This is a genomic window from Pseudomonas sp. 382 (assembly GCF_002759075.1).
Lineage (GTDB): Bacteria > Pseudomonadota > Gammaproteobacteria > Pseudomonadales > Pseudomonadaceae > Aquipseudomonas > Aquipseudomonas vlassakiae.
Map to the genome: position 1 here is coordinate 1 of NZ_PEMX01000017.1, position 108248 is coordinate 108248.

General features: G+C 62.4%; 95 protein-coding genes and 3 pseudogenes. 39 read left to right on the forward strand and 59 right to left on the reverse strand.

What is annotated here, in order from left to right; translation table 11 throughout:
• Positions 1–212 (forward strand): annotated as a pseudogene (locus tag CQW31_RS31475) (IS110 family transposase); the annotation flags it as partial.
• 562 nt (positions 213–774) lie between these two features.
• On the opposite strand, the gene CQW31_RS18855 reads toward CQW31_RS31475, so the two are convergent.
• Positions 775–5055 (reverse strand): DEAD/DEAH box helicase, encoded by a 4281-nt coding sequence (locus tag CQW31_RS18855; protein ID WP_099815158.1) that lies wholly within the window; start codon positions 5053–5055, stop codon positions 775–777.
• Positions 5056–5272: 217 nt separating this feature from the next.
• Between CQW31_RS18855 and CQW31_RS18865 the strand changes: the two genes are divergently transcribed.
• Positions 5273–5686, forward strand: coding sequence for an NUDIX domain-containing protein (locus CQW31_RS18865; RefSeq protein WP_054885880.1), 414 nt, complete (start codon positions 5273–5275; stop codon positions 5684–5686).
• Here CQW31_RS18865 and metR read toward each other — a convergent pair.
• On the reverse strand, positions 5670–6587 hold the full coding sequence (gene metR, locus CQW31_RS18870) for a transcriptional regulator MetR (RefSeq protein ID WP_003258025.1): 918 nt from the start codon (positions 6585–6587) through the stop codon (positions 5670–5672). The two genes, CQW31_RS18865 and metR, sit on opposite strands and share 17 nt — an antisense overlap.
• 198 nt (positions 6588–6785) lie before the next feature.
• Here metR and CQW31_RS18875 point away from each other — a divergent pair, with 198 nt between their 5' ends.
• Positions 6786–7781, forward strand: a complete 996-nt coding sequence (locus CQW31_RS18875) for an alpha/beta fold hydrolase (protein ID WP_099815160.1) — start codon at positions 6786–6788, stop codon at positions 7779–7781.
• A 108-nt stretch (positions 7782–7889) separates the two neighbouring features.
• Here CQW31_RS18875 and CQW31_RS18880 read toward each other — a convergent pair whose 3' ends face one another.
• From CQW31_RS18880 to CQW31_RS18905, 6 genes are all read right to left on the reverse strand, one after another.
• Positions 7890–9218 (reverse strand): sigma-54 dependent transcriptional regulator, encoded by a 1329-nt coding sequence (locus CQW31_RS18880; protein WP_054885878.1) that lies wholly within the window; start codon positions 9216–9218, stop codon positions 7890–7892.
• A complete protein-coding gene (locus CQW31_RS18885; protein ID WP_054885877.1) occupies positions 9215–11119 on the reverse strand; it encodes an ATP-binding protein in 1905 nt (634 codons plus the stop codon). Before CQW31_RS18885 ends, CQW31_RS18880 begins: the two co-directional genes overlap by 4 nt.
• A gap of 69 nt (positions 11120–11188) precedes the next feature.
• Positions 11189–11923, reverse strand: coding sequence for an amino acid ABC transporter ATP-binding protein (locus tag CQW31_RS18890; RefSeq protein WP_003258023.1), 735 nt, complete (start codon positions 11921–11923; stop codon positions 11189–11191).
• Entirely contained in the window at positions 11920–12591 is a 672-nt protein-coding gene (locus tag CQW31_RS18895; RefSeq protein WP_054885876.1) for an amino acid ABC transporter permease, read from the reverse strand. Before CQW31_RS18895 ends, CQW31_RS18890 begins: the two co-directional genes overlap by 4 nt.
• Positions 12592–13338, reverse strand: coding sequence for an amino acid ABC transporter permease (locus CQW31_RS18900; RefSeq protein ID WP_023379010.1), 747 nt, complete (start codon positions 13336–13338; stop codon positions 12592–12594). It lies immediately after the preceding gene.
• A gap of 145 nt (positions 13339–13483) precedes the next feature.
• Entirely contained in the window at positions 13484–14401 is a 918-nt protein-coding gene (locus CQW31_RS18905; RefSeq protein WP_054885875.1) for a glutamate/aspartate ABC transporter substrate-binding protein, read from the reverse strand.
• A 336-nt stretch (positions 14402–14737) separates the two neighbouring features.
• Between CQW31_RS18905 and CQW31_RS18910 the strand changes: the two genes are divergently transcribed.
• A complete protein-coding gene (locus CQW31_RS18910) occupies positions 14738–19021 on the forward strand; it encodes an NEL-type E3 ubiquitin ligase domain-containing protein (RefSeq protein ID WP_099815161.1) in 4284 nt (1427 codons plus the stop codon).
• An 18-nt stretch (positions 19022–19039) separates the two neighbouring features.
• On the opposite strand, the gene glpD is transcribed toward CQW31_RS18910, so the two are convergent.
• The 4 genes from glpD to CQW31_RS18930 form a co-directional block, all read right to left on the reverse strand.
• Entirely contained in the window at positions 19040–20578 is a 1539-nt protein-coding gene (glpD, locus tag CQW31_RS18915; RefSeq protein ID WP_099815162.1) for a glycerol-3-phosphate dehydrogenase, read from the reverse strand.
• A gap of 250 nt (positions 20579–20828) precedes the next feature.
• Entirely contained in the window at positions 20829–21584 is a 756-nt protein-coding gene (gene glpR / locus CQW31_RS18920; protein ID WP_099815163.1) for a DNA-binding transcriptional repressor GlpR, read from the reverse strand.
• A 101-nt stretch (positions 21585–21685) separates the two neighbouring features.
• The gene (glpK, locus tag CQW31_RS18925; RefSeq protein ID WP_054885871.1) at positions 21686–23185 is read right to left on the reverse strand and encodes a glycerol kinase GlpK; all 1500 of its coding nucleotides are present in this window, start codon (positions 23183–23185) and stop codon (positions 21686–21688) included.
• 42 nt (positions 23186–23227) lie between these two features.
• The gene (locus CQW31_RS18930) at positions 23228–24079 is read right to left on the reverse strand and encodes an MIP/aquaporin family protein (RefSeq protein ID WP_054885870.1); all 852 of its coding nucleotides are present in this window, start codon (positions 24077–24079) and stop codon (positions 23228–23230) included.
• A 302-nt stretch (positions 24080–24381) separates the two neighbouring features.
• On the opposite strand from CQW31_RS18930, the gene ybaK reads away from it, so the two are divergent.
• Positions 24382–24852: a Cys-tRNA(Pro) deacylase gene (ybaK, locus tag CQW31_RS18935; RefSeq protein WP_054885869.1), complete on the forward strand. Its 471-nt coding sequence runs from the start codon at positions 24382–24384 to the stop codon at positions 24850–24852.
• A 37-nt stretch (positions 24853–24889) separates the two neighbouring features.
• Here the strand turns inward: ybaK and CQW31_RS18940 are convergent, their stop codons facing one another.
• Both CQW31_RS18940 and argF read right to left on the reverse strand, forming a co-directional pair.
• Positions 24890–25999, reverse strand: coding sequence for an ABC transporter ATP-binding protein (locus CQW31_RS18940; protein WP_054885868.1), 1110 nt, complete (start codon positions 25997–25999; stop codon positions 24890–24892).
• On the reverse strand, positions 25996–26916 hold the full coding sequence (argF, locus tag CQW31_RS18945; RefSeq protein ID WP_054885867.1) for an ornithine carbamoyltransferase: 921 nt from the start codon (positions 26914–26916) through the stop codon (positions 25996–25998). Before argF ends, CQW31_RS18940 begins: the two co-directional genes overlap by 4 nt.
• A gap of 383 nt (positions 26917–27299) precedes the next feature.
• Between argF and CQW31_RS18950 the strand changes: the two genes are divergently transcribed.
• Together CQW31_RS18950 and grxD are read left to right on the forward strand one after the other, a co-directional pair.
• Entirely contained in the window at positions 27300–29408 is a 2109-nt protein-coding gene (locus CQW31_RS18950; RefSeq protein ID WP_099815164.1) for a molybdopterin oxidoreductase family protein, read from the forward strand.
• Between the two features lie 91 nt (positions 29409–29499).
• On the forward strand, positions 29500–29835 hold the full coding sequence (gene grxD, locus CQW31_RS18955; RefSeq protein ID WP_054885865.1) for a Grx4 family monothiol glutaredoxin: 336 nt from the start codon (positions 29500–29502) through the stop codon (positions 29833–29835).
• 57 nt (positions 29836–29892) lie between these two features.
• Here grxD and bfr read toward each other — a convergent pair whose 3' ends face one another.
• Positions 29893–30366, reverse strand: a complete 474-nt coding sequence (bfr, locus tag CQW31_RS18960) for a bacterioferritin (protein WP_054885864.1) — start codon at positions 30364–30366, stop codon at positions 29893–29895.
• 201 nt (positions 30367–30567) lie between these two features.
• Positions 30568–30789, reverse strand: a complete 222-nt coding sequence (locus CQW31_RS18965; RefSeq protein WP_054885863.1) for a bacterioferritin-associated ferredoxin — start codon at positions 30787–30789, stop codon at positions 30568–30570.
• 214 nt (positions 30790–31003) lie between these two features.
• Here CQW31_RS18965 and CQW31_RS18970 point away from each other — a divergent pair, with 214 nt between their 5' ends.
• Complete coding sequence (locus CQW31_RS18970; RefSeq protein ID WP_027918971.1) at positions 31004–31606, forward strand: peroxiredoxin; 603 nt, start codon at positions 31004–31006, stop codon at positions 31604–31606.
• 157 nt (positions 31607–31763) lie between these two features.
• On the opposite strand, the gene rnt is transcribed toward CQW31_RS18970, so the two are convergent.
• Together rnt and pyrC are read right to left on the reverse strand one after the other, a co-directional pair.
• The gene (gene rnt, locus CQW31_RS18975) at positions 31764–32375 is read right to left on the reverse strand and encodes a ribonuclease T (RefSeq protein ID WP_225923474.1); all 612 of its coding nucleotides are present in this window, start codon (positions 32373–32375) and stop codon (positions 31764–31766) included.
• Between the two features lie 59 nt (positions 32376–32434).
• Positions 32435–33481: a dihydroorotase gene (gene pyrC, locus CQW31_RS18980; RefSeq protein WP_054885861.1), complete on the reverse strand. Its 1047-nt coding sequence runs from the start codon at positions 33479–33481 to the stop codon at positions 32435–32437.
• Between the two features lie 130 nt (positions 33482–33611).
• Here pyrC and CQW31_RS18985 point away from each other — a divergent pair, with 130 nt between their 5' ends.
• Positions 33612–34577: an OmpA family protein gene (locus CQW31_RS18985; RefSeq protein ID WP_099815165.1), complete on the forward strand. Its 966-nt coding sequence runs from the start codon at positions 33612–33614 to the stop codon at positions 34575–34577.
• A 520-nt stretch (positions 34578–35097) separates the two neighbouring features.
• Positions 35098–36315 (forward strand): argininosuccinate synthase, encoded by a 1218-nt coding sequence (locus tag CQW31_RS19000; RefSeq protein ID WP_099815166.1) that lies wholly within the window; start codon positions 35098–35100, stop codon positions 36313–36315.
• An 86-nt stretch (positions 36316–36401) separates the two neighbouring features.
• Here the strand turns inward: CQW31_RS19000 and CQW31_RS19005 are convergent.
• Positions 36402–36826, reverse strand: a pseudogene (locus CQW31_RS19005) (hypothetical protein).
• 304 nt (positions 36827–37130) lie between these two features.
• On the opposite strand from CQW31_RS19005, the gene CQW31_RS19010 reads away from it, so the two are divergent.
• The gene (locus CQW31_RS19010; protein ID WP_054885857.1) at positions 37131–37757 is read left to right on the forward strand and encodes a response regulator transcription factor; all 627 of its coding nucleotides are present in this window, start codon (positions 37131–37133) and stop codon (positions 37755–37757) included.
• A gap of 42 nt (positions 37758–37799) precedes the next feature.
• On the opposite strand, the gene CQW31_RS31345 is transcribed toward CQW31_RS19010, so the two are convergent.
• The 8 genes and pseudogenes from CQW31_RS31345 to metG form a co-directional block, all read right to left on the reverse strand.
• A complete protein-coding gene (locus CQW31_RS31345) occupies positions 37800–37976 on the reverse strand; it encodes a PA3496 family putative envelope integrity protein (protein ID WP_027918964.1) in 177 nt (58 codons plus the stop codon).
• Positions 37977–38080: 104 nt separating this feature from the next.
• Positions 38081–38719 (reverse strand): endonuclease III, encoded by a 639-nt coding sequence (gene nth, locus CQW31_RS19020; protein ID WP_054885856.1) that lies wholly within the window; start codon positions 38717–38719, stop codon positions 38081–38083.
• Positions 38720–38723: 4 nt separating this feature from the next.
• Positions 38724–39242: an Rnf-Nqr domain containing protein gene (locus CQW31_RS19025; protein WP_099815167.1), complete on the reverse strand. Its 519-nt coding sequence runs from the start codon at positions 39240–39242 to the stop codon at positions 38724–38726.
• Positions 39235–39825 (reverse strand): RnfABCDGE type electron transport complex subunit G, encoded by a 591-nt coding sequence (locus CQW31_RS19030; protein WP_371263252.1) that lies wholly within the window; start codon positions 39823–39825, stop codon positions 39235–39237. The genes CQW31_RS19025 and CQW31_RS19030 overlap by 8 nt, the downstream gene beginning before the upstream one ends.
• Positions 39826–39833: 8 nt before the next feature.
• A complete protein-coding gene (locus tag CQW31_RS19035) occupies positions 39834–40805 on the reverse strand; it encodes an RnfABCDGE type electron transport complex subunit D (RefSeq protein WP_099815193.1) in 972 nt (323 codons plus the stop codon).
• 25 nt (positions 40806–40830) lie between these two features.
• Positions 40831–41469: pseudogene (locus tag CQW31_RS31700) on the reverse strand (RnfABCDGE type electron transport complex subunit B); the annotation flags it as partial.
• Positions 41466–42014, reverse strand: a complete 549-nt coding sequence (locus CQW31_RS31705; RefSeq protein ID WP_249342015.1) for an Rnf-Nqr domain containing protein — start codon at positions 42012–42014, stop codon at positions 41466–41468. The pseudogene CQW31_RS31700 and the gene CQW31_RS31705, both read right to left, overlap by 4 nt.
• A gap of 89 nt (positions 42015–42103) precedes the next feature.
• The gene (gene metG, locus CQW31_RS19045; protein WP_054885852.1) at positions 42104–44143 is read right to left on the reverse strand and encodes a methionine--tRNA ligase; all 2040 of its coding nucleotides are present in this window, start codon (positions 44141–44143) and stop codon (positions 42104–42106) included.
• Between the two features lie 156 nt (positions 44144–44299).
• On the opposite strand from metG, the gene apbC reads away from it, so the two are divergent.
• On the forward strand, positions 44300–45394 hold the full coding sequence (gene apbC, locus CQW31_RS19050; protein ID WP_054885851.1) for an iron-sulfur cluster carrier protein ApbC: 1095 nt from the start codon (positions 44300–44302) through the stop codon (positions 45392–45394).
• A 183-nt stretch (positions 45395–45577) separates the two neighbouring features.
• Here the strand turns inward: apbC and CQW31_RS19055 are convergent, their stop codons facing one another.
• Positions 45578–45787, reverse strand: coding sequence for a cold-shock protein (locus CQW31_RS19055; RefSeq protein ID WP_003254922.1), 210 nt, complete (start codon positions 45785–45787; stop codon positions 45578–45580).
• Between the two features lie 328 nt (positions 45788–46115).
• Between CQW31_RS19055 and dcd the strand changes: the two genes are divergently transcribed.
• Both dcd and CQW31_RS19065 read left to right on the forward strand, forming a co-directional pair.
• Positions 46116–46682: a dCTP deaminase gene (gene dcd / locus CQW31_RS19060; RefSeq protein WP_003254920.1), complete on the forward strand. Its 567-nt coding sequence runs from the start codon at positions 46116–46118 to the stop codon at positions 46680–46682.
• Between the two features lie 99 nt (positions 46683–46781).
• Positions 46782–47009, forward strand: coding sequence for a hypothetical protein (locus tag CQW31_RS19065; protein ID WP_099815169.1), 228 nt, complete (start codon positions 46782–46784; stop codon positions 47007–47009).
• 1 nt (position 47010) lies between these two features.
• On the opposite strand, the gene pdeM is transcribed toward CQW31_RS19065, so the two are convergent.
• The 6 genes from pdeM to CQW31_RS19095 form a co-directional block, all read right to left on the reverse strand.
• A complete protein-coding gene (pdeM, locus tag CQW31_RS19070; RefSeq protein ID WP_054885849.1) occupies positions 47011–47670 on the reverse strand; it encodes a ligase-associated DNA damage response endonuclease PdeM in 660 nt (219 codons plus the stop codon).
• Positions 47667–50117 (reverse strand): ligase-associated DNA damage response DEXH box helicase, encoded by a 2451-nt coding sequence (locus tag CQW31_RS19075; RefSeq protein ID WP_099815170.1) that lies wholly within the window; start codon positions 50115–50117, stop codon positions 47667–47669. Before CQW31_RS19075 ends, pdeM begins: the two co-directional genes overlap by 4 nt.
• A gap of 68 nt (positions 50118–50185) precedes the next feature.
• Complete coding sequence (locus CQW31_RS19080) at positions 50186–51301, reverse strand: succinylglutamate desuccinylase/aspartoacylase family protein (RefSeq protein ID WP_054885847.1); 1116 nt, start codon at positions 51299–51301, stop codon at positions 50186–50188.
• 98 nt (positions 51302–51399) lie between these two features.
• Positions 51400–53058 (reverse strand): ATP-dependent DNA ligase, encoded by a 1659-nt coding sequence (locus CQW31_RS19085; RefSeq protein WP_099815171.1) that lies wholly within the window; start codon positions 53056–53058, stop codon positions 51400–51402.
• Positions 53055–54071, reverse strand: a complete 1017-nt coding sequence (locus CQW31_RS19090) for a ligase-associated DNA damage response exonuclease (protein ID WP_099815172.1) — start codon at positions 54069–54071, stop codon at positions 53055–53057. The genes CQW31_RS19085 and CQW31_RS19090 overlap by 4 nt, the downstream gene beginning before the upstream one ends.
• 105 nt (positions 54072–54176) lie before the next feature.
• Positions 54177–54518: a hypothetical protein gene (locus tag CQW31_RS19095; protein WP_099815173.1), complete on the reverse strand. Its 342-nt coding sequence runs from the start codon at positions 54516–54518 to the stop codon at positions 54177–54179.
• Between the two features lie 301 nt (positions 54519–54819).
• Here CQW31_RS19095 and CQW31_RS19100 point away from each other — a divergent pair, with 301 nt between their 5' ends.
• Together CQW31_RS19100 and CQW31_RS19105 are read left to right on the forward strand one after the other, a co-directional pair.
• Positions 54820–55005 carry a type II toxin-antitoxin system HicA family toxin gene (locus CQW31_RS19100; protein WP_082432369.1) on the forward strand — a complete coding sequence of 62 codons (186 nt, stop codon included), beginning with the start codon at positions 54820–54822 and terminating at the stop codon, positions 55003–55005.
• Positions 55006–55022: 17 nt separating this feature from the next.
• Positions 55023–55448 carry a type II toxin-antitoxin system HicB family antitoxin gene (locus CQW31_RS19105; RefSeq protein WP_054885881.1) on the forward strand — a complete coding sequence of 142 codons (426 nt, stop codon included), beginning with the start codon at positions 55023–55025 and terminating at the stop codon, positions 55446–55448.
• A 45-nt stretch (positions 55449–55493) separates the two neighbouring features.
• Here CQW31_RS19105 and CQW31_RS19110 read toward each other — a convergent pair whose 3' ends face one another.
• The 7 genes from CQW31_RS19110 to CQW31_RS19140 form a co-directional block, all read right to left on the reverse strand.
• Positions 55494–57935, reverse strand: coding sequence for a penicillin acylase family protein (locus CQW31_RS19110; protein WP_054885843.1), 2442 nt, complete (start codon positions 57933–57935; stop codon positions 55494–55496).
• A gap of 146 nt (positions 57936–58081) precedes the next feature.
• Positions 58082–58285, reverse strand: coding sequence for an SEC-C metal-binding domain-containing protein (locus CQW31_RS19115; RefSeq protein ID WP_060486211.1), 204 nt, complete (start codon positions 58283–58285; stop codon positions 58082–58084).
• A gap of 7 nt (positions 58286–58292) precedes the next feature.
• Positions 58293–58769: an LEA type 2 family protein gene (locus tag CQW31_RS19120; protein ID WP_054885841.1), complete on the reverse strand. Its 477-nt coding sequence runs from the start codon at positions 58767–58769 to the stop codon at positions 58293–58295.
• Positions 58770–58771: 2 nt separating this feature from the next.
• Complete coding sequence (locus CQW31_RS19125) at positions 58772–59248, reverse strand: YchJ family protein (protein ID WP_054885840.1); 477 nt, start codon at positions 59246–59248, stop codon at positions 58772–58774.
• A gap of 658 nt (positions 59249–59906) precedes the next feature.
• Positions 59907–60437, reverse strand: a complete 531-nt coding sequence (locus CQW31_RS19130; RefSeq protein WP_061304825.1) for a hypothetical protein — start codon at positions 60435–60437, stop codon at positions 59907–59909.
• Between the two features lie 249 nt (positions 60438–60686).
• Positions 60687–61694: a hypothetical protein gene (locus CQW31_RS19135; RefSeq protein ID WP_061304827.1), complete on the reverse strand. Its 1008-nt coding sequence runs from the start codon at positions 61692–61694 to the stop codon at positions 60687–60689.
• A 54-nt stretch (positions 61695–61748) separates the two neighbouring features.
• On the reverse strand, positions 61749–62150 hold the full coding sequence (locus tag CQW31_RS19140) for a hypothetical protein (protein WP_061304828.1): 402 nt from the start codon (positions 62148–62150) through the stop codon (positions 61749–61751).
• A gap of 138 nt (positions 62151–62288) precedes the next feature.
• Here CQW31_RS19140 and CQW31_RS30955 point away from each other — a divergent pair, with 138 nt between their 5' ends.
• Complete coding sequence (locus tag CQW31_RS30955; RefSeq protein WP_143524240.1) at positions 62289–62525, forward strand: hypothetical protein; 237 nt, start codon at positions 62289–62291, stop codon at positions 62523–62525.
• A gap of 425 nt (positions 62526–62950) precedes the next feature.
• On the opposite strand, the gene CQW31_RS19150 is transcribed toward CQW31_RS30955, so the two are convergent.
• From CQW31_RS19150 to CQW31_RS19165, 3 genes are all read right to left on the reverse strand, one after another.
• Positions 62951–63586, reverse strand: coding sequence for a hypothetical protein (locus tag CQW31_RS19150; protein WP_099815174.1), 636 nt, complete (start codon positions 63584–63586; stop codon positions 62951–62953).
• Positions 63587–64178: 592 nt separating this feature from the next.
• Positions 64179–65477, reverse strand: a complete 1299-nt coding sequence (locus CQW31_RS19160; RefSeq protein ID WP_061304834.1) for a site-specific integrase — start codon at positions 65475–65477, stop codon at positions 64179–64181.
• A gap of 227 nt (positions 65478–65704) precedes the next feature.
• On the reverse strand, positions 65705–66199 hold the full coding sequence (locus tag CQW31_RS19165; RefSeq protein ID WP_099815175.1) for a DUF6231 family protein: 495 nt from the start codon (positions 66197–66199) through the stop codon (positions 65705–65707).
• A gap of 159 nt (positions 66200–66358) precedes the next feature.
• Between CQW31_RS19165 and CQW31_RS19170 the strand changes: the two genes are divergently transcribed.
• From CQW31_RS19170 to CQW31_RS19185, 4 genes are all read left to right on the forward strand, one after another.
• Positions 66359–67051, forward strand: coding sequence for an OmpA family protein (locus tag CQW31_RS19170; protein WP_099815176.1), 693 nt, complete (start codon positions 66359–66361; stop codon positions 67049–67051).
• Between the two features lie 84 nt (positions 67052–67135).
• Positions 67136–67849, forward strand: a complete 714-nt coding sequence (locus CQW31_RS19175) for an OmpA family protein (RefSeq protein ID WP_099815177.1) — start codon at positions 67136–67138, stop codon at positions 67847–67849.
• A 101-nt stretch (positions 67850–67950) separates the two neighbouring features.
• Positions 67951–68226 (forward strand): DUF1145 domain-containing protein, encoded by a 276-nt coding sequence (locus tag CQW31_RS19180; RefSeq protein WP_054885836.1) that lies wholly within the window; start codon positions 67951–67953, stop codon positions 68224–68226.
• A complete protein-coding gene (locus tag CQW31_RS19185; protein ID WP_054885835.1) occupies positions 68219–68977 on the forward strand; it encodes a hypothetical protein in 759 nt (252 codons plus the stop codon). Before CQW31_RS19180 ends, CQW31_RS19185 begins: the two co-directional genes overlap by 8 nt.
• A gap of 99 nt (positions 68978–69076) precedes the next feature.
• On the opposite strand, the gene CQW31_RS19190 is transcribed toward CQW31_RS19185, so the two are convergent.
• On the reverse strand, positions 69077–69541 hold the full coding sequence (locus CQW31_RS19190; RefSeq protein ID WP_054885834.1) for a CopD family protein: 465 nt from the start codon (positions 69539–69541) through the stop codon (positions 69077–69079).
• Positions 69542–69639: 98 nt separating this feature from the next.
• Here CQW31_RS19190 and dinG point away from each other — a divergent pair, with 98 nt between their 5' ends.
• From dinG to CQW31_RS19220, 6 genes are all read left to right on the forward strand, one after another.
• The gene (gene dinG / locus CQW31_RS19195) at positions 69640–71784 is read left to right on the forward strand and encodes an ATP-dependent DNA helicase DinG (RefSeq protein ID WP_099815178.1); all 2145 of its coding nucleotides are present in this window, start codon (positions 69640–69642) and stop codon (positions 71782–71784) included.
• Positions 71785–71865: 81 nt separating this feature from the next.
• Positions 71866–74103: a beta-galactosidase gene (locus CQW31_RS19200; RefSeq protein WP_099815179.1), complete on the forward strand. Its 2238-nt coding sequence runs from the start codon at positions 71866–71868 to the stop codon at positions 74101–74103.
• 144 nt (positions 74104–74247) lie between these two features.
• Positions 74248–75393: a serine hydrolase domain-containing protein gene (locus CQW31_RS19205; RefSeq protein ID WP_054885831.1), complete on the forward strand. Its 1146-nt coding sequence runs from the start codon at positions 74248–74250 to the stop codon at positions 75391–75393.
• Positions 75394–75492: 99 nt separating this feature from the next.
• The gene (locus CQW31_RS19210) at positions 75493–76470 is read left to right on the forward strand and encodes an OmpA family protein (RefSeq protein WP_099815180.1); all 978 of its coding nucleotides are present in this window, start codon (positions 75493–75495) and stop codon (positions 76468–76470) included.
• A 19-nt stretch (positions 76471–76489) separates the two neighbouring features.
• Entirely contained in the window at positions 76490–77137 is a 648-nt protein-coding gene (gene pdxH / locus CQW31_RS19215) for a pyridoxamine 5'-phosphate oxidase (RefSeq protein ID WP_099815181.1), read from the forward strand.
• A 221-nt stretch (positions 77138–77358) separates the two neighbouring features.
• Positions 77359–77823, forward strand: coding sequence for a glycine zipper 2TM domain-containing protein (locus CQW31_RS19220; RefSeq protein ID WP_054885828.1), 465 nt, complete (start codon positions 77359–77361; stop codon positions 77821–77823).
• Between the two features lie 166 nt (positions 77824–77989).
• On the opposite strand, the gene CQW31_RS19225 is transcribed toward CQW31_RS19220, so the two are convergent.
• The 7 genes from CQW31_RS19225 to CQW31_RS19255 form a co-directional block, all read right to left on the reverse strand.
• Complete coding sequence (locus CQW31_RS19225) at positions 77990–79597, reverse strand: NAD(P)/FAD-dependent oxidoreductase (RefSeq protein WP_054885827.1); 1608 nt, start codon at positions 79595–79597, stop codon at positions 77990–77992.
• 103 nt (positions 79598–79700) lie between these two features.
• Positions 79701–80375, reverse strand: a complete 675-nt coding sequence (locus tag CQW31_RS19230) for a COG3650 family protein (RefSeq protein WP_099815182.1) — start codon at positions 80373–80375, stop codon at positions 79701–79703.
• A gap of 88 nt (positions 80376–80463) precedes the next feature.
• Positions 80464–81165, reverse strand: a complete 702-nt coding sequence (locus CQW31_RS19235) for an ABC transporter ATP-binding protein (RefSeq protein WP_003254879.1) — start codon at positions 81163–81165, stop codon at positions 80464–80466.
• A complete protein-coding gene (gene livG / locus CQW31_RS19240; protein ID WP_054886948.1) occupies positions 81166–81933 on the reverse strand; it encodes a high-affinity branched-chain amino acid ABC transporter ATP-binding protein LivG in 768 nt (255 codons plus the stop codon).
• Positions 81930–83186, reverse strand: a complete 1257-nt coding sequence (locus tag CQW31_RS19245; protein WP_054886947.1) for a high-affinity branched-chain amino acid ABC transporter permease LivM — start codon at positions 83184–83186, stop codon at positions 81930–81932. The genes livG and CQW31_RS19245 overlap by 4 nt, the downstream gene beginning before the upstream one ends.
• Complete coding sequence (gene livH, locus CQW31_RS19250) at positions 83183–84106, reverse strand: high-affinity branched-chain amino acid ABC transporter permease LivH (RefSeq protein ID WP_054886946.1); 924 nt, start codon at positions 84104–84106, stop codon at positions 83183–83185. The genes CQW31_RS19245 and livH overlap by 4 nt, the downstream gene beginning before the upstream one ends.
• 184 nt (positions 84107–84290) lie before the next feature.
• The gene (locus CQW31_RS19255; RefSeq protein ID WP_054886945.1) at positions 84291–85406 is read right to left on the reverse strand and encodes a branched-chain amino acid ABC transporter substrate-binding protein; all 1116 of its coding nucleotides are present in this window, start codon (positions 85404–85406) and stop codon (positions 84291–84293) included.
• 360 nt (positions 85407–85766) lie between these two features.
• On the opposite strand from CQW31_RS19255, the gene CQW31_RS19265 reads away from it, so the two are divergent.
• The gene (locus CQW31_RS19265; protein ID WP_054886943.1) at positions 85767–86072 is read left to right on the forward strand and encodes a DUF2288 domain-containing protein; all 306 of its coding nucleotides are present in this window, start codon (positions 85767–85769) and stop codon (positions 86070–86072) included.
• A 160-nt stretch (positions 86073–86232) separates the two neighbouring features.
• Here CQW31_RS19265 and CQW31_RS19270 read toward each other — a convergent pair whose 3' ends face one another.
• Entirely contained in the window at positions 86233–88416 is a 2184-nt protein-coding gene (locus tag CQW31_RS19270; protein WP_099815183.1) for a hypothetical protein, read from the reverse strand.
• 197 nt (positions 88417–88613) lie between these two features.
• On the opposite strand from CQW31_RS19270, the gene CQW31_RS19275 reads away from it, so the two are divergent.
• Positions 88614–89501, forward strand: coding sequence for an NAD(P)-dependent oxidoreductase (locus CQW31_RS19275; RefSeq protein WP_099815184.1), 888 nt, complete (start codon positions 88614–88616; stop codon positions 89499–89501).
• Here the strand turns inward: CQW31_RS19275 and CQW31_RS19280 are convergent.
• Complete coding sequence (locus tag CQW31_RS19280; RefSeq protein WP_099815185.1) at positions 89401–91665, reverse strand: bifunctional diguanylate cyclase/phosphodiesterase; 2265 nt, start codon at positions 91663–91665, stop codon at positions 89401–89403. The two genes, CQW31_RS19275 and CQW31_RS19280, sit on opposite strands and share 101 nt — an antisense overlap.
• A 281-nt stretch (positions 91666–91946) precedes the next feature.
• Positions 91947–94793, reverse strand: coding sequence for an RNA polymerase-associated protein RapA (rapA, locus tag CQW31_RS19285; protein ID WP_099815186.1), 2847 nt, complete (start codon positions 94791–94793; stop codon positions 91947–91949).
• A gap of 132 nt (positions 94794–94925) precedes the next feature.
• Here rapA and CQW31_RS19290 point away from each other — a divergent pair, with 132 nt between their 5' ends.
• The 7 genes from CQW31_RS19290 (at position 94926) to CQW31_RS19315 (ending at position 99765) form a co-directional block, all read left to right on the forward strand.
• Positions 94926–95618 (forward strand): M949_RS01915 family surface polysaccharide biosynthesis protein, encoded by a 693-nt coding sequence (locus tag CQW31_RS19290; RefSeq protein ID WP_054886938.1) that lies wholly within the window; start codon positions 94926–94928, stop codon positions 95616–95618.
• Positions 95619–95724: 106 nt separating this feature from the next.
• Positions 95725–96054 (forward strand): aspartate-semialdehyde dehydrogenase, encoded by a 330-nt coding sequence (locus tag CQW31_RS19295; protein WP_099815187.1) that lies wholly within the window; start codon positions 95725–95727, stop codon positions 96052–96054.
• A gap of 67 nt (positions 96055–96121) precedes the next feature.
• On the forward strand, positions 96122–96283 hold the full coding sequence (locus tag CQW31_RS31350) for a hypothetical protein (RefSeq protein WP_099815188.1): 162 nt from the start codon (positions 96122–96124) through the stop codon (positions 96281–96283).
• 135 nt (positions 96284–96418) lie between these two features.
• Complete coding sequence (gene ccoM / locus CQW31_RS31970) at positions 96419–96535, forward strand: cytochrome c oxidase subunit CcoM (protein WP_054886936.1); 117 nt, start codon at positions 96419–96421, stop codon at positions 96533–96535.
• A gap of 167 nt (positions 96536–96702) precedes the next feature.
• Positions 96703–98691 carry an FUSC family protein gene (locus tag CQW31_RS19305; protein ID WP_054886935.1) on the forward strand — a complete coding sequence of 663 codons (1989 nt, stop codon included), beginning with the start codon at positions 96703–96705 and terminating at the stop codon, positions 98689–98691.
• The gene (locus CQW31_RS19310; RefSeq protein ID WP_054886934.1) at positions 98678–98884 is read left to right on the forward strand and encodes a DUF1656 domain-containing protein; all 207 of its coding nucleotides are present in this window, start codon (positions 98678–98680) and stop codon (positions 98882–98884) included. Before CQW31_RS19305 ends, CQW31_RS19310 begins: the two co-directional genes overlap by 14 nt.
• Before the next feature lie 11 nt (positions 98885–98895).
• A complete protein-coding gene (locus tag CQW31_RS19315) occupies positions 98896–99765 on the forward strand; it encodes an HlyD family secretion protein (protein ID WP_054886933.1) in 870 nt (289 codons plus the stop codon).
• 38 nt (positions 99766–99803) lie between these two features.
• Here CQW31_RS19315 and CQW31_RS19320 read toward each other — a convergent pair whose 3' ends face one another.
• A complete protein-coding gene (locus CQW31_RS19320; protein WP_099815189.1) occupies positions 99804–100562 on the reverse strand; it encodes an SDR family NAD(P)-dependent oxidoreductase in 759 nt (252 codons plus the stop codon).
• A gap of 112 nt (positions 100563–100674) precedes the next feature.
• Between CQW31_RS19320 and CQW31_RS19325 the strand changes: the two genes are divergently transcribed.
• A complete protein-coding gene (locus tag CQW31_RS19325; RefSeq protein WP_099815194.1) occupies positions 100675–101616 on the forward strand; it encodes a LysR family transcriptional regulator in 942 nt (313 codons plus the stop codon).
• 87 nt (positions 101617–101703) lie between these two features.
• Positions 101704–102024, forward strand: a complete 321-nt coding sequence (locus CQW31_RS19330) for a DUF2025 family protein (RefSeq protein ID WP_099815190.1) — start codon at positions 101704–101706, stop codon at positions 102022–102024.
• 8 nt (positions 102025–102032) lie between these two features.
• Here CQW31_RS19330 and CQW31_RS19335 read toward each other — a convergent pair whose 3' ends face one another.
• Together CQW31_RS19335 and CQW31_RS19340 are read right to left on the reverse strand one after the other, a co-directional pair.
• Positions 102033–104603 (reverse strand): EAL domain-containing protein, encoded by a 2571-nt coding sequence (locus tag CQW31_RS19335; RefSeq protein WP_099815191.1) that lies wholly within the window; start codon positions 104601–104603, stop codon positions 102033–102035.
• Between the two features lie 55 nt (positions 104604–104658).
• On the reverse strand, positions 104659–105735 hold the full coding sequence (locus CQW31_RS19340) for a diguanylate cyclase (RefSeq protein ID WP_099815192.1): 1077 nt from the start codon (positions 105733–105735) through the stop codon (positions 104659–104661).
• A gap of 127 nt (positions 105736–105862) precedes the next feature.
• On the opposite strand from CQW31_RS19340, the gene CQW31_RS19345 reads away from it, so the two are divergent.
• On the forward strand, positions 105863–106957 hold the full coding sequence (locus tag CQW31_RS19345; protein ID WP_082433672.1) for an MBL fold metallo-hydrolase: 1095 nt from the start codon (positions 105863–105865) through the stop codon (positions 106955–106957).
• Positions 106958–106959: 2 nt separating this feature from the next.
• On the opposite strand, the gene CQW31_RS19350 is transcribed toward CQW31_RS19345, so the two are convergent.
• Entirely contained in the window at positions 106960–107841 is an 882-nt protein-coding gene (locus CQW31_RS19350) for a formate/nitrite transporter family protein (protein ID WP_054886928.1), read from the reverse strand.
• Between the last annotated feature and the right edge of the window lie 407 nt (positions 107842–108248).

Genomic DNA, 108248 nt, shown 5'->3' on the forward strand with positions numbered 1-108248 from the left:
GTTGCTCAGAAATTCGTCGCCTATTGCATAACGCTGCGATGGCAGCCAGCAGATCGGCCGCTTGGAAAGGGCTTTATGAACAGCACCGGAAATCTGGTAAAGCAACAACTCAAGCTCTGGTAATCCTAGCTAGAAAGCTCGCGCGGGTGGCATTCGCCCTGATGAAAAATCAGGACGAATACGTCACCAAAGGTGGGAAACTGGCTTGCTGAAAACCATAGAATCTCCCACATTTGTTTCGGGCCAGTCCCTCCTGTGCCGCCAACAGGATCCGCCTTGGTGTATGACTGGAGACCGATGATAGGCCTTGGTGTATGACTGGAGACCGACGATAGTCCTTCGTGCATGACTGGAGACCGATGATAGGCCTTGGTGTATGACTGGAGACCGATGATAGGCCTTGGTGTATGACTGGAGACCGATGATAGGCCTTGGTGTATGACTGGAGACCGACGATAGTCCTTCGTGCATGACTGGAGACCGATGATAGGCCTTGGTGTATGACTGGAGACCGATGATAGGCCTTCGTGCATGACTGGAGACAGGTGGAGCGGCATCAGCGCCCACCGAGATGCCTCGCCATGCCAACAAGGCGGTCCCTGTTGGCTTCACAGGAGAGATTGGCCCGAAACAGATGTGGGAGCGGGTTTACCCGCGATGCGCCGCGCGGGCGGCGCTCGATCTCACAGGCGCTGAAACCCTGTCGGCATACACCTGGTGGCCTTGATAAGCCCTCAAGACAGGCACCTAGATACTTCACACCGTCAAGCCAAATCACATCGCATTACGCAGCAATTTCTCCTTCCATCCAGCCTGCTCCTGCGCCGATCCCTCCACCAGATAGCTATACCGCCCAGCCACCCGCACCGCCACCGGCACACCGTCGCGGTACAGCAGCCGGTTGCCACCCACCGCAGGCACCTTCGCCCCAGGCAACAACGACCCGATCAGGTTCAGTGGGTCGCTGGCGCTCACCACCACCAGTTCTGCATCCAGGTTTCGCCGACGAACCTGGCGCAATAACCCGACCGCCTCCGGCAAGGCGAACTGCTCGCCGGCCAGCCCGGCAATGAAGCGCCCGCCACGAATCTCGCCACGCGCTTCCAGCCGGTGGTAGCAACGCAGCAGCTCGCGCCAGGGCGGTAACACATCGCTCTCTCGCTCCAGCAAGCGCCAGCAGATCACGCCATAGCGCCGTAGCAGGGCACGGGCGATGTGCTCCAGGCGCTGGTGCTCGTCGACATTGCCGCTGCCCCGACGCAGCAACGCCCAGCGCCCGGCATGGGCCATGCTGCTCGACAGCGGCGGGTGGCCGCGCCGGCTGTTGCGGGAGCTGCGTTTGGCGGCGGGGGTAATCAGGCTGCGCAGGCCGGTGAAACTGTCGGCGCCTACCAGGCCGGCACCGACCAGCTCCTGCAGCGCCGTTTCCAGCTCGCTGGGCAGCAGGTGGGCATCGCTGGTCAGTTCGTCGAAGAACAACGCCCCATGGACCTGCAGCGCTTCAAGTACCCGTTGTGCCCGCCCGCCAAGTGCTTCCCGGGCAGGCTCGGGGGCGAGGCTACGCCACAGGCCCATGTGCTCGCGTGGCAACAGCACCAGCGGCGTGCTCGACAAGGTATTGCTCGCCAACGTTGCGGCCAGCCGACTCCAGGCAAATTGCCCGCTGCGGCAGGCATCGTCCAGCCAGTGCGGGCTGTAGTCCTTGATACGTGCGGGCAACAGTTCCGCTTCCCAGGCGCCGGCTGCACTGGGGAAACCCTGCAACTGGCCCAGCACTTCGGCTACTGCCGCCGGACCACGCAGGCGCTCGTCAGGCGCCAGGTGCTGCCAGTCGAACAGAAAACGCATGAAGTCCTGCAGGCTGACCGGTTCGATCTCTCGGCGCAGGCGTTTCACCGTGTAGCGATGGATGCGTGCCAACAGATGGCGCTCACACCATTGCAGGTCCCGTGCCCCAGGGCTGAAGTGGCCACGCAACACATAGCCTTCGGCTTCCAGGCGGGCCAGCGCCTGCTCGACCTCAGCTGCAGACTTGCCCAGTGGTGCGCCAATCTGTGCAACGCTGAGCGGACCGTAGCCACTCAGGCGAGCGCGTAGCAGTTCGCGCAGTGCGCTGTCCGGGTCGATGGCCTGATCGAAGCCGGGCAGTACGCCCAGCGCAGGCTCCATTCGTGCAGCCGGATACAGCGCTTGCAGCAGGGTCAGGCGCTCGCGCGCGAACCACAGCTTTTCATCGGTCACGCGCAGCGCTCGCCCGGCCTTGGCCAGCTGACGCAGCAGCAGGTCCCAGCTGGGGTTGGCCTGGACTTCCTCATGGCTGATGGCGCCCAAGGTCATCAGCGCCTCGTGCATCTCGTCGGCATTGCCCGGCTGCGGCCAGGCCTCGGCCTGCACGGCGGTGATCGCATCGGCGTCCAGCGCGCCGAGATCATCGCCGCTGTGAACTTCATTCCAGCGCCTGTTGATCACCGCCTGGGTACGCCGCTCTTCGAGCGGCGCGTCATCAAGAAAGGCGTATGGCCTGGCATTGAGAATGGCCGAGGCCAGTGGCGAGGGCGCTGGCAGGTCGCGACACAGCAGGCGCACCTGGCCGCTTTCCATGCGCCGCAGCAACGCCAGCCAGCCTTCGCTGTCCATGGCCTCGTGCAGGCAGTCGTCGAGGGTCTGCTCGACCAGTGGGTGATCAGGGATCTGCCGCTCGCCGACGATGTTCTCCAGGCAGGCGATCTGGTCGGGGAACACCGCAGCGATAAGGTCTTCGCTCTTCATGCGCTGGATCTGCGGCGCCACCTTGCGCCCGCCGACGAAGCGTGGCAGGGCCATGGCCACGCCGGCATTCCAGCGCCAGCGCACACCGAACAAGGGGGCGTCGAGCACGGCCTGGATGAGGATCTGCTCGGCAGTGCGGCTGTTGAGGTAGCGCCACACCTCCTCCAGCTCGAAACTGTGGCTGGTCGATAGCGACAGCACGATGGCGTCCTCGCTGGCCGCGGCCTGCAGCTCGAAATTGAAGGTACGGCAGAAGCGTTTGCGCAGGGCCAGGCCCCAGGCACGGTTGATGCGGCTGCCATAGGGCGAGTGGATGATCAGTTGGGTACCGCCAGACTCGTCGAAGAAACGCTCCATCACCAAGGTCTGCTGTGAGGGCAGGGCGCCCAGCACTTGGTGGGTGCGGGCGAGGTAGTCGAGCAACTGGCTGGCGCTGGCCTCATCCAGGTCGAACGTGGTCTGCAGCCACTGCTGCACCGCAGCCAGGTCGCCGTCGTTCAGCACCAGCTGTTCATCGATGCGCGCCTGCAGGCGGGCGACCGCCGCAGACAGTTCATCGCTGCGCCCCGGTGCTTCGCCAAGCCAGAACGGGATAGTGGGTGGCAGGCCCTGGGCGTCCTCGACCCGCACCCGGCCAGGCTCGACCCTGAGGATGCGGTAGGACGCGTTGCCCAGTTGGAAGATATCGCCTGCGATGCTTTCCACGGCGAAGTCTTCATTGACACTGCCGATGTTCAGCGCCTGTGGTTCAAGCAGCACCGCATAGTCAGCGTTGTCGGGAATGGTGCCGCCGCTGGTCAGCGCCGTCAGCTGGCTGCCCCGGCGGCCGCGCAACGTGCCGCTGACCGCATCGCGGTGCAGGTAGGCGCTGCGGATACCCTGGCGGCCGTTGTAGCCCTCGGCGAGCATGCTCAACAGCGCCTGGTAACGCCTTGGGTCGAGTTCTGCGTATGGCGTTGCCTGGCGCAGGCAGTCGAGCAACGCCTGTTCCTGCCAGGCCTGGTTGCTGACTTCGGCGACGATCTGCTGGGCCAGGACATCCAGGGGGGCATTGGGGATATGCAACTCGTCGAGTTCGCCGAGGCGGATGCAATCGAGCAACGCCACGCATTCGATCAGGTCATCTCGTGAGGTCGCGAACAGCCGCCCTTTGGGAATGCCATCAACCTGGTGCCCGGAGCGCCCGACGCGCTGCAGGAAGGCGGCGATCGAGCCGGGCGATTCGATCTGGCAGACCAGGTCGACGTCGCCGATGTCGATGCCCAGCTCCAGCGAGGCGGTGGCCACCAGCATTTGCAGTTGGCCGTTTTTCAAGCGCTGTTCGGCGTCCAGGCGCAGCTCCTTGGACAGGCTGCCGTGGTGCGCGGCCACTGCCTCCTTGCCGAGGCGCTCGCTGAGATGACGGGTGATGCGTTCGGCCAGGCGACGGGTGTTGACGAACACCAGTGTGGTGCGATGCGCTCGCGCCAGGTCGGCCAGGCGGTCGTACACCAGGCCCCAGACGTCCGTGGCCATGACCGCGCCGAGCGGCACCGGGGGCACTTCGATGGCGAGGTCGCGTTGGCGCGCATGGCCAACGTCGATAGTTGCACAAGGGCGTCCCTGGCCGACCAGGAACTGCGCCACGCGCTCCACCGGGCGCTGGGTGGCGGACAGACCGATACGCCGCAAAGGGCGCCCACACAAGGCTTGCAGGCGTTCCAGGGTCAGCGCCAGGTGGGCGCCACGCTTGTTGCCTGCCAGGGCGTGGATCTCGTCGACGATCACCGTGTGCACGCTGGCCAGGCCTTCACGACCGGAAGCCGAGCCCATCAACACGTACAGCGATTCGGGCGTGGTGACCAGGATATGCGGCGCCTGCTTGCGCATCGCCGCACGCTCCTTTTGCGGGGTATCGCCAGTGCGTACGGCAGTGGCGATGGGCGGTGCTTTCAGACCCAGGTCTTCGAGGGCCTGGCTGATGCCTTCGAGTGGGGCCTGCAGGTTCAGACGGATGTCATTGGACAGCGCCTTGAGTGGCGACACGTAGACCACCTGGGTCTGTGCAGGCAGCTCGCCGCCATGCTCCAGGCCCTCGCGGAACAGTTCGTCGAGCACGGCCAGGAACGCGCTCAAGGTCTTGCCCGAGCCGGTCGGCGCGGCGAGCAGCATCGATTGCCCGGCATGGATCAGCGGCCAGGCACGGGCCTGGGCGTCGGTGACCGTGGCGAAGTGGCGACGGAACCAGGTGCTGACGGCCGGGTGGAACAGTTCGAGCGCCTGGTGCTGAAGGGCTGGCAGGTTCATGTGTTGGTTATGGCGGGTGAACGACGGGTTGGCAAGGGGCCGTTCGTCCATGAATGACCTGTGCCGGCCCTTTTGCGGGTGAACCCGCCCCCACAAGGACAGTGGCATCCCTGTGGGAGCGGGTTCACCCGCGAAAGGGCCGGTACAGGAAAGACCGGTCTTGTCAGGCCCAGGAGCCCATGGGATCCTCGCCGGCCAAAATGCCGAGACACCACCCATGCCCAATATCATCCGCATCGCCGCCGCCCTGTTGATCGACCCGCAAGGCCGCACCCTGCTGGTGCGCAAGCGCGGCACCCAGGCGTTCATGCAGCCAGGTGGCAAGATCGATGCCGGTGAATCGCCCATTCAGGCGCTGGCCCGCGAGTTGTTCGAAGAACTGGGCCTGCGTATCGATCCCGCCCAGGCGGTGCACCTGGGCCAGTTCAGCGCGCCAGCCGCCAACGAGCCAGGCTTCGAGGTGCAAGCCGAGCTGTTCCGCGTCGACAGTGCCGAAGCCGTAGCCCCGGCGGCGGAGATCGAAGAAGTGCGGTGGCTGGCCGCCGATCAGGCCGAAACGCTGGACCTGGCGCCGCTGACCCGCGACCTGATCCTGCCGCTATACCGCCAGGCGGTCAGCGTACCGCGCTGACGCCGTCGAGGGTGGCGAACGAGGTGTCCTTGGCGGTCAGCAGGAAGTCGCGCATGTAGGGCGCATCGAGCATGTCGGTGCGCACCGCTGCATATAGCGTGGCGAACAGGCCTTTCTCGCCCAGGCGCTTGCCCTTCACATAGCCCCGCGAGCTGTATTCATGCAGCGCCCAATGCGGCATGCCGCAGACGCCACGGCCGCTGGCTACCAGTTGCATCATCATCACTGTCAGCTCGGACGTGCGCACGGCAGCCGGCTCGATGTCGGCCGGTTCCAGGAAGCGGGTGAAGATGTCCAGGCGGTCGCGCTCCACCGGGTAGGTGATCAGGGTCTGGTCGAGCAGGTCCTGAGGCACGATGTACGGTTTGCTGGCCAACGGGTGCTGGTTGGCCACGGCGAGCATGGCCTCGTAGGTGAACAGCGGCACGTAGGTGATGCCGGCCAGATCCAGTGGGTCGGAGGTCACCACCAGGTCGAGATCACCCCGTGCCAGCGCCGGCAGCGGGGCGAAGGCGAAGCCCGAGGCCAGGTCCAGCTCCACTTCCGGCCAGGCATCGCGGAACTGGTCGATGGTCGGCATCAGCCACTGGAAGCAGCTGTGGCATTCGATGGCCATGTGCAGGCGCCCGGCGGTGCCCCCCGCCAGGCGGGCGATGTCACGCTCGGCGCCGCGCAGCAGCGGCAGGGTGGCATCGGCCAGTTGCAACAGGCGCAGGCCGGCGCTGGTGAAGCGGATCGGCTTGGTCTTGCGCACGAACAATGGCAGGCCCAGGCGCTCTTCAAGCTCCTTGAACTGGTGCGACAACGCCGACTGGGTCAGGTGCAGGCGTTCGGCCGCCTCAACCAGGCTGTCGGCCTCGCGCAAGGCATGAAGGGTTTTCAGGTGGCGGATCTCCAGCACGGGCTGTCTCCGAGAACAATTTTTGAAAAAACAGGGAATGAGTTGAGTTTCACTCATGTTGCCCCAGGCTGTCGACTGGACGATCAGCCGCACCGCTCGGCAGGGTTCATCAAACTGTCACCGAACTGTGGCAGCGCGCCCGAAAGAAAGTCATCAGACTCGCGCTCTACTGGGGATCTGCATTCTGGTGTTTCTTTCATGCGGGCTTTTCTGCTGTTTTTCTTTCTGATGTTCAGCGCTTCGGCCAGCTTCGCCGACACGCGCTGCGACGCCCATGTGCCGGTACAACGTGCCGAAGTCGGCAACCTGAGCCTGGTCTATCAAAGCGTCGGCGCGCCTCGCGATCCGGCGTTGCTGCTGGTCATGGGCCTGGGCGGGCAACTTATCCATTGGCCTGACGATGTGGTCGAGGCAATGTGCCGCCAGGGCTTTCGGGTCATTCGTTATGACAATCGCGATGTCGGCCTGTCGCGCTGGAACCAGCTGCCGCCTTCGGCCAACCTCACGGTCGAGTTGTTGCGCTACAAGCTTGGCCTGCCGGTTGCCGCGCCTTATACCCTGACCGACATGGCCAACGATGGCCTGCAGCTGATGGATGTGCTGGGCATTCGCCAGTTTCATGTGCTGGGCGTGAGCATGGGCGGGATGATCGCCCAGCATCTGGCAGCCATGGCGCCGGAGCGGGTGCGTAGCCTGACCCTGGTGATGTCCAGTTCGGGAGCGGCCGGGCTGCCGGCACCCGATCCGGCGTTGGTGCAGTTGCTGGCGCGGCGCAGCGCGCCGAATCGCGAGGTGGCCATCGAACAGCAGGCCGACCTGCTGGCGGCGCTGGGTAGCCCGCACGTGCACGATGACCGGGCGGTGCTGCTGCAACAGGCGGCGATAGCCTATGACCGGGCCTTCAACCCGGAGGGGGCGAAACGCCAGATCATGGCGATCCTGGCCGAACCGAGCCGGGTGCCGTTACTCAATGAGTTACGGGTGCCGACGCTGGTGGTGCACGGCACGGCCGATCCGCTGTTGCCGGTGATGCATGGGGTGCACCTGGCCGCGCATATCCAGGGTAGCCAGCTGAAGTTGATTCCAGGGTTGGCGCATCGCTTCCAGGAGCCCTTCAAGGCGCCGTTGCTGGCGGCGGTGCTGCCTTACCTGCAGGCGCACCGGCAGGATGTGACCCATATCGCAGGGCTTTGAATCGGTGTGGTCCTTTTCGCGGGCATGCCCGCTCCCACTGGGATGGTGTAATGCCTGAGGCCTAGCTGTGGGAGCGGGCTGGCCCGCGAAGCAGGCGACGCTGCTCCATCAGCCGAGCCCGTACTTCTTGACCTTGTCGAACAGCGTGGTCTTGGCCATGCCCAGCTCCTGGCTGGCCTGGCTGAGGTTGCCACCGGTGCGCTGCAAGGCATCACTGAGCAGGTTGCGTTCGAACGCTTCCACCGCCTCGGCAAATCCAAGCCCTTGGCTGGCGCCGCCGCTCGGGCCTTTCTTGAAGGCTGGCAGGCCAAGGGCATAGCGCTCGGCCACGTTGCGCAATTCGCGCACGTTGCCCGGCCAGTCATGGGCCATCAAGCGCGACAGGGTCTGGCTGTCCAGCGTCGGTGCTTCGCGGTCGAATCGCAGCGCCGACTGCTGCAGGAAGTGCTCGAACAGTTGCAGGATGTCTTCCCGACGTTCGCGCAGCGGCGGCAGCTCCAGGGTGACCACGTTCAAGCGGTAATAGAGGTCGCTACGGAACTGCCCGGTCTGACCGAGGGCGTCGAGGTCGGATTTGGTGGCTGCAATCACCCGGCAATCCACCGCGATGCTCTGGTTCGAGCCCAGGCGCTCCAGGGTGCGTTCCTGCAGCACGCGCAGCAGCTTGATCTGCAAGTTGATCGGCATGCTCTCGACCTCGTCGAGGAACAGCGTGCCGCCATTGGCGTGTTCAATCTTGCCTATGCGGCGCTTGCCGGCACCGGTGAAGGCGTTGGCTTCGTGGCCAAAGATCTCGCTTTCGAACAGGTTCTCCGGCAGGCCACCGCAGTTCAGCGCCACGAACGGCTGGCCCTGGCGCCGGCTGAAATCGTGCAGGCAGCGGGCGACCAGCTCTTTGCCGGTGCCGGTTTCCCCTTCGATCAGCACGTTTGCCGACGTATCGGCGACGTTGGCGATCAGCTCGCGCAGGTGCTGCATGGCCGGCGAACGGCCGATGATGCGCCCTTCAAGGCTGCTCTGCTCGGCCAGTTGCCGGCGCAGGGCCACCACTTCGCGGGACAGCCCGCGCTGCTCCAGGGCACGGCGCACCACATCCACCAGGCGCTCAGGGGAGAAGGGCTTTTCCATGAAGTCGTACGCGCCGTTGCGCATGGCACCGACCGCCATGTCGATATCGCCGTGGCCGGTGATCAGCACTACCGGCAGGCTGCGGTCGCGGGCCTTGAGGCGGCTGAGCAGCTCCAGGCCATCGATGCCCGGCAGGCGGATATCGCTGACGACGATCCCGGCAAAATCATCGCCGATGCGCTCCAGGGCCTGTTCGGCACTGCCGACGCCCTCGCAGGCGATGTCTTCCAGAGCCAGCGCCTGCTGGCAGCCGAGCAGCACATGCGGGTCGTCTTCGACGATCAGAACGGTAAGTGGCGCTTGGTTCATGGTTGCTCTGCCGATTCGCTGGGGGGCGTGACCAAAGGCAGGGCGAGGACGAAGGCCGTGCCGCCGGTGGCGGGGTGCTCGACGTTCAGGCTGCCCTTGGCCGCGGCGGCAAGGCTCGCCGACAAGGTCAGCCCCAGGCCCAGGCCATGTTCGCCCGGTTTGGTGGTGAAGAAAGGTTCGAACAGGTGCTTGCGGGTTTCGGCATCGATGCCGTGGCCGTTATCGCGTACCCGCAGGCGATACTTGTCGCCTTGCAGCTCGCCTTCGAGCCACAGCTCGGGCAGTGGCTGGGTGGCCATGGCGTCAAGAGCGTTGCCGATCAGGTTGACCAGGATCTGCTCAAGGCGGGTCTGGTCGATGGCCAGTTGCTGGTCGTCGAACTGGTGGTGCAACTGCAGGTTGCAGCCCGTGATGCGGTCGTTCAGTACCTGCAAGGACGCCTCCACGGCCTTGGCCAGCGACGCCTGGCCACTGTCGTCACCGCGCCGGGCGAACGAGCGCAGGCTGGCCGTGATGCGGCCCATGCGGTCGATCAAGCCGTTCATGGTGCGCAGGTTGGTGCTGGCGGTGTCCAGTGCACCCCGCTCGAGAAAGCGCACGGTGTTGCCAGACAGGGTCCGCAGCGCCGCCAGAGGCTGGTTGAGTTCGTGGGCGATGCTGGTGGACATCTGCCCGATCGCCGCCAGCTTGCCGGCCTGGACCAGTTCGTCCTGGGCATGGCGCAGGGTCTGCTCGGCATGCCGGCGCTCACGGATCTGGCCCTTGAGCCGTTCGTTGCTGGCGCGCAGGTCGGCGGTGCGGTCGGCGATGCGCCGCTCCAGCTGGCTGTTGGCTTCTTCCAGGGCCTCGCGCGCGGCCAGGCGTGTGGCAACGACCTTGCGCCGTTCGTTCCAGGCGATGCCGAGGATGGTCAGCAGGGCGAAGGCCACGCCGACCAGGATGCCCTGCACCATGGACTCGCGGCGCAGGTCCTGCAGCGGAGTGAGCAGGGTGAAGTGCCAGGGCGTATCGGCCAGGCGCCGGGTCTGGGCCAGGTAGCTCACTTCATGGGGCTTGCCCTGGGCAGTTTCGGCGTTGGCCGGGAAGGTCAGTTTCTCCACGCCATCGGCCAGGGTTTCGCGGGCCAGCGGTTGCAGCTCGTTCAGCGGCCACCAGTAGTACTGCAGGCTGCGCGCCAGGCGCTCCTTGATCTGCGGGGTCAGCGGGCGCACCGACTTCAAGCGCCGGGCTGGGTCGCTGGAAAGAATGATGATGCCGTTCTCGTCGCTGACGAAGGCTTCCAGGCGGGCGCGCTGCCAGCGCTCTTCCAGGGTGTCCAGGCGCACTTTGATCACCGCCACGCCGATGATCTTGCCGTGTTCTTCCAGGCCGTGAGCAAGGTAATAGCCAGCCTCGCCCGTGGTGCTGCCGATCCCGTAGAAGCGGCCCGGTTCGCCACGCACGGCGCTCTGGAAATAGGCCCGGAACGACAGGTCTTCACCGAGGAACGAGTCGGCGTCGCGCCAGTTGCTGCTGGCCTGCACGCGGCCGTTGGTGTCGAGAACGAAGATCGCCCGGCTGCGGCTGCGGCGGTTCAGGCCTTCGAGGTATTCGTTGACGGTCTGCCGGTTGGCGCCATCAGGGTCGGTGAGCAGCTGCGAGACGCTGTCTTCCAGCTCCAGCAGGCTCGGCAGGTAGGTGTACTTGCTGATTTCGCTCTCGACCGTGCGCGCATGCAGCTCCAGCGCACGTTCGCCGCTTTCGCTCAAGGTGCGGATGCCATTGCTTTCGCTGATCAGGAAGCCGGCCATGCCCAGTCCGACCATCAGCAGGATGATCAGGGGCGGCAGCAGCAATTGGCGAATCAGGCGGGATTTCACGGCGGGCTTGGCAGGGAGAAGAAGCGAAGGGTCGCATTTCATCACAGTGGCCTTGTCACGGCCAGCACCCGCTGCCGGGCGAACCCGGGCAGCGGTGCCGTTGTTGCCGAATCAGTGTTGCAGGATCTTGCTGAGGAAGTGCTGGGTGCGTTCGTGGCGGGCGCTCGGGTTGCCGAAGAAGTCTTCCTTCTGGCAGTCCTCGATGATGTTGCCCTTGTCCATGAAGATCACCCGGTTGGCCACTTTGCGGGCGAAGCCCATTTCGTGGGTCACGCACATCATGGTCATGCCTTCGTGGGCCAGCTCGACCATCACGTCCAGTACTTCGTTGACCATCTCCGGGTCCAGCGCCGAGGTCGGCTCGTCGAACAGCATGACGATCGGGTCCATCGACAGCGCGCGGGCAATGGCCACGCGTTGTTGCTGGCCGCCAGACAGCTGGCCGGGGTGCTTCTTGGCGTGGGCGCCGAGGCCGACGCGGTCGAGCAGGGCCAGGCCCTTCTTGGTCGCTTCCGCCTCGCTGCGGCCGAGCACCTTGCGCTGGGCGATGGTCAGGTTCTCGGTGATGCTCAGGTGCGGGAACAGCTCGAAGTGCTGGAATACCATGCCCACCCGCGAACGCAGCTTGGGCAGGTTGGTCTTGGGGTCGGCGATCGAAGTGCCATCGACCACGATGTCGCCCTTCTGGAACGGCTCCAGGGCGTTGACGCACTTGATCAGGGTCGATTTGCCCGAGCCCGAAGGGCCGCAGACCACAACCACTTCACCTTTCTTGACCTCGGTGCTGCAGTCGGTCAGCACCTGGAAGTCGCCGTACCACTTGTTGACGTTCTTGATGGAAATCATACGGTGATCCTTTTTTGCAGGCGCTTGACCAGCCACGAAGCGGAGAAGCTGATGACGAAGTACACGACCCCGGCGAAGATCAGGAACTCATGGGAGCGCCCGATGATGTCGCCGTTGGAGCGTGCCGAGTTGAGGAAGTCCACCAGGCCCACGGTGTACACCAGCGAGGTGTCCTGGAACAGGATGATGCTCTGCTGCAGCAGCAGCGGGGTCATCTTGCGGAAGGCCTGGGGCAGGATGATCAGGCGCATGGTCTGGCCGTAGGTCATGCCCAAGGCCTGGGCAGCGCCCATCTGGCCCTTGGAGATCGACTGCACACCGGCGCGGACGATTTCGCAGAAGTAGGCGGCCTCGAACATCATGAACGCCACAACGCACGAAGTGAAGGCTCCCACCGGGGTGTCCTCGCCGGTGATCCAGCGCAGCACGAACGGCACCGCCAGGTAGAACCAGGTGATCACCAGCAGCAGCGGGATCGAGCGGAAGTAGTTGACGTAGGCACCGGCCACACGCGACAGCAGCTTGCTCGACGACAGGCGCATCAGTGCCAGAATGGTACCCAGCACGATACCGCCGACCACGCCCATGACCATCAGTTGCAGGGTCATGAGCATGCCGTCCCAGAGGGCCGGCAGGGCGGGGATGATTTCGCTGAAATCCATGTCCATTTACTTGCCCCCCACGGAGATCAGGCCAGGCACGGCGACTTTCTTCTCGACCATGCGCATCAGCAGCATCAGGCCCATGTTCAGGGTGAAGTAGATCAACGTGGCCAGGGTGAAGGCCTCGAACAGGTTGGCCGAGAATTCGGCGGTCTGCTTGGTCTGCGCCAGCAGCTCCATCAGGCCGATCAACGAGGCCACCGAGGAGTTCTTGAACACGTTCAGGAATTCCGAGGTGAGCGGCGGAATGATGATCCGGTAGGCCTGCGGCAGCAGCACGTTGTTGTAGATCTGCGGCAGGCTGAAACCCATGGCGCGGGCGGCGGCTTCCTGGCCGCGCGGCAGCGCCTGGATGCCGGTGCGTACCTGTTCGCAGACGCGGGCGGCAGTGAACAGGCCCAGGCAGATGACCACGCTGATCAGTGCCGAGGTGGTCGGGTTGAGGTCTTGCTTGAACCATTCCTGCAGGCCTTCGGGCAGCAGGTCCGGCACCAGGAAGTACCAGATGAACAGCTGCACTAGCAGCGGCACGTTGCGGAACAGTTCCACGTAGGCGGTGGCGATGCCCGATACCAGGCGGTTCGGCACGGTACGCATGACACCGAGGACCGACCCCAGCAGCAGTGCGATGATCCAGGCGGAAATGGCGATGGCGATGGTCCAGCCCAGACCGGTGATGTACCAGTCCAGATAGGTCTCGCTGCCCACGCCGGTGGACTTGAAGAACACGCCCCAGTCCCAGTTGTAATTCATCGGGATTTCCCCTCAGACGGTTGTTTCACGGGCACCTTCGAGCATCCGGGGGCGCTGGGCGCCCTCGGATGAAAGGTTAGACACTAATGGGTGGCCTGCAGGATTGATTCGCGCTAGCGAGCAGCAGGCCACTAACAGCTGAGGATCAGGACTTCTTCTCGTCGGCGGCCTTGTCGGTCGGCTCGGCGATCAGTTTCTTCAGCTCGTCGCTCATCTGGAAGTTCAGGTTGAGGCCCTTTGGCGGGATCGGCTGGGTGAACCACTTGTCGTAGCTCTTGTTGACTTCGCCCGATTTGAAGTACGCGACGATGGCGTCATCGACCGCTTTCTTGAAGGCCGGGTCATCCTTGCGCACCATGCAGCCGTAGATTTCATACGACTGTGGAGTACCGGTAATGACCCAGTCCTTTGGATTGCGCGCCTTGGCCATTTCACCGGCGAGCAGCGCGTCGTCCATCATGAAGGCCACGGCGCGGCCGCTTTCGAGCATGTTGAAGGCTTCACCGTGGTCCTTCGCGGAAATCACGTTCATCTTCATCTGCTTGTCGGCGTTCATGGCCTTGAGCAGGCGCTCGGAGGTGGTACCGGCGGTAGTCACCACGTTCTTGCCGGCCAGGTCCGGGAAGTCCTTGTAGGAAGGCTGACCGTCCTTGACCTTGGTCAGCAGGCGGGTGCCGACTTCGAAGATGCCGACCGAGAAGCCGACCTGTTGCTGGCGCTCGACGTTGTTGGTGGTAGAGCCGCACTCAAGGTCGACGGTGCCGTTCTGCACCAGCGGGATGCGGGTCTGGGAAGTCACGAGGTTGTACTTGACCTTGATATCGGTACCCAGTTGCTTCTTCAGGGCATCGACCACGGCCAGCTGGATGTCATGGGAGTAGCCCACGGGCGTTTGACCGCCAGCCAGGTAGGAAAATGGAATGGAAGAGTCGCGGTGCCCCAGGGTGATGGTGCCCGAGTCCTTGATTTTCTTCAGGGTACCGGTCAGTTCTTCAGCCATGGCTGGCGAAGCGATGATCGCGGCGGCGATGGTTGCGCCCAACAGGTGACGAACGATACGCATCAAATTTTCCTCGACGTGTTTGTTTTTTTTATGGAGCCGTTGGCGGACTCTTTCGTTCAACGAATACAGCAGGAAGCGAGTGCATTCGGCCCCAAGTGTAGAGCATGAGTCGTGCCAAGCTCTCGATATCGATCATACCGCCTGATAAAACGGGCCGATCAACCTTTTCGCGTGAGCAGATACTTCATGTTTCGTTCGGAAATCCGTATGCATTCAAGTAACTCGTTCGGTAATCCGATTGGGTGAGACAGGCAGTCTTGAACATCACTATTTAGTTACCGTCATGTTGCGGCGTCTCGGTGTTTAGCTGGGTTTCTTTTGTGACGAGACTCGCCAATGCCCCCGTTGATCCGCTACGACTCCGTTGACGCTCTGATCGCCCGCAACCTGCCAGGCTGGATGCGCCAGGCTTCGGAAGATCATTTGTCTGCGCTACGCCGTGCCATGTTGCAGGAACAGGCCATCGACCATCAGGTCAGCCAGCTGTGGAACACCATTCCGTCCCTGGATACGTTCGCCAGGCAGTTGCTGGAGCAGACGTTGTCCAGAACCAGCCTGGCCGGGGTTGATGTGAAGGCGGCGAAGGTCAGGATCGCCACGCTGATCGTGCTCCCTACCGGGTCACCAAAATTGTCGTCGCCTCACGTGAAGCGCGTGGTGGCGCATGACCTGCTGGCCGCTGCGCTGCACAACTTTCACGCTGATGAGGCGGTGCCCAGCATTTATCGAGAGGCAAAGCTCTTAGGTGCCGACAAGCAGCCGCTAAAGATGAGCTTCGAGCGGTTCGCTCACCTGTGCCGACAGCTGGATATCGGCCAGCGCTACCAGGCATTGCTGCGTCAGACGCTGCAACCCGCGACCACAGCATCGGAGCCAGTCGCCAGCCTGCTTGAAGAGTCGCTGCGAGCGCGACTGGAGGTGGCCGTGCGCCTGTCGCTATTGAAGGGGCACCTTGACGAGCGCAGTTACTTGCGGATGTTGCCACTGTGCGCTGCCAAACCGATCGTGCCGGCGGATCCGGCCAGCGTCATCCCACGGCAGCTGTATCTGCTGGGCAAGCGCATCCGGGGGGTTGTGACCGTCGAAGTAAGGCTTGCAGAGGATGACAGCATCGACAGTGTCATTGCCTGGCTACCCAACGATGCGCAAGCGCCCTTGCAGCGCTATGACAGTTGGTCGTCGCTCTACTGCTCACTGTGCCAGAAGCTGCGAAGCCAGGACTTTGCACGGTATTTCAGCCGTTTTATCGGCGAGCGCGACCGCGTCGACTTCAGCTATGCCCTACGCAAGCGTCACGCTGCAGGGCCCGAACCCTCGGAACTCGATGGTCGCAACCTGGCGTTGGACGCGACCCTCTTTGTGCATTTGCGCAAGCAGCAGGTGGAGAAGTGTTTTGACGATGCGGCAGTGCTGGCGGTTTCCACCGAAGCGGTAGATGAGCAGGACCGACGTCGGCGCATGATCAACTACAAGGAGTTCGGTCTCGACTTGCTCGGGCTTGCAGGCCTGTTCGTACCGGTGTTGGGGTGGGCGATGCTTGCCCTGACGGCTGAGCAGGTCGTGGAAAATATCTATGAAGGTTACAAGGATTGGCAGATCGGTGATCGCCAGGACGCGCTGGAACATGTATTTGCCATTGCCCAGATCGTGGCCAGCGGTGTTGTTGTCGCTGCGGGCGCCGAACTGGTGGGGCGTACGTTGCCGCGTGTAGCGGCGGTCGATGCCATGGCCCCCGTTTGCACGGCGGACGGTGATGTGCGTTTATGCCGAACCGACCTGCCAGGCTATGCCTTGGCGGACAGCGACCTTGGCATCGGCCAGCACGAGACCCAGGATGCTGTGCGGCGGATGCGTCTGCATGACGCCACGTATGTTGTCGAAGAACGAGGCGAAGGCTTGGCCTTGCGTCATCCGTCGCGTAGCGAAGCGCAGCCGATAGCGTTGCAGCACAACGGTGTCGGAGGTTGGTGGCATGACCTGGAAAGTCCCCAGCACTGGGAGGGCAGTGGGCACTTGCTGCGCCGGTTGAGCAGTGCCTTGGCGACAGTGCCGGACGAGCTCGCCGAGACCTTGCTGTTGATTACGGGTCATGACCAGGCGCAACTGCGGCGTTTGCATCTTGAAGGTGCAAAGCCTCCGGCACGTCTGCTCGATGCACTGGAGCGTCTGCGCTTGCATGAGCAGTTCCCGCGGGTGAACGGCGCAGCCTTCGAGGAAATAGTGGCACAGCGCCAAGCGAATCCGGAGGAAGGTGCGCGCTTGCTCATACGTGATTTTCCGGGGCTTACGCCGCGTTGCGCAGGGGAAATTCTGGAACTGGCAGACGATGTTCTGGTAGTGCGCCTGCTGGAGCACAAACGGGTGCCGCTGGCGCTCGCCGAGCAAGCGCGCTGGGCGGTACGTGACAGCCGGCTGGACCGGGCCTGCGCGGGCTTGCTGCAGCCGCAGGCCATCAATGGGGATAGCGAGCGGCTGGCGCTGGCGCTTGCCCAAAGGCACGGCAAGTGGCCTGCTGACCTGCGGGTCGAGGTTCGCGAGGGGCATCCCAACGGGGTGAAGTTGGCGGACAGCGGTGCGCCCGACGCTTCCCGGGTTGCCGTCCTGGTCAAGCAGGCGGACCGATATCTGATAGTGGGGGGCCCAGATCACGGTTCAGGCGCGTTGCTGGAGAGCCTGCTGGTCCTGGCTGAGGGGTTGCCTGGCGATGGCGCGGTCAAACGATGGCAAAAGGATCTGGCAACGCAGGCGGCAGCGGCGCGCGACGTCGCCGCTGAAATGATCGGCCTGGCTCCACCACCCGGGCGTGTGCGTCCCCCTGTGCGGCTGGGGGACGGACGCGTGGGCTATCTGCTCAGCGGGCGGGGAGAAAGCTCCGGTCAGGCGTTGCGGCGTGGCCTTCGCCAGATCTATCCGACGATGAGCGATGGTCAGGTGGACGCTTTACTTGCCGACCTGCGCTTGCGTGGCATCGAGCCTTGGCAGCACTTTGCACGTCTGCGCGCACAACTGGCTGACTTGCGAGGCTCATTGCTGCGTTGGCAGGAGCAGGCCAGCGGGCCCCTGGAGCGCCTGCGTCGCAGGCGTCTGGCTACCCGGCTACGTCGCTGCTGGCGACGCAAGAGCAATATCGGCACAGAAGATGGTTACGTCCTCCAGATCGATGGCCTGCAGGTGGGGGAGTTGCCTGAGTTGCCGGCTGGCCTGGACTTTCCTCACGTCACCCAGCTGACATTGCGTCGGCTGGGGCTCGAAGCGGTGCCGCACGCGTTTATCAGCCGTTTTGCCAACGTGGTTGAACTGGACTTGCGCGGCAATCGCTTGACGACGGTTCCCATGGGGGTGGAGCAGATGGTGAGGCTGCGCGAGTTGCGTCTGAGCCATAACCGGATCGTGCTCGATGCGCAAGCGGATGCCCAGCTGTCGGCCTTGGTCCGCCTGGAGCGATTGCATCTTGACCACAACCCGCTGGGTCAGGCGCCCGCTGTCAGTGGCTTGCCGCGATTGCGCGAGCTGTCGTTGCGCAGCACCGGCTTGGAAGACCTGCCAACGCGGGTGCAGACACCCTGGCGCGCACTCACCGATTTTCGCAACAATCAGCTGCGTCGATTGAACGTGGAGCTGAACGCCGTGCGCGAGCGTATTCGCCGTATGGCACTGCACGACAATCCGCTGGAGGATTTTAGCGAGGAGGAAATCAGCGAAAGTTCTGGGTCCTCGGAGGAGGGGCGAGGGCTTTCCTACCGCCATGCGCTGGTAGATCAGGCGATGCGCCAGCAATGGTTGGCGGGCAGTACAGGGGCGTTGCGCGCTCACCGGGAAGCACTTTGGGTCGGCCTGCAGGAAGAGCCTGGCGCACGAGACTTCTTCCGCTTTCTGGCTGACTTCGCTCAGTCTTCCGATCTGGCACGTTACCCGGGCTACTATAGGGCCCGCGTATGGGAAATCATCGAGGCCTGCGCATACGACACCGATGTGCGCTCAGGCCTGTTCGCCCTGGCTGGCGGCCCACGCACTTGCGAGGATCGGTTGTTGTGGACGCTCAGTCAGTTGGAGACGCGCGCTGCAGTGGTGAAGATGACCCGAGGCCTGCCGGCGCGGGGCGCCGAAACCGCGCTGGTCAGCCTGGGGCGTTCGCTGTACCGGCTGGACCGGCTCGATCGTATTGCTGCCCGCCATGTACAGCGAATGGCGTCGCAAGCCGGGCTATTCGTCGATGAGCTGGAGGTCTACCTGGCCTACCGGGTGAATCTGGCCGGCCCACTGCAATTGCCACCGCAACCGCGCTCGATGCACTACCGCAGCCATAGCGGGGTAAGCGCTTCCGACCTCAACGCAGCGCGCAGCGAAGTGTTGCAAGCGGAAAACCCAAGGACACTCAGCGACGCGTTGGCCACCCAGGACTTTTGGGAGGATCATGTCAGGCGACACCATGCCGACCGCTTCGAACAAATGCTCGCGCCGTTTCATGAACGCCTGGCGCACCTGGAGGCACATGCCGAGGAAACCGGTGAGATGGCTTATCTGATGGGGAGCAATACGCTCAGGGATGAGCTGCTGGAGGCTGAACGGCGCCTGTTGCGCACGCTCGCCCGTGCCGCCTACAGCCTGCCGGAGGACTGAGCCTCCGGCAGCGCGCCATCAGGCGGCGCGGCCCTGGTTGCGCAGCTTGCCGCGTTGTTGCAGGTATTCGCGCAGTGCCTGCTGCTCGGCGGTGCTGGTGAACAGGCCAAGCTTGGTCCGGCGCCAGAGAATGTCGTCGGCGTCGGTAGCCCATTCGATTTCGCACAGGTAGTCGACTTCGCGGCCGAACAAGCCGCCCCCGATGGCCTGGCCGAGGTCGTCCGGGCCATTGACGCCGTCGAGCAATTGCCACACACGGCTGCCGTAGGTGACCGCCCAGCGTTTGGCGATATCCACTGGCAGCCAGCCGTGCTTGGCTAGCAATTGGTCCACCAACGCTTGCGCAGTGCTCATCTGCTCGCCGCCCGGCAGCGGCGCTGTGGCCGTCCAGCTGCCACGCATCTGTTCGAAGAACGGCTTGAGCTCGACCATGGCCGATTCCGCCAGCTTGCGGTAGGTGGTCAGTTTGCCACCGAACACCGACAGCAGCGGTGCCTGGCCAGTGCTGGCCGACAACGCCAGGGTGTAGTCGCGGGTCACCGCCGAGGGGTTGTCAGACTCGTCGTTGCACAGCGGGCGCACGCCCGAATAGGTGTGCAGGATGTCGGCACGGTTCAATGGCTGGTTGAAGTGTTCGTTGACGACCTTCAGCAGGTAGTCAGTTTCCTGCTCGGTGATCGCTACCTTGGCCGGGTCGCCGCTGTATTCGCGGTCGGTGGTGCCGATCAGGGTGAAGCGGTCTAGGTATGGAATGCAGAAGACGATGCGCTGGTCCTCGTTCTGCAGGATGTAGGCGTGTTCGCCTTCGTAGAGGCGCGGCACGATGATGTGGCTGCCCTGGATCAGGCGGATGCCGTAAGGGGCATCGAGCTTGAGGTCATCCTTGATGAAGCTGGCGACCCAAGGGCCGGCGGCGTTGACCAGGGCGCGTGCGCGAATGCTCTGCAGGCGACCATCGGCATGCTGCAGTTCAACCTGCCACAGGCCATCCACACGCTCAGCACGCAGGCAACGGGTGTGGGTGTGGATGTGTGCGCCGTTTTCGCGGGCGCTCATGGCATTGAGCACCACCAGACGGGCATCGTCCACGGCGCAGTCGGCATATTCGAATCCGCGGGTGATTGCCGGCTTGAGCGGGTAGCCCGGGCCGAAGCGCAGGCTGCGCGAGGCACCCAGGCGCTTGCGCTTACCCAGGTGGTCGTAAAGGAACAGGCCGGCGCGGATCATCCAGGTCGGGCGCAGGTGCGGGCGGTGCGGCAGCACGAAGCGCATCGGCTTGACGATGTGCGGGGCTTTGGCCAGTAGCACTTCACGTTCGGCAAGCGCCTCGCGCACCAGCCGGAATTCGTAATGCTCCAGATAACGCAGGCCGCCGTGGATCAGCTTGCTACTGGCAGAAGAGGTATGTTGCGCCAGGTCGTCCTTTTCACAAAGGAATACCTTGAGGCCGCGCCCGGCGGCGTCTGCAGCGATGCCCACGCCATTGATGCCACCGCCGATGACGGCGAGGTCGTAGCAGTCGGCGACTGGGAGCTGGGACGAAACTGGCTGGGACACGGGCAAGGCCTCCTGGGCTGTTCACATCGAAAATGAACATTGATGTTCGTTTGCGAAAATACTAGCGCAACAGAAAGCCAGTCGCCAGTCAGTCTTTATAGAAAAAACTGATCAGATGACAAGAAAGTGAACATTTCCGAAAATTATGAGTGATCGGTTTGAGGTATCTTGCGCCTGTAAGACCGAGCGCCGCCCGCGCGGCGCTCGATCTCACTGGCGGCAAAAGACCCATGTCATGCGACCGAGGCCCTCACACCACCTCAAGCCGAATCTTGTACTGGTTCAGCAATTGAGTGAGGGCAGGCGCAGGTGCCTGGTCGGTCACCAGGCAGTCGACCAGGCTGATCGACCCCAGGCGCACCATGGCGTTGCGCCCGAACTTGCTGGAGTCGGCGGCAAGCACGACCTGGCGGGCATTGGCGATGATCGCCTGGGAAACCCGTACTTCCTGATAATCGAAATCGAGCAGGCTACCGTCTTCATCGATGCCGCTTATGCCGACCAGGGCGAAATCAACCTTGAACTGGTTGATGAAGTCGACGCTGGCCTGGCCCACCACACCGCCGTCACGACGGACAGTGCCGCCGGCTACCAGCACCTCGAAGTCATCCTTGGCGGCGAGAATCGCGGCCACATGCAGGTTGTTGGTGATGACTTTGAGGTGGTTGTGGTTGAGCAATGCCCGGGCAATCGATTCGGTGGTGGTGCCGATGTTGATGAACAATGAGGCATGGTCGGGAATCTGCTGCGCCACCGCTTCGGCGATGCGTTGCTTTTCATCGCGCATCTGGTCGGCGCGCATGGCATAGGCGGTGTTCTCGATGCTCGAATCATAGGCCGCACCACCATGGTAGCGGCGCAGCAGGTTGAGTTCGGCGAGCTGGTTGATGTCGCGGCGGATGGTTTGCGGTGTGACAACGAACAGCTGCGCCATTTCTTCGATACTGACGTAGCCGCGATCGCGCACCAGTTCGAGGATTTGTTGTTGGCGTGGGTGCAGATTCATGGGCGGTCCTTTGGGGCTGCCGGACAAATTCTGCAATGATGCCGTAGGAAGGGGATGACGGCCAGTAGACCATCGGGGCCGCGTGGCGGCCCCGGCCTGATTTACGCTTCGTGATCTTCCCAGTCACGGGTGCGCTCGACGGCTTTCTTCCAGCCGGCGTACAGCTTCTCTTTGGCGGCCTCGTCCAGCTGCGGGCTGAACTCGCGCTCGATGATCGCCTTGTCGCGCAGTTCTTCCAGGCCGCTCCAGAAGCCACAGGCCAGGCCTGCCAGGTAGGCGGCGCCGAGGGCGGTGGTTTCGCGCATTTTCGGGCGCTCGACGCAGGTGCCGAGGATGTCGGCCTGGAACTGCATGAGGAAGTTGTTGGCCACTGCGCCACCGTCCACGCGTAGTTCCGACAGGCGCTGGCCGCAGTCCTGCTGCATGGCGTCGAGCACGTCGCGAGTCTGGTAGGCGATCGACTCCAGCGCGGCACGAATGATGTGGTCGACCTTCACCCCACGGGTCAGGCCGAACAGTGCACCGCGGGCATACGGGTCCCAATAGGGCGCGCCGAGACCGGTGAACGCAGGCACCAGGTACACACCGTTGCTGTCCTTGACCTTGCTGGCGAAGTATTCGGTGTCCAGCGCATCGTTGACGATTTTCAGCTCGTCACGCAGCCACTGCACGGTGGAACCACCGTTGAAGACCGCGCCTTCAAGGGCATAGGCCACCTCGCCACGCGGGCCGCATGCGATGGTGGTGAGCAGGCCGTGGGAAGACTTCACGGCCTGGTTGCCGGTGTTCATCAGCAGGAAACAGCCGGTGCCGTAGGTGTTCTTGGCCTGGCCTGGCTCCACGCACATCTGGCCGAACAGCGCCGACTGCTGGTCGCCGGCGATGCCGGCGATGGCGATGCCGCTCTTGGTGTGGCCGTACACTTCCGAAGAGGGGCGTACTTCGGGCAGCATCTGCTGCGGGATGCCGAGGATTTCCAGCAGCTTCTGGTCCCACTGCAGGCTGTGGATGTTGAACATCAGTGTACGCGAAGCGTTGGTGTAGTCGGTGACATGCACCTTGCCGCCGGAGAACTTCCAGATCAGCCAGGTATCGATGGTGCCGAACAGCAGTTCGCCGCGCTCGGCGCGTTCGCGGACACCTTCGACGTTATCGAGGATCCACTTCAGCTTGGTGCCGGAGAAGTACGGGTCAGTGACCAGGCCGGTGGTTTCGCGGATGTAGTCTTCATGGCCATCTCGCTTGAGCTGGGCACAGATCTCGGTACTGCGGCGGCATTGCCATACGATCGCGTTGTACACCGGGCGGCCGGTTTCCTTGTCCCACACCACGGTGGTTTCACGCTGATTGGTAATCCCCAGCGCGGCCACCTGGGCATGGCTGATGCCGGCCTGGGCCAGGGCCTCGACCATGGTCGCGCTCTGGGTGGCGAAGATCTCCATCGGATCGTGCTCGACCCAGCCGGCTTGCGGGTAATGCTGGGCGAACTCGCGCTGCGAGGTACCGACCACGTTGGCATCGCGGTCGAAGATGATCGCTCGCGAGCTGGTGGTGCCCTGGTCCAGGGCGATGATGTAGTTCTTATCCTGGGTGTCTGTCATGGTCGTAGGCCTTGCATAAAAGAGGAGTTCAGGGCGCCAGTATCAGTTGGCTTGAGTATCGCCCTGGCGATTGTCGGTTGTCTCGGCGCTTGCGCCTTGCGCCGTCGGCAGGTTGCGGGCGATAAGGCCGCGGTAGGCAGCGGCACCCAGGCAAGCGCCGAGAATCGGCGCGAACACCGGAACCAGGAAATAGGGAATCTCCCGACCGCCAGTGAAGGCGATTTCGCCCCAGCCAGCCAGGAAGGTCATCAATTTGGGCCCAAAATCGCGGGCCGGGTTCATCGCAAAGCCGGTCAGCGGACCCATGGCGCTGCCAATCACGGCGATCAGCAGGCCGATCAGCAGAGGCGCCATGGCGCCGCGCGGCAGGCCATTGTTGTCGTCGGTAAGGGCCATGATCACGGCCATCAGGATCGCCGTGATCACCACCTCGACCAGAAATGCCTGGCCAGTGGACAGTGATGGGTGCGGATAGGTCGAGAATACCGAGGCCAGTTCGAGGCTCTCGGTGCTGCCACGCAACAGGGCGTGGGCTTGTTCGAAATCGAAGAACAGGTTGCTGTAGAGCGTGTAAACGAGCGCGGCGCCACAGAATGCGCCGCAGACCTGGGCAAGCGCGTAGAACGGCAGCTTGCGCTTGTCGAAGCCGGCAAACAAGGTAAGCGCGATGCTCACGGCCGGATTCAGATGCGCGCCGGAAATGCCCGCGGTGAGGTAGATCGCCATGCTTACGCCGACGCCCCAGATGATGCTGATTTCCCACAGGCCGAAGCTGGCGCCAGCGACCTTGAGGGCGGCGACGCAACCCGTGCCGAAGAAGATCAGCAAGGCGGTGCCGAGAAACTCGGCCAGGCATTGGCTGGATAGAGTGGGTTCGCGTAGTGCAGTCGTCATGTATGACCTCGTTGTTTTTGTTGTGAGGCGCAAAGCGCTCGACAGCAAAGCCTGATGTCTATCCCCATTGACCTCAGGCGGGTGTTAAGAAGCGCACCTTAAAAGTGCGCCATTTATTCAGAAACGAAAAAATATAGACAAGAAACGCTGATGTCAAAGGTCGAAAGTGAACGGGTAGTCACGTTTTGCTCGCCTGTTTCAGAGGCTGAACCCCGTGGTAGACGGCCGCGTCAGCCGTTGGCTGGCTGGGATGCAGGATTTGCCCTAAAGTAGCCGCGACCTGTCCCGGACCGGAGCATTGCATGACCCCCGCACTCGACCTGTTGAAAAAAGCCCGCGCCGAGCATCGCGTGCACAGCTATGAGCATGACCCCAAGTCGGCGTCCTATGGGCTGGAGGCGGCGGAAAAGCTTGGCCTCGAACCGCAGCAGGTGTTCAAGACCTTGCTCGCGAGCAGCGAGAAGGGCGAGTTGCTGGTGGCGGTGGTGCCGGTGGTCGGGACGCTGGACCTCAAGGCCCTGGCCCATGCGGCTGGCGTGAAAAAGTGCGAAATGGCTGACCCGGCTGTGGCCCAGCGGGCAACCGGTTACCTGGTGGGTGGGATCAGCCCCTTGGGGCAGAAGAAGCGGCTGCGCACCTTCATCGATGATTCGGCGCAGGATTTTGCCACCATCCATGTCAGCGCCGGGCGGCGGGGGCTGGAGGTCGAGTTGGCGGCGGCGGTGCTGGCCGAGCATACCCAGGGTGCATTTGCAGCCATCGGTAAGGTTTGAAACCATCGGGGCCGCACAGCGGCCCCGGGTTCTGCACTCAGGTCGCCGAGCTGTAGCGGCGAACCCCATTCTCCTGGCGCGCCGACTGCGTCGCGACACTGCCCGGCACGGGGAACAGCACCAGGTGGTCGGCCTTCACCGCGATACCTACGTCCTCACCCACCTGGTGGTCGATGTGGCTCGGGAAAATCGCTTCGAGCTGGCTGCCAGTGGGGAGTTGCAAACGGTACAACGTCGAGGCACCCAGGAAGCTCTTGCCGACGATGTTGGCCTGCAGTGCGCTGCCTGGCGCCGGCACGATGTCATCAGGGCGCAGCAGCACATCCACCGAGCTGCCCGGCGCCATGCTGTAGGCGCGGTTGCCACGCAGCTCGCCCAATTCGGTATTGACCGCTTCATGGCTGCTCATCTGGCCACGGATGAAGTAGCCCTGGCCGACGAAACTGGCCACGAACGGCGTCTGTGGTTCGTGATACAGGTTGTAAGGCGTATCCCATTGTTCGAGCCGGCCTTCCTTGAACACACCGACGTGATCGCTCACGGCAAACGCTTCTTCCTGGTCATGGGTCACCAGAATCGCACTGGTGCCGCGGCTCTTGAGGATGTCGCGCACTTCATGGCTGAGGCGCCGGCGCAGTTCCACGTCGAGGTTGGAGAACGGTTCGTCGAGCAACAACAGCTGTGGCTCCGGTGCCAGGGCACGCGCCAGGGCGACACGCTGTTGCTGGCCACCGGACAGCTCATGCGGGTAGCGCCCGCCAAGGCCGGCGAGCTTGACCAGTTCGAGCATCTCTTCGATCACCTGCGCCTGGTTCGGGTGCTTGGCGATGCCGAAGGCGATGTTCTGCGCCACGGTCAGGTGCGGGAACAGGGCGTAGTCCTGGAACACCATGCCGATCCGGCGTTTTTCCGGAGCCAGAGTGAACCCAGCGCGGGAAATCACCTCGCCGGCCAACTGTATTTCACCCTCGTGCACCGGCTCGAAGCCGGCGATGGCACGCAGGGTGGTGGTCTTGCCGCAACCCGATGAACCCAGCAGGCAACCGATGTCGCCTGCGTTCAGATGCAGGTTGAGGTTCTGGACGATGCGCTGCTCGCCGTAGCCACAGGCGAGGTTGCGCAGGTTGAGCAGTAGGGGTTGACTCATGCGTGGTGGTAAGCCGGTTCGACAAGGAATTCGAGGAGGGCCTTCTGTGCATGCAAGCGGTTCTCAGCCTGATCCCAGGCGACCGAACGAGGGTCGTCGAGCAGGTCATGGCTGATTTCCTCGCCCCGGTGGGCGGGCAGGCAGTGCATGAACAGGGCGTCGGGTGCCGCCAGGTCGAGCAATGCGCGGGTGACCTGGTAAGGCGCGAAATGCGCCAGGCGCCGTGCAGTTTCCTCTTCCTGGCCCATGGAAGTCCAGACATCCGTGGTCACCAGATGCGCACCGCGCACGGCATCCTGCGGATTGCGCACGATCTGCACATGGTCGCCACCCAGCTCCATGAAGCGCGCATCGGGCTCGTAGCCTTCCGGGCAGGCGATGCGCAGCTGGAAGTCGAACTGCCTGGCCGCTTCGATGTACGAGTTGCACATGTTGAAGCCATCGCCGATCCAGGCCACGGTCTTGCCCTGGATCGAGCCGCGGTGCTCGAGGAAGGTCTGCATGTCGGCCAGCAACTGGCACGGGTGCGACTCGTCGGACAAGGCGTTGATCACCGGCACGCGGGATTTGGCAGCAAATTCGGTCAGGGTGCTGTGGGCGTGGGTACGGATCATCACCACGTCGAGCATGCTCGACAGCACGATGGCGCTGTCGCCGATCGGTTCGCCACGGCCCAGCTGGGTGTCGCGCGGCGAGAGGAAGATGGCCTGGCCACCCAGCTGGATCATGCCGGCTTCGAACGACACACGGGTACGGGTCGAGGACTTCTCGAAGATCATGCCCAGCACGCGATTCTTCAAAGGCTCGAACAGCACGCCTCGCTTGCGCAGGTCCTTCAGCTCGATGCCTCGGCGGATCACACCGAGCAATTCGTCGGTGGTGAAATCCAGCAGGGAGAGAAAGTGCCTAGCGCTCATGATTGACTACCTTATCTGCAACGGTATGCAGGTCGACCGTATGGTTTTTTTTGACAACGGGAGTGACCTGCGGCGTAAGCCGCACGGGGCGGACGAAATGGGGAAAGGCGCAATACTATAATTAAATGTCGCCTGAAACCAAGAGGGGAAACAGCAGCGGGTGCTTAACAGGTTACAAAGGGTGTCTGCCCCCTTGAACCCGTGCTGTTTTTTATTTGCTACAGAAGGTTGTACACGGCTTGCTGGCAATTTGGCAAATGGCTGTCGCGAATCGTACGCCTGATGTCGCGGGATTCACGCCGCGAAGCACGCTGGTAGGGGCGAGTGCTGCGGCGCATAGTCGTTGCTCGACCAGCCCTTACACCACCAAGGCAGAAGCGGCCATGACCAAGACCCTGCATCACCGTGCCTGTCACCTGTGCGAAGCGATCTGCGGCCTGAACATAGAAGTCAGCCATGAACCAGACGGGCAGGCGCTGATCAGCTCGATCAAGGGGGACCCGCAAGACCCATTCAGCCGGGGCCACATCTGCCCCAAGGCAGTGGCCCTGCAGGATATCCAGAACGACCCGGACCGCCTGCGCCAGCCGCACCGACGGGTCGGGAGCGATTGGCAGCCGATTGGCTGGGATGAGGCTTTCGCCTTGGCCGCCGACAGGTTGTGGGCGGTCCAGCAGGCCCACGGGCGCAACGCTGTGGCGGTCTATCAAGGCAACCCCAGCGTCCACAACTATGGGCTGATGACCCACAGCAATTACTTCCTCGGCCTGCTCAAGACCCGCAACCGCTTCTCTGCCACCTCGGTCGACCAGTTGCCACAGCATCTGATCAGCCATCTGATGTACGGCCACGGCCTACTGTTGCCCATACCGGATATCGACCATACCGACTTCATGCTGATCCTTGGTGGCAACCCGCTGGCCTCCAATGGCAGCATCATGACCGTGCCCGACGTGGAAAAGCGCCTGAAAGCCCTACGTGGGCGAGGTGGTCGCCTGGTCGTGGTCGATCCCCGCCGTAGCGAAACCGCTGCCATGGCCGACCTGCATCTGTTCATTCGGCCCGGCGGCGATGCTGCCTTGCTCTGTGGCCTGCTCAACACCTTGTTCGATGAAGGGCTCACGCGCGGCTCGCATTTGCCGGTCAGCGGCCTGCAGCAGGTGCGCGAAGCGATTGCGCCGTTCAGCGCAGAAGTGATGAGCGCACAGTGCGGCATCGCCGCCAGCCAGATACGTCAATTGGCGCGGGACTTTGCCGCTGCGGACAAGGCGGTCTGCTATGGCCGCATGGGGGTCTCGACCCAGGCGTTCGGCACGCTGTGCCACTGGCTGGTGCAGATGATCAACCTGGTGACTGGCAACCTCGACCGTGAGGGTGGGGCACTGTGTACCGAGCCTGCGGTCGATCTGGTGGCGACCACCTCAGGTGGCCATTTCAATGCCTGGCAGAGCCGGGTCTCGGGCTTGCCGGAGTACGCGGGCGAGCTGCCCGTGGCGGCCTTGGCCGAGGAGATGCTGACCCCGGGGGAGGGGCAGGTGCGCGCCCTGGTGACGGTCGCCGGCAATCCGGTGCTGTCGACACCCAATGGCCGGCAGCTGGATGCGGCGCTGGACGGCCTCGAGTTCATGCTCAGCATCGACCTGTACATCAATGAAACTACCCGTCACGCCGACCTGATCCTGCCGTCGACCTCGGCGCTGGAAAACGACCATTACGACAGCACCTTCAACCTGCTGGCCGTGCGCAATGTGACCCGTTTCAATCGCGCCATCCTGGCCAAGCCGGCAGGTGCCCTGCATGACTGGGAGATTTTCGTCGGCCTCGCCCAGGCCTTCGCCAAGCGCGCTGAACTGGATCTGAAACCGACCTGGCCGCCAGCGCAGATGATCGATCTGGCCCTGCGCAAGGGGCGCTATGGCGAGGCCAGCGCCTGGAACCTGTCGCTGCAGGCGCTGGAGCACTACCCTCACGGGCTTGACCTGGGACCGCTGCGCGCCAACCTGGCGACGCGCCTGGCAACCGCCAGCAAAGCCGTCGAGGCGGCGCCGCAGGTGCTGCTGGATGACCTGCAGCGGTTGGCCTCGCAGGCGCCGCCTGCGCCGGGCGAATTGCTGCTGATCGGTCGACGCCATGTGCGCAGCAACAATTCGTGGATGCACAACTATCATCGCTTGGTCAAAGGCAAGCCGCGTCATCAACTGCTGATGCACCCCCACGACATGCACGACCGGCAATTGCAGGATGGCCAGCGGGTGCGTATCCGTTCGCGCACTGGCCTGCTGGAGGTCGAGGTGCAGGCCTGTGAAGACATGATGCCCGGGGTGGTCAGCCTGCCCCACGGTTTCGGTCATGGTCGCCAGGGCGTGCAGTTGCAGGTCGCCCAGGCACAAGCCGGTGTGAGCGCCAATGACCTGACGGACGAGCGCCTGCGTGACGCGGTTTCCGGTAATGCTGCGCTCAATGGCGTGCCCGTGCAGGTCGAGGCTGCCTGAGCAACGGTAAGGCCGAGCACGCTGCTCGGCTTTCCGATACAATGCGTCACCGTGCCGACGATCGCGTCGGAAAGTTCAGCCGAGGTGCTACATGGATATCATCGAAACGATCAAAGAGCAGATTGCCAACAACACCGTTCTGCTTTACATGAAAGGCTCGCCGAATGCCCCGCAGTGTGGCTTCTCCGCGCGTGCTTCGCAGGCTGTGATGGGTTGCGGCGAGAAGTTCGCCTACGTCGACATCCTGCAGAACCCGGAAATCCGCGCCAACCTGCCAAAATACGCCAACTGGCCGACTTTCCCGCAATTGTGGGTAGCCGGTGAGCTGGTTGGCGGTAGCGATATCATGCTGGAAATGTTCGAGAAGGGTGAGCTGCAGACCCTGATCAAGGACGCCACCGCCAAGGCCAAGGCCTCCGAAGCCTGATCATCAGGCAGCCATGAAAAAACCCGCTCAGAGCGGGTTTTTTTAGGGGCGGGAATTTTATTCTTCGCCCATCTGCGACTGCAGGTAGTTCTCGATGCCGATCTTGTCGATCAGGCCCAGCTGGGTTTCCAGCCAGTCGATGTGTTCTTCCTCGGCTTCGAGGATGTCTTCGAGCAGGTCACGCGAGCCGAAGTCGCCAGCGGTTTCGCAGTGGGCGATGGCGGCTTTCAGGTCGACCAGGCCTTTCTGTTCGATCTTCAGGTCGCACTCGAGCATCTCTTTGGTGTGTTCACCGATCAGCAGCTTGCCAAGGTCCTGGACGTTGGGGATGCCTTCGAGGAAAAGAATACGCTTGATCAGTTTGTCAGCGTGCTTCATCTCATCGATGGATTCCTTGTACTCGTGCTTGCCGAGCTTGTTCAGGCCCCAATCTTCATACATGCGCGCGTGCAGGAAGTACTGGTTGATCGCGACCAGCTCGTTTCCGAGGATCTTGTTGAGATGCTGGATGACGCTTACGTCGCCTTTCATGTCGGGTTCCTGCCCTGTAGAAGTGTGCCAATACAGGGAAGTTTGAGCCTGTAACAGGGGGCTGTCAAACCTAAGTGTTTGAATAATAAGTGAAAATTAATAGGAATAAGAATGTTTGTGAACCGCGTTGGAACGCTAACTTATTGATATTCAGGCATAAAAAAACCGGACACGTGGTCCGGTTCTTCGAATTCTGTAATATCAGGCAGCAGTAAATTCCACCGGATAGGGCAGGGCGGCGTGCTGGCTCACCTGCAGTTCGGTGAGGGTCTCACGGACCACCTCTTTGGCCAGGCAGGCGCATTTGCCACACTGGCTGGCGACGTTGGTCGCTGCACGGACTTCCTTGTAACTGCAGCATCCTTCATAGATCGCATCGCGGATCTGTCCGTCGGTGACGCCGACACAAAGACACACATACATAAGGGCTGACCATCGCGGGTTGAGTCGATGGGTTGGAGCTTAATGTTAATGAGAATGCTTGTCAAAGGACTTTCTGAAAGGGCCGTGCTTGAGCGACCGACGGTTGCATTCGGCCTGTCACTGGAAGCCGTGTATGATGGTCAGCCTTTGTTGGATGTCGGGCAAGCCTGCCTTGGCCCGGCAAACGGTTCTTCACCCTCATCAGGAGATTACAATGAGCGTACTCGTTGGCAAACAAGCCCCCGACTTCACCGTCCCAGCTGTCCTGGGCAATGGCGAAATCGTCGACAGCTTCAACCTGGCTTCGGCTATCAAGGGCAAGTACGGCCTGGTGTTCTTCTACCCACTGGACTTCACCTTCGTCTGCCCGTCCGAGCTGATCGCCCTGGACAACCGCATCCCTGACTTCCAGGCGCGCAACGTAGAAGTGATCGGCGTTTCGATCGACTCGCACTTCACCCACAACGCCTGGCGTAACACTCCGGTCAACGCCGGCGGTATCGGCCAGGTCAAGTACACCCTGGCTGCCGACATCACCCACGAAATCTGCAAGGCCTACGACGTCGAGTCCGAAGGCGGCGTAGCCTTCCGCGGCGCCTTCCTGATCGACACCAACGGTGTCGTTCGTTCGCAGATCGTCAACGACCTGCCACTGGGCCGCAACATGGACGAACTGCTGCGTCTGGTCGACGCCCTGCAATTCCACGAAGAGCACGGCGAAGTCTGCCCGGCCAACTGGAAGAAAGGCGACCAAGGCATGACCGCTTCGCCAGAAGGCGTTGCTGCTTACCTGAGCGAGAACGCTGGCAAGCTGTAATGCCACGCGCATGAAAAAAACCGGCCCATGTGGCCGGTTTTTTTGTGCCAGCTTGTGCCGGCCTCTTCGCGGGCTCGCCCGCTCCCACAGGTACACCACAGGCCGTTGGCATTGTGCGATACCTGTGGGAGCGGGCGTGCCCGCGAAGCTTTTCAGGTCAGTCGTTGAAGTCGCGCCAGCCGCCCATTTCCTTCCAGCGGTTGACAATGCCGCAGAACAGCTCGGCCGTCTTCTCGGTATCGTAACGCGCCGAGTGCGCTTCACGCCCATCGAAGTCGATGTCAGCGCTCTGGCAGGCTCGCGCCAGTACGGTCTGGCCATAGGCCAGGCCAGCCAGGGTCGCGGTGTCGAAGCTGGAGAACGGGTGGAACGGGTTACGCTTTATGTCGTTACGCGTGACCGCCGCATTAAGGAAACCAAGGTCGAAGCTGCTGTTGTGGCCGACCAGGATCGCCCGTTTGCAGCCGTTGGCTTTAAGCGCCTTGCGCACACCGCGGAAGATGTCGGTGAGCGCGCTTTCCTCGCTCACCGCCATGCGCAGCGGGTGATCCAGCTTGATGCCGGTGAACTCCAGCGCGGCCGGCTCGATATTGGCCCCTTCGAACGGTTCGACCCGGTAGAAGTAGGTGTGCTCGGGGAACAGAAAGCCCTTTTCGTCCATGCCGATGGTCACTGCGGCAATTTCCAGCAGGGCGTCGGTGGCGCTGTTGAAGCCGCCAGTCTCGACATCCACGACTACCGGCAGATAGCCACGGAAGCGCTCGGCCATCGGGTGGCGCGAACCGCCGCCGACCTGGCCGTCCTGGTCGTCTTCGTACAGGTCTTCGCTCACGCATTGTCCTCCAGCAGGCGCCAGCGCAGTTTTTCACCGGCGCGCAGCGGGATCACGGTTTGCTCGCCGAATGGCAGGCTGTCCGGGGCGGTCCATTCTTCGCGAACCAGGGTGATGGTGTCGGTGTTCGCTGGCAGGCCATAGAAGGCCGGGCCATGCAGGCTGGCGAAACCTTCCAGCTTGTCCAGCGCATTGCGCTGCTCGAACGCCTCGGCGTACATCTCGATGGCCGCGTATGCGGTGTAGCAACCGGCACAACCGCAGGCAGCTTCCTTGGCGTGACGGGCATGCGGTGCCGAGTCGGTGCCGAGGAAGAACTTCGGGTTGCCGCTGGTGGCCGCGTCCAGCAGCGCCACCTGGTGGGTGTTGCGCTTGAGGATCGGCAAGCAATAGAAGTGCGGGCGGATACCGCCAACCAGCATGTGGTTGCGGTTGTACAGCAGGTGCTGGGCAGTGATGGTTGCACCGACGTTGGCCGGGGCTTCGGTGACGAACTGCGCGGCGTCGCCTGTGGTGATGTGCTCGAAGACCACTTTCAGGGTCGGGAAGCGCTCGACCAGGCGGCGCATGTGCTCGTCGATGAAGCGCTTCTCGCGGTCGAACACGTCGATTTCGCTGCGGGTGACTTCACCGTGCACCAGCAAGGGCATGCCGACGTCCGCCAGTGCCTCGATGGCCGGGAAGATGTTGTCGATGCTGGTCACGCCCGAATCGGAGTTGGTCGTCGCGCCGGCAGGGTACAGCTTGGCGGCGTAGACGATACCGCTGGCCTTGGCCGCGCGGATGTCCTCGGGGCTGGTACGGTCGGTGAGGTACAGCACCATCAGCGGTTCGAAGCGGCTGCCAGCCGGGCGTGCGGCAAGTATGCGCTCGCGGTAGGCGCTGGCTTCGACGGCATTGCGCACCGGCGGAACCAGGTTGGGCATGATGATGGCACGGGCGAAAGTACGCGCCACATCGCCAACGGTATGGGGCAGGACGGCACCATCGCGCAGATGGATGTGCCAGTCGTCGGGACGCAGGAGGGTCAGGCGATCGGACATTGGGAATTCCAGGCGGGTCGAACTCAGGCCCCAATGCTACCGGAAAACCCCGGTCCGAGCACGGCTATCAAGTTTTCCGGCCAGCGTCCGATAGCCTGCCTGTAAGTCGTCATAATTTGTGGAGCCACCCGTGCGCCAGCGTTACCTAGCCCTGTTGACCCTTGTCGCCAGCCTGCCGGCCGGTGCACTGACCTTCCAGACCCGCATGGAGAATGTCGCCTGGAAAGTCGAGGGTGACCAGTTCGAATGCCGCCTGATCCAACCGATCGATGGTTTCGGCAGTGGCGAGTTCGTGCGCAAGGCTGGTGAGCAGCCGGTGTTCCAGCTGCGATCGCACAGCAATGTGCTTGGCGCAGGTTCGGCCACCTTGCTGGCTGCCGCTGCGCCTTGGCAGCCGGGCCGCGGGGATGTGAACCTCGGCGCTGTGCGCATGGCCCGCAGCGGCGTGCTGTTCAGCTCGTCGCAGAGCCAGGCCAGCCGCCTGATCAACGGCCTGCTCGATGGACGCAGCACGGTGGTGCGCAATTACACCGGCGAAGGCGGCAGGGCGATGGAAGTACGCGTGCTGCCGGTCAGCTTCGCCAAGGCCTACAGCGACTATCAGGCCTGTGCCAGCAAGATGCTGCCGATGAACTATGACCAGGTGCGCCAGACCCAGGTGGGCTTCCCGGGCGGTGGCTTCGACCTGGACGCCAATGCCCGTGCGCGGCTGGACGTGATCCTCGATTACCTCAAGGCTGACCCGACGGTGAACCACATCGAACTCAACGGCCATTCCGACAACAGCGGTAACCGCCTGACCAATCGCGATACTTCGCGACGTCGGGCCTTGGCCGTTGCCGATTACTTCAAGGCCCATGGCGTGCCGGAAGAGCAGATCGTCGTGCGCTTTCATGGCGAGCGCTATCCGCTGGTGAAAAACAACAGCCCGGCCAATCGGGCACGTAACCGGCGGGTGAATATCGAGCTGGATCGGGTGGCGGTGGCGGAGAAACCGGTGGTGCAGCCGGTTCAGCAACCGGCACCTGCGGCACCTGCCATCCCGCCTGCCACTGCGGCACCGGCTGCGGGTGCGCCCGGAGCGAAGACACCCTGAAACCATGTTGTTTCTCTGGGGCAGGTCTTGGGATTGCATCAGGGCTACCAGGTGCTTGCCACAACATTTTCAGCGCCTATGAGATCGAGCGCCGCCCGCGCGGCGCATCGCGGGTAAACCCGCTCCCACATCTGTTTCGGGCCAGTCACTCCTGTACCGCCAACAGGATCCGCCTTGGTGCATGACTGGAGACCGATGATGAGCAGTTATGCGCATGACTGGAGACAGGTGGAGCGGCATCAGCGCCCACGGAGATGCATCGCCATGCCAACAAGGCGGTCCCTGTTGGCTTCACAGGAGAGATTGGCCCGAAACAGATGTGGGAGCGGGTTTACCCGCGATGCGCCGCGCGGGCGGCGCTCGATCTCAAAGGCGCTGAAGCTTTGTGGCGAACACAGAAAGACGTCGCCCCACCGACAGTTCCTGTCGCTTTGTCGTCAGAAGCTGTCGCCCCACTGTAAATCTATCCGCAACGCCGGTAGAATTGGTCCCTTTCCGTACAACCCCGTGGAGTGATGGCATGGCGGACGTAAAAAAGGTCGTACTGGCGTATTCCGGCGGCCTTGATACTTCGGTGATTCTCAAGTGGCTGCAGGATACTTACAACTGCGAAGTGGTGACGTTCACCGCTGACCTGGGTCAGGGCGAAGAAGTCGAGCCGGCTCGCGCCAAAGCTCAGGCGATGGGCGTAAAAGAGATCTACATCGACGACCTGCGCGAAGAGTTCGTGCGTGATTTCGTCTTCCCGATGTTCCGCGCCAACACCGTCTACGAAGGCGAGTACCTGCTGGGTACTTCCATCGCTCGCCCGCTGATCGCCAAGCGCCTGATCGAAATCGCCAACGAAACCGGCGCCGACGCCATTTCTCACGGCGCGACCGGCAAGGGTAACGACCAGGTTCGCTTCGAGCTGGGTGCCTACGCCCTCAAGCCTGGGGTCAAGGTGATTGCTCCATGGCGCGAGTGGGACCTGCTGTCCCGCGAGAAGCTGATGGATTACTCCGAAAAGCATGGCATTCCGATCGAGCGTCACGGCAAGAAGAAGTCGCCATACTCGATGGACGCCAACCTGCTGCACATTTCCTATGAAGGCGGTGTGCTGGAAGATACCTGGACCGAGCACGAAGAAGACATGTGGCGCTGGAGCGTCTCGCCAGAGAACGCCCCGGACCAGGCTACCTACATCGAGCTGACCTACCGCAATGGTGACATCGTCGCCATCGACGGTGTCGACATGACCCCAGCCACCGTGCTTGCCGAACTGAACCGTATCGGCGGCGCCAACGGTATCGGCCGTCTGGACATCGTAGAGAACCGTTACGTGGGCATGAAGTCCCGTGGTTGCTACGAAACCCCTGGCGGTACCATCATGCTCAAGGCCCACCGCGCCATTGAGTCGATCACCCTGGACCGCGAAGTTGCTCACCTGAAAGACGAGCTGATGCCGAAGTATGCCAGCCTGATCTACACCGGCTACTGGTGGAGCCCGGAGCGCCTGATGCTGCAGAAGATGATCGACGCTTCGCAGGTCAACGTTAACGGCGTCGTGCGACTTAAACTGTACAAGGGCAATGTCATCGTGGTTGGCCGCAAGTCGGACGACTCGCTGTTCGATGCCAATATCGCTACCTTCGAAGAAGACGGCGGCGCCTACAACCAGGCAGATGCTGCTGGCTTCATCAAACTCAACGCGCTGCGCATGCGCATCGCTGCCAACAAAGGCCGCGGGATGCTCTGAGCATCTGGCTGAATTGGCAAACGAACCCCGGCTCTGGCCGGGGTTTTTTTTGTCTTCTCGACAGCGGGCTTCTCAACATCATGGGGTCAATCCTCAGGCAGGCAGCTGATGGTAAGAAGGATGCATTGATGTAGCTCCATATTACAGAAGCGCCATTGCTTGTATTCGGCATGCGGTTGGGTAATGGCTTGCATGATTCGATGTTGTATCTGTTTTTGCGCATCAGGGCCGGAAAACATGACGGTTACAATTTCTTGAGGGGTGGCACGCGATGGTGGCCCGGTCGTTTGGGGGGAGCGGACTGTTCAGGTTTGTAGAAGGATTTGGAGTTGAAGTTCAGGGTGAGGAAGAACAACGCCGTAAGGAAGAATGGAAACCCTACCAGGAACCATGTGTAGTACGTCTGACTTTCATCGCTGAGAAAAGGCAGGGTTGCCAAAGCAGAAGCTTCGATAATACCTGCAAATATGGCGATGATCGTCAGTGGGGCGACCGGTTGGTTCTCAGTCATGATTAATGCCTCCTGCATGTTTTACATACCAATAACCCACTGGCTCCCTTTACCAAATTATGGACTTTTTCCGGGTGCGGTAATTTTTCGGAAGCGAGGCATGACAAATCGATCATGCTTCGTGCGTTTTTTCTTAATCACTCTCAAAGCCAGTCTGTAAATTTTTCCGTTGTAGGAAAATTCCCAAACCAACGTAAGGTTCATCTATTCAGCTTTTTAAAGGGGTAATCGACGCGCCACTGAGCGTTCTGCTCGGTTATGGTGGGGCAGTCGTCAAAGCAGAATAACGAATGATGGATATCGCATGAACAAAGTCCTTATCGTGGATGATCATCCGGTCATACGCTTGGCAGTGCGCATGTTGATGGAGCGACATGGGTACGATGTTGTCGCGGAAACCGACAATGGCATAGCGGCCTTGCAGCTTACTCGAGAACATCTTCCCGACATCGTCGTGCTCGATATCGGAATCCCCAAGCTCGACGGTCTGGAGGTCATTGGCCGGATGGCAGCAGCGAGTCCTGGCAGTCGTGTGCTGGTACTGACCTCACAGGCGCCCGGGCATTTCTCCATGCGTTGCATGCAAGCGGGCGCCGCTGGCTATGTATACAAGCAGCAGGAGCTCACCGAGCTGCTGAGCGCCATCAAGGCTGTGCTCTCTGGTTACAGTTATTTCCCGAACCAGGCCTTGCACAAGTCACGTGGTCGGGTTGGGGGAGTAAGCGAAACGGAAATGGTCGATCGCCTGTCTGCCAGGGAGCTGATGGTCCTGCAGCAGTTGGCGCGGGGACGCTCCAACAAGGAGATAGCCGACAGCATGTACCTCAGCAACAAGACCGTCAGCACCTACAAGACGCGCCTGTTGCTGAAGCTCAATGCCCATTCGCTGGTGGACCTGATCGAGCTGGCCCGTCGCCATGGCCTGAGCTGAACCAGCCATGGACAAAGCCTCCCCGAGGGAGGCTTTGGAGGGCTAAAGGTCGTAGTCGAAATCGGCGAGTTGCCGTTGCAGGCGTCGCTCTTCGAGGAGGTTGTCAATGGTACGACGCTTGCTCAGGTTGGTTTTCGCGGTTTCTACCTGAGGCTCCGCTTCGTCGTCAGCGGTAGCAAAGTCATCTTCGATCGACAGGTCGTCTTTATCGGTACTCATGAGTCGCTCCAAGCCAAAGGGCCATTGGCCGTCCTTATAACGAGAAAGCGATGTCCGGTAAAAAAGATTTTTTCAATCGCAACGCAACTATTTTTGCTATTGGCTCAATCGTCGCAAGTCTTGTGCTTGTATTCGCACAGATCTTCGATGCGGCAGCTACCACAACGAGGCTTGCGTGCCTGGCACACGTAGCGGCCATGCAGGATGAGCCAATGGTGAGCGTCGAGCAGGTAGTCCTTGGGTACGAACTTGACCAGCTTCTTCTCGACTTCCAGCACGGTCTTGCCAGGCGCGATGCCGGTGCGGTTGCTGACCCTGAATATATGCGTGTCCACCGCCATGGTTGGCTGGCGAAAGGCGGTGTTGAGCACCACGTTGGCGGTCTTGCGCCCAACGCCTGGTAACGCTTCCAGTGCTTCTCGGGTTTGCGGCACTTCGCCGCCATGGCGCTCGATCAGCAGGCGGCACGCCTCGATGACGTTCTTGGCCTTGCTGTTATAAAGGCCGATGGTCTTGATGTATTCGCTCAGCCCCTCGACACCCAGCGCGTAGATGGCCTGCGGTGTATTGGCGACCGGAAACAGGCGTGCGGTGGCCTTGTTGACGCCGACATCGGTGGATTGCGCGGAAAGCGTCACGGCAACCAGGAGCTCGAATGGGGTGGTGTAGGCCAATTCCGTTTTCGGGTCGGGGTTATCTTCGTGCAGCCTGCGAAAAATCTCCAGGCGTTTGGCGGCATTCATGGGTTCAACGCTTTCCTTGACGACGTGTGAGGGTGGGGCGCAGCCAATTGTACAAGGCCAGTAGAGCGCCGAGCAGTAGCAACCCACCGGACGGCAGGTGGGCCAGGTGCATGCCGGCGACATCGTCCAGCCATTGGCGGCCAGCGCCAAGCAGCAAACAGGCGAGCAGCAGGCCACTCAAATGCAGCAACAATTCCCGCCAGCGCCCTTCAGCTGGCAGCAATGTGTCGATGGCGAGGCATTGCAGGCAGATCAACGCAGGAAAATAACCAAGCGTCAGCGCCAATGGCAATGCCCAGGCACGTAGGGCCAATTGCAGGCAACTGCCAAGCGCAGCCAGCAGCAGCAGGCTTGCCAGCCAGTACCTGGCGCCGCTGAGTGATGCCCGCAGCGGGCCAAGGAAGGCTTGGTGGAGAAGGATCATCACCCACATGCACGCGGCGATGGTCAGCGCATGGGTGACAGTGCCAGTCGCGCCAAGCAGCGGAGCCAGGCCGGTGATCAGCAGGCAGAATCTATTCATGGAGAGAGGTTCCAAGCAGTTCGCTGCGATGCTGATCAAAAAACCGCAAGGCTTCCTGCTGGGCATCGATGACGGCCCGGGACGTAACGGTCGCCCCGGCCAACTGATCGAAATCGCCCTGGTCGCGTCTGATTGCCCAGCGGTCGCCAAGGCCGTGCTTGGCAAACTGGTTCAGCCAGCCAGACTGCGGATCGGCAATCTGGCCGCCCAACCCAGGGCTTTCCTGCTGTTCGACTACCCGAGTGCCGACCAGGCGGCCATCGGCAGCGATGGCGATGGTCAGCTTGATGGGGCCGGCATAGCCCTGCACCTGGCTCACCAGCACGATGGCTGTTGGCGATGTCCCGTGGCTCGCGCGATAGGCCGCGAGTATCTTGCTGTGCTGCGGCTGTTCGGCGGGCAATGGCAACGCGCTGTCCAAAGGGCGGTTGTCGTAGCTTTGCGCGGGCAGCACCGCCAGCAACTGGCTTGCCTGAAGCTGGCGCTCGGCATCGATGATGGCCTGGCGAGTCCAGTGCTGCCAGGCCAGCGTTGATGCGATTGCCGACCCGCCGACGGCAAGGAGCAGAAGGCTGCTGCGCATGGGCGCGATCATGGCGAAACCTGTTGGCGCTGCAAGGCGAACCGATCCAGGGCGGGAACCGCCAGGTTCATCAACAGGATGGCGAAGGCCGTGCCATCCGGGTAACTGCCCCAGGTGCGGATCAGGTAGATCAGCGCGCCTGCGCCAAAGCCGAACAGCAGCCGGGCCAGATTCGCCTTTGGGCCGGATACCGGCTCGGTGGCGATGAAGAATGCTGCCAGCATCGTTGAACCGCTGAACAGATGCAGTAGTGGCGAGCCGTTCGAATCCGAACCGGAGCCATTCCAGGCCAGCAGGCTGAACAGGAAAAGGCCGCCCAGCAGCCCTGCCGGGGCATGCCAGCTGATCACCTTGCGCTGCAAGAGAAACAGCCCGCCGAACAGCAAGGCCAGATTGATCCATTCGCTGCTGCGACCGCCAACATTGCCGAAGCCGGGGTGACTGGCGAACAGTTCCTCGAGGGTCAGGCTGCGGTTGTGGCGCAGGCCATCGAGAATGGTCGGCCCCGCCCAGGCATCAATCTGGCCGCCCGCGCCAGCCACCTGCTGCAGGCTGTCGACAAAGCCAATGGCGTGGTTGGGCCAATGGTTCATGTGCAGCGGAAAGTTCAGCAGCACGAAGGCGTAACCGACCATGGCCGGGTTGAACAGATTGCGGCCCACTCCGCCAAAGGCCTGCTTGCCGACACCTATGGCAATGCCTGCTGCTGTCACTGGCACCCACCAAGGCGCCTGTCCGGGTAGGGCGATGGCCAGCAACACGGCAGTCACCAGGGCACTGCCATCGTTCAATGCCGGTAAGACAGGCTGGCGACGTACAGCCAGCAAGGCCGCCTCGCAACACAGCGCACTGCTGGCACACAGCAACAGGCTGAACAGGACTCCCCAGCCCTGTGTCCAGAGGGTGGCGAGCAAGCCGGGTATGCAGGCCAGCAGCACCAGGCCCATGGCTGCGCGTAGCCGTGGGTCAGGGCTTGCCATGTTCATGCCCGGCGCCTGTGGGCAGCGCATCGGCAGCGGCGCTTTTCTGCGTCCTGATGCGCTCCAGGGCGGCCTTGATCGGGTCTGCCGCGCCTTGTGTGGCTTCGGCCGTACGCGCCAGGCGCTGCGCCTCACGGCGCGCGATGTCGCGTTGCAGGCGGGCGTTTCGCTGCTGGTGGCGCTGGCGCGCCTGATCGCGGCGCTGGCGGCGGGCCTGCAGTTGTTCGGGGGAGTGAGCCAGGCCGCTGACGATCGGTACCACCCCTGCTGGCAGTGGCTGCATCTCGATGCAATCGACCGGGCAGGGCGCCAGGCACAGGTCACAGCCGGTGCATTCGCTGGCAATGACAGTGTGCATCAACTTGGCGGCGCCGACGATGGCATCGACCGGGCAGGCCTGGATGCACTTGGTGCAACCGATGCATTCGGCTTCGCGAATGCAGGCGACCTGGGGCGGTGCGCTGCCGCGCAGCGGGTCAGGCGCAAGCAATGGCTTCTTGAGCAGCGCTGCCAGCGCAGCGATGGTTTCGCTGCCACCTGGCGGGCACTTGTTGATGGCCCCGCCCGCTGCCAATTCTTCGGCGTAGGGCCGACAGCCATTGTGGCCGCATTTGCCACATTGGGTTTGTGGCAGCAGGGCATCGATGCGGTGAATCAAATTCATTGAATGAAAATTCCGTTGAGCCCGGAGAACGCCAAGGCCATGACGCCTGCACCGATCAAGGTAATCGGCAAACCACGCAGCGCGGCCGGTACTTCCTCCTGCTGGCTGCGCTGCTGCAGGTCGTCGAACAGCACCAGCGCCAGCCAGAAGCCCACGCCGGCCGATGCCCCCCAGCGCAACGTAGCAAGCGCCGAGGTGTCCTCTCCCGTCACTTGCAGCGTCAGCCCGAGCAGCAAGGCGTTGCCCAGCAATGGCAGTGCAAGCCCGCTGGTGGGCCACTGCGGCCGCAACCTGCGCAGCGCCGTCGGTACGCCCCATGTCAGCAATGCCAGCCAGGGCAACAGCAGGAACAGGCGCAGGTCCTGCAACTGCCAGGGCGCCACGATGAGGCGTTCGAGCGCTTGCCCGCCGCTCGCTCCGAGTACTATGGACAGGGCCCCCGCCAGGCCACAGACCTGCAGGCGCAGGCGGCTTGACGGCTGTGCTTGCACAAGCAGGTGGCTGACCAGCGCAGCGCTGGCGAGGATCAGCATGGAGTCGTTCATGTGAATGACGATAGCCGGGAATCGCCTGGAGCGTCCGGCATTGGTGCTGCAGATGGAACTGCCCCGGCGGTAAGGCCGGGGCAGAAGGCTTACTTGATGCGCTGACCTGGCTTGGCGCCACTGTCAGGGCTGAGCAGGTAGATCTCTTCGCCGCCAGGGCCGGCCGCCATGACCATGCCCTCGGAGACGCCAAAGCGCATTTTGCGCGGCTTGAGGTTGGCCACCATCATGGTCAGGCGGCCTTCCAGCTTGGAGGGATCCGGATAGGCCGACTTGATGCCGGAGAACACGTTGCGGCGCTCGTCGCCGATATCCAGGGTCAGCTGCAGGAGCTTGTCGGCGCCAGGCACGGCTTCAGCCTTGACGATCAGTGCGACACGCAGGTCAACTGCGGCAAAGGTGTCGAACTCGATTTCGGCAGACAGCGGGTCCTTGGTCAGCTCGCCGTTGCCGGCGGGTGCCTGGGCTTCGGCGGCCAGCAGGTCTTCCTTGCTGGCAGCGACCATGGCTTCGACCTTGGCAGGTTCGATACGGCTCATCAGCGCCTTGAACGGGTTCAGCTGGTGGTTTTCCAGGCGCGATTGATGGTCGTTCCAAGTCAGTGGCGCGACGTTGAGGAATGCCTCGGCATCAGCGGCGAGCAGCGGCAGCACGGGTTTCAGGAAGATCACCAGCTGGCGGAACAGGTTGATGCCCTGGGCGCAAATGGCCTGGACCTCGTCCTGCTTGCCTTCCTGCTTGGCCAGCGACCAAGGTGCCTTGTCAGCGATCCAGGCGTTGGCGCGGTCAGCCAGCGCCATGATTTCACGCATGGCACGGCCAAAATCGCGGCCCTCATAGGCTTCGGCGATCGACGGGGCGGCGGCGAGGAAGGCCTCGGTCAGTTCTGGCGCAGCATCGCCAGCGACCATCACGCCGGCATTGCCCTTGTGGATGAAGCCGGCGCAACGGCTGGCAATGTTGACCACTTTGCCAACCAGGTCGGAGTTGACCTTCTGCACGAAATCCTCGAGGTTCAGGTCGAGGTCATCGACGCCCCGGCCGAGCTTGGCGGCGTAGTAGTAGCGCAGGTATTCCGGGTGCAGGTGGTCCAGGTAGGTTCGGGCCTTGATGAAGGTGCCGCGCGACTTGGACATCTTGGCGCCGTTGACGGTCAGGTAGCCGTGCACGTTGACTGCAGTCGGCTTGCGGAAGCCGGCACCTTCGAGCATGGCAGGCCAGAACAGGGCGTGGAAGTTGACGATGTCCTTGCCGATGAAGTGATACAGCTCGGCCTTGGAGCCTTCGTTCCAGAAAGCGTCGAAGTCCAGCTCCGGGCGGCGTGCGCACAGGTTCTTGAAGCTGGCCATGTAGCCGATTGGCGCGTCCAGCCAGACGTAGAAATACTTGCCCGGCTCGCCCGGGATCTCGAAGCCGAAGTACGGCGCATCACGCGAGATGTCCCACTCTTGCAGGCCGGAATCCAGCCATTCGGCAAGCTTGTTGGCCACGGCGTCCTGCAGGGTTCCGCTGCGCGTCCACTGCTGCAGCATGGCCTGGAAGTCAGGCAGCTTGAAGAAGAAGTGCTGGGAATCGCGCAGCACCGGAGTGGCTCCGGAGATGGCCGACTTGGGGTTCTTCAGCTCAGTCGGGGCATAGGTGGCGCCGCATTTCTCGCAGTTGTCGCCGTACTGATCCTCAGCCGCGCATTTCGGGCAGGTGCCCTTGATGAAACGGTCGGCCAGGAACATGCCCTTTTCGGGGTCGAAATACTGGGTCACCGAACGGGTGGCGATGTGCCCTGCGTCGCGCAGGCGGCCGTAGATCAGGCCTGACAGCTCGCGGTTTTCGTCACTGTGGGTGGAGTGGAAGTTGTCGAAGTCCACCAGGAAGTCGGCGAAGTCACCACTGTGCTCGGCCTGGACATTGGCGATCAGCTGCTCAGGGGTGATGCCTTCCTTCTCGGCACGCAACATGATGGCCGAGCCGTGGGCGTCGTCGGCGCAGACGTAGATGCACTGGTTGCCGCGCAGTTTCTGGAAGCGCACCCACATGTCCGTCTGGATGTACTCCAGCATATGGCCAAGGTGGATGGATCCATTGGCATAGGGCAGGGCGCTGGTAACGAGAATCTGACGTGGCTCGGACATGGTGGCTCGGCTACTTATCTGGCTCGGGTAAAAATGAGGGTGATCGGCCACTATAAAGGGCCGGCGAAGATATTTCACCCCAAGCACGCATCTGCTGACGATTGACGGGTTAGGATAGGCGTCTGTTTCGTACTCAGTTTGCCAATGGGAGTGTCCATGAGTGCCGTCACCCGTGCCGCCGTCGAAGGCGTGCTTCGCCAGTACACCGACCCCTACCTGAATCAGGACCCGGTCAGCGCCGGTTGCGTGCGCGCCATCGACATCCAGGGCGGGCAAGTCGCTGTGCAGTTGCAACTGGGCTACGCCGCCGGCCTGTTCAAGAACGGTTGGGCCCAGGTGCTGCAGACCGCGATCGAGAATCTCGACGGCGTCAGCTCGGCCCAGGTGTCGATCGACTGTGTCGTCGCCGCTCACAAGGCCCAGGCCCAGGTGCCGGCCATGGCCAACGTCAAGAACATCATTGCCGTGGCCTCGGGCAAGGGCGGTGTCGGCAAATCGACCACCGCGGCCAACCTGGCCTTGGCCCTGGCCCGTGAAGGCGCCCGCGTGGGCATTCTCGATGCCGATATCTACGGCCCCAGCCAGGGCGTGATGTTCGGTATCGCCGAGGGTACCCGCCCGCAGATCCGCGAACAGAAGTGGTTCGTGCCGATCAAGGCCCATGGTGTGGAAGTGATGTCCATGGCGTTCCTCACCGATGACAACACGCCGATGGTCTGGCGTGGGCCGATGGTATCGGGTGCGCTGCTGCAGCTGGTGACCCAGACCGCCTGGGACGACCTGGATTATCTGGTCATCGACATGCCGCCGGGTACCGGCGATATCCAGCTGACCCTGGCGCAGAAGGTGCCGGTGGCCGGTTCGGTGATCGTTACCACGCCACAGGACCTGGCCCTGCTGGATGCCAAGAAGGGTGTGGAGATGTTCCGCAAGGTCAACATTCCGGTGTTGGGCGTGGTCGAGAACATGGCCGTGCACATCTGCTCGAACTGCGGCCACGCCGAGCACCTGTTCGGCGAAGGCGGTGGCGAGAAGCTGGCGGCGCAATACGGGGTCGACCTGCTGGCCTCGCTGCCGCTGTCGATGCTGATCCGCGAACAGGCCGACAGCGGCAAGCCGACGGCGATCGCTGAGCCGGAAAGCCAGATTGCCATGGTCTACCAGGAATTGGCCCGCCAGGTAGGCGCACGCATCGTGTTGCAGGAAGCGGCGGCGCCGGCGATGCCTAGCATCACCATCAGCGAGGACTGATCCGAACCGAGTCGCCTGCTTCGCGGGTAATCCCGCTCCCACGGATACAGCGCAGCCTTCAAGTGTTGCGCGGTTTGTGTGGGAGCGGGCGAGCCCGCGAAGAAGCCAGCACCAATTTTCGGTCAGGCATAAAAAAACCCGCCAGAAGGCGGGTTTTTTTGAAAGCTAGAAAGCTAAATCGACTTAGGCGATTTGAACTTCTTCAGCCTGCATGCCTTTCTGGCCGCGGGTAGCGACGAAAGTAACAGCCTGGCCTTCTTTCAGGGTTTTGAAGCCGTCAGCTTGGATGGCTTTGAAGTGCACGAACAGGTCATCGCCCGACTGAGGGGTGATGAAGCCGTAGCCTTTCTCATCGTTGAACCACTTAACAACACCGGATTGACGGTTGGACATTTTTCTGTCTCCTTGGACAATTTGATAACGGTCAGGAAAAACCCTGGCCGGGACTGAGCGCAAAGAGAGCAGAAAATTCAGCGATGGGCCGATCAGGATCGTGCATCAAACTAGAGATTCTCGGTGTCACGTGCAGCACAGTGGCGCCACCTTACCCCACTTTCCACGAGCTGCCAATGGTCTGTGAACGCTTTACGCAAATTCGGATCGACGGCGGCTGCAACCCCCGTCCGGCGCGGGATGGGGCACTGGAACTTTAACCCGGGCGCCGGGACCGGTAAGATGCGCGTCTGGATTTTCCCCTCGCAACTCTTCAGGACACCCCGCCATGAGCATCAAATCGGACAAGTGGATTCGCCGCATGGCGCAGGAACACGGCATGATCGAACCGTTCGTCGAGCGCCAGGTGCGCGGCGAGCAGGACAACCGTGTCATCTCCTTTGGCGTTTCCAGCTACGGCTACGATGTGCGCTGCGCCGACGAATTCAAGGTGTTCACCAACATCAACTCGGCCACCGTCGACCCGAAGAACTTCGATGCCGGCAGCTTCGTCGACATCAAGAGCGACGTCTGCATCATCCCGCCGAACTCCTTCGCCCTGGCTCGCACCGTCGAGTACTTCCGCATTCCGCGTGATGTGTTGACCATCTGCCTGGGCAAGAGCACCTACGCCCGTTGCGGCATCATCGTCAACGTCACGCCGCTGGAGCCGGAGTGGGAAGGCCACGTGACCCTGGAGTTCTCCAATACCACCACGCTGCCGGCCAAGATCTACGCCAACGAAGGCGTGGCGCAGATGCTGTTCCTGCAGTCCGACGAAGAGTGTGAAGTGTCGTACAAGGACCGGGGCGGCAAGTACCAAGGGCAGCGCGGCGTCACCCTGCCACGCACCTGATCCGACGAGCGCAGGGAATTAGTTTCCCTGATGGCACTCCAACAGGTTGAACAGTGCCGATACGTATGCAGCGTGTCGGCCCTCGTCCAGGAGCTGCCAATGAAACTCAACCCCGCAATCAGTGCGAAGCTGGCTGTACTGCAGCCCAACCAGATCGGGTTGCTGGCCTGGTCACTGCTGGCGCACCCGCTGCCCGTGCAGGCTGGCGGTGTGCCGCACCAGCCTGATCCTGATACGCCGCAGCCGCCAGAGCCCGGTGAACATCCCCCGATGGAGCCCGGTGAGCCAACCCTTCCCGACGAGCCACCACCGTCTCCTGTCGCCTGACTCAGGTGGCCAGCGCCCAGACCTGATCGCCTCCGGCCAGGAAAACCCGCGTATCGGAACCCGGTTCGACCAACCACCCACCGGTGAACTCACCGAACGCCGGGAGCAGGCTGACCTGAGCATCGATCAGGAAGCACGGCAGCCTCAACCGTTGCCGCGCCCGCCCTCGTAGCACGTACACCGGATGCACGTGCCCGGCGAGTACCGGGTGGCTGGGGTGGGGCGTCGGTTCGTGCTGCAGGGCAAAGGGCGCCAGCAGCAGGGGTTCGTCTACCACTTCGATTCCCAGTTGCACCGGCGGATCACCGGCGTGGCGATCATGATTACCCCGTACCAGGACTACCTTCACCGCGCTGTGGCGGGTTCTCCATGCCTGCAGGCTGGCCTGCGTGCCAGGCGCCAGCGCAGCGCGGGCATGCAGGAAGTCGCCAAGGATGATCAGCTGCTCGCAGGCGTAGCTGTGCAGTAATCTATCCAGGCGTGCCAGGGTTGCGCTGGTGGTACCACGCGGAACGGGTTGATGCAGTGCCCGGTAACTGGCTGCCTTGCCGATATGAACGTCGGCCACCAGCAAGGTGCGGCGGGCCGGCCAGTAGATGGCCTTGTCCGGTAGTAGCCAGAGCGTTTCGCCACAGTGTTCGACAGGCAAATAGGTATTCATGGCCGGTTTGCCGCTTTTTCCAGGTCGGTCACCATCCGTGCAATGCGGTCCGCCAGCTTTTCCGTGCTCAAGGTCTCGCGCATGCCTTCGACCAGCAGGGCGAATGCCAAGGGGCCAGGCCGTTGCAGCATGCGCAGGTCCAGTTGCAGGTTTTGCATCTTGAGCAACTGCCGCTGCAGGCGCTCGATCTCCAGTTCTTCGTTCAGTACTTCATCGCGCGCCTGGCCCAGCAGCAAGTTGCTGGCGTCGTGTTTGCGGAATACTTCATAGAACAACCCGCTGGAAGCCTGAATCTGTCGGGTGCTCTTTTGAGCGGCCGGGTAGCCGCCGAACACCAGCCCGGCAATCTGGGCGATTTCGCGGAAGCGTCGCAGCGCCATTTCGCCAGCGTTCAGGCTTGCCAGCACGTCCTCCAGCAGGTTGTCGCCCGACAGCGCGTCCGGCAGGCAACTGGCCCAATCCACGGCGCTGGGGCTGAGCAGTTCGAAACCATAGTCGTTCACGGCGATGGATACCGACAGTGGCTGCACCCGGCTTACCCGCCAGGCGATCAGGTTGGCCAGGCCCAGGTTGGCCATGCGCCCGGCAAACGGGTAGAGGAACAGATGCGAGCCCTGGCGTGATCCCAGCGTTTCGGCCAGCAGTGTGTTGCGGGTGGGTAAGGCTGACCACTTCGACTGCAAGGCCAGCAGCGGCAGCACGGCCTGCATCTCCGGGCCGTGATAGGCCCCATGCGCCGCAGCATCGAGTTGTTCGACCACGGCGTCGGCCAGCTCGCTGGACAGTGGCATGCGCCCGCCATTCCAGCGCGCCACGGCGGCCTTGCGCGCGGTGCTGCGGCGCACGTAGGCGGTCATCCCTTCTACCCGTACCAACTCCAGGACCCGTCCGGCAAACACCAACGTATCGCCGGGGCGCAGGCGGGCGATGAAGGCTTCCTCGACACTGCCCAGGTGCTTGCCGCCCCCACCCTTGCTCCAATACTTGAGCTGCAGGCTGGCGTCGCTGACGATGGTTCCGATGCCCATGCGGTGACGCCTCGCCAGGCGCTCGCTGGCCACCCGCCAGACCCCGTCGGGGTGCGCCTCGACACGCTGATAGTCGGGGTACGCCGTCAATGCGTGGCCGCCGTGATTGACGAAATCCAGCGCCCATTGCCACTGGCTGTCACGCAGCTCACGGAACGCCCAGGTGCTGCGGACTTCCGCGAGCAGTTCGTCAGGCCGAAAGCCACTGCCCAGGGCCATGCTGACCAGATGCTGGACCAGCACGTCCAGGCACAGGCGCGGCGAGCGGCGCGCTTCGATATGGCCGACGGCCAGGGCCGCCCGGGCGGCGGCAGCCTCCACCAGCTCCAGGCTATGGGTGGGCACCAGGGTGACGCGTGAGCGGCGTCCCGGGGCATGGCCAGAGCGCCCGGCGCGCTGCATGAGGCGGGCAATGCCTTTGGCCGAACCGATCTGCAGCACCCGTTCGACCGGCAGGAAGTCCACCCCCAGGTCTAGGCTGGAGGTGCAGATGACGGCCTTGAGCGTGCCCTGCTTGAGGCTCTGTTCGACCCAGTCGCGGGTCGCCCGGGCCAGTGACGCATGATGCAAGGCAATCTGCCCGGCCCAATCGGGGCGGGCGTCGAGCAGGGCCTGGTACCACAGTTCGGCCTGGGCACGGGTGTTGGTGAATACCAGGCTGCTTGAGCTGGCGTCGAGTTCATGGGCCACCTGGCCGAGCATTTTCAGGCCCATGTGCCCGGCCCAGGGGAAGCGCTCGATGGCATCGGGCAGCAAGGTGTCGACCAGCAGCTGTTTGTCCTGGCGACCTTTGACCAGCAGTCCACCGCCCGGCAACAGTACGTCGAGGGCGTGCGGCAGGTTGCCGAGCGTGGCCGACAAGCCCCAGGTGATCAGGCCCGGATGCCAGCGGCGCAGGCGGGCCAGGGCCAGTTGCAGTTGAACGCCGCGCTTGTTGCCAAGCAGCTCGTGCCATTCATCTACCACCACCAGGCGCAAGCTGGCGAAGTCTTCGGCGGCCTGGGCCCGGGTCAGCAGCAGTGTCAGGCTTTCCGGCGTGGTGATCAGCACGCTTGGCAGGCGCCGGGCCTGGCGAGCGCGCTCGGCACTGCCGGTATCGCCGCTGCGCACGCCGACCGTCCAGTTCAGGCCGAGCTCCTCCACTGGCGCTTGCAGCGCGCGCGCTGTATCAGCCGCCAGTGCGCGCATGGGGGTGATCCACAGCACCTGCAGTGCGGCCGGCTGGCGCCCGCTGGCGGCTGTGGCGAAGGCGCGTAGTGCAGCCAGCCAGACCGCATAGGTCTTGCCCGCCCCTGTGCTGGCATGCAATAGCCCTGATTCGCCACGTCCGACTGCTGCCCATACCTGGCGCTGGAAGGCGAAGGGTTTCCAGCCGCGGGCGGCGAACCAGGTATCGGCGAGGTTGGAAGCGGCGGGCATGGGGGCAAGCAGTCCTGCGCAGGTTGTGTTTCTACAGACCACTTGCCGCACGCTTTGGTTTTAACCGATCAATTGGCCAGCAGGTAGCCGCTGCGCAGCACCTGCTCGCCGGCGACATGGGCGATGACCATGCCGGCCGTGGCCATGCGCCGCACGCTGCGGGCGTAGAGCAAGCCAGGCTGGCTGTTGCGCACGGCCGTCACCCGGTCGCTGAGCGGGTCGATGACTTCAGCGATCAGTTGCCCGGCCTCCAGCTGCTGACCGGGGCGGGCGTGATACACCAGCAGCCCGCCAAGGGGCGCTGCCACGGGTTCGACAGCGGCCAGTGGGGTGGCCGGCCGCGGCAGCTCGGGCAGCGGGGTGGCGGTGCCTTCGATGACGCCGGCATGGGTAAGATAGTCGAGAATCGCCTGGCAGTCCTGGCTGGCCAGGTCATGGCTGACGTCGGCCTGGCCCCGCAGTTCTACGGTGACCGAGATGCTCCCCAGCGGGATCGGGAAGTGCTTGCCAAAGCGTTGCTGCAGCTGCCACCAGACCAGGCTGAAGCATTCGTCGAACGATTGCCCGCCGGAGTCGGTGGCCAACAGGCTGGCCTGGGCGCCCAGGTAGCGGGCCAGTGGCTCGACCTGCGGCCAGGCTTCCGGGGTGGTATACAGGTGCTCGACCGCTTCGAAATCACAGTGCAGGTCCAGCACCAGGTCGGCATCGCAGGCCAGCCGTTGCAAGGTCAGGCGCTGCGACTGCAACGGCGTGCGCGCCGGGTGGGCATCCAGGCCACGCCGCAGGTACTCGCGGATCAGCGCCACGTTGTGCGCCGGGTCCTGGCTCAGATGACCTTCGATCTGGTCGCCGATGCTGTCGGAAAGGTCGACGAAGTTGCGGTTGAAGTTCTCGCCGCTCTGCAGTTCGAAACGGCCCAGGGGCGCATCCAGCATCACCTGTTCCAGGCCGACCGGGTTGGCCACGGGTACCAGGATGATTTCGCGCAGCAGGCGACCCTGCTGTTCCAGCTCGGCGAGGCGACGCTTGAGATGCCAGGCGACCAGCATGCCGGGCAGTTCGTCGGCATGCAGCGAGGCCTGGATATACACCTTGGCGCCACCCCGTGGGCCGAAGTGGAAGCTGTGCAATTGGCGTGAAATGCCCGGTACGGGCGAGAGCAAGTCGTGGGTTGAATGGTGCATGGGGGTCCTGGCTGCGTGGCGAAAACGTTCTGCGACACGGGTCGGCACAAAGATAGAAGCATAATTTCCGTTACCGCGCCTCACCGTGAGGCCTTCTTTCAGACCAACAATGCCTGCAGGCTTGCCAGGTCATCGGCTTCATCGACCGGTTTGTCCAGGCGCCAGCGCAACATCCGCGGAAATCGCACGGCGATACCGCTCTTGTGGCGCTTGGACAGCGCGATGCCCTCGAAGCCCAGCTCAAAGACCAGTGTCGGGGTGACGCTACGCACCGGCCCGAAGGTTTCCACCGTGGTCTTGCGAATGATCGCATCCACCTTGCGCATCTCTGCGTCGCTGAGCCCGGAATAAGCCTTGGCGAAGGGCACCAGCGCACGGTCGGGCGTGCCCGCTGGCGCATTCCACACGGCGAAGGTGTAGTCGCTGTAGAGGCTGGCACGGCGGCCATGGCCGCGTTGGGCGTAGATCAGCACCGCATCGACGCTGAACGGGTCGATCTTCCACTTCCACCACAACCCCATGTCCTTGGTCCGGCCCACGCCGTACAGCGCGTCACGCTGCTTGAGCATCAAGCCCTCCACACCCAGGCTGCGCGATTGCTCGCGTTGCCGCGCCAGTTCGCCCCAGTCGTTGCCCTCGAGCAGTGGTGAAAGCAGCAGGGGGGCCAAGGGATGTTCTGCCAACAGGCGCTGCAGTTGCTGGCGCCGTTCATGGTGAGGCCGGCTGCGCCAGTCCTCGCCTTGCCACTCCAGCAAGTCATAGGCTTGCAGCACTACCGGCGCGTCCGCCAGCAACTTCTTGCCCAGTGTCTTGCGGCCGATGCGCTGTTGCAGCACGGCGAACGGCTGCACTGCCGGTGCGCCGGCATCGACGCCGGGCTTCCAGACCAGGATCTCACCGTCGAGCACCGTACCGTCGGGCAAGCTTTCGGCCAGGCTGTGCAGCTCGGGAAAGCGCTCGGTGACCAGTTCTTCGCCTCGGGACCAAATCCACAGCTGGCCATCACGCTTGACCACTTGAGCGCGTATGCCATCCCACTTCCATTCGATCAGCCAGCCAGCGGGAGGACCGAGCAGCGCTTCGAACTGCTCGGGCGGTGCCTGCAGGGCGTGAGCGAGGAAGAAGGGATAAGGTTGGCCACCCCGCTGGCTATGTTCATCGCTGGATTCTTCGGCGATCAGGCGATGGTAGCTGGCGGCCGTCGGGCGGTGGCCGATATCGGTATAGCCGACCAAGCGCTGGGCCACGCGCTTGGCATCGAGGCCCGCCAGTTGCGCCAGGGCGCGAGTGACCAGCAGCTTGGACACACCGACGCGAAAGCTGCCGGTGATCAGCTTCAGGCACAGCATCAGGCTGGGGCGGTCCAGCTGTGCCCACAGCGGGGGCAGGCGTCGCTGGATTTCCTCTGGCGGCAGGCCGCGCAAGGGTAGCAGATGCGCTTCGACCCAGTGTGCCAGGCCGTCTTCGCTGGCATGGAAGGCTTGCGGCAACAGCAGCGAGATGGTTTCGGCCAGGTCGCCGACTGCCTGGTAACTTTCTTCGAACAACCAGTCGGGCAACCCCGCCAAGGCCGTGGCCAATTCGCGTAAAACGCGGGTCGGCACCAACTGGCGCGGACGCCCGCCAGCCAGGAAGTAGACGGCCCAGACAGCATCTTCGGCGGGTGCTTTAGCAAAGTAGTCACGCAAGGCTTCGAGTTTGGCGTTGCTGGAGGTGGTCGCATCCAGGCGCAGGTACAGTTCGGCGAAGGCTTTCATTCCTCGGGCTCCGTGGCGGTGATGTCATCCTCTTCGCCGTATTCGGTCACGAAGGCACGGGCATCCAGGCCTTGTTCGTTCAGGTAGCGCACCAGCACATTCACTGACCCGTGGGTGACCATGACCCGCTCGGCAGCCGTCTGCTCGATGGCCCACAGCAACCCCGGCCAGTCGGCGTGGTCGGACAACACGAAGCCACGGTCGACACCACGCCGACGGCGGGTACCGCGCAACAGCATCCAGCCGCTGGCAAAGGCATCGCTGTATTCGCCGAATCGGCGCATCCAGCTACTCCCTGCGGCGGAGGGCGGCGCCAGGATCAATGCCTGGCGCAGCAGCGGGTCGTTGCGCGGGACCTCCCCGGCATAGCGGGTGGTCGGCAGGCGCACACCGGCTTCGCGGTATACCCGGTTCAGCGGCTCGACAGCGCCATGCACAAGGATCGGCCCGATGTCCGGGTCCAGGCCATGGAGAATTCGCTGAGCCTTGCCGAAGGCATAGCAGAACAGCACGCTGGCCTTGCCTTGTTCACAGTTGCTCCGCCACCAGGCATTGATCCCGGCAAAGATATCTGCCTGGCTGGGCCAACGGTAGATCGGCAGGCCGAACGTGGACTCGGTGATGAAGGTATGGCAGCGCACCGGCTCGAAGGCTGCGCAGGTGCCGTCCGGCTCGACTTTGTAATCACCCGAAGCGACCCATACTTCGCCTTGGTACTCAAGACGCACCTGTGCCGAACCCAGCACATGGCCGGCCGGGTGCAGGCTGAGGGTGACGCCGTGATGCTGGATGCATTCACCGTAGGGCAGCGTCTGCAGGTCGATGCCTTGGCCCAGTCGGCTGCGCAGGATGCCGGCTCCGGGGGCGGCGGTCAGATAGTGCTGATTGCCGGTGCGGGCATGGTCGCCATGGCCGTGGGTGATCACGGCGCGCTCGACCGGACGCCAGGGGTCGATATAAAAGTCCCCCGGCGGGCAGTACAGGCCTTCGGGGCGGGCGATGACAAGATCCATGGCAATGCCTGGGTAGAGGGCTTACCAGTTGAGAACGTCACAGGGTGGGGGAAGTTCGGACGATGACGAGCGCCAGCCCGGGTTCCGGGATGGCGCCTCGAATGCTCAGCGCAGGTTTATTTTCCAGCCGTTGGCCTTGGCATCGGCAATGCTGATTTTTTGCGCATAGCCGATATTCAGGCGTTTGTTGTCGTGCGCCAGGTAGGGCGAGGTATGGAAGTAGTCCCAGGTCGTCTTGCCATCATGGGACTGCAGGTCTTCCTGGCTGTAAGGAATTTCCAGTATGGCCGGCGAGCTAACTGCGGCTGCCGAGGCATCCAGGTCGCCGATCAGGCTGTAGCCGGCGCTTGCATTGCCAGCCCACAGCTGCGCATTGATGGTCGCGCCTGCCGGAACGGTCATCGATGCTGGCCAGGAGATTTCGATCCTGAGGGTTTCGCTGCTCATGTTAGTCATCCTTTTAAGTTGGGTTGTACTGCGCTCGCCGAAAGGCAAATGCAGTACGACAGGATGCTAAGTACATGGCTCGAGGGTGGTCAGGAGGAACTCTGGCCGCTAGCGGCCCGGCACCAGTGTCAATCGCTGGCTGCCATTTCTCTCAACGCTATGAAGCAGCGAAAAAGACTACACATTGTTCAGAAACGCAGACGCGCCATTCGCGCTTTACTACGGGCTCACATTTATCATGCGCAACAAAAATGTTGCGCTTGGTGTGCGTGTAATGCACATTGAGCAATCGAAGGCCCGTATGAAATACAGTGAGTTTCGCCGATGGCTACGCGCCCGAGGTGTTACGTTCGTTCCGGCCAAAGGCAGCCATTTCAAGGTTTACCTCGGTAATCGCCAGACGATTTTCCCCGACCACGGCGCCAAAGAGATTGGTGAGGGGCTGAGAAGAAAGATACTCAAAGATCTGGGCCTGAGCGAATGTTGAAATTAGGGGAGAACACCATGACCTTTGACTATCCAGTAATCATTCATCGAGAGGCGGGCAGTGTCTGGGTCAGTTGCCCAGATGTGCCCGAGATGTCTAGTGCGGGCGATACCGAGGAAGAGGCGCTGTTCGATGCTGTAGACGCCATGGAGTCCGCACTTTCATTCTATGTCGACCAGAAGATTGCGATACCGCTACCTGCCGAGAGATCGGCTGATCAGCCTGTTGTCCGCTTGCCGGCCCTGACGGCGGCGAAGGCAGCCCTGTGGAATACCATGGTTGAGCAGAAAGTGAGCAAGACCGAGATGGCGCGGCGTCTTGGCGTCAATCGCCCTCAGGTCGATCGCTTGGTGGATCTCTTGCATCGTTCGAAGATCGAGCAGGTCGAGCATGCATTGCATGTGCTCGGTCAGCGAATCGAACTCGCTGTGGTCACGGCTTGACGCCCTCCAGAAAGGAAAAGCCGCCAGTCCAGGCGGCTTTTTTCACTAGCGGCCCGGCACCAGTGTCAATCGCTGGCTGCCATAGGCCCGGCCAAAGTTCTGCGGCTGCAGCGGCAGGCTCATGAACCGCCCCTTGAACCAGGCGTCCAACCCGTCGCTGTAATGCGCACTGGCCGGGTTGCCCGACTGGCCGTTGCTGGTCAGGACCTGGAGCGGCTCGGCCTGGCCGAAGTCGACGATCATGCGTGCCGAGGCCGGCAGGCGGGTGTCGAAATCGCTGCCCCAGGCGTAAGGGGTCAGGGCCAGGGTAGTGAAATCGCCACCGGCAGCCATCGGTGAGCGGCTCAGTGGGTCGCCCAGGCCGTGGTAAGCAGGGGCCGGCCAGCGGTACTGGTGCAGTTTGCCCCACTGCCAGGCGCGTCGGTCGCTGCCCAGCTGCGCGGTGCCAGTATCCACGGCGGCCGCCAGGCTGCGGGCGAGGATGGCCGGTTTGTCCTCTTTCTGCGGCGTAGTCCGATCATCCCAGAACGGGCTGTCGTCGCGGCCCAGCAGGTGGTCGGCCTGGGCCGAATACGACAGGCGGGCGTTGCTGACAAAGGCTTGCCAGGCTGGGCTCGATTCCGGACCGAGGTCGTCGAGGAAGGTCTGCCGGGCTACTTCCTGGAGGAACAGCTGATACAGCGCGGCATCGGCCGAGACCGGGCTCAGACGGCCGTCGAAGGCCTTCAGCCGGGCCAGGGTGTCGCGCGCCTTGTCACGCTGGGATGCAGGCAGGGCGTCAATCGCCTGCTTGAGCGGCTGGGCCATGCCGGGGGCGTCGAACATTTGCTTGAGCTTGTCGCTCAGCAACGTCACCTGATCGTTCTGCAGGGCCATCAGGCTGCGGTTGTCGTGCCGACCGTTGCCGGCCAGCTGGCCGAGGCGCTCGGCGCGTTCAGGGTAGTACCAGGTACTCGACAGCTGCATGCCGTAGCCACGCGGCAGGCTGCGTTGGTTGGCATGGGCGATCCAGCCGGCCGCGGGGTCCTGGTCATAGGGATGCAGCATCGGGTCGGCATAACCATCCCAGTCATAGCGCCCCTCCCAGCCGGGCGATGGCAGCAGGCCCTGGCCTTCACGGCGGTTCGGGTAGCGGCCGCTGACCTGCCAGCCGATGTGCTCGGGCTCGGCGAAGACGAAGTTGAGCGCGGCAGTGGCGACTTCGCGGGTGCTGTCGAAGGCGCGCTCGACATTCTGCGCGCGGGTCAGGTCGAACAGCGCGTCGAGGCTACGGTCGCCCTTGAGTTGGGGCAGGCTCAGGGCCAGGCCCAGGCTGGCGCTGCCTGCCTGGGGGAGCAGGGTGCCGTGCCGGGTGTCGTACATCACCTCGCGCACTGGGCGCTGGCCACGGACGAAGAAGGTTTCGCTGCGGGCGCGGGCCGGCAGCCACTTGCCGTCGGCCAGATAGGTCACCTGGCTGCCGGCGTGGCGCAGCTGCTCCAGATACAGGTCCTGGTTGTCGGCCATCACCGCGCTGCTGCTCCAGGCTAGCTTGCCGTTGTAGCCGGCCAGTACGATGGGCAGGCCTGGCAATGACAGGCCTGCGACCTGATATCTGCCGGTGTGGATCTGCACCGGGCTCAGCGCCCACGCTGCTCGGCTGTCGCTGGCCAGCAGGCTCTTGCCGCTGCGGCTGCGTTGCGGGCCGAGCGCCAGGTTGGCCGAACCGGGGCTGCCGAGCAGGTCGAGATCGGCAAGTTTCTGGCTGGCCGCTGCCAGCGCGGGCAAACCTGGCAGTTGGCTGCTCAGGTTCAGGCCCTTGAGTTTTTCCACCTCGGCTTCTGCCAAGGGCTCGTCCGGTGCGCCGGGCAACAACCAGGGCAGTTTGTCGTTGCCGACTTTCTGCGCCAGGGTCAGGGCGCTGAGTTCTTCCTGCAGGTTTACCGACTGGCTGAAGGCGTACAGATTGAAGATCAATGCCGAGTCTTCAGGCTTCCAGTACTCAGGGCGATAGCCACTGCTGGCCAGGTTGGCCGGCAGCTTGTCGCGGTAGCGGAACAGGTAGGCGTTGACCCCACGGGCGTACACTTCAAAGAAGCGCTTCAGGCGCGGCGAGGCATCGGCGTACTGCTGGGCGGCGTTCTGCTTCAGGTTAGCGGCGCGCATCAGCCGGTCGATATCCAGCGCTTCGCTGCCGGCCAGCTCCGCCAGGCGGCCTTGGGCGAGCAGGCGCATGGCAAGCATCTGCTCGATGCGATCGCCGGCATGCACATAGCCGAGGGTGAACAGCGCGTCATGGAAACTGCTGCTTTCGATCAGCGGTGCGCCCATGGCGTTGCGCCGGACCGAAGCATTCTGCGCCAGGCCTTTGAGTGGCTGCACGCCGGTCGACGGTGGCACGCTGTCCTGGTAACCACCCATCTGGCAGCCGGCGAGCCCGAGCATGCCGAGCAGCGTGGCGGCGCTACTGAACCGCAGGCGGAAGGGAGGAAGGACTGGGGCGGCCATGACAAGGGCTCCTGCAAGGCGTGGCGGGGTTCGAAAGGCGCTAAGGTAGTGAGCGCGCAGGCGCCGTGCAAGGTGCGACAGCGGTTTATTTACCAGCGGTACCCGCACCGCCGCCATCGTCGCTGCAGGTACCCGAGTTCAATGAATCAAGCGCCGTGGCACTTCTTGAACTTTTTCTGGCTGCCGCACGGGCACGGGTCGTTGCGGCCGACGTCCTTCAGGGCGTTGCGCACAGGCTCCTGGTGGCCATGGTTGCAGTGAGGGCCGTGTACATGGCCATGGTCGTGATCATGCTGATGATCGTGACCGTGGTTGCAGTCAGGGCCATGAACATGGGGTTGCTGGGTCATTGCAGGGTTACTCCGGTATGAGATCGCCGGGGATTATCTCACCACTGCGCGACAAGTGCAGGTCCTGATGGATGATCAGTCCGGTCTCCAGCTCGCCCCGCAGGCGGTAATGCAGTGGCTGCCCGCTCTTGAGCAGCTTGGCCAGCGGTTTCAGGTGCTGCCACAGATTGGTTCGCGCGGTGATCTTGAACGTGCGCCGGGCATGCCCGCCAACGCTGCGCCATAGGCTCACTTCGTCCTGCGCCAGCAGCAGGTCGTCGAGCCACACCGAATAGCTCAGGTTGCGAATGAACAGGCGGCTGTCGTTGGGGTTGTCGACGCGCAGGTGCAGGACGAATTCCTGCTGCAGCAGCCGCGCCTTTACCGTTTCCACCTTGTCCAGGTGCAGCTCAGGCTCGCGCGTATCATCGTCGCCCCAGCTCGCACAGCCCGCCAGCAGCCCCAGCAAGGCGCCGAGCAACAGCAGGCGGGTGGCGGCAATCATGCTCAATTGCCAACGTAGCTGGCACAGCATTTCTTGAATTTCTGCCCGCTGCCGCAGGGGCAGGGGTCGTTGCGGCCGGCCTTGAGCGCAACGGTGGGGTCGATGAAATACCAGCGCCGCTCGTGCTGCACGAAAGCAGAGCGCTCACGGTGCTGATGGTCGCCCGCCTGGTCATGCCAGCGTGCGGTGAAGGTCACGAAGGCGTGTTCGGGCTGGCCGCCGAGTACTTCGGCGCTTTCCACCTCCAGGCCCAGCCAGGTGCTCTGGGCGCTCCATGCTGCCATGGCAGCACGATCCAGCCCCTCCTGCTGGGCCGGCAGGGTGGTGGCCACCAGGTAGTCGACCAGCCCCAATACATAGGCGCTGTAGCGCGAACGCATCAACGTCTGGGCGTCGGGAGCCGCAGTGCCGGCATGGTAATGCCCACAGCAGGCGTCGAGCAGGTTGCCGCTGCCACAAGGGCAAACCGAGACACTCATCATCACCACCAATACTTGCCGAAGTTTTCAGGGTTGGCCCAGAACTGAGTGGGGTATGGCGGCAGGCCAAGCGTAGCGGGCTTCATAGAGGACCTCAAGGAATTTGGTGACAAAGCTGGTGACAGTGTTGGTGACAGACAGCGAGACCGCAAGGGCGAATTACTGGGGTCCTTAACGCACCCACGGGCACCCATGCGAGGGCCTACGGGGGAACCTGCGCGGGAAGTCTTGTAATGGTGACCTTTCAGATTTTTCTGTCAGATTCTCAAGAGGGTCTATGCGACCACAACCAGAACCCCAGTTGAACGGCCAGACAGACCCAGTAGAGGGCCTGTAGGTGGTCCATGGGGTTCTCCTATAGAGATTAAAATGACTTGTGAAAACGAACGTCTGTGAGTTCGTGTTGTTGAGCTACTTCAAGGAGGCGCTCATAGGAATGCGGCCAGCTCTTTTGAGATTGGTCATCAGAAGCACCTGATTGAAGTAATGCAAAGCATAGCGCTGCATGTGGGGTCAGAGACTCAACAGGAACCTTAGTGACGACTCGCTTGCCCTTGTAGGTGTAACATAGCGTGACACTCATCGTAGTCCCTTGAGATTCGAGTTATTCCACAAGCATAGACCCTTAGCTTCTGGTTACGAAAGTATTTATTCCTGCTTAGATTCTAAGTCCAAGCTCGCCAGCTCGCTGAAGTGTCAAATGGCCTTTTCTGACGGCAGCCTTTAGGCCCCTTTGAGTATTCTTGTGGGGAGCCTTCATTGCTTTCCAATCGCACTTGTCGTTGAAGGTCATGCGCTTGAGGATGTTTGCACCATGGTCATTGCCCAGTGAGGCCATCTTGTCGGCCACCAGTGCAGCTACCTCCGGCATCTCAAGGATCGCCTCGAAGGCGTCATAGACCATCGTCTCGAACTCACGAGAGACCCAGCCCGCATAGGCAAGAGCTGCTCGTTTGTTGGCGTGGGTCACTGTAACTGCACCAGCCTTAGCGGAATGGGAAAAACCCATTTCCCTCATGTATTGGCCTTCCTTCAAGTTGTTCCATTGGCCCGGTTGCTTGCCCTTTGGCAGCTTCAGGGTTCGCCAGATGTCTGTCAGGTCCCATTGGCCCCGGTCGTTTGCCTTGAAGGCGTGGCCTTCGATGATGATGACGTGACCGGAATGCTTGTGTTTGATGTCGATGCTCATTGGTCTTTTCCTCTTGTTTGCTCCCTCAAGTTCGCTCCCACGGGCAGCCGAAAGACCCGACCAAGGGTTCTGCCGGTGGCATGAAGGAACAAACAGGAAGACTTTCGTTTAGGTGTGCCCAGCGACGGGCAGTATTGGTTTGCGCGTCCATTTTCTGGATGCACAAAGACGGGCTGAGATTTCAGCTCGTTGAAGCGGTGCCCCCGCCGGTCCCTCTTTAGGTCCGGCCTTACGGGGCTACTTACTGGATCACTCGGCGGTCAGCTTCACATTGGTGACCAGCGGGAACGGCACTTGGACGGTCTGAAGACCATCGGTAGTCAGTTTCACCTTGACCATGCCATTGGCGATGATGTCCACCACAGCCATGATCTCAAGGTCCCAGCCTTGGGCGTTCGGGTTGCGGGTCGCTTCGATGCGCCACACGCTGCCGTCTTGGCGCTCACGGTAGCTCAGTGAGGTGAACAGCTTGGGCAACATGAAGATGCCGTGGTCGGTCCCGGTGTACGCCTGTACGCCTGCGCCGATTAGGTCCTCAATAGAGTCCTGACCGGCACGTTGAGCAGCACGCTCAAGGACCGCCACCTGCGATACAGGCAGCAAGATCACGAAGTCACTCAGCGAGGTCCCTACAGTCTGGTTAACGTGGGTCGTGAGGATGTCGATGAGGTCCTCTGCGATCTCAGCAGGCTTACCCGTTGGCTTGGCCTCAGAGACGCTCTCAGTGCTTGGGGCGGTTGCCAAGATGGCAGCGACCTTACCGGCTGCGCTGTGCTCAATATCACGAAGCATCTTGTCAGCGGTTTGCTCCATAGACTGGACGGTGAAGCCTGCCATCAGGTTGTGGTCAAGGATGGTGGCACGGTGGCTGATGACCAATGCCGTGTCGGTGGCCTCAGTGAAGATCACAGAACCGGCCAGGACTTCACCCTTGTCGATGGTCTCGTTATCCCAGTTCTTGCGGGGATCGAAGGTGACAGAGCGGTCGGCCATGGTGATGATTTGTTGCCCAGTGGCCTCAGAGCCAGCCGGACGGAACTCGCAAGGGGTTGCCTCCATGGCGGCCTCTCGCCACTCATCGCCGTTCAAGTAGTCCTCAGCGGCCTCCACAAGGGCCTCCACATAGACGGACACATCGGTGGCCGCTTGGGTCTCTGGGCGAACATCAGCAGTGTTGAATCGAATCGACCCAGTGTGCTCATCGGTGATGGCGGTGGTGTAGGTCGATGGCTTGGCGTACTGGAATGGTTGTTTCATGGGAATGGTCCTCCTGAATAGATGAATGAAGTGGGTGTGTCGAGGGAGGCGCTGTTACCAGCCACCGCTATTGCTGCGGGAGGCAGCTCGGATACGAATGCCATGCTCTTTGATGGCAGCCGCTCGGGCAGCACGCTCGGCCTTCGCTTGGGCGATCTCACGGGGCGTGTACTCACGGCAGCGCTCTTGATGCCAACGGGCCTCAGCCTCTCTCTGAGCCTTCTCTTGGGCCTTCTGGTGCTGGTCTTGGCGGTACTCTCGGGCAACTACGGGAATCGCTTGGAGCGACAGACCGGCCTCATCGAACGCCTTAACGATCTCGAATTGCTGGCCCTTAACGGCCCCGCATTGGGCGACCAGCATGGGCAACATGATGTTCTCGACGTACTCACGGTTAAGGGTCTGGCCCGACACGGTGACTTCGTTCTTCAGGACTTTGGTGATGGTGATTTTCATGGGTTGGGTTCTCCTGTGAGGTGACCCATTCGCTCAGCCTTGGTGCCATAGATGCGCACGACAAGACGGCAAGGAGAGAGCCGCGTGGGCACCTTCCAAGGCTGACGGATGAGTTCTTGATTTGAGGTTTGGATTCTGGTGACGCTGGTCGATCAGGACATGGCGGGCCTGAAGGGCATCGGTATTGCGAAGGGTTCAACCGTGGCAACGGCTGTGCAGCATTGGCAGAGAGAAATTATTTTTGTTATTGGTCGTTCTGTCTTACCCATAGTGAGGGTTTTTAACGACAGTCTTGACGGTTGCCTTCAAGTTGTGAGTGAGATTCCCTCGGGGCCACTCAATGGAATCTTCAAAGGCGTCACTGCGATTGCTTGAAGACAAAGCCCTTGGTCGAGCAGTTGGTTCAGGCGGTCGAGTGTTTTAGCGGGACACTTAACGAGGACTCTTTGAGCGAGACCCTCCATGTCGAAAGTTACTTCGCCTGCCTTATAGACTCTGAATGCGGCCCGGTAGTCGCTGAGGATGTTCCGTAGTTCGATGAGCTGAGCACGAGCAGGCAGAGGGAAGACCATGGATAAGGTGGTCAATTGTTCAGTGGTGAGGCATGAGTTAGCTGGGCAGACAATGCTGGTCATGATGAGAGGTCTCCTTTCGGTTGTTCTTTAAGATGCCCTTTGAGATGACTGAGAGATGAGGGGAGTTGTAATTAACAACCCCTCTCCCTTTGGGTCTGGTCGATGAGCTTGTCGATTCTGATGGTCGCTGAGAGGTCGTTGAGATTTTCTTTATACTATCCGGCGTTAAGTCGCTAAGCCCCGGAATAGAGCCTCTGCGCCCACCTCGGCCACAATCTCAGCCTTGATGTCTGGGTGTCTCTCCACATACGAAGCGATCCCATGGGCAGCGTGTCGGGCAGCCTTGGCGATTCGCTGGGCAGTCCTCAAGGAATACTCATTGGTCTTGCAGGCGTCCGCTGTGATCTCCGAAAGGAACAACGCACCGATGACCGCTCGGGCCTTGACGTTGATCTTTCCGTTGGTGACTCCGGCACTGGTGATGATCGACCCAGTAACGATGTCGTCTACCCATGGCAGCGGATCGGGAATCGCAAGGAGGTGCATGTAGGCTGCGACAGGGTTAGCGAAGGTGGCCTTTGGGCGTCCACGGCCTCGCTTGGGTTCATCGCTTGGGGTCTCTTGGGGTTGCCCTTGGGTCTCGCTGGAAAGGCCCTTGGCGGCTTTCTGGTGGTCCTCAGAGAGGGACTCATCGGCACGACGCTCAGCGGCCCATGCCTGATACTGGGCCTCAAGGGTTGCCGGTCGAACCATGTCTCTGTGGGTGATGACCTCGCCAGAGATTGGGTCAATGTGAAGGATGGTTCCGGTTTCGTGATCGACGTGACGGTGAAGTGGTCCGGGTTGAGTGAGCAGGGTCATGACAGTGGTCCTCATATGGCCGCTGCGAACGTGCAGCCATAGTGAGGGGTTTTGCGACACCAGTTCCCACAGTGCCTATAAGGTAGCGTTAACCACGCTTACGTCGATTGAGCCTATGACGAGCATCCCACATCAGACGCTCGTTCTCTGCGCTTGGCTCTTTCATGTATCGCCGCTGGGCTCTTTTTAGTCCGTACTCTGGGAATACCCGGCTGGCAATCACTTGCAATACAGCCCATCCGAAGATTAAAGCTACTACGATCCCGATAAACTCAAACATGCTGCTTCCCCTGCTCAGAAACTTCGTACAAATACATTATTGAAATCCCATACTGCACGTAGACCGGTTCTCTCCGCATATCCGGACTATGGCCCACCAGATGGAGTCGAGCCTGTTTGACCACTGCCCTATCAGCCATCATCGCCCTGGCAAAATCATAAGGAACACCCCGCGATGCGGCATACTGAACAGAACGGCTTATGGTCGCCCTGAGAGTGCCTTTGAGGACGTTCCATAAGACAAAACAGAGGATCGCTATAAATATGGTCGCTAACATTGAATCACTTCCTTGAGATGCGATGGGCAAAGCCACTATTTTAGTATCAGGGGAAACGCTTTCACCAGAGCCTCATGGAGCGTCCCCACAGGAACTCTCTGAGACCCCGCGTAGAGGTCGTAAGTGATGTTCCCTGAGCTGTGCCCGGTGATGCTCTGAGCGATGACCTCAGGGGTCGCAGCGGCCTTCAGCAGGCCCGACAAGGAATGCCTCAACGAGTGGAACGACTGATCCCCGCCAGAGGTTAGCCCCAGAGGTTCCCTTAGGGCCTCATTGAGCGGCTTGTTGAAATAGTGCTCCTTGGCCTTGAACAGACGGCCTTCGTTGGCATTGACCCACTCAAGGAAGGTCTGAAGGGAGAACCCATAGGCCCCATCGACCAGAGGGACTTGCCTCACAGAGAAACTGTTCTTCAGGGTCTTGCCGCCGTTTTCATCTTTGTTGATGTCGATAACGGTGATGCCGTCCACCTGCTTAATGTCCTCCTTGGTCAACTGGTAGATTTCCCCAATGCGGGCACCTGTGAGAACCCCAAGGGACAACGCCCAGCGTTTCCAATCGTCTGTAGCCAGACCGTTCGCGTGATCCATGATCTTGACCACCTGATCCTGAGTCAGGGGCTTGCGAGTGCTCTCAGCGCCTCTCTCGATCTTCAGGCCCTTGTCAAAGGAGCGCTCAAGGAAGCCGTTGTTTACCGCCCAGCTCATCACAGTCGATAGCTGAGTAAGTAGCTTGTTGGATGTCAGAGGTTTGCGACCATCAATGACTTTCTCCTTCAGCGCCACCATATCGGCCCGAGTGTGGGTCTTGAGGTTCAAGTCTCCAAGGAGCCCGCTGAGGGTCCGGCAAGCGGACGTGACTGATTTGTGAGTGGTCGCAGTGACGTTGCCCTTGCGCTCAGCCAGATAGAGCCCTGAGAGGGTCTCAAAGGTCACTGGCTCATCTGACGGTGAAACAGATAGGGGAAGGGACGCATTTACAGATAGGGACACAGAAGGGGCTACAGACGTGCTACAAGACAGCTCCCCAATGATCTCCGTGAGGTCCTGAGGACGACCCTCAAGACGTTCCTGAGCAGCCCTGAGAACCCGTTGGCCTGTGCCGATGGCTCGCTGCTGGCTCCCAGTGAATCGACCAAGCGAGGCAGCCTCAGCGAGGTGGTTGCTCATCTGGTCATAGATTTCCATGTAAAGGCCCCGTGAGTCCTCGCTATGGCCCTGTAGGGCGTCCTCAGCGATCTCCTTGAGGCGTTCCTTGAGGTCCTCCCACGAAGCCTCAGGGCGGTCGAGGTGGAAGACAGCCAGTGTCTTGAGGATGTCCTTGGAGAACTGCATAGCGGTTGGCCTATCGGTAGAACGGAGAGAGATGGCGAGACTACGGGTAGAGCATCCCCGAGGGCGAACCCTCAGGTAATAGATTCCTGACCGTCTGTAGTGCCAGACCGAAAGGGCCTGAGATGGTCGTTGGTGACAAGGCTGGTTACAGGCTGGTGACAGTTGGCCCTGCTCTGGCATAGCTTCGATAGCGTTCATGGTGAGGTAAGCCCTTGAAATTCATGGGTTTACCACCAGTACTTGCCAAACATTTCCGGGTTGGCCCAGAACTTGGCGTTGAGCCAGTCCGGGACCTGCTTGTAGTCATGTAGATCATAGGTGAACAAGCTCAACACCTGCTCGTCACGGCGGAATTTCTCGCTGGCCGACAGCGCCAGCGAGAAGAAATCGGTGTCTTGCCAACCGCAGGCGGGCAGGTCGGCCAGCACTGCAACCCGGCTTGCGTTGAGGTTGCGGATGCCGCCCAACAATTGCAGGCCGGTGCGTTTGGGCAGGTGTTCCAGGCAATCCACCAGCACCGCCAGGTCGAAGCGCTGCGCAGCCAGCGCTGCCGGCAATGGCCCCGGCGCGCAGGTTTCGATGGCCACCTGGGGGTGCGCCTGGGCAAAGGCATCCAGTGCCGGGAAGCGGGTGCCCACCAGCAGCAGGCGCTGCGGGGTGAAACGCTCTAGCAGGGCGGCCAGGGCTTGTTGCGGCGTGCGCTGGGAAAAACCGTCGGTCATTGCCAATCCTCGTTCAAGTCATCCAAGACTAGCGGGCTGCTGCCCGCCGGCATAGAGGCAAGAGGCCGTGTCGTGGCTTATTGGTGGCAGGGATGGACTGCGCGGTCTTTACTCCCAGAGATCGGCCTTATGCCGATTCCCCTAGGAGAAGCTACGAAAATGAGCATAGTACGCACAGCGTTACCCCTGGTACTGCTCACCAGTGTGTTGACTGGTTGTGCAGGTTTGCAAAAAACCGACTGGCCGAAGTGTGCTGCCGTCGGGGGCGTCGCCGGTGCCGGCCTGGGCGCCATCGAGAGCTCCAGCTGGGCTGGCTGGGGCGCGCTGCTCGGTGGTGGCCTGGCGGCGGGCTATTGCTGGGCTCACGGCGATGGCGACGAGGACGGTGATGGCGTGCCGGACAGCCGCGACAAGTGCCCGCACACGCCGCGCGGCGTGAAGGTCGATGCCAATGGCTGCCCGCCTGAGCCGGCGCCTGTGGTCGAGGAAGTGGTGGTGCAGAAGGAAGAAGTGATCGTCATTCGTGATGTGCACTTCGAGTTCAATTCCTCGCGCCTGACAGCGGCTGACAAGGAGCGCCTGAACACGGTTGCCACGCGCCTGAAGCAAGAGGCGCCGAGCGCCCGTCTGAGCGTGACTGGCCACACCGACAGCGTGGGCTCCGACAAGTACAACCAGAAGTTGTCCGAGCACCGTGCCCATGCGGTAACCGATTACTTGATCCAGAGCGGTGTGCCTCGCTCCAGCTTCGTCTCGGTGGTAGGCGCAGGCGAAACCCAGCCAGTGGCGGACAATGCCACGGCCGAGGGGCGTGCCATGAACCGTCGTACCGAAATCAAGATCCAGCGTTGACGTCACGGCGCCCGCGCCTTGTGAAGTGGCGCGGGCGCATCTTCAATCGCGCTGGCGGTGGCCGATGACACAGGAGCATTCATCATGAGTGTTATGTCGAAGGCGGCGATGCCGTTGCTGTTGGTTACCAGCCTGCTTGCAGGCTGCGCGACCCACAGTGACGGCAGTGCGCCTCTCAATCAAAGGACGTGGCCCGTCTGCAGCCTGCTCGGTGGCGCGGTGGGGGGTGGCCTTGGCGCCATCGAAAATTCGAGCTGGGCGGCTGGCCTCGGCGCCCTCGGCGCGATCACCGGTGGGCTGATCTGTTATGCCCAGGACGGTGACGAGGATGGTGACGGTGTGTTCGACCGTCGAGACCGCTGCCCCGACACCCCGGCCAATACAGCGGTGAACCACATGGGCTGCCCGCTGCCGCAGTATCCGCCGGCGCAACCCGCACCACAGCCCAAGCCTGAGGTGATCAGCCTCGATGACCAGGGCCAGGTGATGTTCGCGTTCAATTCCGCCGATCTCACCCCGGGTAGCGAAGAACGCCTGAAAAGCCTGCTACCGCGCCTCAACGAGTTGGGGGTCACGCGTGTCAAGGTGGTCGGGCATACCGACAACGTCGGCTCAGACAGCTACAACCAGGCGCTTTCCGAACGCCGCGCCGCCAGTGTCGCCGAATACCTGATCAGTCAGGGCCTGGCGCCGCAGAAGGTGACCAGCGAGGGCCGTGGCGCCCATGAGCCAATCGCCGACAACGCCACCGATGAAGGGCGTGCGCACAACCGACGGGTGGACCTGCACCTCAACTGACTGTGCTGGCGCGTGCCTGGGCATGCAGGTAGTGTTGGCTGCGCGGCGCGCATGCTCGGGCCGCGTGGACATAACAATAAATAGATACGTAGGGGCGGGGTATGAAGTTCATCCTGGGTCTGGGCAAGTTCCTGACCGTGGCATTCTGGGGCGTGGTGCTGTTCAACCTGATGATGCCGCAACCGTTGCCGTTGAATCTGTTGATCAATGCCTTGGGCATTTTTGTGCTGAGCCTGCATTTTCTTGAAGTACTGTTTTTCAATGGCAGCCTGCGAGGCCGTAGCCATCGCTGGTTCGACCGGCTGCAGATCCTGCTGACCGGTATCTTTCATGTCATGTCCATTCCCCGTCCGCAGGAGGCACCTCGCCATGCGTAATTTGATGTTGCTGGCGATGCTGGCCGCGCCCTTGGCCCAGGCGCAGAGCCTGGAGGTTGCCCCCCATTCCATGCTGCGGCTGCCGAACAAGTCGGCCAGCGTGCACCTGGAGCAGTTGAATGTCGCGGATTCGGCGACCTTGCTGTTGCCGTCCACATTGACCGAGCTGAAGGTCGATCATCTGCAACTGGGCCGCGATGCGCGGATTGCCATTGCGCCTGCCGAAGCACCTCTGCTTGTCGAGGTACGCAATGCTGTGCTGGGCGAGGGCAGTGAGATCAGCGCGCCAGGGGCGCCCGGTACCTACGAACGGGCTGCCCGCTCCGGGCGCAGCCTGGAATTGACCCTCGCCAAGGTCGACGCCGAACGCCTGGCCATCGATGCCCGTGGTGGCGCCGGAGCGCCGGGTTACATGGGCCTTGATGGCGCCAATGGCCAGGCGGGAGGTTGTGCCTGGGGCCAGGCAAGCAAAGGGGCTAATGGTGATGATGGTGGCAACGGGCATGACGGTGCACCCGGCGGGCGGATTCGCCTGAACCTGCCGCAAGGTTTCCCGCAGGAACGCATCGTGGTGCGCCTGGAGGGTGGTGCGCCGGGCAAGGCCGGGGCTGCGGGCAAGGCCGGTAAAGGCGGGGCGAGCAAGGGGTGCCTGGTGTATCGCACCGACGCCGGAGCCAATGGCCGACCGGGGCAGGAAGGGCAACCTGGGTTGGCTGGGGCCGAGGGTGAACTGATTTTGCAGCGACTCTGAGGCCGAGGGCCTGACTTTAGAGTTCCAGGGCCTGCGAGATCGAGCGCCGCCCGCGCGGCGCACGCTCTCACAGGCCCTGAAAATCCCGCCTGGAACCCCTCACATCAACAGCCGTGAACTGGCCACTGCAACGACCGCCAGGCCCAGCAGCAGGTTGACCCCCACCATCCGTCGAATCCGCCCGAGCACCGCAGCGCCCGCCGGCCAGTCTTCAGCCTGCACCGCCGCCTTGAGCTCCGGCAGCAGCAATGCCTGGATGCGCATGAACAGCGCGAACATGGCAATCCCGCCGCCAATCATCACGTGTACATATTTGGGTGCAGTCTCGAAGCCGCTGAAACGCATGTGCAACATGCCGATACCACTTATCGCCAGAATCGCCACGGCCAGCCAGACCCAGACGAAGAAGCGTCTGAAAACTTCCACCCACAGGCGCAGGCGGGCAGGCCCTTCAAGGGCTGCAACCGTTGCCGGGCGCAGCACCAGCCAGGCGAAGAACATGCCGCCGACCCATATCAGGGCGGCCAGGACATGTAATGTGTAGGGCAGGGCAAAGGCAAGCATCCGGATCTCCATGCGGCACAAAGGGCAATAGCGGGGTATGATAGCCGCCCCATGCGAAACACTGAAAATTTATCCAGCCCTCCGGGCGCCTGCAGACCATGATCAGCAACGAACTCAAAGCCACCATCCAGGGCGCCTACACGCGTTTTCTCGAAGCCAAGGGCCTCAAGCCGCGGTATGGCCAGCGCCTGATGATCGCCGAAGTGGCCAAGGTGCTCGGCGACATCGCCTGTGACGACGAAGGCCGTCGCGCTGGCGAGCCCGCCGTGGTTGCGGTGGAAGCGGGCACCGGTACCGGCAAGACGGTCGCCTACGCGCTGGCCGCGATCCCGGCCGCCAAGGCCGCCGGCAAGCGCCTGGTGATCGCCACCGCGACCGTGGCATTGCAGGAGCAGATCGTCATCAAGGACCTGCCGGACCTGATGCGCAACAGCGGCCTGAACTTCAGCTTCGCCCTGGCCAAGGGCCGCGGCCGTTACCTGTGCCTGTCCAAGCTCGACATCCTGCTGCAGGAGGGCCACGCGCAGTCGGCCACTGCCCAGCTGTTCGAGGAAGAAGGCTTCCACATCGAGGTCGACGAGCGCAGCCAGAAGCTGTTCAACAGCATGATCGAGAAGCTCGCCGGCAACCGTTGGGACGGCGACCGCGACAGCTGGTCGGAGGCCATCGAGGACCAGGACTGGGCGCGGCTGACCACCGATCACAGCCAGTGCACCGGCCGCCACTGCCCGAACTTCCAGCAGTGCGTGTTCTACAAGGCCCGTGAAGGCATGGGCAAGGTCGATGTGATCGTCACCAACCACGACATGGTCCTGGCCGACCTGGCCCTGGGCGGCGGCGCAGTGCTGCCTGACCCGCGCGACACGGTGTACGTGTTCGATGAAGGCCACCACCTGCCCGACAAGGCCATCGGCCATTTCGCCCATTATTCGCGCCTGCGCTCCACCGCCGACTGGCTGGAGCAGACTGCCAAGAACCTCACCAAGTTGCTGGCCCAGCACCCCTTGCCGGGCGACCTGGGCAAGTACATCGAACAGGTGCCAGAGCTGGCGCGGGAAGTGCGCACCCAGCAGCAATTCATGTTCACCCTGTGCGAGCAGGTCGCCGATTTCCGCCCGAGCGAGGATACCGAAGGCCGGGAGCGCCCGCGTTATCGCTTCGAGGGCGGCGTGGTGCCGGAGCAGATCCGCGAAGTCGGCATCGAGCTGAAAAAGGGCTTCGCCCGCCTCAATGACCTGTTCACCCGCCTGGCCGACCTGCTCAAGGAAGGCATGGATGGCGAGGTCAACATCGGCATCGCCAGCCACCAGGCCGAGGAGTGGTACCCACTGTTCGGCAGCCTGGTCACTCGCGCCCAGGGCAACTGGGAGCTGTGGACTGCGTTCACCACCGAAGACCCGGAGGACAGCCCGCCCATGGCGCGTTGGCTGACCCTGGCCGAAAGCGGCGCGCTGTTCGACATCGAGGTCAATGCCAGCCCGATTCTTGCCGCCGACATGCTGCGCCGCAGCCTCTGGAGCGTTGCCCATGGCGCGCTGGTGACCTCGGCCACGCTGACCGCACTGGGCAAGTTCGACCGTTTCCGCATGCGCTCGGGGCTGCCCCGCGATGCCGTCACTTGCGTGGTGCCCAGCCCGTTCGTGCATGGCGATGCCGGCCTGCTGCGGGTCCCCGACCTCAAGGCCGATCCGCGCGACGCGGCGGCACACACGGCGGCGATCATTCGCGAACTGCCAGGCATCGTCGAAGATGCCCGCGGCGCGCTGGTGCTGTTCTCTTCGCGCAAACAGATGCAGGAAGTGTTCGACGGCCTGGACCGCGACTGGCGCAAGCTGGTGCTGATCCAGGGCAACCTGTCCAAGCAGGAAACCTTGAACAAGCACAAGGCAAGGGTCGACGATGGCCAGCACAGCGTGTTGTTCGGCCTGGCCAGCTTCGCCGAGGGTGTCGACCTGCCAGGTGCCTACTGTGAGCATGTGGTCATCGCCAAGATCCCCTTCGCCGTGCCCGACGACCCGGTCGAAGCAGCACTGGCCGAATGGATCGAGGCCCGTGGCGGCAACCCGTTCATGGAGATTGCCGTGCCCGACGCCTCGCTGCGTCTGATCCAGGCCTGCGGTCGCCTGTTGCGAACCGAGCAGGATCGCGGCGTCATCACCTTGCTTGATCGGCGCCTGGTCACGCAGCGCTATGGCAAAGCTATTCTCAATGCGCTGCCGCCTTTCCGGCGGGAGATTTCCTGAGGGCAGGAGCACGATGCGCCGGCCCGTTGTCCATTACTCAGTCGCGGGCCCATGAGGGCCTGGAAGGAGAGCCCCAGCCTTATGATTCGCCACACCTTGCCCGTGGTATTCACGCTGTTGTTCAGCGCGCCTTTGCTGGCCGGGCAACAGACGCTGTTCAGCTTCGTCCGCCCGGCCTCGGTGGTCAATGTGGCGACCGAAGGCACCGGCATGCCGCAGTACAATGCGGAGCAGACGGCTGAGGGCGAGGTGCTCAGGCGGGTGGTGTTCAATCCGGTCGAACGGCCAACCTTGCGCCTGAGCCCGCAAAGCGGCGTGTGGGACTGGTCGGCGGGGCGGTACCTCACCTTGCGCATGCAAAGCGCCCAGGATTGGGCGTTGACCGTCGACGTGACGCTGCTCGGCAGTGACGGGCGCACGCTGACCAGTCGTATCGACCTGCCTGCCGGGCCTGCGCAAACCGTCATGGTTCCGCTCACGGCCAGTTCGCCGTTGAGCCAGGGCATGCGGGCCGGCCCGCCGATGCCATGGGTCTATGACGGGCAGCGGTTGCTGCTGACCAGCAGTGCCGGTGAACTGGATCTCAAGCAGGTGGTGTCCGTCAGCCTGACCATACCCAACCCGAAAGTGGCGCAGAACCTGCTGATCGAGAAGGTCGGCATTCAGGACGACGATCTGGCCTACCAGGCGGCTTACCACGAGCTGATTGATGTCTACGGCCAGTCCACCCGCGGGCATTGGCCCGAGAAGATTGCCAGTGACGAGCAGCTCAAGGCGGCTGACGCGCGCGAACAGCAGCAACTCAAGAGCTGGCTGGCTGACCGTGATAAACAGCAACTGGACAGCTACGGTGGCGTGCTGGCCGGGCCGACGTTTGCGGCCAAGGGCTTTTTCCGCACCGAGAAGCGCGACGGGCGCTGGTACCTGGTTACCCCGCAAGGCCACCCGTTCTATTCGCTGGGGGTCAATGCCGTGGCCGCCGATGGCGGGCGTACCTACGTTGCCGGCCGCGAGAGGATGTTCAAAGCCTTGCCAGGTGAAGGCGACGCGCTGACGGCTTTTTATGGTGAAGGGAACAACGACGATGGCAACGCCTCGTCGCAAGGGCGCAATTTCAAGCAAGGGCGCTGGTTCGATTTCTATGCCGCGAACATCCAGCGCACCTATGGCAAACCTTGTCCGCCTGCCGTGCAAGGCCAGGCCACCCCCGAGTGCCCGGCGCTGGCGCTGGATACCGAGCGGTGGCAGGCGCACACGCTGGACCGCCTGCAGGCCTGGGGCTTCAATACCTTGGGCAACTGGAGCGACCCTGCCATCGGCCAGGCCAAACGCATGCCCTACACTTTGCCGCTATCGATCGTCGGTGACTATGCCAGCATCAGCACCGGTATGGACTGGTGGGGCCGCATGCCTGACCCGTTCGACCCACGCTTTGCCATGGCCACGGAGCGCGCCGTGGCCATTGCCACGCGGGATCACCGTGACGACCCCTGGCTGATCGGCTATTTCGCCGACAACGAGCTGGCCTGGGCGGCGCCGGGCAACGACCCCAAGGCGCGCTATGGCCTGGCCTACGGGACACTGCGTCTGACCACCGACGTGCCGGCCAAGCGCGCTTTCCTCAAGCAGTTGCGCGACAAGTACCGCAACCAGGAGGGGCTGTCCAAGGCCTGGGGGATCGACCTGCAGGCCTGGGAGTTGATGGAAGATCCAGGCTTCGAGGCCCCGCTGCCGAATCCCGAGCACCCGGAAATCGAGCGCGATTACCAGTATTTCCAGCAGGTATTCGCCGAGACCTACTTCAAGACCATCGCCGATGCACTGAAGTGGCATGCACCCAACCACCTGCTGCTGGGTGGCCGCTATGCCGTGAGCACCCCGGAAGCAGTCAAGGCCTGCGCCGAGTTCTGCGATGTCCTGAGTTTCAACTTCTATACCCTCAAGCCCGAGGATGGCTATGACTTTGCCCGCTTGGCCGAACTTGACAAGCCAGTGCTGGTGTCCGAGTTCCAGTTCGGTTCCCGCGACCGCGGGCCGTTCTGGCCAGGGCCGGTGGAAGTAGCCAGGGAAGAGGACCGCGGGCCGGCCTATGGCAATTTCCTCAAGGCCGCGCTGGCGCAGCCGATGATCGTGGGCGCGCACTGGTTCCAATACCTTGACCAACCTGCCAGCGGGCGCTTGCTCGATGGCGAGAACGGCCACCTGGGCCTGGTGGCGATCACCGATGTGACGTACCCGGGTTTCGTCGAGGCGGTGCGCAAGAGCAACCTGCAGGCCGTTGGTCAGTTGCGCAGTGAACTGGAGAAAAAAGCCCCCTGAATGTCTACCGGGGGCGCTCAGTGCCCCTGGCCCATTGGATCTTGCCGCTTCGGCAGCGTCCATCCGGCTTCGCCCAGTAGGCAAAACCGCTAACTACTGAAACAATGCACGCCTTTGTCAGCATGGTCGTACGGAGAACAGCGGGTGCAGATCCAGGGTCACTATGAGCTGAAGTTCGAAGCGGTGCGTGAAGCGTTCGCGGCACTGTTCGAGGATCCCCAGGAGCGTGGCGCTGCGCTGTGCATCCAGGTCGGTGGCGAGACCGTGGTCGACCTGTGGGCAGGCACCGCCGACAAGGACGGCCAGCAGGCCTGGCACAGCGATACCATTGCCAACCTGTTTTCCTGCACCAAGACCTTCACCGCCGTGACCGCGTTGCAGCTGGTGGGTGAGGGCAAGCTGGCCCTGGATGCCCCGGTGGCCCGTTACTGGCCGGAGTTCGCCCAGGCCGGCAAGCAGAACATCACCCTGCGTCAATTGCTCAGCCACCGTGCAGGCCTGCCAGCCATCCGCGAGCTGCTACCGGCTGAAGCCCTGTACGACTGGCAGGCCATGGTCGATGCCCTGGCCGCTGAAACGCCCTGGTGGACGCCTGGCACCGAGCACGGTTATGCCGCCATCACCTATGGCTGGCTGATCGGTGAACTGATCCGCCGCGTCGATGGCCGCAGCCCGGGTGACTCCATCGTCGCTCGTACTGCCCGGCCGCTGGGCCTGGACTTCCACGTCGGCCTGGCCGACGAAGAGTTCCACCGCGTGGCGCACATCGCCCGTGGCAAGGGCAACGCGGGTGATGCCGCAGCCCAGCGCCTGCTGCAGGTGACCATGCGTGAGCCCGCGGCGCTGTCGACTCGCGCCTTCACCAACCCGCCGGCAATCCTGACCAGCACCAATAAACCTGAATGGCGGCGCATGCAGCAGCCGGCGGCCAACGGCCATGGCAATGCACGCAGCCTGGCAGGTTTCTATGCCGGCCTGCTCGATGGCAGCCTGCTCGAATCCGAACTGCTCGACGAACTGACCCGCGAACACAGCCTGGGCGAGGACCGTACCTTGTTGACCCGGACCCGTTTCGGCCTGGGTTGCATGCTCGACCAGCCCAATGTGGCCAACGCCACCTTTGGCCTCGGCGCCCGTGCCTTTGGCCATCCAGGTGCTGGCGGTTCGGTCGGTTTTGCCGACCCGGAGCACGACGTGGCGTTCGGCTTCGTGGTCAATACCCTTGGCCCTTACGTGCTCATGGACCCAAGAGCCCAGCAACTGGTACGGGTGCTTGGCACTTGCCTTTGATCGGGTAAAGCGGGTATTACGCAGCCCCTTTGACTATCCTCAATGCCAACGCCTGAAGTGCGTTGGCAAAATATCTTTCAATTTCATGGTGTATCGCTGATGTCTTCACATAAAACCTTAGCTCTCGCCCTGTGCCTGGCCGCTATGACCGGTTGCGCCAGCAATTCCCAGGACGCCGCCAAGGATGGCGGCAGCAACTGGTGGCCGTTCGGTTCGGACAAGGTCGCTGACAAGGAAGTGAAAGCGGCGGTCACCGACAAAGTCGCCAAGGCGGACGCCAAGTCCGAGAGCGCCAGCCACTGGTGGTGGCCATTTGGCGGTGACGACAAGCAGGCCAAAGGGCCGGTCGTGCCGAAAATCGACGAAAAGGCCACCCAGGCCTGGTTGGACCAGTACGAGCCCAAGCTGCGTGAAGCGATCAAGGACAGCAAGCTTGAGCTTGAGCGCCGCGACAATGTGCTGGTGGTGACCATCCCGGTCGACAGCTCGTACAACCCGGACCGCCCGAACATGCTGTTGCCGATGACCCTGGCTCCGATCACCCGCGTGGCCAAGGCTGTCGAAGGCGACTCGAAGACGGCTGTGCTGGTGCTTGGCCATGCCGACAGCAGTGGTGTTGCCGCTGCCAATCAGAAGCTGAGCCTGGAGCGTGCTGCCTCGGTATCGGCGATCTTCCGTCTGAGTGGCCTGCAGCGTGACCGCCTGTCGCTCAAGGGCATGGGCGCGGAAATGCCGCGTGCCGCCAACGACAGCGCCGAAGGCCGGGCCCTGAACCGTCGCGTGGAAATGCTGCTGACGCCGCAGAACACCATGGTTGCCTTGCTGGCCAAGTATCAGCGGGCTGCCCCGGCTGCAACTCCGGCTTCGATGGTTGCCGTGCAGGATGCCAAGGCACCTGCCGCCAAGCCTGTCGAAACCAAGAAAGCGGCCGCCAAGCCAGCAGCGAAGAAAGCCGCTGCCAAACCTGCTGCGAAGACCACCGCCAAGAAAAAAGCCGCGCCAGCCAAGCCGGCCGCCAAGAAAGCCGCTACCACTGACAAGAAGGTAGCTGCCAATAGCCCTGCGAAGACCAACTGATCGTCAAGGAAACGCAGCCATGACCCAATCCCTGGCCGATATGCGCCGCGACTACACCCGTGATGGTCTGGCGGAAGCCCAGGCCCCGGGTGAGCCGTTCGCCCTGTTCCAGCAGTGGTTTGCCGATGCGGTGAAGACCGAGCAGCCTCCTGTGGAGGCTAATGCCCTGACACTTGCCACCGTCGATGGCGAAGGCCGCCCGCACTGTCGTGTGCTGCTGCTCAAGGGCCTTGATGACCGTGGATTCACCTTCTTCACCAACTATGACAGCGCCAAGGGCCAGCAACTGCTGGCCAACCCGTTCGCTGCCATGACCTTCTTCTGGCCGGCGCTGGAGCGTCAGGTACGGATCGAAGGGCGGGTGGAAAAGGTCACGGCCAAGGAGTCGGATGACTACTACCAGGTACGCCCGCTGGGCAGCCGTCTGGGGGCCTGGGCCTCGCCGCAGAGCCGCGTGATTGCCAATCGCGAGGAACTCGAAGGGTTGGTCAAGGCCACCGAAGCGCGCTTCTCCGATACCCAGCCGCATTGCCCGGAACATTGGGGGGGCTACCGTCTGCTGCCTGAGCGGATCGAGTTCTGGCAGGGCCGTGCCAGCCGGTTGCATGACCGCCTGAACTACCGCCTGGTAGATGGGCAGTGGACGCGAGAGCGCCTGGCGCCCTGACATCCACGGGGCTGTCAGGCAGCCCCGTTGCCCTCATGCCGACACTTCTTCACAGATGATGAAGTAATCCGTGGCTATCCTTTGTCTGATCTGTAACGCCCCCATTACTGTCCGTACAAGGCTGTACAGGGGCTGAATGAAGTTTTATTTTTTGTGCGGGCGCCGTGACAGCTGTCAACGCGTAGCGTCTAATGGACACCTGTTTTCTGGAGACTGTACCCATGCGTAAATCCGCTTTGCTGGTGGCGACTTTCACCACCATGTCGCTGCTGCTCGGTGGCTGTGCCTCGAGCCTGACCGGTGACAGCTACTCCCGTGATGAGGCCCGTCGCGTGCAGACCGTGCGCATGGGGACCATCGAATCCCTGCGCCCGGTCAAGATCGAAGGCACCAAGACGCCGATCGGCGGTGGTGCTGGCGCTATCGTCGGTGGTGTCGCCGGCAGCGCCATTGGCGGTGGCCGTGGCAGCATCGTCACCGCAGTGATCGGTGCCGTGGCCGGTGGCCTGGCAGGTTCCGCTGCCGAAGAAGGCCTGACCCGCACCCAGGGTGTGGAAATCACCGTGCGTGAAGACGACGGTAGCATGCGCGCCTATGTGCAAGCCGTGCAGCAGAACGAGATCTTCCGCGTTGGCGACCGCGTACGCATCATGACCGTCGATGGTACCAGCCGCGTTTCGCACTGACCGTAGCGGCAAATAAAAACCCCGAACGGGCCAGGCCTGTTCGGGGTTTTTTGTTTACCTGCACCGGCCTCTTCGCGGGTAAACCCGCTCCCACAGGGATCGCATCAAGCTTGAGGGCTCTGCAGTACCTGTGGGAGCGGGTTTACCCGAGAAGAGGCCGGAAGCTTTAAAGGCCGAGGATGTCGCGAGCCACGGCTTCGGCAATGCGGATACCGTCCACGCCTGCCGAGAGAATCCCCCCGGCATACCCCGCACCTTCACCTGCCGGGAACAGCCCCTTGAGGTTCAGGCTCTGGAAGTCCGCGCCACGGGTAATGCGCAGTGGCGATGAGGTGCGTGTCTCGATCCCGGTCAACACCGCATCGTGCAGGTTGTAGCCTTTGATCTGGCGGTCGAAGGCCGGCAACGCCTCGCGGATCGCCTCGATGGCGAAGTCCGGCAGGCTCGGCGCCAGGTCACCCAGGGTCACCCCCGGCTTGTACGAAGGCTCGACGCTGCCCAGCGCGGTGGACGGCCTGCCGGCGACGAAGTCGCCGACCAGCTGCGCCGGGGCCTGGTAGTTGCTGCCACCCATCACGTAGGCATGGGCTTCCAGGCGCTCCTGCAACTCGATGCCGGCCAGCGGGCCGCCCGGGTAGTCGCGCTCGGGGTCGATGCCGACGACGATGCCGGAGTTGGCGTTGCGCTCGTTACGCGAATACTGGCTCATACCGTTGGTCACCACGCGGCCCGGCTCGCTGGTGGCGGCCACCACGGTGCCGCCTGGGCACATGCAGAAGCTGTACACCGAACGGCCATTCTTGGCGTGGTACACCAGCTTGTAGTCGGCGGCGCCGAGTTTCGGGTGACCGGCGTATTTGCCCAGGCGCGCCTTGTCGATCAGCGTTTGAGGGTGTTCGATACGGAAGCCCACCGAGAACGGCTTGGCTTCCATGTACACGCCCTTGGCGTGCAGCATGCGGAAGGTGTCGCGGGCGCTGTGGCCCAGGGCCAGGACCACATGCCGCGAGTGCAGCTGCTCGCCGCTTTCCAGCACCACGCCGGTCAGCTGACCGTCCTCGATCAGCAGGTCGGTGACCTTTTCCTGGAAGCGTACTTCGGCGCCAAGGGCAATCATGTCCTGGCGCATCTGCTCGACCATGCCGGTCAGGCGGAAGGTGCCGATGTGCGGTTTGTTGATGTACAGGATCTCGTCAGGTGCACCGGCCTTGACGAACTCTTCCAGGACCTTGCGGCCGTGGTGGTTCGGGTCCTTGATCTGGCTGTAGAGCTTGCCGTCGGAGAAGGTCCCGGCGCCGCCTTCGCCGAACTGCACGTTGGACTCGGGGTTGAGCACGCTTTTGCGCCACAGGCCCCAGGTGTCCTTGGTGCGCTGGCGCACTTCCTTGCCGCGTTCGAGGATGATCGGCTTGAAGCCCATCTGGGCCAGCAACAGGCCAGCAAAGATACCGCAGGGGCCGAAGCCAACCACGATCGGACGTTGTTTCAGGTCGGCAGGGGCATGGCCGACGAACTTGTAGGTGACGTCGGGTGCCACGCTGATGTTGTGATCGTCGGCGAACTTGCTGAGCAGCTCGGCTTCGTTGCTGGCTTCCAGGTCGATGGTGTAGATGAACAGCAGCTCGCTGTTCTTCTTGCGCGCATCGTAGCTGCGCTTGAACAGATTGAAGCTGAGCAGTTGCTCGTCGCGGATGCCCAGGCGCTGGACAATGGCATCACGCAGGGCTTCGTCGGGATGGTCCAGGGGCAGCTTGAGTTCGGTGATTCGTAGCATGGCAGGGTCCAGTATCCCGGCCATGGGCGGCCGGCGGCTTTACACAAACCGCCAAGTATAAGCTGTATGCCGCCCTGACTGGCAGGATAAAAGCGCCCGGCGATCAGTTGTCGCGGGCACCGCCGTAGTAACCGCAGCCGCGCAGGGTCTGGCCGTCGATGCGCAGCTCGGCGCGCAGATGACGCACGGCGCCGGTGGCGCCATCGACGCAGCGTTGCGGGGCGACCCACAGCTCAACGTGCTGGCCGTTGGCGTCGCTGGTCAGGGTCAGGCCGCCGCCGGGCACTTCTTCTTCAAGGAACGGCAGGGGCAGCGGGTCCTTGCCGACGCGGTTGAGCACCATGCCCTTGCCGCTGGCCTTGATGTCCCAGTCCGGCTCGTGACCGTTGGCACGCAGGGTCAGCTGCTTGAAGTTGGGGTCGTCGCAGGCGCGGGTGGAAGGTTCCAGGCGGTACAGGCGGCTGACTTCCAGCTGGCCATCGTTGTCGGCCTGCTTGTTGCCGGTGAGGCGGCCGCGCACGTCGGCGAACAGCTTGGCCTTGGCATCTTTGGCCAGGCTCACGGACTCCTGGAGGATGCCCGTGCCGGCGACATCGTTGATCACGAAGTGGCGGCTTTCACCGCAGGGTTTGAACAACAGCCGGCCGCCGCCTGCGCTCAGCTCGCCCTGCATGCGCGTGGTGCCGATATTCGGGTCACGGGGCTGCTCGGCCAGCAACTGGCAGCCGGCAAACAGGGGCAGCAGGGCAGTGAGCAACAGGGTAGGGGTGAGGCGCATGGGGCGGGCTCCGGGGAATCTTTGCCAAAGAGCTGGCCACGATACACGTCCTGCAGGCAGAAAAAAGGGCCCGAAGGCCCTTTTTCATTCAACCACCCAAGTAGGCGTCGCGCACTTTCGGGTCGGTCAGCAGTGCCTCACCGGTGCCTTGCATCACCACCCGGCCGTTTTCCAGTACATACGCCCGGTCAGCGATCTTCAGCGCCTGGTTGGCGTTCTGCTCCACCAGGAACACCGTCACGCCATCGCGGCGCAGCTGTTCGATGATGTCGAAGATCTGCTGGATGATGATCGGCGCCAGGCCCAGCGACGGCTCGTCGAGTAGCAACAGCTTGGGCTTGCTCATCAGCGCCCGGCCGATGGCCAGCATCTGTTGCTCGCCACCGGACATGGTGCCACCGCGCTGGATGTAGCGCTCCTTCAGGCGCGGGAACAGCTGCAGGACTTTATCCAGTTGCTCCTGGTAGTCGCCCTTGTCGGTGAAGAAACCACCCATGGCCAGGTTTTCCTCGACGGTCAGGCGGGCAAACACGCGGCGGCCTTCCGGCACTACCGCGATGCTCTTGCGCATGATGTGCGAAGACGGCTGGCCGACCAGCTCTTCACCCAGGTACTTGATGCTGCCGCTGTGCGCCTGCGGCGAGCCGCACAGGGTCATCAGCAAGGTCGACTTGCCGGCACCGTTGGCGCCGATCAGGGTGACGATCTCGCCCTGGTTGATCTCCACGTTGACGCTGTGCAGCGCCTGGATCTTGCCGTAGAAGGTGGAAACGTTCTCGAACTTCAGCATTTACGCTTCCCCCAGGTAGGCTTTGATCACATCAGGGTTGTCGCGGATCTCCTGCGGTGTGCCGTGGGCCAGGGGCGTGCCCTGGTTTATCACGACGATGTGGTCGGAGATGCTCATCACCAGCTTCATGTCGTGCTCGATCAGCAGCACGGTGACGTTGTGCGACTCACGCAGGTAGGCGATCAGCGCCTTGAGGTCTTCGGTTTCCTTCGGGTTCAGGCCTGCGGCGGGTTCGTCGAGCATGATGATCCGTGGCTGGGTCATCATGCAGCGGGCGATTTCCAGGCGGCGTTGCTGGCCGTAGGCGAGGGTGCCGGCAGTACGGTTGGCGAACTCGGTCAGGTTGACCTTGTCCAGCCAGTACTGGGCGCGCTCCATGGCCTCCTTCTCGCTGCGGCGGAAGTTCGGGGTCTTGAACAGGCCGGCGAAGAAGTTGGTGTTGAGGTGACGGTGCTGGGCGATCAGCAGGTTTTCCAGCGCGGTCATTTCCTTGAACAGGCGCACGTTCTGGAAAGTCCGCACCACCCCCTTGCGGGCGATCTGGTGGCCGGCCAGGCCCTGGATCGGCTGGCCGTCGAGCAGGATGGTGCCGCCGCTGGGCTTGTAGAAGCCGGTCAGGCAGTTGAACACCGTGGTCTTGCCGGCACCGTTCGGGCCGATCAGCGCCACCACCTGTTTTTCCTTGACGGTCAGGCCCACGCCGTTGACCGCCAACAAGCCGCCGAAGCGCATGCTCAGGCCGCTGACTTGCAGAATTTCGCGGCTCATCGACGCAGCTCCATGTGGGGACGTTGCATAGGCAGCAGGCCTTGCGGACGCCAGATCATCATCAACACCATCAGCGCACCGAACATCAGCATCCGGTATTCGCTGAACTCACGCATCAGCTCCGGCAGCAGGATCATCACGATGGCCGCGAGAATCACGCCCAGTTGTGAGCCCATGCCGCCGAGCACGACGATGGCGAGGATGATCGCCGACTCGATGAAGGTGAACGACTCCGGCGTCACCAGGCCCTGGCGCGCAGCGAAGAAGCTGCCGGCGAAACCGGCGAAGCAGGCACCCAGGGTGAACGCCGAGAGCTTGATCACGGTGGGGTTCAGGCCCAGCGCACGGCAGGCGATCTCGTCTTCGCGCAGCGCTTCCCAGGCGCGGCCGATCGGCATGCGCAGCAGGCGGTTGATCACGAACAGTGCCAGCAGCGCCAGCAGCAGGGCGACCAGGTAGAGGAAGATGACCTTGTTGATCGAGTTGTATTCCAGCCCGAAGAACTCGTGGAAGGTCTGCATCCCCTCGGCGGCCTTGCGCTCGAAGGTCAGGCCGAAGAACTCCGGCTTGGGGATGTTGCTGATGCCGTTGGGGCCGCCGGTCCAGTCGGTGAGGTTACGCAGGAACAGGCGGATGATTTCGCCGAAGCCGAGGGTCACGATCGCCAGGTAGTCACCGCGCAGGCGCAGCACCGGGAAGCCGAGCAGGAAGCCGAAGGTGGCAGCCATCAGGCCGGCAATCGGCAGGCAGACCCAGAAACTCCAGCCCAGGTAGTGCGAGAGCATCGCGTAGCTGTAGGCGCCGACGGCGTAGAAGCCGACGTAGCCCAGGTCCAGCAGGCCGGCCAGGCCGACCACGATGTTCAGGCCCAGGCCCAGCAGCACGTAGATCAGGATCAGCGTGGCGATGTCGACCGCCCCGCGCGAGCCGAAGAACGGCCATACCAGGGCCGCGACGATCAGGCCCATGATCACATAGCGCTGGGTTTTCGGCAGGGTCAGGTAGTTGCTGACGGCTGGCGGGATCAGCTTGCGGTCCGAGCGACGGCCCATCACCGAATTCCACTGCCTGTCGAACAGCACGCGCAGGAACATCAGCACCGAACACACGGCGATGATGCTGATGGTGAACGACCCTTGGCTGTGCACCGCCAGGCTGATGCCGTCGATGCTCAGTTTCAGGCCCAGCACCGGGAAGGCCACGGCCCACACCAGCAAGGCGCTGAAGAACGCCTGTTTGAGATTTCTGTTCATACTTTTTCAACCTCCGGGCGGCCCAGGATGCCGGTCGGCCGGAACAGCAGGACAAGAACCAACAAGCCGAATGCCACCACATCCTTGTACTGGTCGCCGAAAATGTCGGCGCCGAAGGCTTCGGCCACACCCAGCACCAGCCCGCCGAGCATGGCGCCCGGAATGCTGCCGATGCCGCCCAGTACCGCCGCGGTGAAGGCCTTGAGGCCTACCAGGAAACCGGCGTTGGGGTTGATCACCCCGTACTGCATGCTCAGCAGCACGGCCGCCACGGCCGCCAGGGCGGCACCGATGACGAAGGTCAGGGCGATGATGTTGTTGGTGTTGATGCCCAGCAGGTTGGCCATCTTGATGTCCTCGGCACAGGCGCGGCAGGCGCGGCCCAGGCGGGAACGGGAGATGAACAGGGTCAGGCAGGTCATGGCCACCAGGGTGACCACGAACACCAGGATCTGCATATAGGAAACCAGGACCTCCTCCGCGCCGCCCGGCCCGAAGGAAATGCTCCCTGGGATCAGGTTGGGAATGGATTTGTCCTTCGAATCTTGCGACAGCAAGACCGTGTTCTGCAGGAAGATCGACATGCCGATGGCAGAAATCAGCGGGATCAGGCGGTTGCTGTTGCGCAGGGGGCGGTAGGCAACCCGTTCGATGCTGTAGCCGTAGGCACTGGTGACGCAGATCGTCGCGACGAAGGCGACGGTCATCAGGATCGGCAGCGAATGGATACCCATCATGGCCAAGCCCGCCAGGGCGATGAAGGCCACGTAGGAACCGATCATGTACACCTCGCCGTGGGCGAAGTTGATCATGCCGATGATGCCGTACACCATCGTGTAGCCGATGGCGATCAAGGCATAGGTGCTGCCGATGGTCAATCCATTAACCAGTTGTTGGAAGAAATGGTAGATCTCAGGCATTACAGCGCTCCTAAAAACCTGATTTGCATTTCGCTGGCGGGGGTAAGGCCAGGAAACCGCGGGTGACGGTTTAAGATTTTCAGGTGGGTCTGCCCCCGGATCGCGGGGATCAGGCCCATGAACCTCATAAAACAAAGCCCACTGCTCGCACAGTGGGCTCGTAGGTCAGCTATTAGTCACGCAGTTACTGAGGGGAGACTTCGGTCTTCGGCTTGCCGAAGTGCCATTCGTAGACCACGAACTTGAAGTCTTTCAGGTCGCCTTTCTCGTCGTAGGACAGTTCGCCGGTCGGGGTCTTGAACTTGCCGGCGTGGATGGCGGCTGCCACTTTGTCGGTGTCTTCGGACTTGGCTGCTTCGATACCTTTGGCGATCAGCTCGACAGCCGAGTAGGCCGGGAACACGAACGGGCCGCTTGGGTCCTTGCCGTCAGCCTTGATGGCGTCGACGATGGCCTTGTTCTCCGGGTCGGCGTCGAACGACTTGGGCAGGGTGACCAGCAGGCCTTCGGAAGCGTTCTGGGCGATCTGCGAAATGGAGTCGTTACCCACGCCTTCCGGGCCCATGAACTTGGCTTTCAGGCCCTTTTCCTGGGCTTGGCGCAGGATCAGGCCCAGCTCTGGGTGGTAGCCGCCGTAGTAGACGAAGTCGACGTTGTTCTGCTTGAGCTTCTGGATGATCGAGGAGAAGTCCTTGTCACCGGCGTTCAGGCCTTCGAACACGGCCACCTTGGTGCCTTTCTTCTCCAGGGTCTGCTTGACCGCAGTGGCAATGCCTTCACCGTATTGCTGCTTGTCATGCAGCACGGCGACGACCTTCGGCTTGACGTGGTCGGCGATGTAGTTGCCTGCCGCAGGGCCCTGGGCGCTGTCCAGGCCGATGGTGCGGAAGATCAGCTTGTAGCCACGGGCGGTGATTTCCGGCGAGGTGGCGGCCGGGGTGATCATGATCACGCCTTCGTCTTCGTAGATGTCGGACGCTGGCTGGGTGGAGCTGGAGCACAGGTGGCCGATGACGAACTTGACGCCGTCGTTGACCACTTTGTTGGCGACGGCCACGGCCTGTTTAGGGTCGCAGGCGTCGTCGTATTCCTTGGCTTCGAGCAGCTTGCCATCGACGCCGCCCTTGGCGTTGATATCCTTGATGGCTTGCTTGGCGCCGATGAACTGCATGTCGCCGTACTGGGTCACAGGGCCGGTCTTGGGGCCCGCGATCCCGATCTTGATGGTATCGGCGGCAAACGAATGGCTGGCTACCCCGGCCAGTACCATTGCGGCGAACAGCTTGGAAATCTTGATCATAGTGCTCCACTCATTCTGTTGTAATTCTTATAGTCCTGGCGGCCAGGGCTACAGACCGGGCGGGATATGCGGCATGGCCACGCCATACTGCATGCCCACCTTCCCCCGGAACATGTCCCGGAACTGTACCGGTACAGTGTAGAGCGCTGTTCGCGCGCTTGAAAAGCGGGCAAAAAGTGCCTGGTTCGCGGGTTGTCGCATGATCGACACAAAGATACAGAAAAGCGCCATCACTTTGCCTGCATCTACGGCCCCACCCCACAACTTCGGGGCCAATCGACCAAATTACATATTTGAAACCGGGTTTTTCTGCAAAAATGCCGGCCTTTTTTCATTGGCCGAATTTGCGGGTACAAACCCATGACTGATCAAACAAGCACCCTCTATGCCAAATTGCTCGGCGAGACGGCGACAATCGAGTGGAAGGCTTTGGAGCGTTTCTGGGCCAAGGGTGACCTGATTTGGGTCGACCCCAGTCTCGACCTGATCGAGGTTGCTGCGGCAATGGCCGAGAATCGCAGCGAGATCTTCGCCAAGTGGCGTAGTGATGGCACTGTCGGGCCGGTCAGCGCCGAGCAGGCACTCGACCTGCAAAGCCGCGATCCAGAGATATGGGCGGTGGTGGTTTCGCCGTTCATCGTGATCCAGGCCAGGCAATCGGAATAACGACGCGCTTTTTTAGTGCGTAAAAATACGCATCTGCCCGATGCTGGTGCGTGTTGACGCTCACGTAAGGTGGAAGTTGGTAACAGTGGTGGGTTGTTTCGGCGCTGCGGTAACAGTTTACGGCATGCGTAATCGGGGCCGCAGGGCGGCCCCATCAAGGTCAGTAGTCGACCCGGCCGGTATGGTTGTTGAGCGAAATCACCCGGGTCTTGCCGATGCGATGGCGGAAGATCTCACGCAGGTACTTCACCGCCTTCTTCACGCATTCGCGCGATAGGCGAATATCGTTGATCGACACGAAGCGGCTCTTGTCGTTGATCAGTTCGCGGTACTTCTTCTCGTACATCGGCTTGATTGCATACCAGTTGGTATCGAGGATCTTCGCCGGGTTTTCGAACTCGTTGAGCAGGTCGTCGATCCGCGCCTCCTCGAAGTGCTCGCTGGTAATGAACTCAAGGATGGCGTTGTCCAGCGTGTCATCGAAGCGGTATGGGGGGCGGGCGAAGCAGCGCTTGATGAAGGCCACGATCAGGGTCAGGAAATCGTCCGACAGGCACGGGCTCTTGGCGATCAGGGTGGTCAGTGACAGGTTGGCCGAGGCGCCGATCACCAGAGCGTAACGCTTGAGCGTGGTATTGGGGAACAGGCTGTTGAGGTGCGTCTTGAGCCGGTTCAGGTCCATGTACGACAGTTTGTAGTCCTTGGGCAGCGAGACGATCGACACCACCGACGAGCAGTTCTTGAAGAAGTGCAGGTCATGCAGCGCGGCGGCGTCGTAACCGGAGGCCTGGTATTGCTCCAGGGCCGCACGGTAACGGCGCGACTCGATCGGCAGCAGGCTGATGCCTTCGATGGCCTGGGTTTGCTTGTTGAAGTGCGGCAGGTCTATGGAGCGCAAGAACAGGTCGTCGATATCCAGGCGCGGGCTTTCGCGCTCGAACACCTTGAACTTGTCCGTGCCTTGCGCGGGCACTTCCGGCACCACCGATTCGGCATAGGCAATCGCCACCGGGCCGGCCAGGCTCATGAACAGGTCGTTGGCATCCAGGCGGATGGTTTCGCCGATGTCGATGCCGGCGCGGCGGAAGTAGTTCTGGTCGTAGTCGGTGGTCACCGCCTGGGCGGTGAGGATGTTGAAGATCTGCTGGGAGATGTACTGGTTGGCGTGCTTCTCCATCGCGTTGACGTCGATGTTGTGAATGGTGCCGTCATCGCTTTCTTCGGCGTAGCGCATGATGTCGTTGGAGATCAGCATCATCGCGTTCCACGGGCGGATACGGCCCATCACGCTGGCCTCGCTGCTGTCTTCGTTATCGAAGTTATACGAGAAGTCCCATTCTTCCGAGAGGTATTTGCACAACAGCCGGCCGGCGTTGATGTGCAGGGCCTCGGACATCTCGCTGCGATGGTCCGTAGCATTGGGCAGCACGCAAATGCCGCTGGTGAAGATCGGTTCGAAGACGAACGAGTGGCCGCTCTTGCCGTCGTTCTCGTCGGCAGGCTTGGTGTCGAAGGTCTTGTTCATGTACGAGTACTGCTGGGCCAGGCCGAACTCCGAGGCCATGCCTGAACCGGTACCGCCACCGGCACTGAAGATGTAGAAGTACAGCCGCGATTGGTTGGCCTTGATGCCGCAGGAGTCGATCAGGTACGAATGGATCAGCTTCCAGTCGGCGCTGGAGAAACGCTGGGTGTCCTTGTTGAGGATGATCTTGGCCAGGTACTGGCCGAGGATCGGTGCGTTGCCGGCACCGCCAGCATGTACCTCGGACAGGTCCATGATTTTCATCTTGCTGTAGTCGCGCAGGAACTCGCCACGTTCGCCCTTGCGCGAGAAGCGGATACGCCCGGCGATGTCTTTGTCCAGGTCGCCCAGCATCACCAGCGGTTCGACCAGAAACACCGGCTTGACACCCTTGTTCTGCACCAGGCGCAGGTTCTGGCGGATCCAGCGTGCCGGGCTGTAGCCCGACTCGCCCTTGAAGCGGTCTTCATTGTTGAACTCGTTGAGGAAGAAGGTACGGGCGTTGTAGACCAGTTCCGCCACGTCAAGAGCGATGTTCGAGCCGCAACGGCCCAGGCCGATCAGGCAGACCGACGGAAACTGCTGCTCCAGGCGCAGGGGGTCGTCGTCTTCAATGTGCTGGTTGCCCGGAAACACCAGGTCACGCAGGCCGTCGAGGTTGTCGAGGATCCGCTGCACGTCCTGCTCGGTGAAGTACAGGTACTGCTGTGCCGGAGAGCTGCGTGCCGGCAGCGTGTCACGAACACCATTGGCGGTCGGTAAGTGGGGAAGAGCCGAAGACTCGGGGACCGCATTGGCAGAAGTGTTCGTAGAGGTCATAGTGCGCCATTTGCCTGGTGTAAGTGATTATCAGAGGGTTATGCCATATGGCCATCACGCAAAACGCCGCGACTCTATCAGTGCGCCATTTGCGGATGCGATAGGGGTTTCCCTTACTTGTTTTAAGGAATTTCAGTCGAGCTGGCATTGCATCGCCCGTTTGTCGCGCTTCTTTAATCTTCTGCCTGGAGTCGTTCATGAGTACTGCACTGCCTTCGTTGGGATTCGCCGGGATTGGCCTGATGGGCTTGCCGATGTGCCAGCGCCTGTTGGCGGCGGGTTATCCGCTGACGGTCTGGAACCGCACCCCGGACAAATGCGCCTCATTGGTGGCCGCCGGTGCGCGGCTGGCGACCAGCCCGGCCGAACTGAGTCGTGACAGCGACATGGTGTTGCTGTGCCTGGCCGACACGGCGGTGGTACGGGAGGTTGTGTTTGGCGAGCAAGGCATCGCCGAGGGAGGGCGCAGCGGGCAGTTGTTGGTGGACTTCTCCAGCCTGGAGCCGACTGCCACGCGGGAAATGGCGGCCGAACTGGCTGCGCTGTGCGGCATGGCCTGGCTGGATGCTCCCGTGTCGGGTGGCACGCCCGGCGCCGAGGCGGGTACGTTGGCGATCATGGTGGGGGGCGAGGCCACGGATCTGCAGCGGGCCCGCCCGGTTCTGCAGGTGCTCGGCCAGCGTGTGACGCACATGGGTGGGGTGGGAGCAGGGCAGGTGACCAAGGCCTGCAATCAGATGATCGTGGCCTGCAACGCGCTGGTAATTGCCGAGGTGGTGGCGTTGGCCGAACAGTCAGGTGTTGACGCCACGCTGATCGCCGAAGCTCTTGCTGGTGGCTTTGCCGACTCGAAGCCGTTGCAGATCCTGGCACCACAGATGGCCGAAAGCCGCTTCGAGCCGGTCAAGTGGCATGTGCGTACCTTGCTCAAGGACCTGGACGGGGCCGTCAAGCTCTCCCGCGAGCAGGGCACGGCAACGCCGCTCAGTGGTCTTGCCGCGCAGCTGATGCGCCTGCACGGTAGCCAGGGATATCTGCAAAAAGATCCGGCGACCCTGGTAGAGCTGTATCGCAACAAGGCCTGAACACAGCGTCCTGGCGGTCGAGCTGATCGAGCAGCGAGCGCAATTCGCCCAGCGGTAGCGGGCGGCTGAGCAGAAAACCCTGCAGGTAGTCGCAGCCATTGCTGGCCAGGAATTCGTGCTGCTCGACGGTTTCCACGCCTTCACTGACCACCTCCAGGTGCAGGGTGTGGGCCATGGCGATGATCGCCTGGATGATCTCGCGATCCTTCTGGCTGTCGGGCACATCCTGCAGGAACGAGCGGTCGATCTTCAGCACGTCCAGAGGCAGGCGCTTGAGGTAGGCCAGCGACGAATAGCCGGTACCGAAATCATCGATCGACAGGCCGACACCTTGGTCGCGAATGCGCATGAGCAGGCTGACGGTTTGCTCGATGTCGCCCATCAACGCATGCTCGGTGACCTCCAGCTCAAGATGGCGAGGTGCCAGGCCCGCCTGGTACAGCGCCACTTCCACTTCATTAGGCAGGGTTTCATGGCCCAGGGTCACCGCCGAGCAATTGACCGTGAGCCTGAGGCTGGGAAAACCATGCTGCTGAAGCCGGGCCAGGCCCTGGCAGGCGTGACGCAGCACCCACAGGTCGAGGTCGACCATCAGGCCGTTGGCTTCGGCAATGCTGATGAACCGTTCCGGCCCCATCAGCCCGTGCAGCGGGTGCTGCCAGCGTACCAGGGCTTCAAGCTTGGCCACCTGGCCGGTGCGTACGTCGAAAATGGGTTGGTAGTGCACGCACAATCCTCGTTCTTCGAGCAGGGCGATGCGCAGTTCCTCTTCCAGTTGCAAGGCCAGGCTGGCGCGGTTTTTCAAGCTGCTGTTGAAAAAATGCAGGCTGTTACGGCCGCTGCCCTTGGATTGATACAGGGCCAGGTCGGCATGCTTGAGCAGTTCTTCGGCGTTCAGGCCGTCATCGGGGTAGATGCTGATGCCAATGCTGGTGGTCATGACCATGCGCCGGCCGCCCAGGTCAATCGGGTCTTTCATCCGTTGCATGATGCGCTGTGCGAGATGGCGTGCCTCGTCACGGTTGTTGAGCGACGTGACCACGCAGAATTCGTCACCGCCGAAGCGGGCGACCAAGTCGTGGCTGCGGGTGGCTGCCTTGATGTGGTTGGCGATGACTTTGAGCAATTCGTCGCCGGCATCGTGGCCGAGACTGTCGTTGATGCGCTTGAAGTGGTCGATGTCGAGAAACATCACTGCCAGGCGGTGTTCGCCGGGACTCTGTGCTGCCAGGCGTTCGGCAAAGATCTGGTTGAAACCACGGCGGTTGACCAGGTTGGTCAGGGCGTCGTAATGGGCGGCCTGTTGCAAAGATTCGCGGGCCTGGTCCAGCTGGCTGAGCAGGACACCATAACGGCGCAGGTCGTCTTCCTTGCTCTGCAGCTTCTTGTCGGCCAGGGCGGCACTGATGCTGCTACCACTGATCAGCAGGGTGATGAAGGCTACGGTCAGCCCCAGCTGCAGGCTGTTGTCGCTAGTTGGCAGGCTCAGGGCGGTGGAGGCGGGGATGACCAGGGTCATGGCGGCCATGGCGGTGAAGTGGGTAGCAACGATGCCGCCGGCCATCAGCAGACTGGCGCCATATTTCAGGGTCTGGTGCAGGATGCCGCTGCCATTGAGGAAGTAACGGGCCAGCAGCAAGGCGGCAAGGCTGGTGAGCAGGGCGATGGCGGCGCTGCTCAGCAATAGCGTGGTCTGGTAGTTCTGCTGAGCACCGGTCTGCAGCGCGGCCATGCCAACGAAATGCATGAGGATGATACCCAGGCCGATGAGCAAGGCACTTTGCAGGTAGTGGTGCAGGCGCATATTGGTACGGTCGAGGCTGGTCATTGCCAACCAGGCAGCTACCAGGGCGATCAGCAGTGACAGGCCGGTCAGCGAAACGTCGTAGTGCATTTCCAGCGGGGCCTGGAAGGCGAGCATGCTGATGAAATGCATGGCCCAGATGCCGCCGGCCAGGCAGCAGGCACCGAGCATGCGCCACTGCCGCTGTGCTGCGCGCTGTTCGCTATGGGATTGGCGCTCGGCCATGTCGAGGGTGGCAAAGCAGGCTGCGCTGGCCACGGCGAAGGCAATCAGGATCAGCAGCGGTTCATGGCGGCAGTCGATGACGATGCGCCCGGTTGTCGGCAGTTCGGTGAACAGTTGCAGCCCCAGCCATTCCATTGCTTGCCCTTTGCTCGAGTTTCCACTCGTCTCCGTTCAAGCGCTGTGGAGACTGTTCAGGGGGAAGTATAGAAACAGGTCGTAGAACCTTCCTGGCTAGTGGCACTTTGACTTCAACCATTTGGTTCTGTCGTTGATAGCCAGTTGGCATAACGAACTGGGGCCGCTTTGCGCCCCTTTCGTGACACAAAGCCGCTCCTACAGGTGATTGCGGTTTCCTGCAGGAGCGGCCTTGTGTCACGAAAGGGGCGCGAAGCGGCCCCAGTTATATGACAGGAGGATCAGCCAGCGACCAGTACGCGAATGGCCTCCAGGCGCAACGCCGCCTTGTCGAGCATCGCCAGGCCTTGTTCACGCTGCTTGCGCAGCGCTTCGATCTCGCTGTCACGCACGCTCGGGTTGACAGCTTGCAGGGCAGTCAGGCGTGCCAGCTCTTCATCGGCTTCGGCGGCCAGGCGGCGCTGGGCTTCGGCCACACGCTCGACATGCACTGGCAGGACCTTGGCTTCACCGCCGCTGATGCGCTTGGCCAGCACGTCACGCTGGGCCTGGACGAACTTGTTGGCGCTGGCCCGTGGCACGCTTTCTAGCTGGTCGTTGAGGGTTTCGAACGCCACCCGCGAAGCCAGGTCGTTGCCGTTGGCATCGAGCAGGCAGCGCAGTGCTGCCGGCGGCAGGTAGCGGCCCAGTTGCAGGCTGCGGGGCGCCACCACCTCGCTGACGAACAGCAGTTCGAGCAGCACGGTACCCGGCTTGAGTGCCTTGTTCTTGATCAGCGCGACCGCAGTGTTGCCCATCGAACCGGACAGCACCAGGTCCATGCCGCCCTGCACCATCGGGTGCTCCCAGGTCAGGAACTGCATGTCTTCCCGCGACAGCGCCTGGGCGCGGTCGTAGGTAATGGTCACGCCTTCGTCGTCGCCCAGCGGAAAGCTGGCGTCGAGCATCTTTTCGCTCGGCTTGAGGATGAGGGCGTTTTCCGAATGGTCTTCGCTGTCGATGCCGAAGGCGTCGAACAGGGTTTCCATGTAGATCGGCAGGGCGAATTGATCGTCTTGTTCAAGGATCGCCTCGACCAGTGCCTGGCCTTCACCAGCACCACCGGAGTTGAGCTCCAGCAGGCGGTCACGGCCGCTGTGCAGCTCTGCCTCGAGGCGCTCGCGCTCGGCGCGCGCTTCGCTGACCAGCGCAGTCCAGGCCTTGGCATCGCCGCCTTCGAGCATCGGCAACAGGCGCGGGCCGAACTGGTGCTGCAGGGCGTTGCCGGTCGGGCAGGTATTGAGGAAGGCGTTCAGGCCCTCGTGGTACCACTGGAACAGGCGCTCCTGCGGGCTGTCCTGCAGGTACGGGATGTGCAGTTCGATGGTGTGCTTCTGGCCGATCCGGTCGAGGCGGCCGATACGCTGTTCGAGCAGGTCCGGGTGGGCTGGCAGGTCGAACATCACCAGGTGATGGGCGAACTGGAAGTTACGGCCTTCACTGCCGATCTCGGAGCAGATCAGCACCTGGGCGCCGAACTCCTCGTCAGCGAAGTAGGCGGCGGCGCGGTCGCGTTCGAGGATGCTCATGCCTTCGTGGAACACCGTGGCCGGGATGCCGGAGCGCACGCGCAGGGCGTCTTCCAGGTCCATGGCGGTTTCGGCGTGGGCGCAGATCACCAGGACCTTGGTGCGCTTGAGCATCTTCAGCGTGTCGATCAGCCAGTCGACTCGTGGGTCGAAGCGCCACCAGCGTTCGTCATCGCTGACGTCACCCTGGGCCTGGAAGGCCACTTCCGGGTACAGCTCCGCGTGTTCGCCGGCGGGCAGGTCCTGGTATTGCGCGGGATTGCCCAGGGGATAAGGGTGCAGCTGGCGCTCGGGGAAGCCCTGGACGGCCGCACGGGTGTTGCGGAACAGCACGCGACCGGTGCCGTGGCGGTCGAGCAGTTCGCGGATCAGGCGGGCACTGGCCTGGGTATCGCCATCATTGACTGCAGCCAGCAAGGCTTCGCCTTCGGCGCCGAGGAAACCTTGGATGGTGGCATGGGCCTTGGGTGACAGGCGGCCTTCTTCAAGCAGCTCTTGCACGGCTTCTGCCACCGGGCGGTAATTTTCACTCTCGGCGCGGAACGCCGCGAGGTCGTGGAAACGGTTGGGGTCGAGCAGGCGCAGACGGGCGAAGTGGCTGTCCTGGCCGAGCTGTTCGGGGGTGGCAGTCAGCAGCAGCACGCCTGGGATGACTTGCGCCAGTTGCTCGACCAGGCCGTACTCAGCGCTGACCTGATCTTCGTGCCACACCAGGTGGTGCGCCTCATCGACCACCATCAGGTCCCAGCCCGCGGCGAACAGCGCGTCCTGGGCCTTTTCGTCATCGACCAGCCATTCCAGGGCGACCAGCGCCAGCTGGGCATCCTCGAACGGGTTGCTGGCGTCGCTTTCGATGAAGCGTTCGGCGTCGAACAGGGCGACCTGCAGGTTGAAGCGCCGGCGCATTTCCACCAGCCACTGATGCTGGAGGTTTTCCGGGACCAGGATCAGCACGCGACTGGCGCGGCCCGACAGCAGCTGGCGGTGAATCACCAGGCCGGCTTCGATGGTCTTGCCCAGGCCCACTTCGTCGGCCAGCAATACACGCGGGGCGCTGCGGTCGGCGACTTCGCGGGCGATGTGCAGCTGGTGGGCGATCGGTTGCGCACGGCAACCGCCCAGGCCCCAAAGCGACGACTGCATCTGCTTGCTGGTGTGGTGCAGGGTGTTGTAGCGCAGGCTGAACCACGACAGCGGGTCGATCTGCCCGGCGAACAGGCGGTCGCTGGCCAGGCGGAACTGGATGAAGTTCGACAGCTGGGTTTCTGGCAGGGTGCGCGCCTGGTTCTGGGCATCCAGGCCGTGGTAGACCATCAGCCCGTCGATGTCCTCGACCTCGCGCACGGTCAGCTTCCAGCCTTCGAAGTGGGTGATCTGGTCACCCGGAGAGAACCGCACGCGGGTCAGCGGCGCATTGCGCAGGGAATACTGGCGGGTGTCGCCAGTGGCCGGGTAGAGCACGGTCAACAGGCGGCCATCCTGCGCCAGGATGGTCCCCAGGCCAAGCTCCGCTTCACTGTCGCTGATCCAGCGTTGCCCCGGTTGATACTGCTGCGCCATACTGCCTGAACTCCCGCGATGAAAAAGCCGGCTATGTTAACGGATAGGCCGGGCGGACCATAGACCAGAAGTCCATGAGTCTAGCTGTTTCATTGCAGAATACCGTCTTGCTGACGAGGGCTACGCACCGATATGCCGCTCAAGCACCGCTGGTTGCACACTTCCATGGCCATAGGTAGCTTGCTGCTGGCCGCCTGTGAGCAGAAAAATTTCGAAACCTTGCCTGCGATCCCCGTCGAGCAGCTCGAAGTACTGGGCGTGCAGACGCCAATCAAGAGCGTGCACTTCCGCGATCGCGACGGCGAAGGGCTGCTGGTACTTAGCCGCAGCGATGGCCAGGCAGTCGATGCCGAGTCCGAGCAGGAGGTCGACAAGGTGGTGCTGAAGGCCACCCTGTATGGTCGCACCGCCGAGGATGACGCGTTCAAGCCGCGTTGGCAGATCGAGCAGGAAACCACCTGCCCAGGGCTGGACCTGGATGTCGACTTCTATACCGATGTCAGTGATGTCAGTGACTTGAACAAGGACGGCGTCGCCGAAGTGACCGTGGCCAGCCACGCCTTCTGTGGTGGCGGCATCGACCCGCATGACATCGCCATCGAGATGCGCGAAGGGCAGAACGCCTACACCATCACTGGCCAGTCGCTGATCACCCCGGCAGGTGAAGAGCCGGTTGGCGGCGAGCGTGAAGACAGCGCTTCGTTGAAGAACGCACCCCAGGTGCTACGCGAGCATATGGATGCGGTCTGGCAACAGGTCTACAGGCGGCCCTGGAGCGAAGCCAGCCCGCCAGCCGACGATGACCCTGAGGATGAAGCCGAATAACGGCGATCTATACTGGCAAGGTGCGGCTGTTGTGGCCGCACGTCCTCACCTTTGACGCTCAAGCTGGCTAACGGATGGCCGATACAGTGGGCACAGGAGAATTTCCATGCTGCCACCGATCATCCCGCTCAGTGCTGCCCCCGTGACCTCGCAACATGACCCGGTCAAACAGACCCCCGACATCAAGCCGGTGGTGCCTGTGCAGCCTTCGCCCAACGAAAGCGCCATCGACCTCAAGCAGCAGCGCGATCCCCAGGAGCAAGCCTTGCTCCTGCGTGAAGAGCAGCGCCGCCAGCAGCGGCGCAACAACAAGGGTGATGAGGAGCGCTACAGCGCCGTCCCGGGCGATGAAGTCAACGCCGACAACACCGTGCCGGTGGCGCCATTGATCGGTGACCATCCGCGCCAGGGCCTGCTGGTCGATATAGAAGTCTGACGCGGGGCTGGTCACGGCCAGCGCCTGGCTTCATGATGCAAGTCTCTGTAGATCGTCGAGCCCACCCATGAGCCAAGACAACCTCATCGACTTCGATGCCGAGCGCGCCAAGCGCATCCATGACCTCAAGGAAAAACGCCTGAACGAAGTGCGCCAGGCATTCGAGCAGGCCATGCCGCTTGCCACCACGAAGAAAAAGAAGCCCAAGGGCAAGCCCAAGAAGCGCTGAAACTTGACGCAGGTCAAGCCTGCACCCGCCTCGCGTGCCCGGTCCCGGGCAGCATTGACCCTGATCAATTTTCCCCGCCGCCGTATTCGTTACCTTGCATCCATCGGACAACGGCAAACGAATCGGGAGGCCAGCATGTTCTTCGACAATGTGGTTATCGCGGGCGTGGTAACGGTCGGGTTGATGTTTGCATTCTTTGCCGGTCTGGGCATTTTCATCTGGAAGGACGCACAGAAGCGCAAGCCGCGCTGACCTTCCGGATCCACGAGCACGCAAGGCATTTAGGGCGACTTCGGTCGCCTTTTTTTTTGCCTGCGTTTTTGTCGTTAAAGATGATTAGCTAGCTAATTAATCGTCTCGTGAGTATCCTTCGCTGCATTGTCTATCGTTTATCAATACACCCTCACAAGGTCCGTTACGTGCCCATCACCTTCCAGGCCCTTTTCGCACCCAGCAGCCTTGCCATCAAATTCGCCATCAAGACCCTGCTAGGTGCGGGCCTGGCACTGTGGCTGGCCATGCGCTGGGGGCTGGAGCAACCGTCCTGGGCATTGATGACCGCATTCATCGTCGCCCAACCGTTGTCCGGGATGGTGGTGCAGAAGGGTCTGGCGCGGCTGGCGGGTACCCTGGTCGGCACGCTGATGTCGGTGGTGTTCATCGGCCTGTTCGCCCAGGCCCCCTGGCTGTTCCTGATCACCCTGGCGTTGTGGCTGGCCCTGTGCACCGCGGCCTCCACACAGCTGCGCAGCGCCTGGGCCTATTCATTCGTGCTGGCGGGCTATACCGCCGCCATCATCGCCTTGCCTGCCATCAGTCATCCCTTGCAGGTGTTCGACCAGGCGGTGGCACGTTGCACCGAAATCTGCCTGGGTATTTTCTGCGCCACGGCCAGCAGTGCGCTGATCTGGCCCATGCGGGTCGAGCAGCAGCTCGCCGGGCAGGCCCGTCAGGCCTGGCAGAATGGCCTGCAGGCAGCAAGCGCCATGCTCGGCGGCGAGGATGAAGCGCGCAAAGGGTTGCTGGACAGCCTCGGCCGTATAGTCGCCATCGATACCCAGCGTGAGCACGCCTGGTTCGAGGGCCCGCGCGGCCGGCTGCGGGCCAAGGCCATTCGCGGGTTGAGCCAGAAGCTCATGGTGCTGCTGCGCATTTCACGCTCGGTCCGTCGGCAGTGGCGGCAGCTGGACGAGCGCGAAACCGCGCACCTCGGTCCTTGGCTCGAAGAGCTGCGGGCCCTGCTGGTCAAACCTGATCAGCCGAGCCTTCTGGTGTTGCGCCAGCGCATCTGGGACGCCGCGCATGACGAGCAGATCAGCTCTGCCGAGCACTTCTGCCTGGCACGCATGGCCCTGTTGCTGGACTTCGCCATGGCCGCTACCCAGGCCTTGGACGATGTCGAGGCGGGCAGGGCGCCGAAGGATGTCGCCCAGGGCCTGGCGGCGCACCGCGACTGGTCGCTGGCTTTGTTGTTCGGTTCACGCAGTGCCTTGGCCTTCCTGGTCATGAGCAGCTTCTGGCTGGCCACTGCCTGGCCGTCGGCGCCGGGCGGCCTGGTGCTGACCTGCGTGGTCTGCAGCCTGTTCGCCAGCCGCGAGAATGGCGCACAGATCGGTCTGAGCTTCTTGCGCGGCATCTTCCTGGCGATCCCGACGGCCTTCCTGGTCGGGCAGATCATCCTGCCGCAGTGGAGTAGCTTCGCCATGCTCTGCCTGGGCATGGGCGTGCCGCTGTTCTTTGGTGCGCTGGGCATGGCCCATCCGCGTACCGGTGCCACCGCGACCTCTTATTGCCTGCACTTCATCGTGCTGGTATCACCGCTCAATGCCATGACCTTCGGGGTGGCGACCATGCTCAACAGCGCCCTGGCCATGTTGGTGGGCGTGGGCGCCGCCGTGTTGGCGTTCCGCCTGCTGGTGTTCCGCCACCCGGCCTGGCTTGGCCGGCGCCTGCGCGCTGCGACCCAGAATGACCTGGTGCGCCTGACCCGGCGCGATCTGCGCGGTGCCGACAGTTGGTTTGGCGGGCGCATGGCCGACCGACTGATGCAATTGGCCCGGCATGCCAGCGAATTGCCGGCTACCGGGCGCAAGCGTTGGGATGACGGTTTGCATGGGCTGGATATCGGTGACGAACTGGTGCATCTGCGCATGTGCCTGGCGGTGGCCCAGGTGCCGTTGGGGGCTGCCGAGCGCGAGTACCTGCAGCAGGTCGAGGCGGCACTGGCCACCGGCCCGGCGGTTGGCCGCGAGCGGCGCCTGGATGCGGCCAGCGAGCAGTTCATAGCGGCTTTGCAACGAGCGCCGGCCAGTGACCCGTTGCGCCTTGCCCAAGGTGCGGTGCTGCAGTTGCAGAAGAGCTGGGGGAAATGGTGCCGTTCGCAGGAGGATGAGCATGGGCTTGCGTGAGTGGGAGCTGGGTGGTGTGCTGCTCAGCCCGTTCCTGATTTACGTGCTGATGGCGCTGGCGCTGACCGGCGTGCTGCGTCTGCTGGTGCAGGCCACACCGTTGGGGCGCTGGATCTGGCATGAAGCGCTGTTCGACACGGCGTTGTTCGTTTGTGTGCTGTTCCTGGTGGTTCGCCTGCTGGGGCCTTTGTAAGGAGTGATTCGATGCGTGCTGTCGTCCGTGTCCTGGTGACCTTGTGCGTGGTCGCTATTGCCGTTCTGGCCGGTTTCAAGCTCTGGCAGTACTACATGCTCACGCCGTGGACGCGTGATGCCAGGGTGCGCGCCGATGTGGTGGTGATCGCCCCGGATGTGTCTGGATGGGTGCGTGAGCTCAAGGTGCAGGACAATCAGCAGGTCAAGGCGGGCGACCTGTTGATGAGCATTGATCGCGAGCGCTTCCAGGCCGCCTTCGACCAGGCCAGCGCGGTGGCTGAAACCCGCGCTCAGCAGTTGCACCTGCGTGAACGTGAAGCGGCGCGGCGTACGGCCTTGGGCCCGGAGGCGATCAGTGCCGAGCTGCGCGAAAACGCCCAGATCAACGCCGCCGTAGCCCGTGGTGAACTGCACGAGGCTCAGGCCCAGTTGCAGGTGGCGAAGATCAACCTGGCGCGCAGCGAAGTGCGGGCGCCGCGTAGCGGGCATATCACCAACCTGCGCCTGGCCGAGGGCAACTATGTCAATACCGGCCAATCGGTGATGGCCCTGGTGGATGATTCGACGTTCTACATCCAGGCCTATTTCGAGGAGACCAAGCTGCCGCGCATTCGGGTTGGCGACGAGGTCAAGGTCTGGCTGATGGGCGCAGGCAATGCCATGCAGGGCCATGTGGAGAGCATCAGCCGTGGTATCACCGACAGCAACAGCAACCCGGACAGCCAGCTGCTGCCGGTGGTGGAACCAACCTTCAACTGGGTGCGGCTGGCGCAGCGCATACCGGTGCGGATCAGGCTGGACCAGATTCCCGAAGGCGTGCACCTGAGCGCGGGGATGACCGCCAGCGTCCAGGTGCATGAGGATCAGATAGAACAGTGATGGTCAGGGGGCTGCTTTGCAGCCCCAGAATTTCTGCTTTAAAGGAACATCCCGCCAGACACTTCCAGCCGCTGCCCGGTAATCCAGCCATTGCCCTCTTCAAGCAACAGTGCGATGGCGGCGCCGATATCATCGGGCAATCCGACCCGCCCCAGCGCAGTGTTACCGGCAATGAAATCATTGACCTGCTGGTTGTCGCGCACAACACCGCCACCAAAGTCAGTCTCGATCGCCCCCGGCGCGAGGATATTGACCCGAATGCCGCGTGCCCCGAGTTCCTTGGCCTGATACCGGGTCAATACCTCCATCGCGCCTTTCATTGCCGCATAGGCGGCATACCCGGGCAGTGCAAAACGCGCGAGCCCGGATGACACATTGACGATTCGCCCGCCATCGACCAGCAACGGCAGCAGCCGTTGGGTGAGGAAGAATGGCCCTTTGAGCTGAATGTTCAGCAACTGGTCGAACTGCGCCTCGGTGGTTTCGCTGAACGGCACATTCAGGCCGATACCGGCGTTGTTCACCAGGAAATCGAAGCGCTCACGGCCGAAACGTTGCTGCAAGGTCGTGCCCAGGCGTTCGGCAAAGCTGGCGAAGCTGCTGCAGTCGGCGACGTCCAGTTGCAGCATGACAGCCTTGGCGCCAGCCGCCTCGAGGGCCTTGGCCACCTGCTGGGCCTCGTCAGCCTTGCTGTGGTAGGTGCCGATGATGTCGATACCGCGTGCAGCCAGATGCTCGGCGGCATTGCGGCCCAGGCCACGGCTGGCGCCAGTGATCAGAGCGATCTTGCGAGTCATGTCGTATCCCTCTTGGGTGGTGGATGAGGGACAGGTTATTGATCGCGTTACGGCTGTTAAATCCAGCAGAATCGGAAATACTGTTCGTGTGTTTCGAATAGTCGGGGTGAAGATGAACAAGCTGGAACTGCTGCGCACGTTCGTTCGGGTCAGCGAATTGAGCAGTTTCACCCTGGCGGCAGACAGCCTCGGCCTGCCACGCTCTACGGTATCCGAGCAGGTCAGGGCGCTTGAGCAATTACTCGGCACGCGCCTGTTCAACCGCACCACGCGGCGCGTCCAGGCGACCCAGGACGGTGTTCTGCTGTATGAGCGCAGCAAGGATTTGCTGTCGGGCATGGACGAGATCGAGAGCCTGTTCCGTGCCGATGATGCCGAGCTGGCAGGCTGCCTGCGGATCGACATGCCGACCATGATGGCCCGCCGGGTGATCATTCCAGCCTTGCCGCAGTTCTTGTCACGGTTTCCCAAACTGGAGGTGGAGATCAGTTGCACCGATCGACAGGTTGACCTGCTGCGTGAAGGGTTCGACTGTGTGATGCGCATCGGTGCGCTGAGCGACCTGGATGTCGTGGCGCGGCCTGTCGGCCAGTTGAGCATGCGTAATTGCGCCAGCCCCGCCTACCTTGCCCGTTGCGGGGTGCCGCAGCGCCTGGAAGACCTGGCCGGGCACCGCCTGGTTCACTATGTGCGCAACCTGGGTGCGCGCAGTGCCGGTTTTGAATATGTGCAGGATGGCCAGGTGTGCTTTCAGCCCATGGGCGGCGCGGTCACGGTCAATAACGCCGAGGCCTATTCGGCAGCATGCCTGGCGGGCCTTGGCTTGATCCAGGTGCCCGCAGTGGGTGTCGCGCATCACCTGGCAAGCGGCGAGTTGGTACAGGTCATGCACGGCTGGCAGGCACAGGCCATGCCGGTGTCCTTGTTGTATGCCCGGCAACGCCATGTACCACGTCGTGTCCAGGCTTTCATGGGCTGGCTGGGCGGGCTGCTGGCGTCGCAGGTCGACCCGCTGCCGGGCAACGAAAACCTTGGTACAACCATGAGCCCATGAGCTAGGCTGCCCACTGCGCGTCGCCCATCAGAGGCGGCCGTTACCTGCCTGGCGTGCGTCACTTCCGTTCATTTGCGAGGTTACGTCATGGCCATCACTTCCCAAGACATCTGCAGCGCTGCCGACCAGCTCAATGGTTTTGTCGGCTTTCATCGCAAGCGCGGCATCCATATCGTGCGGTTTTCCGAGGACGCGTTCGGCATGGACGTGGCGGATGACAGCATCACCCCCTGCAGCGAGTTCGTCTGGCGGCCGCAACAGGACGCGCGCATGGCGCTGTGCCGGGAGCGTCTGGCACTGTTGCTGGAGCAGCATGTGGACGACCGGCTGAACATTGGCGAGCCGTTGCGCATCTACCTTCGGCGCAGTGACCTTCCGGAAATCGTGGCTGAGCGCTCGCTGCGCTGAGCCGCGGTTCAAGAGGCGTTTGCGGCCCTGCCGGGCTCCAGCTGCAACAATCGCTCGAAGCTGGCCTTGTCCAGAGGCCGGCTCAGGTAAAAGCCCTGCACTTCATGGCAGCGGTCGTTCTGCAGTGCCAGCAATTGTTGCTCGGTCTCCACGCCCTCGGCCGTCACCGTCAGCCCCATCGCCTCACCCAGGTTGATGATCGCCTGTACCACGGCGCGGTCGCTTCCCGTGTTGTTGGCCAGGCCGGCGATGAAACGCTTGTCGATCTTGATGCTGTCGAACGGGTAGGTCCGCAGGTAGCCCAGCGAGGAATAGCCGGTGCCGAAATCATCCATGTTCAGTCGTACGCCCAGTTCCTTGAGCGCGAGCATGGTGCCCAGGGCGCCTTCGATGTTGTTGAGCATCACATTCTCGGTAATTTCCAGCTCGAGCCGCTGAGCAGGAAAGCCGGTTTGCAAGAGGATTTCGCGCATGTCGGCGACCACGTCACTGCGCATGAATTGCGCAGGTGACAGGTTTACTGAAACCAGCAGAGGGGCGGGCCAGTCGCGGGCGCTGCGACAGGCCTCGCTCAGCACCCAGCGGCCGAGGGCAACGATCAGGCCGCTTTGCTCGGCCAACGGGATGAAGGTATCCGGCGCGAGCAGGCCTTCCTGCGGGTGCTGCCAGCGCAGCAAGGCCTCGACCGAGACGATGCGCAAATCGCTCAGGCGATAGCGTGGCTGGTAGTGGAGGACGAGCTCGTTGTTCTTCAGGGCGCGGCGCAAATCGTTTTCCAGCTGGCGGCGGTACTGGATCTGCTGGTTCATCGCGGCAGCGAAGTAGCGCCAAGTGCCCTTGCCGTCGACCTTGGCCTGGTACAGGGCGATATCGGCGCAGCGGATCAGCTCGCCAGCATCGAAGCCCGGCTCGCGCGTCTGGGCAATGCCGATGCTGACACCAATGTCCAGTTGCTGGTTTTCAAACGCAATGGGTTGCTGCAGCAGTTCGATCAGGCGCCGGCAGAGGCGGTCGATTTCGCTGCGGTTATCCAGGCCTTGCAGTACCAGGACGAACTCATCACCGCCCAGGCGGGCCACCAGGTCCACGTCGCGTGTGGTGTCGCGCAGGCGTGCGGCCACTTCCTGCAGCACGGTATCACCTGCGCTATGCCCGAGGGAGTCGTTGATCGGCTTGAAGTTGTCCAGGTCGAGCAGCAGCAAGGTCAGCGGCGGTGAGTCGCTGCCGCGCAACAGCGCCTGTTCGAGGTGCCTGGCCAGCTTGTTGCGATTGGCCAGGCCGGTCAGTGGGTCGTGCAGCGACAGGTGCTGGATGCGCGCGTGGGCCTCGACTTCGTCGGTAATATCGCTGGCCGTACCGCGAAAGCCGACGGGCTTGCCGTCGAGCTGGATGGCCCGTGCCGATATGCGGCAGTAGCGGCTCAGGCCGTTGTGGTCGTGGTAGGCGCAACGCAGGTTGGACGGTTGTTCCGAGTCTGCCTCGATCTGCCCATCCAGCCAGGCTGATAACGGCGTGGTTTCGCAGCTGAGCAGTTGATTGAGGGGTTGGCCAAGCCATGTCTCGACCGGGTCGCCGGTAACACTGACGAAACGCTGGGAAAGGTAGGTGAGCCGTTGCTGTCGGTCGGTTTCCCAGATCCAGTCGGAGCTGGCCTCGGCTACTGCGCGAAAACGTTGCTCGCTGGCCTCCAGAGCCTGATTGCTCGTTTGCAGGTGCTGCAGGCTGAGGTCGATGACGCGGGCGTTGCGCAACGCCAGACGAAACAGATAGAGCATCACCACGCCCAGTATCAGCAGCGCGCAGAGCAAGGGCGGCAATACGGCCCAGAGCAGCTGCCGACCGGGCATCGGGCTGGTCCAGGCCAGGCGATAACCGGTGTCGCCCAAGGCAATCTGCTGGCGACCGGGCTCGGGCTCCTCGTTCTTTTCTATATGCATGCGCGCAAGCCCAGCCACTTCGCCCAGGCGCGCGAGCTTGGCTTCGGTCAGTTGGTCGATGAACAGCATGACCGGTGCCTGGCTCACCTCTGCGGCGGTGACGTCCTTGTCCGGGCGCACGGCGGCAGCACTGAGGATCGCCGGCCAGTTGTTGAACAGGACGAAACGGTTGACCTGCCCGCGGGCGCTGGCGGCTGAGCGCGCGGCCGCGATGATTTCAGGCAGGGGCGCATCGATGAAACTGCCGGCAGCTGCCTCGGTAGGCGCACCTTTGAACAGCGCGTAGCTGGTGTGCTGGTCATCGACCACGAACACACCTTCGTAGCCGCTGGCACTGTACAGCGATTCGCCAACGTTCTTTTCTTCATAGGCCCACTGCCAGTCGACCTTGCCTGCCAGGTGCTCGAAGGCAGCGTCCCACACGGCGTAGCTGGACAGAAACTGCCGTGAGGCCAGCAGGCGTTGTTCCAGCGTCTGGCTGGCATGGAAAGCGCTGCGTTGTTTTTCCTGCTGGTCGAGGGTGGACGCGATGTTGAACAGTGCGCCAAGGGTGATCAGGCAGACGACGCCGAACACCACGCAGAAAAAGCCGATCAGACGACGGACGTGAAGGTGAGGGAGAGGGCTGGCGGTCCTGGCCATGCGCAAACGACTCCTTGTTGACTGCAACTCCCAGCCGGGCAATCAGCAAGGAGGCTCAGTCAGGATAGGCCAGCCTGAGCGCGGTGGCCTCGCCTTGGGCGAAATTGATCTGGTCGCGCCCGCGGCGCTTGGCGCTGTACAGTGCCTTGTCGGCCTGCTCCAGCCAGTGCTCGGCGGACTGCAGGTCGGCGTGGAAAGCCGCCAGGCCGATGCTCAAGCTGATGCGCAGGTGCGGCAGCTGTGGGTTGCGGTAGCTGGCGACGTGCTCACGCAAACGCTCCATGGCCTGGCAGGCCTGGGCCTCGCTGGCGTCGGGCAGGATCACGCAGAACTCGTCGCCGCCGTAACGCCCGGCTTGGTCGGATTCGCGAAGGGTGCGCTTGAGCGCCTCGCTCATCTGGCGCAGCACACAATCACCGACCACATGGCCGAAGGTGTCGTTGATGGTCTTGAAGTGATCGATGTCGATGAGTGCGATCACGGCAGCGGACGGTTGTTGCCGGCAGGCCTGGAACCTGAGCAGCAGCAGGTCTTTCCAGGCGCCATGATTGAGCAGGCCGGTCAGGCTGTCAGTCAGGCTCAGGGCGCTGAGGCGACGCTTGTGCTCTCCCAGCTTGATCGCCAGGCGGTAGCAGACCCACCCCAGCGCCAACGGGTAGAGGGTCAGCATTGGCAGGCAGGCGTAGATCTGCAGCGCCGTGGCGTTCAGCTGTAGCCCGGTGCCCAGCAATGCGCTACCCAGCAGCATGCCGGCCAGCTGCGCGATTGCCCCGCGAACGATCAGGCGCTTGCCGCCTGCGGCCACGTTGTTCATGGTCATCATCGACAGCACGGTCACGGTTGGCAGCGGGTTGAAGTGCATGGCCGCGGTCCAGAAGCCACCCAGCAGCGAGTCCAGCAGCAGGTTGCGTTGTTCGGCCTGATAAGGGGCTGCCGAACGTGTTGCCCATTGATAGGCGACATGGGGCCAGAGCAGACCGTTGAACAGTAGCAGCGCCCAGGCCCAGGTCGGTGGTGCCAGCGGTGCCACGCCGGCGGCTACGCTGAACAGGCCGATCCCCAGGCCGATGACACGCGGCAGGTAGATGCGTTTGACGAAAGAAAGTCCCTTGCCGCTGCGATTGTCCGTCATGGTCGTTGTTCTTCTGCTGGGGTGCCGTTTATCGCATAACTCACGTGAATATTGTCGAACAGTGTTTCATCGACGAAAAATGACCTTACAAGCCAATTCACGGTTGATGTGATCCCAGTGGGGTAACATGAAGCCTTTCCTCTTGCTTGGAGTGCTGCTGCTCATGGCTCCCATGGCTAATCCTGGCGACCAACCGGCGCCACAGCGGGACGGACGTTTTCACAACCAGGCCAGCCTGCCGCAGGATGGCGTGCTGAAGAAGCTGCGCATCGGCCTCAAGTACCTTTTTCTGCGCAAGCCGCCGGAAACCCGGCCGGCAACCGCGATCAGCGTGCAGCCGATGACCCGCCAGCAGGTGCTCGATGCACCGGACCACAGCCTGTGGCGTCTGGGCCACTCCACGGTATTGCTCAAGCTGCGCGGTCGCTACTTCATTACCGACCCGGTGTTTGCCGAACGCGCCTCGCCGGTGCAATGGGCCGGGCCGCTGCGCTTTCATGCGCCACCGCTGGGGCTGGATGAGTTGCCGCCGCTGACGGCGGTGATTCTGTCCCACGATCATTTCGACCATCTGGATGAGCAGGCGATACGCCGACTGGCCCTGCGTGCCGGGCGCTTTCTGGCGCCGCTCGGGGTGGGTGACTTGCTGATCGAATGGGGAGTGCCTGCGGCAAAGGTGGTGCAACTGGACTGGTGGCAGGAAACCGAAGTCGAGGGTGTGCGTTTCGTCGCCACGCCCGCGCAACATTTTTCAGGGCGCGGCCTGTTCGACAGCAACCGCACCTTGTGGGCTTCCTGGGTGCTGATAGACGACCAGACGCGTGTCTACTTCAGCGGTGATACCGGTTACTTCAAGGGTTTTGCCGAAATCGGCGAGCGCTTCGGGCCGTTCGACCTGACATTGATCGAGACCGGTGCCTACAACGTGGCCTGGCCCAACGTGCACATGCAACCAGAGCAAAGCCTGCAGGCACATCTGGACCTGCGCGGGCGCTGGATGCTGCCGATCCATAACGGCACCTTCGACCTTTCAATCCACGGATGGCAGGAGCCGTTCGAACGTATTGTCGCCCTGGCAGCGGCGGCCCAGGTACGCCTGAGCACGCCTCAGATGGGCGAACGGGTAAGTATCGACTCTCCCCATGAGGGCCAGAACTGGTGGCAGCCGCACCCCACGCATCAGCGGGGCAGGGCGGTCGAACGGGCATTGGCGGCGCGCTGAGTTCAATTCCGGCCTTGTCGACGCTCTTCGTCTTTTAATAGCTGCGATGGCGGCTTGCCGCTGTCGCTGCGCACCTGAGCATGGCTGATCAGGGCAAAGATGAAACTGCCGCCGACGATATTGCCCGCCAGGGTCGGCAAGGCGAACTCCAGCCAGAAGCTGCGCCAGGTTTCGTCGCCCGCCCACACCAGGTAGGACACTTCCACCGAACCAACGACGATATGGGTGAAGTCGCCCAGCGCCATCAGGTAGGTGATCATGAGGATGATCCAGATCTTGGCATGCTCCATGGACGGGATCATCCAGACCATTGTGGCGATCATCCAACCCGAAACGATGCCTTTGGCGAACATCTGGCTGATGTCGTTCTGCATGACTTTGCGCCCGACTTCGAGGAAGGCCACGTCGGTCTTGCTGTCGAAGATCGGCAGTTCGAGCATTACCCAGGCCACCAGCAAGGTGCCTGCCAGGTTGCCGAGCAGCACTACTCCCCACAGCCGCAGCAAGCGCCCGAGGTTGGCCAGGCTTGGCGTGGTCATGACCGGCAGCACGGCGGTGAGGGTGTTTTCGGTAAACAGTTGCTGGCGTGCCAGGATCACCGCAAGAAAGCCGGCGCTGTAGCCAATGCTGGCGATGACCTGGGCGCTCCCGCCTTCGGGCAACCGTGCATAGAACAGCCCCATGGCCATCAGTGACAGGCCCATGGTCAGGCCGGCGGCAAGGGCAGACCACCAGAGTGCAGCGAGTGTGCGCTCCAGTTCCTGGTCGCCCTGGTATCGAATGATCTCGTGCAGTACCGCAGCCCGCGGCGGCTGGTTATGGCTGACTTCCTTCTCTTCGTCCGCCGAAAGGCCAGGGGTCTTTTCGCTCTGCGCATCGCTCATGGTCGTTACGCTCCAATGTGGGATTCTCTACAGAGCGGTGCAGCATGCATTTAGTTGCCAGGCCGCTGCAGACGACTATCTAAAGTTTTTTCAGATCAAGGTGTTGACTCTGATTTCAAAGCGCGTATTATTCGCCTCCTCGCAGCGTTGAACGCAACGAGGCAGGCGTAAGTTGTTGAAGTTGAAGGCTTTTAAAAGAAAGCGGTTTCAAAAAACTTCAAAATAAGCGCTTGACAGGCTCTGAGGAAAGCGTAGAATGCGCGCCTCGGTTGAGACGAAACGCTCTTGACCAAACGCTCTTTAACAAATCGAATCAAGCAATTCGTGTGGGTGCTTGTGAGTACGGACTGATAGTCACAAAGATTATCAGCATCACAAGTGGCCATGCGAGAAATCACATAGTCATT

What these genes read in the sequence shown, in the direction of transcription:
- CQW31_RS18940 (WP_054885868.1), bottom strand. Translation starts at nt 25,999, where the DNA reads ATGAGTCAACCCCTACTGCTCAACCTGCGCAACCTCGCCTGTGGCTAC.
- CQW31_RS19350 (WP_054886928.1), bottom strand. Translation starts at nt 107,841, where the DNA reads ATGAGCGATGCGCAGAGCGAAAAGACCCCTGGCCTTTCGGCGGACGAA.
- CQW31_RS19280 (WP_099815185.1), bottom strand. Translation starts at nt 91,665, where the DNA reads ATGGAATGGCTGGGGCTGCAACTGTTCACCGAACTGCCGACAACCGGG.
- CQW31_RS19290 (WP_054886938.1), top strand. Translation starts at nt 94,926, where the DNA reads ATGCCGCTCAAGCACCGCTGGTTGCACACTTCCATGGCCATAGGTAGC.
- CQW31_RS19095 (WP_099815173.1), bottom strand. Translation starts at nt 54,518, where the DNA reads ATGAGCAGCGAAACCCTCAGGATCGAAATCTCCTGGCCAGCATCGATG.
- CQW31_RS19320 (WP_099815189.1), bottom strand. Translation starts at nt 100,562, where the DNA reads ATGACTCGCAAGATCGCTCTGATCACTGGCGCCAGCCGTGGCCTGGGC.
- CQW31_RS19100 (WP_082432369.1), top strand. Translation starts at nt 54,820, where the DNA reads ATGAAATACAGTGAGTTTCGCCGATGGCTACGCGCCCGAGGTGTTACG.
- argF (WP_054885867.1), bottom strand. Translation starts at nt 26,916, where the DNA reads ATGAGCGCTAGGCACTTTCTCTCCCTGCTGGATTTCACCACCGACGAA.
- CQW31_RS19135 (WP_061304827.1), bottom strand. Translation starts at nt 61,694, where the DNA reads ATGAAACAACCATTCCAGTACGCCAAGCCATCGACCTACACCACCGCC.
- CQW31_RS19335 (WP_099815191.1), bottom strand. Translation starts at nt 104,603, where the DNA reads ATGGCCAGGACCGCCAGCCCTCTCCCTCACCTTCACGTCCGTCGTCTG.
- CQW31_RS19200 (WP_099815179.1), top strand. Translation starts at nt 71,866, where the DNA reads ATGATTCGCCACACCTTGCCCGTGGTATTCACGCTGTTGTTCAGCGCG.
- CQW31_RS19210 (WP_099815180.1), top strand. Translation starts at nt 75,493, where the DNA reads ATGTCTTCACATAAAACCTTAGCTCTCGCCCTGTGCCTGGCCGCTATG.
- ybaK (WP_054885869.1), top strand. Translation starts at nt 24,382, where the DNA reads ATGACCCCCGCACTCGACCTGTTGAAAAAAGCCCGCGCCGAGCATCGC.
- CQW31_RS18900 (WP_023379010.1), bottom strand. Translation starts at nt 13,338, where the DNA reads ATGAATTACAACTGGGACTGGGGCGTGTTCTTCAAGTCCACCGGCGTG.
- CQW31_RS19265 (WP_054886943.1), top strand. Translation starts at nt 85,767, where the DNA reads ATGACTGATCAAACAAGCACCCTCTATGCCAAATTGCTCGGCGAGACG.
- rnt (WP_225923474.1), bottom strand. Translation starts at nt 32,375, where the DNA reads ATGGCCGAGCGCTTCCGTGGCTATCTGCCGGTAGTCGTGGATGTCGAG.
- glpR (WP_099815163.1), bottom strand. Translation starts at nt 21,584, where the DNA reads ATGAATCTGCACCCACGCCAACAACAAATCCTCGAACTGGTGCGCGAT.
- CQW31_RS19325 (WP_099815194.1), top strand. Translation starts at nt 100,675, where the DNA reads ATGAACAAGCTGGAACTGCTGCGCACGTTCGTTCGGGTCAGCGAATTG.
- CQW31_RS19125 (WP_054885840.1), bottom strand. Translation starts at nt 59,248, where the DNA reads ATGAGTGTCTCGGTTTGCCCTTGTGGCAGCGGCAACCTGCTCGACGCC.
- CQW31_RS19345 (WP_082433672.1), top strand. Translation starts at nt 105,863, where the DNA reads ATGAAGCCTTTCCTCTTGCTTGGAGTGCTGCTGCTCATGGCTCCCATG.
- CQW31_RS19105 (WP_054885881.1), top strand. Translation starts at nt 55,023, where the DNA reads ATGACCTTTGACTATCCAGTAATCATTCATCGAGAGGCGGGCAGTGTC.
- CQW31_RS31350 (WP_099815188.1), top strand. Translation starts at nt 96,122, where the DNA reads ATGAGCCAAGACAACCTCATCGACTTCGATGCCGAGCGCGCCAAGCGC.
- CQW31_RS18910 (WP_099815161.1), top strand. Translation starts at nt 14,738, where the DNA reads ATGCCCCCGTTGATCCGCTACGACTCCGTTGACGCTCTGATCGCCCGC.
- CQW31_RS19330 (WP_099815190.1), top strand. Translation starts at nt 101,704, where the DNA reads ATGGCCATCACTTCCCAAGACATCTGCAGCGCTGCCGACCAGCTCAAT.
- CQW31_RS19295 (WP_099815187.1), top strand. Translation starts at nt 95,725, where the DNA reads ATGCTGCCACCGATCATCCCGCTCAGTGCTGCCCCCGTGACCTCGCAA.
- CQW31_RS19000 (WP_099815166.1), top strand. Translation starts at nt 35,098, where the DNA reads ATGGCGGACGTAAAAAAGGTCGTACTGGCGTATTCCGGCGGCCTTGAT.
- CQW31_RS19075 (WP_099815170.1), bottom strand. Translation starts at nt 50,117, where the DNA reads ATGCCCGCCGCTTCCAACCTCGCCGATACCTGGTTCGCCGCCCGCGGC.
- CQW31_RS19225 (WP_054885827.1), bottom strand. Translation starts at nt 79,597, where the DNA reads ATGCTACGAATCACCGAACTCAAGCTGCCCCTGGACCATCCCGACGAA.
- CQW31_RS19025 (WP_099815167.1), bottom strand. Translation starts at nt 39,242, where the DNA reads ATGAATAGATTCTGCCTGCTGATCACCGGCCTGGCTCCGCTGCTTGGC.
- CQW31_RS18865 (WP_054885880.1), top strand. Translation starts at nt 5,273, where the DNA reads ATGCCCAATATCATCCGCATCGCCGCCGCCCTGTTGATCGACCCGCAA.
- CQW31_RS18875 (WP_099815160.1), top strand. Translation starts at nt 6,786, where the DNA reads ATGCGGGCTTTTCTGCTGTTTTTCTTTCTGATGTTCAGCGCTTCGGCC.
- CQW31_RS18895 (WP_054885876.1), bottom strand. Translation starts at nt 12,591, where the DNA reads ATGGACATGGATTTCAGCGAAATCATCCCCGCCCTGCCGGCCCTCTGG.
- dinG (WP_099815178.1), top strand. Translation starts at nt 69,640, where the DNA reads ATGATCAGCAACGAACTCAAAGCCACCATCCAGGGCGCCTACACGCGT.
- CQW31_RS19130 (WP_061304825.1), bottom strand. Translation starts at nt 60,437, where the DNA reads ATGAGCATCGACATCAAACACAAGCATTCCGGTCACGTCATCATCATC.
- CQW31_RS19310 (WP_054886934.1), top strand. Translation starts at nt 98,678, where the DNA reads ATGGGCTTGCGTGAGTGGGAGCTGGGTGGTGTGCTGCTCAGCCCGTTC.
- grxD (WP_054885865.1), top strand. Translation starts at nt 29,500, where the DNA reads ATGGATATCATCGAAACGATCAAAGAGCAGATTGCCAACAACACCGTT.
- CQW31_RS18885 (WP_054885877.1), bottom strand. Translation starts at nt 11,119, where the DNA reads ATGAAATGCGACCCTTCGCTTCTTCTCCCTGCCAAGCCCGCCGTGAAA.
- CQW31_RS19080 (WP_054885847.1), bottom strand. Translation starts at nt 51,301, where the DNA reads ATGCACCATTCAACCCACGACTTGCTCTCGCCCGTACCGGGCATTTCA.
- CQW31_RS18970 (WP_027918971.1), top strand. Translation starts at nt 31,004, where the DNA reads ATGAGCGTACTCGTTGGCAAACAAGCCCCCGACTTCACCGTCCCAGCT.
- ccoM (WP_054886936.1), top strand. Translation starts at nt 96,419, where the DNA reads ATGTTCTTCGACAATGTGGTTATCGCGGGCGTGGTAACGGTCGGGTTG.
- metG (WP_054885852.1), bottom strand. Translation starts at nt 44,143, where the DNA reads ATGTCCGAGCCACGTCAGATTCTCGTTACCAGCGCCCTGCCCTATGCC.
- CQW31_RS19010 (WP_054885857.1), top strand. Translation starts at nt 37,131, where the DNA reads ATGAACAAAGTCCTTATCGTGGATGATCATCCGGTCATACGCTTGGCA.
- pyrC (WP_054885861.1), bottom strand. Translation starts at nt 33,481, where the DNA reads ATGTCCGATCGCCTGACCCTCCTGCGTCCCGACGACTGGCACATCCAT.
- CQW31_RS19175 (WP_099815177.1), top strand. Translation starts at nt 67,136, where the DNA reads ATGAGTGTTATGTCGAAGGCGGCGATGCCGTTGCTGTTGGTTACCAGC.
- CQW31_RS19185 (WP_054885835.1), top strand. Translation starts at nt 68,219, where the DNA reads ATGCGTAATTTGATGTTGCTGGCGATGCTGGCCGCGCCCTTGGCCCAG.
- CQW31_RS18950 (WP_099815164.1), top strand. Translation starts at nt 27,300, where the DNA reads ATGACCAAGACCCTGCATCACCGTGCCTGTCACCTGTGCGAAGCGATC.
- CQW31_RS31345 (WP_027918964.1), bottom strand. Translation starts at nt 37,976, where the DNA reads ATGAGTACCGATAAAGACGACCTGTCGATCGAAGATGACTTTGCTACC.
- CQW31_RS19065 (WP_099815169.1), top strand. Translation starts at nt 46,782, where the DNA reads ATGAAACTCAACCCCGCAATCAGTGCGAAGCTGGCTGTACTGCAGCCC.
- CQW31_RS19085 (WP_099815171.1), bottom strand. Translation starts at nt 53,058, where the DNA reads ATGAAAGCCTTCGCCGAACTGTACCTGCGCCTGGATGCGACCACCTCC.
- CQW31_RS19235 (WP_003254879.1), bottom strand. Translation starts at nt 81,165, where the DNA reads ATGCTGAAGTTCGAGAACGTTTCCACCTTCTACGGCAAGATCCAGGCG.
- CQW31_RS19255 (WP_054886945.1), bottom strand. Translation starts at nt 85,406, where the DNA reads ATGATCAAGATTTCCAAGCTGTTCGCCGCAATGGTACTGGCCGGGGTA.
- CQW31_RS18880 (WP_054885878.1), bottom strand. Translation starts at nt 9,218, where the DNA reads ATGAACCAAGCGCCACTTACCGTTCTGATCGTCGAAGACGACCCGCAT.
- CQW31_RS18890 (WP_003258023.1), bottom strand. Translation starts at nt 11,923, where the DNA reads ATGATTTCCATCAAGAACGTCAACAAGTGGTACGGCGACTTCCAGGTG.
- CQW31_RS19315 (WP_054886933.1), top strand. Translation starts at nt 98,896, where the DNA reads ATGCGTGCTGTCGTCCGTGTCCTGGTGACCTTGTGCGTGGTCGCTATT.
- CQW31_RS18930 (WP_054885870.1), bottom strand. Translation starts at nt 24,079, where the DNA reads ATGACGACTGCACTACGCGAACCCACTCTATCCAGCCAATGCCTGGCC.
- CQW31_RS19160 (WP_061304834.1), bottom strand. Translation starts at nt 65,477, where the DNA reads ATGCAGTTCTCCAAGGACATCCTCAAGACACTGGCTGTCTTCCACCTC.
- CQW31_RS18855 (WP_099815158.1), bottom strand. Translation starts at nt 5,055, where the DNA reads ATGAACCTGCCAGCCCTTCAGCACCAGGCGCTCGAACTGTTCCACCCG.
- CQW31_RS19120 (WP_054885841.1), bottom strand. Translation starts at nt 58,769, where the DNA reads ATGATTGCCGCCACCCGCCTGCTGTTGCTCGGCGCCTTGCTGGGGCTG.
- CQW31_RS19090 (WP_099815172.1), bottom strand. Translation starts at nt 54,071, where the DNA reads ATGGATCTTGTCATCGCCCGCCCCGAAGGCCTGTACTGCCCGCCGGGG.
- CQW31_RS19115 (WP_060486211.1), bottom strand. Translation starts at nt 58,285, where the DNA reads ATGACCCAGCAACCCCATGTTCATGGCCCTGACTGCAACCACGGTCAC.
- pdeM (WP_054885849.1), bottom strand. Translation starts at nt 47,670, where the DNA reads ATGAATACCTATTTGCCTGTCGAACACTGTGGCGAAACGCTCTGGCTA.
- pdxH (WP_099815181.1), top strand. Translation starts at nt 76,490, where the DNA reads ATGACCCAATCCCTGGCCGATATGCGCCGCGACTACACCCGTGATGGT.
- CQW31_RS19220 (WP_054885828.1), top strand. Translation starts at nt 77,359, where the DNA reads ATGCGTAAATCCGCTTTGCTGGTGGCGACTTTCACCACCATGTCGCTG.
- nth (WP_054885856.1), bottom strand. Translation starts at nt 38,719, where the DNA reads ATGAATGCCGCCAAACGCCTGGAGATTTTTCGCAGGCTGCACGAAGAT.
- bfr (WP_054885864.1), bottom strand. Translation starts at nt 30,366, where the DNA reads ATGAAAGGCGACGTAAGCGTCATCCAGCATCTCAACAAGATCCTCGGA.
- dcd (WP_003254920.1), top strand. Translation starts at nt 46,116, where the DNA reads ATGAGCATCAAATCGGACAAGTGGATTCGCCGCATGGCGCAGGAACAC.
- CQW31_RS19340 (WP_099815192.1), bottom strand. Translation starts at nt 105,735, where the DNA reads ATGACGGACAATCGCAGCGGCAAGGGACTTTCTTTCGTCAAACGCATC.
- CQW31_RS19165 (WP_099815175.1), bottom strand. Translation starts at nt 66,199, where the DNA reads ATGACCGACGGTTTTTCCCAGCGCACGCCGCAACAAGCCCTGGCCGCC.
- CQW31_RS19110 (WP_054885843.1), bottom strand. Translation starts at nt 57,935, where the DNA reads ATGGCCGCCCCAGTCCTTCCTCCCTTCCGCCTGCGGTTCAGTAGCGCC.
- CQW31_RS31705 (WP_249342015.1), bottom strand. Translation starts at nt 42,014, where the DNA reads ATGAACGACTCCATGCTGATCCTCGCCAGCGCTGCGCTGGTCAGCCAC.
- CQW31_RS19055 (WP_003254922.1), bottom strand. Translation starts at nt 45,787, where the DNA reads ATGTCCAACCGTCAATCCGGTGTTGTTAAGTGGTTCAACGATGAGAAA.
- CQW31_RS19270 (WP_099815183.1), bottom strand. Translation starts at nt 88,416, where the DNA reads ATGACCTCTACGAACACTTCTGCCAATGCGGTCCCCGAGTCTTCGGCT.
- CQW31_RS19140 (WP_061304828.1), bottom strand. Translation starts at nt 62,150, where the DNA reads ATGAAAATCACCATCACCAAAGTCCTGAAGAACGAAGTCACCGTGTCG.
- CQW31_RS19035 (WP_099815193.1), bottom strand. Translation starts at nt 40,805, where the DNA reads ATGGCAAGCCCTGACCCACGGCTACGCGCAGCCATGGGCCTGGTGCTG.
- glpK (WP_054885871.1), bottom strand. Translation starts at nt 23,185, where the DNA reads ATGACAGACACCCAGGATAAGAACTACATCATCGCCCTGGACCAGGGC.
- CQW31_RS19030 (WP_371263252.1), bottom strand. Translation starts at nt 39,825, where the DNA reads ATGCGCAGCAGCCTTCTGCTCCTTGCCGTCGGCGGGTCGGCAATCGCA.
- CQW31_RS18905 (WP_054885875.1), bottom strand. Translation starts at nt 14,401, where the DNA reads ATGCGTATCGTTCGTCACCTGTTGGGCGCAACCATCGCCGCCGCGATC.
- CQW31_RS19150 (WP_099815174.1), bottom strand. Translation starts at nt 63,586, where the DNA reads ATGACCCTGCTCACTCAACCCGGACCACTTCACCGTCACGTCGATCAC.
- CQW31_RS19245 (WP_054886947.1), bottom strand. Translation starts at nt 83,186, where the DNA reads ATGAACAGAAATCTCAAACAGGCGTTCTTCAGCGCCTTGCTGGTGTGG.
- CQW31_RS19190 (WP_054885834.1), bottom strand. Translation starts at nt 69,541, where the DNA reads ATGCTTGCCTTTGCCCTGCCCTACACATTACATGTCCTGGCCGCCCTG.
- livH (WP_054886946.1), bottom strand. Translation starts at nt 84,106, where the DNA reads ATGCCTGAGATCTACCATTTCTTCCAACAACTGGTTAATGGATTGACC.
- CQW31_RS18965 (WP_054885863.1), bottom strand. Translation starts at nt 30,789, where the DNA reads ATGTATGTGTGTCTTTGTGTCGGCGTCACCGACGGACAGATCCGCGAT.
- livG (WP_054886948.1), bottom strand. Translation starts at nt 81,933, where the DNA reads ATGAGCCGCGAAATTCTGCAAGTCAGCGGCCTGAGCATGCGCTTCGGC.
- CQW31_RS19180 (WP_054885836.1), top strand. Translation starts at nt 67,951, where the DNA reads ATGAAGTTCATCCTGGGTCTGGGCAAGTTCCTGACCGTGGCATTCTGG.
- CQW31_RS19275 (WP_099815184.1), top strand. Translation starts at nt 88,614, where the DNA reads ATGAGTACTGCACTGCCTTCGTTGGGATTCGCCGGGATTGGCCTGATG.
- apbC (WP_054885851.1), top strand. Translation starts at nt 44,300, where the DNA reads ATGAGTGCCGTCACCCGTGCCGCCGTCGAAGGCGTGCTTCGCCAGTAC.
- CQW31_RS19230 (WP_099815182.1), bottom strand. Translation starts at nt 80,375, where the DNA reads ATGCGCCTCACCCCTACCCTGTTGCTCACTGCCCTGCTGCCCCTGTTT.
- rapA (WP_099815186.1), bottom strand. Translation starts at nt 94,793, where the DNA reads ATGGCGCAGCAGTATCAACCGGGGCAACGCTGGATCAGCGACAGTGAA.
- CQW31_RS19170 (WP_099815176.1), top strand. Translation starts at nt 66,359, where the DNA reads ATGAGCATAGTACGCACAGCGTTACCCCTGGTACTGCTCACCAGTGTG.